Below are 81,593 nucleotides of genomic sequence, written 5' to 3' on the forward strand. Positions count from 1 at the left end.
GAAGACAGTTGAAATAAAAAAGAGATTACCACCAAATTTGACGAAGAACCAGAAAAATGATTTTCATTTCTCATATTCTCATAATTATTTTATAATAATCTTATAACCAGATAATTACTGAATGAGAAACGTTTTGAGAAAGCCTATTTCTCATAGTTTCTTTAGTGAAATAGGCCTCAAAACAGTTATTTCTCATCTATTTTCGGGGTATTTCTCATACTGTTATCCTCTTCGTTCGACTATTTTTTCTTTATATATACCCTGTGTGCTCCTCTTCCTGTGATTTCTATTCCAGAATCCGGTTGATGTCCCCACTGTCTTAGTTCGTTGGTTGCTGCTGTTTGCAACAATCCTGTTAGTTTGCGATATTCCCAAACGGTCAGGAAGGGATGTTCATCCAGATACTTTAGAGCTAATGCCAGTCGTTGTTCCGATGTGAATTTATTAGAGGATCGTTGCTTTTTCCAGGGTGCTCTTTCCAGTTGGCATCTTTCGCTGATATTTCTCACCATTTCTCGGTCTACCCGGAAATTTACACCTCCTATAAAAATACTTTGTGCGTTGCGATGACTCCCCCCTTCTTCTGGATCTTCCCGCTCCTTGTCTCTGCCTAAAGTAAGAGAGGGAGTAAACGTTCCTATTCCGTCTATCTTTACCGAGCGCCCTTCTGCCATCAAATGCGCCATTTCAATGGCGGTCTGAAGTAGTACGCCTTCTATGTCTCCTGCACTGAATCCACTGACGTCGCCAACTCGTTGCGCCAACTCTTTTATGCTTGTATTATCTATCCGCGCAAATTTAGGATAAGTAATTCTTTTGCCTGTTTTCTGAAGATCGGGCATCTCCTCTATGATATATCTTGCCATATCATCTATTGTTTAAAGTATTAATAGATAAGTTCTTTTGTATTAGAGGCAAACTTCCTTTCTTCTAATAGTAAAGTTCCTTTTGATTAATTATAAACTATAAATGCAACTTTTGTTTTTATAATTGAAGCTTGCGTTTATAAAAACAAAGCTTTCATTTTTATAATCAAAGCTTGCATTTATAGTTTACTCTTATACAAAGATAAGTTTTCTATTTGACAAAAAGAAGTTTATCCTTAATAAAGAAGAAGTTTTCTATTAATAGTTTGGGAGGGAATGAAGATGATGAAAGAGAAAGGATATAACGGGATTTTATGCTTAATATATTATTTCCTAAAAAGTGGATGCAATGCTTCTGTTAGTTTTTAGAAAAGTGTATATTTGTAATATTATGAGTCATACTAATATCATGCAAGCTGAAGAAAATGATTTGGTAAACATTTTATCTTTGCAAAAGAAATCTTTTATGGTGGTGGCCGAGCGAATGAATAAATTCGATCTTCCCCCTTTGTTGCAAAATCAGGATGAGATTTGTGATGAGTATCAGACAGGCATTATTCTAAAATACGTATCAGATGATGAACAGATTGTAGGTTCTGTCAGGGGACGTATGGATGAAAATAGAGTATGTCATATTGGTAAATTGATAGTGCATCCCGATTTTCAGAATAAAGGTATAGGTAGAGAACTTATGACTGAAATAGAACGATTATTTCCCCACTGTCATAAGTTTTCTCTTTTTACGGGTGAAGAGACACCCAATACTTTGCATCTATATAGCAAAGTCGGTTATAATATTGTATGTAGAAAAGAAATGGAGGGTATCAGCATGATTATTATGGAAAAAGAAAAACTTACTTATAGAGATTTTACGTTTGACGATTTAGAAACTGTTTGTAAATTACCTCGAAACAAGCTGGAACTGTTTTTTATGTTTCCTAAAGCTGATTTTCCTTTAACAATCGATCAATTAAAGAATACAATAAAAGATAGATTTGATTCGACTGTTGTTTTATTTAATAATGAAGTAGTAGGGTTTGCAAATTTCTATGAGGTAAGAGAATCTCAATATTGTGCTATTGGAAATGTAATAGTAAGTCCTTGTTTTCGTAATCGTGGCGTTGGCACATTTCTGATAAATGCTATGGAAGATATTGGGAAAAAGAAATATAATGTATCGGAGCTTCATTTGTCTTGTTTTGATGCTAATACGAGTGGGCTTCTGTTATATACTAAATTAGGATATAAACCCTATGAAATAGAGAAGTACATTAATAAGGAAAACGAAGTCTCGGCTTTAATAGAATTGAAAAAAGTGCTGTGATTCGAAATAAATCACTTATTTGATTCTGTTATCTCCTGAAAGTATGATAACTTAAAAAAATGCGAGAAGTATCTATGACTAACTATAACTTACAACGATTTTTAGATGCCCAGCGAGGTGATTATGAACAAGCCCTTGCAGAAGTTAGAAACGGGCGGAAATATTCCCATTGGATTTGGTATATATTTCCTCAACTGAAAGGATTGGGCATGAGTTATAATTCACAGTATTATGGCCTTAGCGGCAAAGAAGAGGCTGAAGCATATCTTGCCCATCCAATTTTGGGAGAAAGACTTCGTGAAATAACGTCTGTTTTTCTTCATTTGAAAAATAAAACGGCGCAGGAAGTTTTCGGTTCGTTAGATGCGATGAAAGTATTGTCATGCATGACGCTTTTTAATGAAGTTGCTTCGGATGATTTGTTTCAGCAAGTGATCGACCATTATTTTCAGGGTAAAGTGGATGAGACAACAAAAAGAAAATTGGAATAATAACTAATACTATTTTATATGGGCTGTTTAATGAATCTATTGTGGCTGCTGCTTGGTGGTATCTTTACTGCTGTCGAATACCTCATTTCGAGTTTATTGATGATGCTGACCATTATCGGCATTCCTTTTGGAATGCAAACATTGAAGTTGGCCGGACTTGCTTTATGGCCTTTCGGTAAAGAAGTCAGAAGTGGGAACCGTTCCGGTGGCTGCCTCTATATATTGATGAATATCCTGTGGATATTTCTGGGTGGCATTTGGATCTGTCTGTCACATTTGGTTTTCGGGGCTATATTGTGCATTACCATTATCGGAATCCCTTTTGGATTACAACACTTCAAGTTGGCATCTTTGGCATTATCGCCTTTTGGGAAAGACATTGTAACAGTGTAAGAGTAGTTGGGAGAGAGTATGCTTATAATTAAAAGTTATAATGCATAATTAGAAACTATTGGTGGGGCTTGATTGTTTATCGTACCTTTGCACCCGGAAAACGATTAAAGACAAAAAGATATGATTTCAACAGCTACAAAAACTTTGCAGGCAAATAATAAGATGATTTATATTGCGCTGCTTTCCACTCTGACTTTCTTCCTGTTTTTAGACTATATTCCGGGATTGGAAGCATGGTCGGCTTGGGTAACTCCTCCCGTTGCTTTGTTCCTCGGACTTATTTTTGCATTAACTTGCGGACAAGCACATCCAAAGTTTAATAAGAAAACATCGAAATATCTGTTGCAATATTCAGTAGTAGGATTGGGATTCGGTATGAACCTTCATTCTGCTTTAGCTTCCGGTAAGGAAGGTATGGAATTTACGGTCATTTCAGTAATCGGAACATTGGTAATTGGCTGGTTCATCGGACGTAAATTGTTTAAAATAGATCGGAATACAGCTTATCTTATCAGTTCGGGAACCGCTATCTGTGGTGGTAGTGCTATCGCAGCAGTGGGACCGGTGTTGAAAGCGAAGGACAGTGAAATGTCTGTGGCATTAGGTACAATCTTTATCCTGAACGCTATTGCACTTTTCATTTTCCCTGCCATTGGTCATGCATTGAATATGGATCAACAACAGTTTGGAACATGGGCAGCTATTGCCATTCATGATACCAGTTCTGTAGTAGGCGCGGGAGCTGCCTATGGTGAAGAAGCATTAAAAGTGGCTACTACTATCAAATTGACCCGTGCTCTTTGGATTATCCCGATGGCTTTTGCTACTTCATTTATATTCAAGAGCAAAGGACAAAAGATCAGTATTCCATGGTTTATCCTCTTCTTCGTATTGGCATTGGTGGTAAATACTTATTTACTGGATGGAGTGCCACAATTAGGAGCAGCTATCAACGGTATTGCCCGTAAGACTTTGACGATAACTATGTTCTTCATCGGTGCTTCTCTTTCTATTGATGTTTTGAAAGCTGTTGGAATTAAACCTCTGATTCAAGGAATATTGCTTTGGATAATTATCAGCTTGAGTACATTGGCATACATTTATTTTGTATAAGGGATAAAAGAGAGAATGATATAAAAAAGAAAAAGGTGGGAGAATGATCGTAAACGACTTTCTCCCACCTTTGTTTACTTAGCTTTCAGCCTACGGATAAACAGATCTAAAGCTATTTATTTCTTCTTCAATTCTTCAAAAATCAGTCCTTCCAGTTCTTCTGCCAATTCAGGATTATCCATAATGCATTGTTTAGCGGCATCACGCCCTTGTCCTAACTTAGTATCGTTGTAGCTATACCATGAACCGCTCTTTTTGATGATTCCCAAGTCAGCACCCAAGTCGATGATTTCTCCGGAGTGGGAGATACCTTCACCGAACATGATGTCAAATTCAGCTCTGCGGAAAGGAGGCGCTACTTTGTTCTTCACTACTTTCACTTTGGTCAGTTTACCAAGAATCTCTTCACCATCTTTGATAGGTTGACTACCACGGATATCCAGACGTACAGAAGCATAGAATTTCAATGCGTTACCACCAGTCGTTGTTTCCGGGTTACCGAACATAACGCCGATCTTCTCACGCAGCTGGTTGATGAAAATACAAGTCGTACGTGTCTTGCTCACAGCAGCTGTCAACTTACGGAGTGCCTGAGACATCAAACGTGCCTGAAGACCAACTTTGTTGTCACCCATGTCACCTTCGATCTCCGCTTTAGGGGTCAGTGCGGCTACAGAGTCGATAACGATGATGTCGATAGCAGAAGAACGGATCAGTTGTTCTGCAATTTCCAAAGCCTGTTCTCCGTTGTCCGGTTGAGAGATATAAAGATCATCAATGTTCACTCCCAGTTTAGATGCGTAGAAACGGTCGAAAGCGTGTTCGGCATCAATAAAAGCAGCGATACCGCCGGCCTTTTGTGCTTCAGCAATGGCGTGGATAGCCAATGTTGTTTTACCGGAAGACTCCGGGCCATAGATTTCGATGATTCTACCTCTAGGGTAACCTCCAACACCAAGTGCCACGTTCAAGGCAATAGAGCCTGTCGGGATCACTTCTACTTGTTCAACACTATCATCACCCATTTTCATGATAGAACCTTTACCGAAGCTCTTTTCTATCTTTTCCATGGCAGCCTGTAAGGCTTTTAGTTTTTCGCTTGATGCCATTTTATTATCTGTTTCAAAATTAAGTTCATCTTTCTTTGCCATACCTTATTCTTATATAATTAATGGAGTTATTGATTTAAAATCTGTGAGGCATGTTCCTTGGTCTTCACTTCTTTGGGAGTGATAATCCGTTCTACGATTCCTTCTTCATTAATCAGGAAAGTAGTGCGGAAAGTACCCATGTAAGCACGTCCGTACAGTTTCTTTTCTCCCCATACTCCAAACTCTTCCACTAACCTTTTGTCAGTGTCGGCAATCAGGGTAAAAGGAAGATTGTTCTTTTCGATGAATTTCTGGTGCGACTTTTCATTGTCTACGCTGACACCGATTACTTCATAGCCGGCTTTACGTAGTTCGGAATAGTTGTCGCGCAGATTACACGCTTGTGCGGTGCAACCTGATGTACTGTCCTTCGGGTAGAAGTACAACACAATCTTTTTTCCTTTATAAGCACTTAAACGGATTTCTTCGCCTTTTTCATTGATGCCTAAGATTTCCGGTGCTTTATCTCCTACGTTTATCATAACTATCTTTTTAATGAACAAGTCTACTCTTATAATTCCAGATTTTTGTCGAACTCTTCATGCCAGGGAAGACCTTGCTTGTTGAGTTGTTCCATAAACGGATCCGGATTGAACTCTTCTACGTTGTTTACACCCGGACGCTTCCACTCACCTTTGAAGAACATCATGGCTCCGATCATTGCCGGAACTCCGGTGGTGTAGCTCACTCCTTGCATACCTGTTTCCCGGTAAGCTTCCTGATGGCTGCAATTGTTGTATACATAATAAGTACGTTCCTTGCCATCTTTCAAACCGCGGATACGACAACCGATAGAGGTTTCTCCTTCGTAGTTTTCTCCTAAATCCTGCGGGTTAGGCAATACAGCTTTCAAGAATTGCAGCGGCACAATCTTCACTCCGTTGTAATCAACTTCGTCGATTCGTGCCATACCGATGTTTTGGATAACGCGTAAGTGAGTTAAATACTCTTGTCCGAAAGTCATCCAGAAACGTGCACGTTTGATTGTCGGGTAATGTTTCACCAATGACTCTAGCTCTTCGTGATAAAGAAGATAAGAATCACGCGGACCGATGTTCGGATATGTCAGGTCTTTATGAATTTCCAGCGGACCGGTAGTTACCCATTTGCCATTTTCATAATAGCGTCCGTTCTGCGTAATTTCGCGGATGTTGATTTCCGGATTGAAGTTCGTAGCAAATGCTTTATGGTGGTTACCCGCATTACAGTCTACAATGTCCAGATATTGAATCTCATCAAAATAATGTTTAGCTGCATAAGCGGTATAGATGCCACTTACTCCCGGGTCGAATCCGCAACCGAGAATAGCTGTCAGACCTGCTTCTTTGAAGCGATCGTGATAAGCCCATTGCCAACTGTATTCAAAGTGAGCTTCATCCTTCGGCTCGTAGTTAGCGGTGTCCAGATAGTTCACTCCAGCTTTCAGACAAGCTTCCATAATAGTCAGATCCTGATAAGGGAGAGCCACATTAATCACCATTTCCGGTTTGAAATCGTTGAATAAGGCTACCAGCTCATCTACATTGTCTGCATCAACTTTAGCTGTTTTTATATTGGGGTTACCTATTGCCTCGACGATTTTATCGCATTTCTCTTTCGTACGACTGGCAATCATGATATCTGTAAATACATCGGCATTTTGTGCCACTTTGTGCGCAACGACAGTGCCAACACCGCCCGCACCAATAATAAGAACTCTACCCATTTCGTTAATTGCGAATTAAAATATTAAGAATATTGGAATTGTTAGCTTTGCAAATATACGTGATTATTTTCAGATAATCATTCGCAGCTACCCCTTTTTATTTGTAACGCTGCAAGGTTCCATTTTCAAATTCCAGCGTTTTGCCATTGTAAAACCAAGTTTCGAAACGATTGTCTTTTTTTAGCTCGATTTCTATCGGATCACCAATGGACAAACGGCATTCCACTGTACTCATACCCGTCTCCAGATCTCCCCGGGAGATAATCTGCCAACGATTTTCTGTGATACCCGGATATTTTTTATGTATATCTTCGAATCCGAAAAAGTCTTCGATATAATTTTCATTTCTGACGATAACATCATATTTCAGATCGGTTTCCAATTCATAGATCGCTCCGTCATTGTCTTCTAATGAGAGAATAGCCAGACTGCCGGGAGGAGATAATCTAATGTCTTTGATTTGCAGAACTGTATATCGGGGCAGGTGAACGCGTGATTCGGTCTGCTTGTCTTCAAATGATATGATTCTTTTGGCTGGCAGCACCTTTTTAGGATAAACTGTCATTCCCATATATTTATTTTTCAGGCTTTCGATAGTGCCTAGACTCTTATTGGTGAAACTGAATGCATTTGAGAAATACTTCATTCTCTTTTCTCCTTGAAAATCATTCAGGTCCATGCCGGAGTTTGTTCGTGAGAGGGCAACTTCCAGATAATAAGAATGTCCCTGCATATCTTTGAATACGATTTTTGCCGGATATGCCTGACTGCCGACTCCGATAGCGGTAATCGTTGCTTCCGTATTGACGGGAATGGCTATATCCCGGTAGCCGGAATAATTGTTGGCATCGTCTATCCGGACACTTTCTGCTTGTATATAGACTGTTTTTCCTACCAACAGCTCTTTAGCAGTATCCACATCCTTCAAATAAACCAATCCGTTGATGCCGGCACGGGGAGCCTTTTCGGAGATCTCCTCCAGCCGCATATTCTTTATCTCATAATAATATTTTCCTCCCTCACATTCGAAGATGAAGCGAGTGGAGTAGTTAGTCCCGTTGGGGATATTCTGAGCTTTCTCTTCAGTTCCCGTGAAAGTGAGTATTTTATGTTTCAGCAGGCTGTTGTCTACCCCTTTCTCGGTCTCGTAGCTGGAAAGGGTGGGAAGGAACATGCTCCGTGGAGATGGAACGAACATAAATTTCATTCCGGGTGTCCATTTGCCCAGCGGTAGCAACGGAAAGTTACTTTTGATAAACTGTTCTTCTTGGCCTACAGGGATTTCCTGTGCAGAAGGAGTAGTGACGATGTAATCATTTTGGGCTATGATAGGAGACGTACCACAGTAGAATAGAATCAAAGACAGGACAATTATTCTCATATTTGTTTACTTTAAGTGAACTATGTAAATTGTTCGTTTGTTGTACATTTACTGGCAAATGTATATATTTTATGTTGCATTGGATGTTATTTTCCAATCTTTTTGATATCTTTGCCCTCGATTTTAACTTAAACGTTATAACAATATGAAGAAAGTATTTGTTTCAATTTGCATTGCTGGTGCAGCACTTGCAATGTCTTCGTGCCGTTCGGTTGAGAAGGCAATTTCCCTGTCGTCTATCAATGGTGAATGGAATATCATAGAAGTCAATGGCTCGAAAATCACTCCGGGCGAAAGTAAATCCCTTCCTTTTATCGCTTTTGATACAGCAACCGGTCGTGTGTCCGGCAATAGCGGCTGTAATCGGATGATGGGTAGCTTCGATGTAAATGCGAAGCCGGGAAGTCTTGAACTTACAGGAATGGCTAGTACCCGGATGATGTGTCCGGATATGACTACTGAAAATAATGTATTGAATGCTTTTGCGCAAGTAAAAGGATATAAGAAGGCAGGTAAGGACAAAGTGTATCTTTGCAATTCGTCCAACCGTCCGGTTGTCGTTCTACAAAAGAAGGAGGCTGATGTGAAACTTTCGGTTTTGAATGGAGAATGGAAAATAAAAGAAGTGAATGGTGAAGCAATTCCTTCCGGAATGGAAAAACAACCTTTCATTGCTTTTGATGTGAAGAAAAAGACAATTCATGGCAATGCCGGATGTAATTTGATTAATGGCGGTTTTGAAACCAGTACCAGTAATGCCAAATCAATTTCTTTTCCGGGAGTAGCGAGCACAATGATGGCTTGTCCGGACATGGAAACAGAAGGTAAGGTGCTGAAAGCTATCAATGAGGTGAAGTCATTCGATGTGTTGTCCGGTGGCGGCATTGGCTTGTATGATGCAAATGGTGCATTGGTCATCGTGCTGGAAAAGTAATAAATAGATCGATCTATATAATAGGATATGCCTGTGTCTCACATGACGACACAGGCATATTTTTTTCCTTTCATCGAACCAGAGCCGTCTGCATTTGTTTAAAGAAACAGTTGCTGACTGGCTTTGAATATGACTATGTCAGCAGTGTTTATTTATTAAAACTGTCTTTTTGGCAGATATTATGTCATGCATTCGTATAATTTCTTTTTGGCACACGGTTTGCTTTTTAGTAAGCGTCCGTTCGCGACGAGGCTCCTTGATAAGAGCCGGAGAAACAACCGGACAAAAAGAAATCAATGAATAAATAATAAATAAAAAAATAACGATCATGGGAAAAATTATTGGTATTGACTTAGGAACTACAAACTCTTGTGTTGCCGTATTCGAAGGTAACGAACCTGTAGTAATTGCAAACAGTGAAGGTAAACGTACGACTCCTTCTGTTGTCGCTTTCGTAGATGGCGGTGAACGTAAGGTGGGTGATCCTGCAAAACGTCAGGCTATTACGAACCCTACACGTACAATCTTCTCTATCAAACGTTTCATGGGTGAAACTTGGGATCAGGTACAGAAGGAGGTGACTCGTGTTCCTTATAAAGTAGTGAAAGGTGACAATAACACTCCGCGTGTTGACATCGACGGACGTCTGTACACTCCGCAGGAAATTTCTGCAATGATTCTTCAGAAAATGAAGAAAACTGCCGAAGACTATCTCGGTCAGGAAGTAACAGAAGCAGTTATCACCGTTCCTGCATATTTTTCCGACTCTCAACGTCAGGCTACTAAGGAAGCCGGACAGATTGCTGGTCTGGAAGTAAAACGTATTGTAAACGAACCGACAGCCGCAGCTCTTGCTTACGGTCTGGATAAGGCTCACAAAGATATGAAGATTGCTGTATTCGACCTTGGTGGTGGTACATTCGATATCTCTATCCTCGAATTCGGTGGTGGTGTGTTTGAAGTACTTTCTACAAACGGTGATACTCATCTGGGTGGTGATGACTTCGACCAGGTAATCATCAATTGGTTGGTACAGGAATTCAAGAACGACGAAGGTGCTGACTTGACTCAGGATCCGATGGCTTTGCAACGTCTGAAAGAAGCTGCTGAAAAAGCTAAGATTGAGCTTTCCTCTTCTACAAGTACAGAAATCAACTTGCCGTATATCATGCCGGTGGGTGGTGTGCCTAAGCACTTGGTGAAGACTTTGACTCGTGCAAAATTCGAATCTTTGGCTCACGAATTGATTCAGGCTTGTCTTGAACCATGTAAGAAGGCAATGAGTGATGCAGGTTTGAACAATGCTGATATTGATGAAGTAATCCTTGTTGGTGGTTCTTCACGTATTCCGGCTGTTCAGAAATTGGTAGAGGATTTCTTTGGCAAGGCTCCTTCTAAAGGTGTGAATCCGGATGAAGTAGTAGCAATTGGTGCTGCTGTACAAGGTGCTGTGTTGACAGACGAAATCAAAGGTGTAGTATTGTTGGATGTTACTCCGTTGTCAATGGGTATCGAAACACTGGGTGGTGTAATGACTAAGTTGATCGATGCTAACACTACCATCCCGGCTCGTAAGAGTGAAACATTCTCTACTGCTGCCGATAACCAGACGGAAGTTACTATCCACGTATTACAGGGAGAACGTCCGATGGCTGCACAGAACAAATCAATCGGTCAGTTCAACTTGACAGGTATTGCTCCGGCTCGTCGTGGTGTTCCTCAAATTGAGGTTACATTTGATATCGATGCCAACGGTATCTTGAAAGTATCTGCAAAAGATAAGGCTACCGGTAAAGAACAGGCTATCCGTATTGAAGCATCCAGTGGTTTGAGCAAGGAAGAAATCGAAAAGATGAAGGCTGAAGCTGAAGCTAATGCTGAAGCAGATAAGAAAGAACGTGAAAAGATCGACAAGTTGAACCAGGCTGACAGCGTAATCTTCTCTACTGAAAATCAGTTGAAGGAATTAGGTGATAAGTTGCCTGCTGACAAGAAAGCTCCGATTGAAGCTGCTTTGCAGAAATTGAAAGATGCTCACAAGGCACAGGATTTGGCTGCTATTGATACTGCTATGGCAGAAATCAATACTGCTTTCCAGGCTGCAAGTGCTGAAATGTATGCACAGAGCGGTGCACAAGGTGGAGCACAGGCTGGTCCTGATATGAATGGTGGTGCTGGCCAGCAAGATAACAGCAAGCACGGAGATAACGTTCAGGATGCTGACTTCGAGGAAGTCAAGTAAGTTGCGATAAACAACGATAACTAAAAATAGGAATGCAGGGTGTAACTCAATGAGTTATGCCCTATTTCTTTTTATATCACTTTTCCTTGACTTTGCTTGTTATTCGGATTTTTATTATATATTTGTACCATAATTGTACCGACACTTAAAAGTAGATAATGTGACACCTATAAAAACAGCGGTATTGAGAATGAAGAATATAAGTAAAATGTAGGTTATGCCAGCAGCAAAATTTGAAATAACACGTCAATGCAAGGTTTGTGGAGAAACCTTTGTAGCTAAAACCATTGAATCGTGGTATTGCACTCCCAAATGTTCCAAGATTGCGTGGAAAAGGCGTAAGGATGAAGAACAGAGATTGCAAAGGTTGGACGAAGTGGTTAAGAAGATACCCAAGTCCAAAGAGTATATCACAGTTCCTGAAGCATACGCTTTGTTTGGCATAAGCAAGGAAACTCTTTATCGTTTAATTCGTAAGGGTACAATCCCAAGTGTGAATGCCGGAGAAAGGCAGACTTTACTATCAAAAGAAGAATTGATGAAACTCTATCCTCTCCGAAAGAAAACTCTCACAAAGCCAAAGCCTATTGCCAAGCTGTATAGTCTGGAGCCAAAGGACTGTTATACTATTGGCGAAATCACAGAAAAGTTTCTTGTGAATGAAAGCACTGTTTACCTTCATATACGCAAGTATTCCATTCCTACCAGACAGATAGGTAACTTTGTTTATGTACCAAAGAAAGAAATTGATAATCTATATAAAGGTGTGAAGCGATGAAGAAAGCATTAGTACATGAGTATCGATTAAATATCTCAACTAAGTAATTGCACAACGATAGAAATTCGCATAAATGCATACAACGTAGTACTTTAATTGAGATTTTTATCAAATAAATGTTTTTAATGAATATGGAAAAGAAAGACATATTTCAAGATATTCAAAACATACGAAGTTCCAATCCTGTAATTGTATTGGGAAGTGGAGCATCTGTTTCCTATGGCATACCAGGAATGGGTGTTTTAGCAAATGAGTTAAAAAACTTCTTTAAATCAAATCCATATTATGATACAGCTACTAATGATGTCGTTAGTGATTTCATAAAGCTTTTAGATTCAGGTGTAGGTTTGGAAGCTGCATTGCTGGATGTTAAGGTTCCTGAAATTGTTGAAGCAGATATAGTAAATATTGTCTGGAAGGTTATTATTGAATCCGATGCAAAAGTCTATGAAAGGTTTATAAGTGGAGAAGATATTAATCTAAGACAACTATTTGATTATATTATATATGGAGATCCGAATAAAACGCTAAATGTAATCTCAACCAATTATGATAGGATTGCCGAGTATGCAGCTTGTCAAACTGACGCTTACATTAATATAGGTTTTACTCACGGACTGATGGGAAAGTTAAAAGATAATATTATGCTAAATCCTAAAAAGCCGGAGGCTGATTATACTGGATTTATTAATATCTTGAAAGTTCACGGTTCCCTAGACTGGTATAGGAGAGATGGAATCATTTGCAATATCCCCAATTCTGTCAATATTCCATTAGGGTTTACACCATGTATCGTAACTCCAGGAACTAATAAATACGAACGTACTCAAGAGGAACCACATAGACAACTTTTATCAGCTGTGGACAAAATCTTTGAAAGTGCCCAAAACTATGTTTGTATTGGTTATGGTTTTAATGACAAACATGTTCAAGAAATGTTGCTTAAATATGCCAAAAAGAGAAAGGCAAAAATACTGATTGTTACCAAAGAAATTACAAATTCAATAAAAGAAAATGTAATAGATAAAGGATATGATTATATCGCTATTTGTAGTGATGGTGCTAAGGGTACTGTTTTTCATACAAATAGTGATTCTATAATTGTTGATGACAAAATATATTGGACTATAGAAGGATTAATGGAAATATAAAAAATGGAAAGTATAGTATTAAGATATGATAAAGGTGAGTCAATAGGCTCAATAAATAGTGTAGACACAGGTATGGCAACAGCCATTATAGATTCTGACGATGTTCTGTCCCAGTTACAAATTAATCAACTTATAGCTATTCAAAGTCCGAAATCTGGTCGTTACATTATAGCAATGATAGTAAAAATCTATCGCAAGGCTACTGATATGACTTTGAATGATGACGAGGATGAAGAAGATACTTCTTCGGCATTTAACCAAGTTAGGTTAGTTTTTGTGGGTGAATTTATGGACAAAGCTGGAGAGCAAAGTAACGTGTTCAGAAGAAACGTTAGTGCAGTTCCATCTATAAGTGCCTTATGTTATAAGATTGAAGGAACACGTCTCACAGACCTCATGCAAACAATATCCAACAAATTAGCGACTTCCATCAGTCCTCTTGCAATAGGGAAATATACAATGGATGAAAGTTCTATAGCATATATGGATGGAGATAAACTATTTCAACGACATGCTGCTATTGTGGGTTCTACAGGGAGTGGTAAATCTTTTTGTGTTGCATGTATTGTTGAACAAATGGCTAAATTAAAACATTCTAATGCAATTTTGTTTGATATCCACGGAGAATACTCCTCTACTGATTTCAAAATAGATGGCATCAAACAATATAAAATTGCAACACCAGGAGATTTGGCTACCTCTGAAAAACTCAACAACAATATACTTATGGTACCCTATTGGCTCTTAAATTATGAGGAAATGCAGGCATTGTTATTAGATCGTAGTGACCAAAATGCACCAAATCAAGCAATGATATTCTCTCGTGAAGTTCTTGCCGAAAAAGAAAAAGGTGTAGAAGGAACAATATATGAACATCTGATTACTGTTGATAGTCCCGTAGCTTACGACTTGCAAACAGTGTTAACTCGGCTAAAGTCCAAAGACGAAGAAATGGTACCTGGTGCAAGAGCCGGTTCTGAAAAGCTAGGCCCATACAATGGGAAGTTAACACGGTTCAATCAAAGACTGGAGAATAAACTTTCAGATAAGAGAATGGGATTTATGTTCAGTTTACAAACAGAAGAAAAATCGCAAAATTGGCTCAAAGATTTCGCCAGAGTTCTGATGAAGGCTGATGGTGGGGTCAAGGTTATAGATATGTCAGAAGTACCATCAGATGTACTTCCTTTAGTAATTGGTCTATTGGCAAGAATTGTATTTACTGTTCAACAATGGAGTTCAATGGAACATCGTCATCCAATAGCACTATTATGTGATGAAGCACACTTATATGTTCAGCAATCTATTTCACAAGATGCTGTTGCAGAAATAGGTTTGAAAAGTTTTGAACGAATAGCGAAGGAAGGACGAAAATATGGAGTTGGTCTTGTGATAATCAGTCAAAGACCTTCAGAAGTAAATCGTACAGTACTAAGCCAATGTAATAATTTTATTAGTCTTCGACTTACAAATGTGGATGATCAAAATGTGATTAAACGACTACTACCAGATAATCTTGGTAATATTGCCGACAATCTTTCTTTGCTTGACATCGCAGAAGCAATTATTGTTGGTGATGCTACATTATTACCGTCTAGAGTAAAAATAAATGAACCTTCAATCAAACCATCAAGTCAAACAGTTCCTTTCTGGAGTATTTGGGGGAAAGATAATTCTGATCAAGATTTGTCAGAAGCTATATGCAATATGATTAAACAATCTAAGTGAAAGTAATTACTATGTCAAGGATATGAAGCGATGAAGAAAGCATTAGTTAATACACGTGTGTCGGTAAAGCTCCGCAAGTCTGAATATCGTGATGAATGGTATCTTTATGTGGAATCTTATCCTGTATTCCAATCTGGAAAACATACGCCACAAAGAGTGCGTGAATATCTCAATCGTACCATTACAACACCTATTTGGGATAAATCACGCAATGCAAGGACTAATGCCGAAGGCAAAACTACTTATAAGCCGAAGCGAGATTTAAACGGTGTTATTCAATGCAAGTCGCAAATAGACCAAGAATCATGTATCTATGCCGATAAAGTCAGAAGCCTAAGACAAAAGGAATACGACAATGCAGCTTTATATGCCGATACCGATGCAGAACAGGCGGAGCAGTTGGAACGCTCCCGAAGTAATTTTATTGAGTACTTCGACCATGTGCAACGAACAAGACATGCCCATAGTTCCGATTCTATTATTGTCAATTGGAGGCGAGTACATGAGTTACTGAAGATATTTGCAAAAAGTGATACCATTCTCTTTTCGCAGATAGACTTAAAGCTGGTTGAATCGTTCCGTCAATTCATAATGAACGCACCGCAAGGTGGTACTAAACGAGGTACAATTTCTCAAAATACAGCATCAACATACTTCTCAATTTTCAAGGCAGGATTGAAACAAGCCTTTATAGATGGCTATCTGACTATTGATATTGCAGCGAAAGTCAAAGGCATTCAGGAAAGGGAGAGTCGCAGAGAATACCTGACAATAGAAGAGTTGAACCGACTGGCACAAACTCCGTGTGACCCATTATTGAAACGAGCCGCACTCTTTTCAGCATTAACAGGAATCCGACATTGCGACATTCAGAAATTGAAATGGTCGGAGGTGGAACAATTCAATGGTGGTTATCGGCTGAACTTTACGCAACAAAAGACAAAAGGTGTTGAGTATATGCCAATTTCAGAGCAAGCATATAATCTTTGCGGAGAGCAAAAAGAAGGAGAATTATTAGTGTTTGCCGGATTACCTGACCCATCATGGATAAATCGCCCTGTTAAAAAATGGGTTGAAGCTGCCGGAATTACCAAGCACATTACCTTCCATTGCTTTAGGCACAGCTACGCTACCCTTCAACTGGCTGGAGGAACGGACATTTATACCGTTAGCAAAATGTTGGGGCATACCAATGTACGAACCACTCAAGTGTATGCCAAGGTTGTAGATGAGAAAAAGGAGAAAGCAACAGAAACTATCAAATTAGCTTTATCACAAACGGAATAAAAGTGTTGTCCCACTTGATAGGCATAGCCATCTGCGTAGATTCTGCGTGGGTGGCTTTTTGTTTTTACCTATGAGCTGTTATTATGACCACCTAATGATTTCCTTATGATTGGGTACATTACCATAAAAAACTACTACTGACGTTTTTCATCATTTGCATTGATAATCAATACATATTCCTTATGGTATTTCTGTTTCGCTGCTGTTTCTTTATGTGACACAGTCCATCATAAAATCAGTATGCTAAATCACGATTACTTTGCCGAAAAATCAAACATAAATCAGATAGCAGTATGAGTGAAAAGAACATTACTTTTGAAGATTTACCCAAGGCAATGTCGTGGATGATGGATAAATTGAATGAACTGGATTCTAAGATTGACGGTCTCAACACTCAAAGTCCGAGTATTCCAACCGAGCAATGGATGAACTTAAAGGAGTTGTGCGATTATATTCCCAGTCATCCGGCAGAGCAAACAGTATATGGATGGACAAGCTGCCACCAAATCCCATTTCATAAAAGAGGTAAACGTATCATGTTTCTAAAATCGGAGATTGATGCGTGGCTTCGAGATGGCAAGGTAAAGTCCGAAAAAGACTTGGAGGACGAAGCTGCCCGATTCATAAAGTCTAAAAGAAACAACCGATTCTAATGGATTCACTCGATTTATGCAATGCAATCAGAATGGAATTTGGAGGGATACTTGAAGACAAGATTCCTTTGAATGCTTTTCCTGCTAAAATTCAGGATATGGTATTGGCATTGGCACGACAAGAGAATTATTCCATTGAATATATGATGGCTTCTCTTTTGGCGGCAATTTCAACAGCCATCGGTAATGCTGTCAATATCCGTATTCGTGGTGGCTGGATAAGTAATCCTGCCCTCTATATGATATTGGTTGGCCGCCCCGGAATGGGCAAAACTCCCCCGTTAGACTTTGCTTTTCGCCCAATTCGCAAGCATGATGCCAAAGCTGTCAAACAATTCAAGTCTGATATGGAGCAATATAATAATATGGTAGAGGACAACAAAGGGAAGAAGGAAAATTGCACTCCATTGCCAGAAAAACCGATTTTGCGAAGAACCATAATATCCGACTTTACCCCAGAAGCTTTAATGCGTGCGCTTGATGACAACCAGCGTGGTATTGTGGTATATGTGGATGAAATTATGGGAATGTTCAATGCTGTGAATCAATACAGCAAAGGGCAACTTATTGAACAGTTATTGACTGCATTCAGCGGAAAACCTTTAGACATTTCCAGATGCAGTATGCCCATACCTATTCACATAGAGCATCCTTTTATAAATATGGTAGGTACGATGCAGACCACCCGAATGCACGAACTTACAGATAAAGGCTATAAGGACAATGGGTTGATTGATAGAATAATTTTTGTTTATCCGTCTTCACAGGAAATATCAGATTGGCAAGATGAAGAAAACGCTTTTACCACTTTTGACAAATACTCGTCTATGTGGGAAAATATCATCAACAAAGTGATGAGTTTGCCTTTTATAGTAAATGAGGATGGCGAAATAGTTCCTGACATTTTGGACTTTTCTTCGGAAGCAAAAGCCTATTTTACCAATTGGCGCAATGATGCTATTCATGCAGTCAATCAAATCCAAGATGACGGCTTGGTGGATAGCAGAATAATGAAAGCTCCGATGATTACAGCACGATTGGCTTTGGTTATGCAAATCTTCCGCTGGGCTTGTGGTGAGGTTCATAAAGATTTTGTGGACATCGATTCAATCAAATCAGCTATTGCATTAAGCGATTACTTTGAAAGTTGTTATGCCGACATTCAGAAATATATGTTGGTAGAGGGCATTGAACCACAAAAGAAAGAATTGCTTGATTGTCTTTCTGCAACATTCACAACTGCCGATGCCATTCAAGCAGGAAAAGAAGTGGGGCTTTCCGAACGCTCTGTAATGTATTCTTTGGTCAGCCTTACCACGAATAAGATAATCAAGAAAATTAAGAGAGGGGAATATGAGAAACTGCAATAACCTATCCCCATTGCATCTTGCAGTTGTTGCAGTTTGCACTTTCGTATCATCCGTTTTCCTGCAAAACTGCAAGAACTGCAAACTGCACGGACTGCAATTATAAAAAATATCAAGCATGAATGAATACCGATTTACCCTTCAAAAATATAAGCGAGGCTCTAAACTTTCATGTCCTCAGTGTGGAAAGAAACAATGTTTTATACGTTACGTTGATACTCAAGGGGAAGTTTCGTTTCCTGACTATGTAGGCAGATGCGACCATGAGCAGTCGTGCAAATACCATTATACGCCCTCTGATTATTTCAAGGATAATCCAACGCTGATAGAAAAAGGTTCCAATTATGGCATTGAACATGCTAAGCCACAGCCACATTCATTGCCACCTACTTCCTTTATTGATAAAGAACTAATGGAGCGAACACTTACCAATTACACAATGAATCCTTTGTACATTTATCTGGTAGGTATATTGGGCAAGGATGAAACAAAGCGAATATTCCATTTATATCGTGTTGGCACATCAAAAAAATGGGGCGGCTCTACTGTCTACTGGCAGATTGATAGGCAAGGCTACGTGCGAACCGGAAAGATAATGTTGTATGATTCAACAACAGGACATCGGACAAAAGAGCCGAGAAGTTATGTAAGTTGGGTACATACCGAGTTGAACCTTGTCGACTACAATCTAAAGCAATGTTTGTTTGGTGAGCATCTGTTGTCTGATAATCCTGCCAAACCGATTGCTATAGTAGAGAGTGAGAAGTCTGCTTTGATAGCCACTCATTATATGCCGGAATTTATATGGCTGGCTACTGGTGGAATGCACGGCTGCTTCAAAGCAGATGCGGTTGGTGTATTAAAAGGTCGGACGGTAATGTTGTGTCCGGACTTAGGAGCAAAAGAGATTTGGCAATCCAAGATGGCTATGCTCTTCTCCGTTTGCTCAAAGGTTATAATGAGTGACACATTAGAACAATGCGCTACTGATGAACAACGAAAGAAAGGATTGGACATTGCCGATTTCCTCTTGATGACCGATACACCACAAATGATTCTTTCAAAGATGATACAGCGCAATCCGGCTTTGCAGACGCTCATTGATGAATTGGGGTTAGAACTTATTGAATAACGAAGGAACTTGTTCCGGTCACTTATAGAAAGTCCATAACACAATAAGGACTTTTTGCCTGATAGCAATAAAATCCGGCTACTGCCACACTATGTGAATAGGCACAGGAGCAAGCTCCAATTATTAGAAATACGTATAAAAACGAGATTATGAATACTGATATAAAACAAGCAATGCACGTTGAAGCTGCCAAATCATTTGGCACATCAGAAGCCAACGAGAACGAAAGGCGTTGGAACGAAGATAAGGTCGATTGTAAAAATCAAGACCCTACCAACAATTATGACAAGACCAGAATGAGGCTGAATTTTGAGATTGGTCCCGATGGCAAAATACATCCGTTGGGGTATCAAGAGAAGTCTCTTGAACTCCGTTTGCAGGAACGATTGTTGGAATTAGGTTGGAAGCCATTCAAACCGGACAGTAAGATTCAACCGAACTGTTGCGCCAAATTTGTCTTTGGCGGCAATCATGAACGTACACTTGAGATGGCTTTTGGCAATCAGACCGTCAATTTAGAGAAAGGATCAGACAACAGCCATCTGCACCGCTGCGAGGAAATAGAACTTTGGGCGAAGGATGTTTATGATTGGTGTTCCCGAAGATATGGTCAGGAAAACATTGTCGGCTTTCAGGTTCACCTTGACGAGAGCAGCCCGCATATTCATGCTTTAGTTGTGCCAGTCGGTATCCGGCCTAAAAGCGGTCGTGAGTGTGTCATGTGGTCTGCAAAGTTCGGAAAGAACAGGTTTGAATATGGGCAGATATTGAAAGAAATGCACACATCGCTGTATGAGGAGGTCGGAAGTAAATACGGACTTGAACGAGGAGACAGCATATATGGGCGCAATGTGCAGCATTTGAACAAACGCGATTATATTCGTAAGCTATCAAAAGAGGCAAAACAGGCGGAGAAAGCGGTTAAGGGATTACAGACTATGATACACAGACTGGAATCGCAAATATTCAAGTCTAAATCTCAACTTGAACAGATTGACAAGGAACTGGCTTCCGGTAAAATAGCTCTTGAAGAATACAAATTTCAAAAGGCGGATATACAGAAACAGATTTCAGAATACCAATCCAAACTTGAAGACAAGGCTGACAAACTCCATACAAAAGAGCAGGAATTGAACAAACTGACCCAAGACCTTGAAAAAGCTGGCTCTGTAATACAGCCTTTCAGAAACTACAAAATTGATTTTGATCCACCTTGTATTTCGGGGAAATATCCTCTGTTTATTACGGACAAATGGATTGAGAAACAGAATCAGGAAATAGCCAAGCGTTTCAATTCGATCGTCCGCCAAATAGAGGCTCTCTATAGAAATGAAGCGGAGAGACAAGTGAAGACTGCACAGCAAAATGTATTGGCAGAGTATGGGGAATTTTATCGGTTAAAAAGGGATGTCGAACAACTTTCAAAGAACAACGATGAGTTAAAATCAATATTGGACACCATACTTGACCAACTGTCGAATCCATCACTCCGGTCAAAGATATTCGCCATAGCGGATGCTTTAGCAGGTGGAACTCCTATCAGTGTATCTTCTGGAGGAGGTGACTCTTCATCTGATATCCGATGGGATGGTCGTCAACCCGATGAAGAGGAAGAAGCCTATCGAAGAAGGTGTCTGATGTTTGCGATAGGAATGGTTAAGATTCAGAATAAAAAGAAAAGTTATAGGAGAAGATAAACGTCCTATTTGATGTGCTGTAATTAAAAACTAAAGTTGCAACACATTAAATGTTTTTAACTCATTATGTACAATACATACGCCCCATTATGAGAACGTACCGTTTGAGGTACCAAGTTCGTGGGTGTGGACAACTTTGGGAGAAATTAGTAATTATGGCGAATGTAATAATGTTTCCGTTGATAGCATAACCGATGACGACTGGGTTTTAGAACTTGAAGATTTAGAAAAGGATACAGCAAAAATCATTCAAACACTTTCTAGATCAAAAAGAAGTATTAAAGGAGTACGGCACAGATTCAACAAAGGAGATATCCTATACTCTAAATTACGCACATATCTGAATAAGGTCTTGGTCGCACCACAATCAGGATATTGTACAACTGAAATAATGCCATTCAATTCATACTGTAATGTTTCTTCATATTATCTTAATCATGTACTGCGTTCGGCATATTTTCTTGACTATACGCAACAATGTGGATATGGTGTTAAGATGCCACGCTTGAGTACAACAGATGCTTGTAATGGCATGATTCCATTGCCACCTCTTGCTGAGCAAAAGCGTATTGTGAAAGAAATTGAACACTGGTTCTCTTTGATTGACGTTATAGAAAGTGGAAAGGAAGATTTGCAGGCAACCATCAAGCAAGCCAAGAGTAAGATTCTTGACCTTGCCATTCACGGCAAACTCGTACCACAAGACCCAAACGATGAACCTGCCTCAGAACTGCTCAAACGCATCAACTCGAAGGCAGAAATCACTTGTGATAACGGGCATAGTAGGAAGTTACCACAAGGATGGGCGTATTGTCAACTTAGTAATGTACTTAAAATCACAATGGGGCAATCCCCTAAAGGAGATTCATTAAATAATAAAAGAGGTATAGAATTTCATCAAGGGAAAATATGTTTTTCAGATAAATTTCTTTTAGAGTCTGGTATATTTACAAATGAGCCCACAAAAATAGCAGAACCTAATTCCATCTTATTATGTGTTCGAGCCCCAGTTGGAGTTGTGAATATAACAAAAAATCAAATATGTATTGGGCGTGGATTATGTGCTTTAACCCCTTTTGAAGGTAATGTGGATTTTTATTTCTATTTACTTCAAACCTTGCAAGATAGCTTTGATAATCAATCAACAGGGACTACGTTTAAAGCAATATCAGGAGAGATAATAAGAAATGAGAATATTATTTTACCGCCTCTTGCAGAGCAACAACGCATAGTTCAAAAAATAGAAGAATTATTTCATGTCTTTGACAACATTCAAAACGCCTTAGAAGTGTAATCCAATACACTTCTAAGGGTTGGTGTGATTTTACCAGTTCACCACCTTATCTACAATCTTCTGTTGCTCACTGGCTGTTCTACGAAGATAGATACGAGTAGTTTCTATGCTTTCATGCCCCATAAGGTCGGCAAGTAGAGCAAGGTCGTTAAAGCGGTCAAGAAAGTTCTTGGCAAAACGATGACGGAATGAATGAGGATAAACTACCTCCTTGTTCATTCCATATTTTTCAGCAAAATGCTTGAGTTGAGAAGCGATTCCACGAGTAGTAATACGCTGTCCGAAACGGTTCAGGAAGATATAGCCCGATGTCAAGCCTTGACTTTTCAACCACTTTTCTGCTTCTGTCCGTAAATTCTTGGGGATGTATAGCCGTCGAATCTTTCCACCTTTACTATACAAATCAAGATAGCCCACTTTGATGTGTTCCGCTTTGATGTGGAGTAATTCACTAACACGTGCTCCGGTGGCAGCCATAAACCACACAATAAAATACCACTCCTCATAACCATCAGCTTTAAGCCGTGCTTTGAGAAATTTGTAATCGGCATCGCTGATTACATTTTCCAAAAAGTTCTTTTGTTGCACCTTTACGAACTTCACTTTTAGTTTTTCTTGTTTCGTAAACTCCAAGAACTTATTGATACCTTGCAATCTCAGGTTCACAGTCTGCGGCTTGAAGTTCTCTACCAAATACCCCTTGTATGCCAAAAGGTTCTTCTTGTTTACTTCTCCATAATGGTTGAGGAAATACTGCACCGTCCACACATAAGAGGTGACGGTGTTCTTGGCAAGATTAGTTTTTGCCAAATAATTTTTGAATTTTGTTACCATATTACATTGATTTATAATGAATACAGTAACAATATAGCAGAACGTATCGGGCATTATACGCAGTTGCCTGATGGATGGCAAATTGCATCTATGCAAACTTTATGCAATTTAACAGATGGAGAAAAGCAAAGTGGCATTAAACGAATCAATCTTGATGTAAAATTTTTGCGTGGAGAACGGGAGGCAAAGTCTTTGCTTTCCGGCAAGTTTGTAACTGCAAACACTCTCTTGATTCTAGTTGATGGCGAGAACTCTGGTGAGGTTTTCCGGAGTTCGATTGACGGCTATCAAGGTAGTACTTTCAAGCAGTTGCGTATCAACGAAAATATGAACGAAGAATATGTACTACAAGTTATCAACTTGCATAGGAAAATCTTGAGAGAAAGTAAGGTTGGGTCTGCCATTCCTCACTTGAACAAGAAAATATTTAAAGCTATCGAAGTTCCTATTCCACCTTACAAGGAACAACAAAAGATTATAAAGGCTATAACTAAAGCGTTTATGTCTTTAGATTTGATAATGGAGAGTTTATAGACTCTCCATCATCAAATCCAATTGAGAAAACAAAATCTGTATTTTAGACTTAATTCGTTTTTGTTCTGCTAATGGGGGTAGCATTATTTTAATAGAACGCATATCGGTTTGCGTAAGTTTCAAGCGTGTACTTCCATTTACGTATTCAGAATAATCAATTTGATTAAGTGAGTACTGTAGAAATTCAAAATCAATTTTAGGAGATAGGATATGAGCATGATTATTTACCCAGCTTTTTCCACTAATAGAATATGCCTTAATTGCATTTTTATCAAGGAATGGTGCACCATCTTCACCAAGCAATAAATAATTGCCATTTATAATATAGTCGTCTATCAGTCCAACTTGACCTGTCGCACCATAATAAGGGTACAATTCATCGATTTGCCTATTCCTTATACGTGAATCTCGTTCACTAGAATTAATCGGTTTTCGTAAATTATCCAATATGTCTGCTACTTGTTCAAGCCTACAAGCAGTCCATCCATCAGGCAACTGCGTATAATGCCCGTTATCACAAGGTGTGAAGTCGGGATTTATGCGTTTCAAGAGTTTAATGGCTGGCTCGTCGTTCGGGTCTTGCGGTACGAGCTTTCCGTGAATGGCAAGGTCAAGAATTTTACTTTTGGTTTGTTTGATGATGGTCTGTAAGTCGACTTTGCCTTGTTCTATTTGGTCTATCAAAGCAAGCCATTTCTCTATTTCTGTTATAATGCGATGTTGCTCTGCAAGTGGAGGTAATGGTACAAGAGTGTTCCTAAAAATATCTAATCCAACAAAAGGTTGCGCACCACCAATAGCTATTGCTTGATACTCTTTTATTTTTGATTCTAAGAAATAAGCGATATATTTTGTACTAATGTCGCTATTTTGATAAGGCTTAAAAAGAGCAACATTTTTTATTGCCATGTCAAAATAATTATCATGCTGTATGTAAATCATACTTCCGATATTTCCTCCTATCATAGAGTACAATATGTCTCCAATATCAACTTTTGAGCGTTTGATAATATTTTTATAATCTACTTCTGAGATATATCTGGTTTTTGAAAAGTCAAATTGTCCGTTCTTAAAATCTTTACTAGTGATTAAAGGGTAGCCTTCTTGAGTATATTTAGGTGAATCATGAGTTCCGTCACGAACATCCATGCAATCTTGGAATTTACACCACACCCACGATTCCGGCACCTCAAACGGTACATTCTCATAATGGGGCGTATCAGAAGCCTTTGTAGACTTTTTGCTCTTTTTAATTTTACCCTCTTTTATCAGTCGCTCCTTTTCTGCCTTGATACGTTCAAGGAGAACAGATGCAGGCTCATCATTCGGGTCTTGAGGGACGAGTTTACCATGAATGGCAAGGTCGAGTATCTTTTGACGTAATTTCTTAGTATCCATACCAGTTAATCTATTTGTCCAATTTTTGGTTGGACAGTTTGTGCAGTTCTTGGCTGCACAATTAGTTTTTGTTTATTTGTTTCTCTTCTTCACTCTCTTCAAACTCTTCAATCCACTCCTTTACCTTGGCCTGCAATAGAGCTTTGTTAGGGAGATAGAGCTGATATGCCGAGGCGTATATATTGGCATCTTTGGGTAAGGTAAGTTCCACAAGTGCATCGTTTTTCTCCTTACACAGCAGGATGCCAATTGTCGGCTTTTCAAAATCTTGTTTGACGTGGCGATCGTAATAATTGACATACATCTGCATCTGTCCTAAGTCTTGATGGGTAAGTCTCTCTATCTTCAAGTCTATAAGCACATAACATTGTAGCAAGCGATTGTAGAACACTAAGTCAACATAGAAATGTTGTTCATCAAATGTAAATCTCTTTTGACGAGCCTCAAAAAGAAATCCCTTGCCAAGTTCCAATAGGAATTGCTGCATCTTGCTGATAATGGCATTCTCTAGTTTAGTTTCCGAGTATACAGCATCAGGCTTTAGACCAAGAAACTCTAATGTAATGGGGTTCTTGATAATGTCAGATGGCTTTTCAAGGGTTTGTCCCTCCTGTGCCAACCGCATCACCTCGTCTTTGTTACGTGAGAGCGCAAGACGTTCGTAAAGCGAAGATGCCACTTGCCGGCTGAGTTGTCGCACACTCCAATCTTGTTGTCGGCACTCAATTTCATAGAATCTTCGAGCCATTGGGTCTGTTATACGCATCAATATTAGATAGTGTGACCACGAAAGAGTAAATGATTCTTCTGAAAAGGCTAAACAGTGTTTGTCCTTTTTATCCTGCACTAAATCTTGATCGTATTTCCTTTCCTCATTTTGCAACCTAAGTTTGCTGTTTTCAATTGGCTCGACAGTGTTTAGCCTTTTCGCATAAACTAAATAGAACTGTTTGATGTTTTTTAAAGTTGAATATCCCCAACCGTCTCCTAATCTGTCAGTCAGACGTTTAGAGAGTTCTTTCAGTACAGTCTTTCCGTATTCAGCTCTAATCTCTCCCTTTTGTTCATATTCTACTATATATTGGCCAATATGGAATTTTGTATAGACTTCAGCGATATTGACTGTTGTCGCCACACGTTTCCTTGCCTGAGTGATAAGGTCAACAACTTTTTGAAACAAGTTGTTTATTTCTTGATTGTTTGTGATGATGTCTTTGCCCATAAAATTTAGTCCTCCTCTATATTTGCCAATAACTTTTGCAGCTCTGCCACGGCATTGCTGATAGTATCGCTTTTCTCCTTTATCTCATCCATTAGTTCCGATAATGAGCGGTCGTCCACTTCGCCACCTTGACGAATCCAAGTGATGTCGAGACTGGTTTTGTCGCGAGCCAATAGTTCGTCCACAGCATATTTGCGCCAACGCCCTTGTGGATTATTCTCGGCATCGTATGTTTCTTTTCGTTCGGCTAAGTTACCGGAATTGTAGCAGGAAACGAAATCATCCAAGTGATGTCGTTCCAATTTATTGGTTGCCAAAGTGTGCTTCACATCGGTACGATAGTCATAGAACCAAACCTCTTTAGTGGGTTGCCCCTTTGTAAAGAACAATACGTTGGCTTTCACTCCCTGAGCATAGAAAATACCGGTGGGTAGGCGCAGGATGGTGTGAAGATTGAAATCCTGTAACAAGCGTTTGCGGATAGTTTCACCTGCTCCGGCTTCAAAAAGAACATTATCGGGTAATACCACCGCAGCACGTCCTCCTGTTTTGAGCATCAGCATCATGTGCTGGAGGAAATTCAACTGGTTATTCTTTGTCTCGACATAGAAATCGGGACGGTTAATATCTACCGAACCTGCCGGACGAGTGCCGAAAGGAGGGTTGGCAAGAATCACATCAACAAGCGTGGAAGGCTCTTTCTCCAAAGAATCCTCGCATACAATCGGGCTTCGGTCTGTACCGACACCATGCAGATAGAGGTTCATGGAAGCAAGCGTTACAACTAATGGTGTATTGTCTACTCCATGCAAAGCTTTGTTACGCAGAAAGTCACGCTTTTCCTTGTTGGCGGATTGATCTTTCATATAGTCGTATGCCGTCAGCAGGAAACCTCCAGTACCACAAGCCGGATCACAAACCGTTTCGCCCATTTGTGGAGCGATGCAATCTACCATTGCCTTAATCAATGGACGAGGCGTAAAGTATTGCCCGGCTCCGCTCTTCTTATCCTGACCATTCTTCTCCAAAATGCTTTCATAGATAGCACCCTTTACATCTCCATCCATGATGAGCCACTGCTCTTCATCAATCATCGAGATAACCTTTTTGAGATAAACGGGCTTGTCAATCTTGTTTTGGGCTTTGGTATAAATTGTGCCAATTAGGTTTTCTTGTTCGCTGAGCTGCTTTAGCGTATCTTCATACTGCTTGACCAGATCCAATCCGTCAAGAGAGATTAAGTCCATCCACTGATAACCGGTGGGTATAGCTGATTCCTCTCCAAACATTTCTACATTCTCGGCATCCATCTTCAAAAACAGAAGATAGGTCAGTTGGGTGATATAGTCGGTGAAGCCGATGCCTTGTCCGGCAAGGGTTGTTGCCAAATTCCAAACCTTTTTTGTGAGCGACTGCTCTGTTGCGTTATTTGTTGCCATTATATTATGCTGATTTTCTTAAAACTACAAATGTGTAAAGTGAGTGCAAAGCCTCGTCTGCCTTCTGCATATTACCAAAGGCTCGTATCATTTGAGCCGCTTGGGTTGCATCGTCCTCTCGGATGTCTCTAATAGTGCAAGCTCCATTGGATGCAATATAATCTACAATGCGGCTGATTACTTCTCGCTGTTTGTCTGTTATGTTACGTTGCGTTTGTCCCAGCCACAAGTTGAAGTATTGCTTGGAGGTGGTAACCACGCTATCCAATTTTTCAATCTGATGGTAAGCGAAACGAACCAACTGTATGATATTGGTCAGGGCATCACTTTCTTCCTTTGTTGTGGAACGTCTTACAACCGCTGGATTGACTATGGCATAGGAGTTCCAAAGTTGTTTGGACGTAAAATGGTTATTCGCCATTTTGAGTTTATTCTCCAAGTCCTTCAACATTGAATAAGTGATTGGCTCTCCTTCATTATTATATATAATGCGTAAAGCTTCTATCTCGTCACTATGTTCTTTGCAGAACTCCTCGAATGCCTCCGTCGTACTTTTTGCTTCTTCTACGGAGAAACCTTTTGAGATAAGCGTGTCCTCGCCCGGCATCAATGTATTGACAAATCCGGCAGCAAGGATAAGCAAATATCTTCTGGCATCCGCATGATTTGCAAGTGGAGAAACCAATCCTTTGCGTTCGCTATTGGGTTCATTTGCATTTATAAAAGGAGGAAGTGTGTCGTTTTCAAGCGCAGTGTAGATTCTTGCCGACAATTCCTTCATATCACCGTGAGCCAAGTTCTCAAACTCTTTTCGTTGAGAATTATCAGCTCTGTTATAGATTCGGGCAAGTGTTGCTGCAAGCCGTTTCAGATATTCATCGGGGATATAACCATGACTAATCCGTTCCAATAATTCTTTGAGGGTAATGGTCTTTGTCGTAGGCTCATCAGTTGCTGTAGGGACAGTCTTTTCGTGTTCTGTAACACCCACAGCATCCACCAAGTAAAAGCAATCCTTGCTAAAGGCATTTGGAGTAACATTGCGTAGCTGCTCATCTCCGATGGTACGCACGCCACGACCTTTCATCTGAACATAAAGAGATTGGGACTCTACATCACGCATAAACATCACCACCTCCAGCGGTTTTACGTCCGTACCTGTTGCAACCAATGTGCAAGTCACGGCAATACGGAAATCCTTATCGTTTCGGAATTGTCGTATCAGTTCATTGCTATCTCCTGCCGAATAAGTGATTTTCTGAACGAAACGGTCATCAGTACGTCCAAACACTTCTTTCGCTATCTGCACTATGTTGGTGGCATGGGCTTCGTTGAGAGCAAATATCAAAGTCTTGGGCAGATAGTCCATATTTGGTTCACGCTGTGGGTCGTTGAACATCTCGGTATAGACCGCATCACGATAAGTGGAGAGTATTAGTTTGATTTGTGCCGGGTTGATAATGCTTCGGTTCAGTTCTTTATTGGTGTAGGTCTTTGTCTCTTTGTTGCTGATTGTTTTTATCTCTCCTGTATAGCGAGTCTCCTCTTTTACTTTTTCTCCTTCCAATATAGCTCCACCGTTTTCGGTAGCTTCTGTCTTGATGCGATATACACGGCAATCCACATTTACACCGTCCACAATACTCTTTTCCAAAGTATAGTTGACGATACGATTGTTATTGAAGAATGCTATTGTTTCTGGAATAGGGGTTGCCGTCAGTCCCACTAGTTTTGCCGTGTCAAAGTATTCGAGTACCTTGCGCCAGTTTCCATAGATAGAGCGGTGGCACTCATCTATGATAATCATGTCAAAGTAATCGTGGGGCAAATTCGGATTATCAGGCAAGGCGACTTCTTCCGTTAGTTCGTTGTCGTCATCATCATCCGTATCTTCTATGGCTTCTCCTTTCAAGAAAGAGAAAAGGCGTTGTATGGTTGATATAACTACATTGCTATCAGCAGGAATGGAAGCAGAACGAAGACGGTTGACAGTGAATATTGTGTTGAAAGCATCACCGTTTTCAGTCAATCGGAATGTGCCAAACTCTCCTTCAGCTTGTTTTCCAAGATTGTTCCTATCCACAAGGAACAAGATTCTGCGCATAGGAGTGTATGACAACATACGATATGCAGCAAGGCAAGCCGTATATGTTTTACCTGCACCTGTGGCAAGAACCATCAATGCACGATTTTGACCTGTGCGAAAACTTTTCTCCAGTTCTGTAACGGCTTCATATTGGCAATTACGCAACCCTTTTTTGCGCAGAGTAGGTAGTCCGGCAAAATAATCATTTATTCCCAACTTCTTAACCAGTTCGTGCGGTGTGGGTATAGTCATTATTTGGATGAAACAAGCATCCTTTTCGCGAAAATCACAGAAATATAATTCCTTGCCGTTGGAGGTAAAGATAAAGGGTAATGGCTTCTGATACGTTTGGTAGATATTGGGTACACTTTTAGCATATAGTGCAGCTTGCTCACACACTTTTGCCGAGAAAGCGTCCGTTTCTTCACGCTTGGCTTCAAGCACACCAACAGCCTTTCCATTTATAAAAAGGAAATAATCGGCTTCAAGATTACCTTTTAGCAATCCTTCCCTTATGGCTACAGCCGTACAAGTCGGTTCATATTCTTCTCGGTTTATAACTTTCCAACCGGCTTCGGTCAGCCATTGGTCAATTTTAATTCGAGCTTTTTCTTCCGGTGTCATATATTCCTATATTTTTATATTATCAGAAGTTGTAGTGTAAAAATAATTGATAACGACAAACGCTATTGACGTTCGTTTTTGTCCGTTATCAATTCTTTTAAATCCACTTGAAGTATTTCCGCAATCTGCTGTAACGTATCCAAATTGGGCTGGATTCTATTACAAGCATAGGCATTAACCATGCTAAAACTTTTGTCAAGTTGTTTGGCTAGCCATGTCTGCGAGATACCTTTGTCTGTCAAGACTGCCTTTATTCTATTTAGCTTCATTCTTAGATGTAATTTTATTCTGCAAATATAGTGAATTATATTCAATAGTCTGGGTCCTTTTTCGTATTTTTGTAAGTGTCAAAAGAATCTCTAAGCGTATGATGGATAACTTTAAGGAGAAATACGACACACTTGTCAGAAAATACGACAGCCTTCTTGCGGAAAACGAAGAATTGAAATCAATCCTTCGGCAATACGGCATTGCCTATTCTACTACAAACAGAATGGATGAGGAATCAGTATTCTCTTCTATCTCATTTCCTCCTGTATATTTCTCTCTTGATGAGAAAATAGAATTATTCCATAGCTTTTTCAAAGGAAGGGATGATGTATTTGCACGACGATGGTTCAGCAAAACCACAGAAAAAGGTGGCTATCAACCAGTCTGTATCAACGAATGGCGTAGAGGAATATGCGACAAGAAAAAACATAAATGTACGGAATGTCCCAACCGTAATTTTGCGTCATTGACAAACCAAGACATATATCGTCATTTGGAAGGTAAAGACGAAAACGGATGTGATGTTATCGGCCTGTATGTCATTACTCCGGATAATAAATGCTCTTTTCTGTGCGCTGATTTTGATGACAAAAACTGCACTCACGGATATAAGGATGATGTGTTGGCATTCGTTTCTGTTTGTCGAGATTGGAATGTCCCATGTAGCATTGAGCGTTCAAGGTCTGGAAATGGAGCACATGTATGGGTCTTCTTCACTGATGCGATTCCAGCTATTAAAGTGAGACGGTTTGGTAATATCATTCTTACGGAAGCTATGAAGCGGAATGGAAGAATTTCTTTTGATTCATACGACCGTTTCTTTCCAAACCAAGATAGAATACCGGAAGGAGGATTTGGAAATCTAATAGCACTACCATTACAAGGTGGAGCAAGAAAAGTGGGAAACAGCGTTTTTGTTGATGATAAATTTCTTCCATTCAAAGACCAATGGGCATATTTGTACAATGTCAAGAGAATTGACGAATGTGTCGTGGATAGATTGTTGGTTGAACATCAACAAGAGGATTTTGGAGCATTAGCCACATCTTCGGAAGCAAAGCCTTGGGAAATACCTATTGTACAAGAAGTCGCACGGACAGACTTTGATAGTAAACTTAAAATCAACAAATCCGACAATATTTATATCCCATTAAGTTCAATTTCCAGCAAGGTGATTAATCAGTTGAAGCGATTTGCCGCCTTCAAGAATCCTGATTTTTACAGTAAGCAGGCAATGCGTATTTCAACATATAACATTCCTCGCATTATCTGTCGCGCTGATTTCAATGATGAGTTTCTTGTTATGCCTCGGGGGTGCGAAGAGGCTATAATAGCCATGTTGTCTTCTCTAAGTATTGATTATGAAATAATTGATAAAACCAACCATGGCAAATCTATTGCGATAGCCTTTAAGGGTAAAGAACGTGATGAGCAGTTAGAAGCCATTAATTCACTTATGCCCCATACAAATGGAGTATTGTCGGCAACAACCGCTTTTGGAAAGACTGTTACAGCGGCAGCATTGATTGCCCAAAGAAAGATAAATACACTTATCTTGGTACATTCTAAAGCATTGCTTATGCAATGGCACGAACGCCTTTCTGAATTTCTTGATATTGATTTCATAGAGGATAACGTACCTAAGAAACGTGGTAGAAAGAAAGTCTTTTCTCCAGTCGGAAGTCTTGATTCAACTTCAAATACATTGCATGGAGTTGTTGATGTGGCTCTTATGCAATCTTGCTTTGAAGATGGTGAAGTCAAGTCTTTTGTACAAGATTACGGAATGGTTATTGTTGATGAATGTCATCATGTATCTTCAATAACTTTTGAAAATGTTCTAAAACACGTTACGGCTCATTATGTTTATGGGCTTACTGCCACTCCAATTCGCAAAGACGGACTACAGCCAATTATTTTTATGCAATGTGGCCCGATTCGATTTTCAGTTGATGCTAAGGCACAGATACAAAAACAATCGTTTCAACGTTATCTTGTGCCGAGGTTTACTTCGTATCGACCCGTTACAGACGACAAACATACATTTACGGCACTCTCACAATCACTTGCGGAATCTGAGATGCGAAATAATCTCATCATAGAAGATGTTCTTAACGCAGTAGCCTCAGGTCGTACACCAATTATACTGACAAGTAGAACTTCTCATGTCGAGTTGATTACGAAAATGCTTGAACCACAAGTAGCTAATGTTATAAAACTTACAGGAGAGGGTACGAGCAAACATAAACGTGAAATTATACAAAAACTACAGGATATTCCACGGGACGCTCCTCTTGTAATAGTCGCTACAGGAAAATATGTAGGAGAGGGCTTTGATTATCCAAGGCTTGATACACTATTTCTTGCTCTTCCTATTTCGTGGAAAGGATTGGTTGCCCAATATGCAGGTCGATTGCATAGAGAGAATGAAGGTAAAACAGATGTTCGCATTTATGATTATATTGACATACACGAACCTGTGTGCGAAAGTATGTATCGTAAACGGCTAAAGGGATATTCAGCCATTGGTTATCGTGTTCTTACGAAAGAAGTATCGACTTTATTTGATGCGACTGAGGACTTGCATTTATCATCGTGTGAAGGGCAAATCTTCAATGGGAATACGTTCCGTTATCCCATTGTTCAAGAAATGAAAAGCTCAAATCAATCTGTTGTAATATCATCTCCAAGACTTTACCGTGTAGAGCGGAACGCGCTTATAAAAAACTTGCTTGAACTTCAGGCAAATGGTATTGATGTTGCTATTTTTACAACAACCGAGAACGAACAAACCGAGTATCTAAAGAATCAAGGGTTATTCATAAGGATTGTTCCAAAACTATCGTTATGCGCCTGTATCATTGATAAAACGGCCATCTGGTATGGTAGTGTTAATGTTCTTGGATATTCAACAGAAGAAGACAGTATCATTAAAATTTCAGATACCAAACTAGCAAACGAACTATTGAATGTCATATATGATAAGGGGTTGGCCTAATCTTATTATGCGAAACATGCATAAATTTAATTTTGCTAATGGGTCTGCACATTGTACTTTGCCAAAATATTTTCGTCTATTTCAATCTTATGCCGTCCTGTGGTTGTACGCAGATTCTTTCTAACAGTATCAAATGTGGAATTGGCAAACCACTCTGCAAATGTCGCCATTACAAATGATGTAGTCATATCTCTACCTATATTATATTGAAAAGCGATATTCCAAGCAAAGTTCTTCAACGAGATTTGAGTGAGGGACGTGCGCTTCTTGATATGAATTTCGGTTGCAGAAAGCACTTGACGGTTAATTGCAAAATAGCGGACAGATTCGCATATTTGGTAAATCTCTATTTCCTCCAAATCAAACCGTTTAAATGTATCTCGTGTGTATCTCAGGATAGCATTCAATTTTTCATCTTCTTCTCTTTCTTTTTGCCATTGGTATTGTTGTTGCTCACGTTGGTATTCATAATGAAATAGCTCCAGTCGCTTTTTCTGGACTTCTTCATTGTTTGAGGTAGGTGAATACGCTAAAGGCTGTGTCTTTTTACTCACACACTTTTTGACAGATATTAGCAATGATGGAGGAATTGCATCAACAAGATACCTTGCTAAGATAATGCAAAGATGGTGTAGTAGTTTTTGTATGACATATCCGATGACCATAACTAATGGAATCAAACTCATTCGTATTCCAAGCATATTGCATACTTGAAACGCTATCATTGAAGCTAATAGCACCATAGTAACCTCGATTATCAGAGAGTGAAGTATATCTTGTTTTTGCTTCATACCTATTATTGTTTATTTTCCCTATGCAAAGGTACAATAGATTTTCATAAAAAACGATAGACAAATCGTAGGTGTATTTTTGCAATCACATAGTAATCAGTGATTTTTGAAAGCAAAACCATAACAAGAGAAAATATCCAAGACTATTTGAAAACAAGAGAAAACAGAAATCACACAAAATAGCATAGTTAAACTAAGTTAAAGTTTTCCTGTGGCGGTTTTTCTGCTTTTTCTAAGGCTTAAATATGTAGTAACTGGAGCAAAGTAATCATATCTGTACCAAGCAATATATAATGTATTGATATTCAGTAATGATTATCTTTGAGGAAGTCAAATGATTCCGATAAGGAACTAATTTATAATAAATTAATAAGACAAAAGCGTGCAGCTCAATAAGCTGCACGCTTTTGTACTTTTGTATTTGGGGGATTCATGGTTGTTATCTTACAAAGAACCAAATCTGCTAAAAGAACGGCTGTTTCTGATTCATTTTTTTGTGCATCTTTGGGCTTCCATGCTACAACGAACCGTACAGATGCGGATTTCACCTTATAACCTCTTTCTTCCCACTCTGATAATGTGTCTTGCATTTTTAATGATAACCTTGCTACAGGTTTATTAGTTGATGAACTATACAAAAAGAAATCATTATAATTCAAAGAATCCCCACCTCTTAATGCTAAAACTTCCTGCTTACGTTCTTTGAAGAATCCTAGATAGACATCTTTATGTGAGAGCTGTAGTACGATTTCTTCGGGCATGTCATACTGTCGTTGGTCGACAAAATATCGATCTGTACTTAAACGATTAAAGCAGTCACCGTTCGTATGTATAAACAGCCGGTTTTTCGCACGAGTTATTCCTACATAGTATTTGCGCATCAGATAGGCATCTTTTGAATAATTATCAGATACTAGTATATACACGTCGTCAAACTCTCTACCCTTGGCTTTATGAATGGTTGATACCACTACTTCTGCTCCTGAAACATCACAAAAGTCTTCCACCGATGATTCAAATACAAACTCTTTGAAGTCACAGAGGTATTTTGCTTTGTTGGTTTGTTCAAACTGCTCTACACAACGCTTTACATACGTCAGACTTAGACTACCATCATAAGCAGAAAAGGTTGCATGTTTGGCTTCCTCCCATAATTCTTCTGGAATTAGAGGGGTTTTTGCTCGTTTGTCTATATACCGCAAGAGATACCTTATTTCGGCCATATTCCAGAAGCGCAAACCGTCCATTGACTGTATTAATTTGCTATTTATGCCATGTTTCCGCAAAAGAGCCATCAGGATAACAGCCTCTTCGTTTGTTTGGGTGAGTACACACGAAGTGCCTTTGTCTTTATGTTGAAGTAATTTTTCAACGAGTGGCTGATACATATACTTTGATTGATGGCGTGTTACTTCGACCCAACCCTCTTCTTTTCTCATGGAGATAATTGGCGTACTTTTTATTCTTTTATCAATGGTTCTCAAGAATCCGTTGGCAAAATTCACCGGATGGTGTGCACTGCGGTAATTTTCGGTCATCTCGACAAATTTACTTCCGTTTTCTTGTGTTAGTCGGTACATATAGTCGGAATCAGATCCACGGAATTCATAGATGTTTTGGTCATCATCTCCCACTGCTATCACACGCATTTCTTCGTTGTTGGCCATCAAGGCCCTTAACAGTGCATATTCTTCGACTCCCATATCCTGAGCTTCGTCTATGACCAGTACCGTCTTGCCTATTTTGTTTGGCTCTACTTCTCCTTGACAGATCATTTCGGCTGCTTTTGCAACGACACTTTTTGCATCTTCAAGATTTCCTATCCGCCCCAAAAGGTCGAAACAATAGGAGTGGAATGTCTTTATTTCAATAAAATGGGCTGCATTGCCTATCAACTCCATGAGTCTCTGTTTGAATTCAGTAGCCGCTGCCCTTGAAAACGTCAACATCAGAAGTTGCTCGTGTTTTACGTCTTCAAGTAGCAGAAGTGAGGCAAGTTTGTGAACCAATACTCGTGTTTTCCCGCTGCCTGGTCCGGCTGCAACCACAATGCAACGTGAATCCTTATCGGAAATAATCTCCATTTGACGTTTGGATAGCTGCCCGAACAACTGCTTGTATTTTTGTGGCGTCAAGTTACGTTGTATTTCGCTTACTCTGTCCCCTTTGAAGTATTTTGTAACAAACTTCCTGTAATCCATTTGGAAATAGTCTTGAACATATCGCAGGGCTGTATTGTAATCCCTAACCATCAGATTAGCATATTCGCCCACAATATGTACTTGCTGAATCTTCTGTTTGTAGAATTCGTTGAGCATCCGGTAATCATCCTGCTTGTATCTTGATTTGTTGTCCTTTATTCTTTGGATATTCATGGCGTTATAAAGAACCAGGAAACCGCCTTCAAGTTTTAGCGCACCAATTTTTGATAAGTACAGAAGTGCTTCTTCCACGTCTTCCAATTGAATGTCATCAAGTCCGCCGAAAAGGGATTGGGGGCTTGATTTTATTTGATTCAGAAGTTCTACTACAGAAAATTGGATAGCCTTATTGGGTGAATTTCCCGTTTCCGTATCTGAGGCGATCCTGTATAGCCATTCTATGGCGAAACGACTAATTTCCAATCGTTTTTCAAAACGCTTGATGGTTGATTCCAAGTCTGCCTGACGACTTATTTCTATATTACGAACCGCATCCTCTTTTTTGCGGGTATAGCCCTTGACAGTGAGGAAATAGAGTAGTGTCCGAATATCTTTTTCTTTGGATGTATTGATCCCGTTGTTTACTGCATTGTCATTCAGTTGCTTGCATGATATTCGCAAAGATTCGTCAGGAATATGGTTGAGGATATATTGTTCAAGTTTTGCAAAACGTTCGAGGAGTGTTTGCGACTTTCGTTCCGAGTCACCTGCATCCAGTAAATAAGCAGATATATCTTTGCTGTCTGCCAATATGCCTTCTTGTCGCATTCGTTCCACTACGGATATAACTTCTCTTTTGCTTATTCCCAAAATGTCTGCCAGATAATCAATCCGCGACTCTGCTTCTGAATCTTGGGCTTTGGCAATGTGTTTTTGGGATATCAATGATTTGATGATTCGGACTGCCTTTTCTATTTCGTCGCGGTCGAAGAGCAATGACATTGATATGCGCTTTCTTGCTTCATCCATATTCTTTACCGTGATGCCTGTGGCATATACGTGAGGCACATTATTTCCTCTTATCAAGTATCCACTTTGTTCCAAAGCTGCTAATGCTGTTCGTACACGGGTTTCAATATCAGATACCGAATCGTCCCATCCTGCCTGCCGGGCAATTTCCAATGCAGAACAGCTGACTTTCATACGTTGTCTGGTAAGGTCTTTTATGGCTTTCCATACCTGTTGTATTTCACTGATGCTTAGTTTTGTTTGGTTCAATAGTATAAAATGCTTGTCCAAATCATTGTCACTATAAAGCACATAACAACGCGCGCTGAGGCTGGGATCACGACCGGCTCTACCTGCTTCTTGAACGTAGTTCTCCAGCGAATCGGAAATGTCATAATGTACCACAAGACCGACATCTTTTTTGTCGACTCCCATACCAAATGCAGACGTAGCCACGATGATGTGTACTTGGTCATTCATGAATGCATCTTGGTTGGCAATTTTTTCATCTGATTCCATTTTACCATTGAAAGGTAGTGCCTTATAACCGTCACGAGTCAATTTGGTTGCCAGTTCTTCAGTCCGTTTGGTACGTGATACGTAAATGATTGTCGGACAATTGGATTCAGCCACAAGTTCTCTTAGCTTTAAATATTTATCATTGTCACTATCGGCATGTATGACGGAATAACGCAGATTTGTTCTTGAGGCTGTTGATGCGAATAATTCTAAGTCTAAATTCAATGTTTGTTTGAAATAGTCGCAGATGTCTTGTACTACTTTTTGTTTTGCCGTAGCCGTAAAGCAGGATACGGGTATTGGATTCTTGCATTTTTTCTTTTGCTGGTATTCTCGGATGAATTTACCTATGTAGAGATAGTCAACCCTGAAATCCTGCCCCCATGAAGAAAAGCAATGCGCTTCGTCTATCACAAATCTTACAACGTGGCGTGCTATCAATATTTTCTCGATAGTTTTTGAACGAAGCATTTCGGGAGATATATACAAAAGTGAGGCTTCTCCGTCTTGTACTCTTTGTATGGACAGTGCTCTTGTGATGGGGTCTAACATTCCATTTATGGTCACGGCATCCGTGATGCCTCTGTCGGCAAGGTTGTCTACTTGGTCTTTCATTAGTGACTGTAAGGGGGAGATAACAACCGTAAGCCCGTGTACAGAACGTCCTGCCATGAGTGCTGGTAACTGGAAGGTAAGTGATTTGCCTCCACCAGTAGGAAATATCGCCAACAACGATTTGCCTTTTACCGCAGCTTGAGCTGCTTGTTCTTGCAGTGGCTCGCCTTCGTATGTTCGAAAGCGTTCATATCCGAAAAATACTTTTAAGTTATGAAGCACGTCCAGTTGCGTATTGCAGTAGTCACAGCCTTCCCGGCAACTGGTGTGGCGCAGGAGTTTTACAATAAATTCCACTTCCGGATAATTGTAAAGTACCCATCCGGGAGTGATGGAACGATAATCAGTAGTATCAATTAGAGCCAATGCGTATGCCAATCCGCATGGATATTGTTCGATGAGCATGTCAAGGTCAGCATGTTGGCAAATCTTTCCTGCATACAGTTTTTTTATAAGTTTAGGTATTCCTTCATTGATATACTCCGCATTCATTATGCGGAGAAATCCCTCAAACTCTTTTTTGCCCTTTAGTAGCGATGCGAATAGTATGCGCTTTTCTTTCGGCAATGAATTCCAGCATGCTATTTCGTCCAGTAACAAGTCGTTTGCTTTCTTGCAATCGTTCACCGGATTGTTCATCTGTTCACTAATCAGTTTGTCATCTTTCACAAGCCTATGGTAAGGGCGTTCCGGGAACAATAAAGGCGAGACATAAAGTGTATCAACTAAAATCCAGCGGCATGTTTTATCCGTGAACAGATATTTGGCATCATGATGAATGATATTGTGACCGCAGATGTAGTCTATATCACAAAGAAAACTAAACAATTCATCTTTGGAAGTTTTATGGAATGTCGTGCCATCATGTAGGAGTGCCCCTATATCATGGATTTTATGATCTTTCAAGCCAACTTCAACATCTACTATGGCATAGTTTGGGGCACTAAATGGTACAGATGTAATTTTATTACCGATGGCATTGTTTCTGTCCTCAGTTTTCTTGATTCCTATAAGTTTGCTCCATATTGACATATATTCAATATAATAAATTGTTTTATAATTTGAATTTATTATGTATCTACATGGTTTTCTTATTATTGTTCGAGTACAATAACTCAATATCACATACAAAGGTAAGGATAAAACCGAAGAATCTGTTAAAATAACCGCTTTCTTTTGATTTTTATGCGTTTACATCCCGTTGTTTATGAATATCATATTTTTGTGGGCAAGAACTGTTGTTGCCTGTGAATGCTTATTTTCGGATTTGCGTTATATTTGCAACACATGTACGCAAGTCGCTAATAGATATATCATGTTGATTTTGAAGAGGTGAAATAAAATTGCTGAATGACTATTATTCTATATCGGAAAGTTCAAAAAAAAGTCCGTACGTCTTTTTTTTAGGGCGATTTGTCGAATAAATTTTCTGGTAATGAAAATGTAGTTTATCTTTGGTATAACAAAATAACATGTAATGGGTATGAGAACAATTTATCTTCTATTATTTCCCTTGTTTTTGTTTTTTATAGTATCCTGTACTGAAGATGAAGTAGATCCTAACTTCTCGATAGAGAATGTCGGAGATGTCGTGATGGGTTCGGCTAAAGGTTCGCAGGTAACAATCAGTTTTACGAGTACCCGTGAATGGAAGGCGAGTACAGTTGCGGATTGGTTTACAATCGCTCCGGTTTCGGGAGAAGCGGGTACGTGCAATATTACGCTTACTGCTATCAGTGAGAATATAACAGGAAATGTACGTACAGCAACACTTACATTAACTTCTGGGACATTGACGCAAGACATTACCATAGAGCAGGAATCGGCAGAATTTGTGAATCTTGAGCAGAATATATATAATGTATCTGTTGAAGGTGGGGAATTGGATATTAGATTCTCTACGAATATAGCTGAAGATGAATTGTTGATTTATGGTTCTTTGGGTACTGGCACTTGGCTGACACAGGAGACAAAAACTCGTGCATCCTCTTCCTACATGCTTAACCTGACTGTATTGCCTAATACTGATGGTGTTTCCCGTACTGCCTATATCTACTTTGTGAAAGTAACTGATATGGAATCAATCGTAGTAGAGATGGTTACTATCATACAAAGGGGGGAAGTGGCTAGTGAATCTACTGATTATTCGTCAGATAAAAAAGTACGTGTTCTGCAAACAGCAAAGTTGGGAAAAGGGCTTCCTATTGTGCTTATGGGCGATGGATTTATAGATACTGAAATTAACGATGGAACTTATGATGCGGTTATGGACAAAGCTTTTGAGAATCTTTTTACGGAAGAACCCATTAAGTCACTTCGAGATTATTTTAATGTATATGCAGTAACTGCGGTTTCGAAACACAATATTTTTGGTACAGGATATGAAACAGCGCTTGGTTGTGAACTGGCGGGTGGAAACAGTACGGGGATTTCCGGTGAAGATAATGCTGTACAACGTTATGTACAATGCGTGGATAATATAGATATGAGTGAAACATTGGCTGTTGTAATTCTAAATTCTCCTGCGTATGCAGGAACTACTTATTTTGGTTATACTAATCAGACGAAAGTGGTTGAGTTTGCTATTGCTTATTGCCCGGTGATATACGATTTGCAAAGTGAAAGTTTCAGGCAGGTACTTGTACACGAGGCTGTTGGACATGGTTTTGCCAAATTAGAAGATGAGTATGCTTATCAGGAAAATGGGACTATTTCTTCTAAAGAAATAAAAAATGTACAGTATCTGCAGACATTAGGATGGGCGCAGAATGTTGATTTTACATCCGATCCATCTCAGGTACTTTGGTCTGCTTTCTTGAATGATAATCGGTATGTGTCAGAAAAACTGGGAGTATTTGAAGGGGCATGTACTTATATAAAAGGGGCGTATCGTCCTTCAGAAGAGAGTATGATGAATAGTAATACCGAGGGGTTTAATGCTCCTTCCCGTAAAGCGATATATGATAAAATAATGGAAAGAAGTTTGGGTAAACAAATGTCTTATGAGGAGTTTGCCGTATTTGATTTGCAGAATAAATCACAAACGCGCAGTGCTAAACCAACTATAGGACCAAGTAAGCCATTCACGCGTCCTCACTTTGTAAATAGAATGTTAGATAAGTAAAGCAGATGAGGCTGAACTTCAAGTTTAGTTTTGAGTTCAGCCTCATCTGGACTTTATATGTAACGTATTTATTTTGAATCAGAACTTTATTGCAGTATACAGCCTGTACAAAAACATTAAAGCTGTTGTATTGGGTGTACTTTACTTTTGTATTCCATTCTGGCTTAGATACAAATTACGTTAAGTACAGTATTTCTCTAATCTTTTCCCGGTTGCCTACAATCCAGACGAGATCTCCTAATTGGAAAGTTGTGTCTTTATCCAAGGTAATCAGTTCGTCATTTCGTTCAATAGCTACAACAATGCTATCATGCTTCTCTCCTAAATGAGACTGAGCGATGGTCTGATTTAAAAAGCGGAATTCTTCGTCTACCGTGAAAGAGTGGAGAGTTATCTTTTTATCCACTGCATCCATATCTGATGTATTTTTTACATCTTCTATTCTATTTCTGAATTCCTGCAATTGCGTATCTGTACCAACTACTGTCAATTTATCCTGCGGATAGATGTGTTCAGAGCTTTTCGGTATATATATGTTCAGATCGCCACGAGTGATCGCGACGACATTTACTCCAAAATTTTGCCTGAATGAAAGTTCTCCTAAAGACTTGCCGATGTAATCGGAATAAGGCGATACGAGGATAGATGTCAAGTCAAGGTCTTTATCATTGAATTCGCTATTGAAACTTGTTTTTAGCGGGTGCCGTTTTTTAGCTACCTCTTCCCGTCGGTTAAGATTGGCAAGGAATCTTGTTTCCAATCGTGAATATTGCGTGAGGTCTTCCCTAAGAATAAGAATCAATGCTACTACGGCTATGGCAATAATCACACTTATTCCCCAGTTTAGTTTAAAGTAGCTGATGACTACACTAGTGATAAAGAAAAGAGCAACAGATACACGTCCCAGAACCAGGGAAACCAGGCGTCCGTGATTGTAATTCTCGTCTCTCCATAGCTTCAGGAATAATTCCGAAGAGTTGTATTTGTTGGAGATGAGCGCCCATAAAAAAGGAGTCATAAGCAGAAGAGTACCCAGACACATCACCAGTTTGATCCATATAGTGATAGGAGTAAACATTTCGCTGATGACGGGATAAATGATTTGTATCGACAGCAGCCAAATAGCAGTGAGCAGTACGCTATAGATGACAACTCTCCCAATCATGTTTTTTAGTAATTTCTTCCAGTCACTATCGTGGTTCATGGTCTTCTTGCCGGAAGCATAACGATCTAATGTCTCCTGTACTTTAGTAGGCAATATTTTGTAAAGCCATTCGGCAAAAGGATTGGCTAAACGGATAAAGTAAGGAGTCGTGAAAGTGGTAATAACAGATACAGCCACAATGATAGGTGAAATAAACGGATCAAGCACTTTGAGCGAAACACCCAGTCCGGCAATAATGAAAGCAAACTCTCCGATTTGTGCCAGGCTGAATCCGGATTTGATGGAAGTGTTCAGTGGTTCTCCGGATAAGAGTACGCCAAACGAAGAGAAAATGGCTTTGCCGATAATGGTAACCAGTGTAATGATGATGACAGGCCAGGCGTATTCTACCAATACAGTCGGATTCACCAGCATACCGACCGAAACGAAAAAGATAGCTCCGAAGAGATCTTTTACCGGTTGTATGATATGTTCGATATGTTCGGCCTCGATGGTTTCGGCAAGGATAGATCCCATGATAAATGCTCCTAGCGCTGTTGAAAAACCTGTGTAAGTAGCCAATACCACCATTCCCAGACAAAGACCGAGAGAGACAATCAGAAGAGTTTCGTTATTCATCAACTTCTTTGCTTTTTTGAGAAAGGCCGGAATAACGAAGATACCTATGAGAAACCACAGGATTAAAAAGAAAACGACCTTGAGCACACTTATCAGCAAATCTTCACCCACAAAGTCTTGACTCACTGCCATTGTGGAAAGAAGCACCATCATTAAGATAGCAATCAGGTCTTCCACTACCAGAGTACCGAATACGATACCGGTAAAACGTTGGTTACGCAATTCCAGATCATTGAAGGCTTTGATAATGATTGTAGTGGACGACATAGACAACATTCCCCCCAGGAAAATGGAATTCATTGTGCCCCATCCTAATAATTGTCCCACCAAATATCCAATGAGCAACATACTGATTACTTCGGTGATAGCCGTTATAAAAGCTGTGGAACCTACATTCATGAGCTTCTTAAAACTAAACTCCAGTCCGAGTGCAAAGAGCAGGAATATAACACCTATTTCTGCCCATATATTGATATTCTCAATATCTCCTACTGTAGGGAAAATATTAATATAAGGACCTGCCAGCAATCCGGCAATAATGTAACCTAAGACTAAAGGCTGTTTTAGCCATTTGAACAACAAGGTTATGATACTGGCCGATATTAATATCAGCGCAAGGTCGGCAATCAAAGTTGGCAAGTGTGACATTAGATGTGGGTTTATTTATTATAACATTCCTGATAGATAATATGTTTCCATCTATAAAAAGATGGAAACAATATAATAAATAGCTGCAGCTAAGAGTCCACTGACTGGAATTGTAAGAATCCAGGCAGTCATGAGGCTTTTGGTTACTCCCCAACGAACGGCAGAGAGGCGTTTAGTTGCACCTACTCCAATAATCGCTCCTGTGATAGTATGTGTAGTACTAACGGGGATTTTCAACATTTCCGTAATGTAGAGAGTGAAAGCACCTGCTGTTTCGGCAATCACTCCTTCCAATGGGGTTACTTTGGTAATTTTTGTTCCCATTGTTTTCACTATTTTCCAGCCACCGGACATCGTACCGAGTGAAATTGCTGTGAAGCACGAAAAAGCAACCCAGTCGGGAAGGTCATTGATGCTGTTGATACCCATGCCCAATCCCATTGAATGGCCGGCTATCATGGCAGCGGCAATAATACCCATTACTTTCTGTGAATCGTTCAAGCCATGTCCGACGCTGAAGAGGGCGGAGGATACGAGTTGCAACCTCTTGAACCATTGCTCGGCTGTGTGGGGATGTGCGCGTCGGCAGATGTAGAGGACAAACAGAGTGAAACCGAAAGCAATGACCATTCCGATAAAAGGAGCCAGAAAGATAAAGGCTGCAATTTTAAGAATGATGTTAAGCTGAATTGCTTCAAATCCGTTTGCCATAATGGCAGCTCCTGCAAAACCTCCAATAAGGGTGTGTGAGGAAGAAGACGGAATCCCTTTCCACCAGGTAACCAGGTTCCAGGTGATAGCCGCTATAACTCCTGCTAATATAATGGGCAGGGTGATATATTGCTCTACCACAGTCTTGGATACTGTATTGGCGATACCGAATCCACCTATTATATATTTGGCAATGAAAAAGGCTACGAAATTGAAGAAAGCAGCCCATATTACAGCTTGAAAGGGAGTAAGCACCCTGGTAGATACGATGGTAGCTATTGAGTTTGCTGCATCGTGAAAGCCGTTGATATAATCGAATATCAGAGCCAGAATGATGATAGTCACTAATAATTCCATGTGTTCCGGCTTGCTTTATGCGTACTTTACAATCAGATTTTTGAGAATCTTGCCTACATGCTCTGCGGCATCGGTCGTTTTTTCCAGTTCATGCATGATCTCCTTTATTTTGATAAGTTCAATGCAATCCTTTTCCTCTTCGAAAAGTTTGGTGATAAAGAATTCATATACATCATCCGCCTGGTTCTCGATTTCATGCAGTTTGGAACAGTATTCACGGAGAAGAGTCGGTTTCTTACGGAATGTTTCGAGTTCGTCCATGGCTTTGCATATATAGATCGCTTCCTCCTGAATCAAACGGCTCAACTCTTTGCCATTCTCTGAAATAGGACGGGGATTGTAAATAGAGATTCGTTTGGCACAACTGTTTATTCCGTCAATGACGTCATCCATGCAGGAAGCTAAGTCATGAATATCTTCGCGGTCGAAAGGAGTGATAAAGGTAGTACCTAATTCATCAAAAATCAGGTGTGTCAGTCTGTCGCCTTCCCGTTCTAGGTCTTTGATTTTTTTGTAGTAGTCCGAACGTTCTGTAGGTGAGTCATGTTGCAAGCTTTCTATTAAAACAACTGATGCTTCGCAGAGCACTTCTGATAGCTGTTTCAGTAAAGGGAAAAATTTGGGCTCCTTTGGAGTAAACTGGCTAAAAAAAGAATTTTTCATAAGTGTAAAAACTTTAAATTGTTTTTTCTTCTCTATTTATATTAGTAACAAATGAATACAGATTATAGTTTGCTGTTTTTAAGATTTTAGTTTGGCACGTACTACCTCTATAATGGCAGGCAATACAGAGATAAATATGATGGCTACAATCAGTAACTTCAGGTTTTCCTGCACAAACGGAAGGTCGCCGAAGAAATAACCAGCATAACAGAATACGGCAACCCAGAGCGCACCACCAACTAAATTATACATCATAAAATAGTAGTAATTCATCTTTCCCATTCCTGCTACGAAAGGTGCAAATGTGCGTACTATCGGGACAAATCTGGCTAGAATAATTGTTTTCCCACCATACTTTTTATAGAACTCGTGTGTTTTCTCCAGATAACTTTGTTTGAATATCCTGGAGTTGGGGTTATTAAACAGCTTTCGGCCGAAGAAATGTCCTATCATGTAATTGCAGGAATCGCCTAATACGGCAGCAGCGAATAAGATAATGACAAGTATATGCACGCTGATGGGCATATCGGGTAATGCTGAAATGGCTCCTGCAACGAAGAGTAAAGAATCACCGGGAAGAAAAGGAGTGACCACTAATCCGGTTTCACAGAAGATGATAAAAAACAAGATGGCGTATGTCCAGGCATGATAATCACGCACAATCATCACCATATATTGATCGATATGAAGTATAAAATCCAATAAAAAGTCCATTTTATATACTTTGGTTATTATTGTAATGAAAGAATGTTATAGGCTTCCAGACCATAGTGAATTCTTTTTTCACTCAAATGGTGGAGGCAAACAGAAAGTGGGGCATAAAAGACTTGAATTGTCCTATGCCGAAAAAAGATATAAAATGGCTAAATGAGTATGTGTCCTAATGAATAGATATGATATCTATCGGAATATTTAAAAAGATTGGTATAATATGAAAAACCTGTCCATTGATTTTTAGGAAGTTGAATCTTTAGCGAGCTTAGTATGCGGATAGTGACAGAAGGAATATTGAATCTTAGTATTTTTAAGGGAGAGAGGTGGCGGAAGGAAAATGGATTTAAAACGCCGTTATCGTTATTGTAATTTTGCTTTCCGGCGTATTCTTTTGTCTTGACTAGTTTCTGTTCTTGATCCAGTTGTATAATGCTAGCTTTAGAGGTATATGAATAGGAATAGGTTTGTATGCCGTTACTACCGGCTTCTAACCGGTATGCCTCTTGTGCTTCGTTGGAAATCAGATGGAATCCCCAACACAGAAATACGCCTAATAGTATACAAAATATGTACTTCATCATAACGACCGCAAAGGTAGAAACTATTTTTATATGAAATACATATTCACAAGCATAATTAACAATTATATCAGTGATTACCGGGAATTATTCTTTGAAGTTGCTTATCGTAAATTTCATCGGAGTATATGTTATCCCATTGGTACATTGTTTCTTATTAATTCCCGGATATAACATTGGAATATGATTTCTTTTTCTTTTTTTTGTAAAAGCTGTAGGGTATTTCCAGTCTGAGCGCTCTTATAAATAGAAACGTAATTTATTTACCTTTAAAAAGCATCAGTATGAAGAATGTAGAAAAACACTTGGTTGGATGGCTGTCAGTTTGTTTGCTGCTTTGTAGCTTTCCTGTGTGGGCGCAAGGAGATGCCGGAGATTATCTAACAATCGTTGGCATGGTGAAAGACAAGCAAAATAAAAAAGCTCTGGAGAACGTAAATGTATCTGTACATGGCAGTAATATCGGCACTGTGACGAATGCGGAAGGAGAATTTGCTTTGAAAATCAAAAAAACAGAAGCGCTGCGCGAACTGGAGATTTCACATATAGGTTATGTAAATAATCATATCTCTCTGGAGAAAGAAACACCCTCTAAGTTGACGGTTTGGCTGACACCTCATGCCAACCTGCTGAATGAAGTGGTGGTGTTTGCTGAAAATCCACGTATGATTGTAGAGAAGGCAATCAGTAAGATTCCTCTAAATTATAGTGATAAGCGTGATATGCTGACGGGATTTTATCGGGAGACTGTACAGAAAGGGCGTCGGTATATCGGTATATCGGAGGCTGTGATCGATGTGTCCAAAACAGCCTACACTAATAGAAATACTAATTATGACAAAGTAAGGGTGGTGAAGGGACGTCGCCTGCTTAGCCAGAAAGCGAGTGATACATTAGCTGTCAAGGTTGTTGGCGGCCCTAACTTGAGCATCACTTTGGATGTTGTGAAGAACAAGGGAGCATTACTCGATATGGAAGAATTGAATAATTATGAGTTCTGGATGGCGGAATCCATGCTTATAGATAACCGTATGCAGTATGTTATTAATTTCCGCCCGAAGGTAATCCTTATGTATGCTCTCTTGTATGGCAAATTATATATCGATCGTGAATGCTTGTCATTTACCCGTATAGAGATGAGTCTGGACATGCAGGATAAATCGAAGGCAACCACTGCCATTCTATATAAAAAGCCTCTCGGTTTAAGATTCAAGCCGCAAGAGCTGTCCTACCTGGTCACTTATAAAGATGTGGATGGAAAAACTTATCTGAATTACATTAGCAACACAATCCGTTTCAAATGTGACTGGAAGAAGAAACTGTTTTCCACAAACTATACAGTAGCTTCCGAAATGGTCGTGACCGACAAGAGAGAAGGAATGTTGGAGACTATTCCCAACAAAGAAGCCTTCAGCTTGAATCAAATATTCTATGATAAAGTAGACGAATATTGGAGTCCGGACTTTTGGGGAAACTACAATATCATCGAACCTACGGAATCTTTGGAGCACGCAGTGGATAAATTAAAAAAGCAATCGAATTGAAACAGGGATAGTTTTCTTATATTTGAGGTCAATCATAAAGAAAAGCAAGTATGCTGGATGAACTGCTCATACTAAAAAAGATAAAGGGAGGTGACATAAAAGCGTTTGAGGAACTCTTTCGCCGTTACTATTTTCCTCTTTGCTGTTATGCGGCAGGCATTACCGGGCAAATGGAAGTGGCTGAAGAGATTGTGGAGGAACTTTTTTATGTACTTTGGAAAGAAAGGGAGCGCTTACAGATCTTTCAGTCCGTTAAAAGTTACTTGTATAGAGCGACTCGTAATCAATCTTTGCAGTATTGCGAACACGAGGAAGTTCGGAACAGATACCGTGAAACTGTATTGACTACTTCCAACCCAGAGCAGTCAACAGATCCTCATCAACAGATGGAGTATGAGGAATTGGAGAGATTCATAAATGGAACCCTTGAAAAGCTGCCGGTTCGCAGACGGAGGATTTTCGAGATGCATCGTCTGGAAGGGCGGAAATATGTCGAGATAGCGACGCAGCTTTCGCTTTCTGTTAAGACAGTAGAGGCTGAAATGACAAAAGCCCTCCGGACATTACGAGAAGAAGTCGAAATTTATATTCACATGAAGTGATGAAAACAGATATTTATAAAATAAAGACAGATCAGGCGTGGAATCGATTGTATAATCGCTTGGACAATGACCGTTTACTTGCGAAAGTGGATGAAGGCCACCATACACGCAAATATTCACAATGGATCAGGTACGGAGCAGTTGCCGCCGTTTTGATAGGCGTCATTTGGGGAACTTTGTATTGGGTGACCGGTTCTGATAAAGAACTGGCACAGCATCTTCTTACACAGGAAAATCAAGGTGTTTCCACTTTGGCAACGACTCTCGAAGACGGTTCTGTCGTACTCTTGGCAAAAGAAACTTCCCTGTTATATCCGAAACATTTTATTGCTGATAAACGGGAAGTGAGTCTACAGGGAAATGCGTTCTTTGACGTAGCAAAGAAGCAGGGACAACCCTTTTGGATTGACACGGAGCAAGCTAAGATTGAAGTGCTAGGTACTGCTTTTAGTGTGCAAAGTGATGAAAATGCTCCGTTCCGTTTATCCGTACAAAGAGGGATAGTGAAGGTTACTCTAAAAAAAGGAAATCAGGAGTGTTATGTAAAAGCGGGGGAAATGGTAGTAGTGCGATCACAACGATTAGTCGTTTTGGATACAGATAAGGAGAATGAAGAGTGGGGGAGCTTCTTTAAGCATATACGATTTAAAGATGAATCGTTAGCGAACATTCTGAAAGTCATGAATTTGAATTCGGATAGTTTGCAAATACAAGTTGTCTCACCGGCATTGGAGGAACGTCGGCTGACTGTCGAATTCTCTGACGAATCTTCTGAAGTTATAGCTAATCTGATAGCTAATGCGCTCGGTCTGCAATGTATCCGGCAAGGAGATATTCTTTTATTATCGGAATAGAACTCATTAAAGTTGGGAAAAATGAAACAGTCTTATCATTATCTGTCCGTTCTGCTGATACTCTTCTTCTTTGTCGATATGATGAGAGCGGATGGAAGTGATGTGCTGGAACGTATAGTCAGACTTCCCAAGATAAAAGGTACTGTTTATTCATTGTTGAGTGATGTCTCTCAACAGTCGGGATATATGTTTATTTATGATAGTAAAGTCATTGATATAGATGCAGTAGTGAAGATAAAGGGAGGCGAACGTTCCATTCGTCAGGCAGTGTATGACATCGTAGGAAATACCAGTCTGGAGTTTCAAGTGATGGGCACTCACATCCTGATTACTCTCCCTTCGGAGAAAAAGGTACGTGTGCAACAAGATTTTGTTCCGGAACAGATAACAAACTTTGTCATTATCGGTACTTTGCTGGATAAGGAGACAGGAATACCTATCTCTTCTGCTACTGTTGGAGTGCGAGGAACATCTATTGGCAGTATAACGAATCAGAATGGAGATTTTAAACTGTCTTTACCCGATTCTTTGAAAAATGATTCGATTACTTTTTCTCATATAGGTTATCTTTCACAGGACATAGAGTTTGCTTTGCTGATTGGACGGCACAATATACTTAGTCTCGAACCTAAAATTGTCCCTTTGCAGGAAGTGGTGATTCGTCGAAGTGATCCAAAGAAACTTTTGCGTGAAATGATTGAGCGGCGGAATAAGAATTATTCGCATACTCCGGTATATCTGACTACTTTTTATCGTGAAGGAGTTCAGTTGAAAAACAAATTTCAAAACTTGTCGGAAGCTGTGTTTAAGGTTTATAAGACATCCTTATATTCTTCTGTACCGGATCAGGTGAAGCTGTTGAAGATGAGTCGGCTAAGTAATGTAGAAGCAAAAGACAGCTTGCTTGTAAAAGTAAAATCCGGAATTCAGGCTTGTATCCAGATGGATATCATCAAAGATATGCCCGAGTTCCTGACTCCTAGTGTAGAGAAGGGTATTTATGACTATACTTCAGAAGGAGTAACATTTTTAGAGGACCGATTTGTAAATGTGGTGCATTTTGAGCAGAAAAAGGGAATCAGCGAACCTCTTTTTTGTGGAGAGCTATTTCTTGATTCCGAGACAAGTGCTCTATTGCAAGCCCGTCTGGAAGTTCATCCTGTATATGTGAAGAATGCGGCAGGTATGTTTGTCGAAAGGCGTACGCGTAACGTGCGAATGATTCCTCAAAAGGTGGTATATACAATTTCTTATAAACCGTGGCAAGGGACTTATTACATACACCATATCCGTGGAGATCTTCATTTCAAAGTGAAACGGGTAAAAATGCTGTTCGGCAGCCGGGATCTTCATATCTGGTTTGAGATGATTACTTGCAAGGTGGATACCGAGCAAGTGGTCGTATTTCCCCGTACAGACAGATTGCCCACCCGTACCATCTTCTCTGACACCTATTTCAAATATGATGAGAACTTCTGGAGGGACTTCAACGTGATCCCATTGGAAGAGGAAATCAGTAAACTGATAGAAAAGATCTCTTTGAAGATAGAAGAAATAGGTGATTGATTTGTTTTGTTATTCAATGAGATTGCTGTACCTTTGCATCCGGTTTAAAAGATTGTATGTTATGGAATTACCAAAAGATCCGATGATGTTGTTCAGCGTCATCAATATGAAGTTACGTGATTGTTATTCTTCACTTGACGAACTTTGTGAAGATATGAATGTGGACAAGGATGAATTAGTGAATCAGTTGAAAGCCGTGGGCTTTGAATATAGTGTGGAACACAATAAGTTCTGGTAATCATTTTCTTGTTTACAACTTATAGATAAACTACTAAAAGTGCCTTCATCGCCTTTACAAAGGATATGGAGGCACTTTTTATATCTTATGTGCAGCTTCTCTCTTACTCTTTCTTGTTAATAAAAGCAAAATGCGGATTCTCGTATTTAACTTCCCCGCTCTTCTTCGTTCTAACTAATAAAGCTCAGAAAAAGAATTGATGATAAACGAGAATAAAATTCGTGAAGCTTGTGCCTCGAATCGCGAACGGGGATTCAAGATGTTGATGGACTCTTTTCAGGTACCGATATATAATTATATCCGTAGACTGGTCATATCTCATGAAGATGCGGAGGATGTGCTTCAGGAAGTCTTTATCCGGGTGTTCCGGCATATCGATCAGTTTCGCGAAGAAAGTTCACTGTCAACCTGGATTTACCGGATTGCCACGAATGAGAGTTTACGCTTGCTGAACGGTCGTAAAGATGAGGGAGTTGTTTCTGCAGAAGATGTTCAGGAAGAGTTGATGGGCAAGTTGAAGGCTTCCGATTATATTGATTATGAAAATGAGCTGGCAGTGAAGTTTCAGGAGGCCATTCTAAGTTTGCCTGAAAAGCAACGGCTTGTATTCAACTTACGTTATTACGATGAACTTGAATATGAAGAGATTGCCTGTGTACTGGATAGCAAAGTGGATACACTAAAAGTGAATTACCACTATGCGAAAGAGAAGATTAAGGAATATATATTAAACAGATAGAATGATGAAAAAGGATTTTGATTTTGACGATATTGGTAAACGGACACCTTACCGTACCCCCGATGGATTCTTCGAGGATGTGCAACGAAAGGTGATGGAACGCGCCGGAGTGAAGCAACAGCGGAAATCTCACATGAAGCTGATTATTTCTACGGTGATTACCATGGCGGCAGTATTGATCGGATTTTTGTTTGTTCCATCTTTGAGACAGGCAGATGAGGTGAAAACGTCTTCTTCGAAAGTATTAGCTAATGGTACAGAATCTGTAGATAAATGGATTAAAGAACTATCGGATGAGGAGTTGGAAGAGCTCGTCAGCTTCTCTGAAAATGATATATTTTTGAATTAAGTAACTCAATCAATTATTTTAAACGTGAAGATTATGAAGACTAAATTTATTTATGTAATTATGGCCGTCCTCCTGATGGGAAGCCAGATGACTTTGTCTGCACAGAATACGGATAACAAACAAAAAAAACAGCGTCCTACACCAGAACAAATGGTGCAGATGCAGACTAAACAAATAGTAAAAACATTGATGTTGGATGATGCAACGGCAGCTAAGTTTACTCCGGTATACGAGAAGTATCTGAAAGAATTGCGTGAATGTCGTATGATGACTCATAAGGCGAGAACAGAGAAAACTAAAGGACAAGGCACAGACGCTAAGAAAGAACGTCCGTCCATGACTGATGACGAGATTGCGACCATGTTACGGAACCAGTTTACTCAAAGCCGTAAAATGCTGGATGTTCGTGAAAAGTATTACAATGAATTCAGCAAGATACTTTCGCAGAAGCAGATTTTGAAGATTTATCAGCAGGAGAAGATGAATGCTAATAAGTTTAAGAAAGAGTTTGACCGAAGAAAAGGACAGAAACCGGGACAGGGACATCACCAGGGGCAAAGATCTCGCGCTCCACGTCCGGACCAGAAATAAATATTAGGTTTATTTTATTATAGTTTTATTTTACTAAATCAACACAATTTGAACATAGACAGCCATATTTATTCTTTTCAGTACCGTTTGATTACTTGTTATGTCTTGTTACTGATTAGTTTGACTGTTTTTGCTCAGTCCGGCAAAGAGCGTTTTTCCGGTCGTGTGATTGATACTGAAACCTATCAGCCGGTACCGTTTGCTACGGTCCGGCTTTTAGCTTTACCGGATAGTACATTGTTGGGCGGCGGCGCTACGGATGCTATCGGTAAATTTCAACTTTCCGTTTCCATTCCTAATCATGCAATTAAAGCGAAGTCTTTATTATTACAGGTGTCATATATCGGATATAAGCAGGTTTTTCATCCCATTTCCATTTCCAGCAAAAGCTCTTCTTACGAATTGGGGGATATAAATCTGACTCAGGAAAGTTATGCTTTGGATGAAGCAGTGGTAGTAGGGCAGGCTCCAATGGCGGTGACAGAGGGGGATACAACGGTATTCAACGCTTCTGCCTATCGTACTCCCGAAGGCTCAATGCTTGAAGAATTGGTAAAACAGCTTCCGGGAGGTGAAATAGATGCAGACGGTAAGTTGCTGATACATGGCAAGGAAGTAAAAAAGATTTTGGTGGACGGTAAAGAGTTTTTCTCTGATGATCCGAAAGCTGCTCTTAAAAATCTTCCTGTGGAGATGGTGGAGAAGTTAAAAGCGTATGAACGTCAATCGGATTTGGCACGTCTTACGGGAATAGATGACGGAGAGGAAGAGATGATTCTGGACTTGTCTGTGAAAAAAAATATGAAACGGGGCTGGATGGAGAATTTTATGGGAGGATATGGAAGTAAAGACCGTTATGAATTAGCCAATACCTTGAACCGTTTTCGTGAAAACTCTCAATTAACCATTATCGGGAATCTGAATAATACCAATAACCAGGGATTCTCGGAATTACAGAATGAATCTTCCAGTTCAACAGGCAATATCCGTAGCCGGATGGGACTGACTACCTCCCGCTCATTGGGGCTTAATGCGACTTATGATTGGAAGCGCGTTAAATTACGTTCAAATATTCAATATGTCGGCACCGATCGTTTGGAAGATAGCCGTACCACAGTCGACAACTTTCTCCGGGAAGATCAATCAATCAATCTTGGCACGAGTCATAGCCGGCAACAGAATCATGAACTGGTAGCCAATGCTTCTCTTGAATGGAAAATGGATTCTGTTACTACATTGATTTTCCGTCCTCAATATCGTTTCGCAGCCAATGACAGAGAGAATAATGGTTTTCAGGAAGGGTGGGGGAATGATGTGTTGCTGAATGAGAGAGAGTCCTCCGGCACTAATCATAATTCTCGGTATAATCTGGCACTGATGTTGCAGCTTAGTCGGAAATTGAGTCGTCTGGGGAGAAATGTTGCTTTGAAGGTAGACTATGGTACTAATGCTTCAGCTACGGATCGGACGAACCTTTCTACTACCCAATACTTCAAAAATAATACGAAGAAGATTCAGAATCAGAAAATAGAGGATGATGTTGACGGGTTCAATTACCGGGTGCAGTTGGTGTATGTAGAGCCATTACCGTGGCGGCATTTCCTGCAACTGCGTTACAGTTATCAGTATAGAGTGAATAATTCCGATCGCTTTGTCTATGACTGGGATAAGGAATTGGAAGAGTTTGCTCCTGATTTTGATGAAGAATCCAGTAACCGTTTTGAGAATCAATATAGTAATCATTTAGTAAATCTTGCGATACGTACCTCGCAAAAAAAGTACAATTATAATATTGGTGTTGATTTTGAACCTCAAAAGTCTGTTAGCCATTCATTGTTGAGTGATGCTCCCGAAGATCAGTTGGAAAGATCGGTCGTGAATTTTTCGCCTACTGTCAATTTCCGCTATAGGTTTTCAAAACGCACCCGTTTGCAAATTGTGTATAGGGGAAAAGGGAAACAGCCTAATATACGTGATCTCCAACCTGTGACCGACCGTATCAACCCTTTGAATATCCGTGTCGGAAACCCTTTGTTGAAGCCTTCATATATGAATACTTTTACGCTGAATTTCAATTCTTATAATACCAAACATCAGCGAAATATGGTAGCTACCGCTTTGTTTGAGAATACCATTAACAATGTAACCAATCAGGTGACTTATGATAGTGAAACCGGTGTACGAACTACATCTCCGGTCAATATGAATGGTAATTGGCGGGCTATGGGTTCTTTTTCTCTCAATACCCCTTTTAAGAATCGTAACTGGATATTTCGTACTTACTCCTATCTGCAATACCGGAATCAGAATGGCTATACAACCTTGAACAAAGAAGAACCGGTGAAAACTTCCGTACAGCATTTAACGGGACGTGAACGTCTACGGATTACTTATCGTACCCGCCAAATGGAACTTACAGGGCTTGTTGGTCTGACTTATAACAATTCTTATAATGACGTACGGGAGAAACGTACTGAAACTTTTGATTATCAGGCAGGAACTGAATTGCAGCTTTATCTTCCCTGGGGGATGGAGTTATATAATGACCTGACTTATTTCCTTCGTACCGGATATGGTTATGAGGGTTATGCCAAAGCAAATTTCATGTGGAACTGTCAGCTGTCAAAAGCCTTTTTGAAGAGGAAACAGTTACTAATCCGCTTCAAAATATATGATATTCTTCATCAGGACATTTCTATGATTCGCACGATAACCGCTACTGCCATTCGTGACACTGATTATAATGCACTGGGTTCTTACTTTATGGTGCATGCTATCTTTCGTTTGAATATGATGGGAAAATAATTAGAAATTAAATCTTCATTAGTTTGAAAACCACAGCAGGGTTTTGATTGTTGTATGTCCTACGTATAAAAACAATGTAAGGCTGGCTGAATGTTTCGACTGATAAAAATGATAAAAGATAAAGGTCGTTGGCGCATTTTTAAACTGAAGTTGATTGATGCCCGACTGTACTTTGTCAGTATCTTCGTAGGATTACTGACAGGACTTGTGGCTGTGCCTTATCATTACCTATTACAGTTTTTCTTTAATCTCCGTCACGATTTCTTTGATTCTCGTCCCAAATGGTATTGGTACATACCTCTTTTTCTTTTGATGTGGGGAATACTTGTATTCGTATCCTGGTTGGTAAAGAAAATGCCGCTTATTACCGGTGGGGGTATTCCGCAAACACGTGGAGTTATCAATGGCAGGGTTGATTATAAACATCCTTTTCTGGAATTGGTGGCAAAGTTTGTAGGTGGAATACTTGCATTAAGTACTGGATTGTCTTTGGGGCGTGAAGGTCCCTCCGTGCAAATAGGTTCGTATGTTGGATATTTGGTATCCAAATGGGGGAGGGTGCTTAGTGGTGAACGGAAACAACTATTGTCTGCCGGCGCCGGTGCCGGGTTAGCTGCTGCTTTTGCTGCCCCATTGGCTTCATCATTGTTGGTGATCGAATCTATCGAGCGGTTCGATGCACCTAAAACAGCTATTACCACTCTTTTGGCAGGAGTAGTGGCAGGTGGAGTTGCCAGTTGGATTTTCCCGATCAATCCTTATTTTCATATTGATGCTATTGTACCGGGGATGACTTTCTGGGGGCAAGTGAAATTGTTTCTTTTGCTGGCAGCAGTGGTTTCTGTCTTTGGAAAGTTCTTTTCTGTCACCACTCTTCAGGTGAAACGTATTTACCCTGCTATTAAGCATCCGGAATACGTGAAGATGCTGTATTTGCTTTTTATCGCTTTTCTGATTTCTATGGCCGAGTTTAATCTGACCGGAGGAGGGGAACAGTTCTTGTTATCGCAAGCTATGCATCCGGACACACATATTCTCTGGATTGTCGGCATGATGTTGTTGCATTTTGTTTTTAGCACTTTTTCTTTTTCTTCGGGTTTACCGGGAGGAAGTTTTATCCCGACGCTGGTGACGGGAGGACTTCTTGGACAAATAGTGGGATTAATTATGGTTCAACAGGATGTTATTGCTTATGAGAATATTAGCTATATCATGTTGATTTGTATGTCTGCATTCCTTGTTGCAGTAATCCGTACCCCTTTGACAGCTATTGTACTAATAACCGAGATTACGGGGCATTTGGAAGTCTTTTATCCTTCTATTGTTGTAGGAGGATTAACTTATTATTTTACGGAAATGCTTCAAATCAAACCGTTCAATGTTATTTTGTATGACGATATGATTCATTCGCCTGCATTTAAGGAAGAACCGCGTTACACATTGTCTGTAGAAATAATGAGCGGCTCTTATTTAGACGGGAAAATAGTAGATGAACTTCGTTTACCGGAGCGTTGTGTGATAATTAATGTTCATCGTGACCGGAAGAATTTGCCTTCTAAAGGGCAGACATTAATGCCCGGCGATCAGGTGCAAATAGAGATGGATTCGCAGGATATAGAGAAACTGTATGAACCTTTAGTCAGTATGGCGAATATTTATTAAGTGTCTGGCTCTTATCCTTTGATATATACAAAAATAGCTGAAAGAGAGATTCTTCCAGCTATTCTTGTTTCAGTATATTAAGTACTTATTTTTTCTTATACCAATCGGTGTTTGTACCATATTTAGCCCAGTCTATAAATTTAGGATAGATTTCGCTGATAGACTTCTTCTCGTTTTTATCGAAGTTCTTTAGTTCTGCAATATCATTAGCATTGGCATTTGACAAATAGAATGCAAAAGGATAAATATTCTCTTGATTCGATACATAGTAAATGCCTTCATTAGGTTTAGAACAGTCTTCATATTGTCCGAAGAGAGAAGTATCGACTTTAGAAGTTGGTTTCTTCATAGGACAATGAACTTCCAAGCGATTACCTTCTTTGCTAGGACGGTATATGAATGCATCGATTGATGTTTCCTGCTTTTTATTCGAGTTTTTATCTCCGTATTTGAATGTTACTTTATATTCGGCATTTGGGTTTGTTTTAACATTATCTGTCAATATGATTGCATTGCTTTCACGAGTAAATTTGTCAGCTCCCGAAGCTACAGTAAAGTCCTTTTCATTTTCTTTTCTAATAAAGTATTCAGTTGACTGTGCATTTCCCTCATTTGAAAGAATGAAACCTAATCCGTTAGTGAATACAGTCGATTTATTATATAAAGTTTTAAATGTAAATGACTCGCTTAAGATTTCATTGAATATATTGAATACTTTTTGATAAGTATACTGAACCAATACGTCATTCATATCGTAATCACCAGCTTTAGGCCATTCATCTTCAAATGCGTATACACCTGTCTTTTCAATAGTTGTATTTAAGTCTTCATCTACAGGAGGAACATTAGTGATTTCAGGATTGGCTTTTAATGAGAATACAACATCTGTAAAATTCTGATCATCCATGAAATCTTCAAAGGCGATAGCAATGTTACTGTTTTTATCTTTAAACATAGCTGTACGTACATCTATACCGCTATTAACTTTAGTACTAAATCCTTTTGTGGAACTGGCATAAAATCCTTCGGTTAGAGTATAACTGTTGAAACCTGTAAAATAGGTGTTCCATGCGTTGCAAGCGAGAATAAAACCAATGTAGTATCCTTTGGGGAAGTTCTTGCCTTTTGGATATTCCGGATCATCAAAATATTTTAGTTGTACAGCTGTACCTTCTTTTATACCTTGGGGAGAGGCTTGAAGGCTTCCATTATTCCAGGTCATTTGAGTATTGGGGAATACAGCATATACTTTTACGTCTTTCAGACTGGCAGGAGCTTGATCGTATCTGTAATAGTAGTAGCCTAATGAACTGTTCCAACAGGTCCATCCTCTTAATGCAGTTAGTACTACGGCTGTTTCATCTTCCTCTACATATAAGTCGGCTTGAGTACGATATTCCTCTGGACAACTTCCTAATGTATTCAACACCTTGCTTACAGTAGTACGTAATTCGTTCATTTCAGATTTACTTAAAGTGAGCTTAGGATCATTACCTTTATAAGCATAATCAATAACTCCACTGCGATCGTCGAATGAACCGAGATTAGTATTCCAACCTAGATTATTAAACCGATTTCTATCAAACCGGGTTGACTCTCTGTAGGATGCTCTGGTAGTAAGTTGTTCATCTGTGTCTGATACTTTCAAAACACCGTTAACTATTTTTCCAGGGATTGCCTGTCTGGCAAAAGGTGATGTAGAAACGATATACACATTAGATACATAAGCCGGCAATTCAACCGTTGCGGTGAATTTACCTTGTTCATCTGTCCATGCACCATCTAATGCCTGAACGTTTTCTTTTAGAATGGTGGTGTTTTCACCTTCAATCAATGGATTTCCATCATAAATGGAAAAAGGAACTCTTGATTCGGAATTGGAATAATCAATTTCTACTTGTACTTTTTGTATAGTAGAAAAATTAGAGGTGTTAATTTCTGCCCCTGGAGCTTCTTGGTATAAGTCTTTATCACTATCCACACAACTGCTTATACCCACTACAATTACCATTGTGCATGCTAACCAAAATCTTCTCATATTTAATAGTTTTTGTTTATGCGATACTTTAGTTCGTTTTGTTTTTAAAAGAAACCCGTAAGTTCTTTGAAGTTCAAAGGCTTACGGGTACAAAGATATATATAATATTCAACACAACCATAAAATAGTTGAATATTTTTTCAAAATATGTTCTATAACTTGTATTTTCTAATCTTTTATTCTATACTTCTTAACCATGCAATTTCTTCTTTCCATTTACTTTCATCCGGAGTTTCGAGTATTAACGGTATATTATCAAATCTGGAATCTTGCATTAATCTTTCAAAAAAAGCTTTGCCAATCAATCCTTTACCAATGCTGTCGTGGCGGTCAACATGGGTGCCTAATGCTTTTTTAGAATCATTCAAGTGCATACCACGGAGGTAGTTGAATCCGACTTCTTTATCAAATACATCAAATACTTTATCATATTCATTGACAATATCGTAACCAGCGGTATAGGTATGGCAGGTATCGAGACAAACACCTACCCGGTTCTTATCGTTTACCCGATCAATGATATATTTCAATTGCCAGAATTCGCTTCCTAAATTACTTCCTTGTCCGGCAGTGTTTTCAATAACGGCTGTTACACCCTTTGTTTTCTCTAAAGCGAGATTAATGCTTTCTGCGATAAGTGACAGACAATCTTCTACCGATACTTTATTGAGAGAACTACCAGGATGAAAATTTAAAAGTTTCAATCCAAGCTGTTCGCAACGTTGCATTTCATCCAGAAAAGCGGCACGGCTTTTTTGAAGTCCCTCTTCCTCCGGATGCCCCAGATTGATAAGGTAACTGTCATGTGGAAGGATATATTCCGGTTGGAAAACATATTTCTCACAATTCTCTTTGAAGAGACTGATACTTTCTTCTGTTAGAGGTTTACTTACCCATTGACGTTGATTCTTGGTGAATAACGCAAAAGCATTTGCTCCTATTTCGTGCGCATTAATGGGTGCGAACTCTACGCCACCAGAGGCGCTAACATGTGCTCCGATATATTTCATTGTTCTTTCTTAATTTATTTTACTCTGCAAATATAACGTTTTTAAAGGAGTATATGTTTGTAGAGAGAACTCTTCTTGGTTACAATTCATAGGATCATGTACTTTATACTCTGTTCTTTATCTTTTATTCTCTATAAAAAATATCCCGTTATTCAATTTATAGAAAATTGAATAACGGGACAGTTTTTTGGGGGGAGAGATTAAATCTCAAAATCCGGTAAATAGTCTGTCAGGACTTTATTAACCTGTTTCCCTTTTACCTGATCTGTTACCGTCGTTGCACCTTCCTTTTTACCGGCATCGTAGTTTAAGGAAACTTTCTCCACTTTATTACTAACGTGAATAGCGGCTTTTCCTTTTTCCGTAAGGTTGCAAGTGATAGTCCAGTCACCTACTTGAATGATATTGCCTTTGCGAACTACCTGCATATCCGGACGGTTGTCTCCATGTGTATCCATCACAGTCAGGAAACGGGCGGTTTTGCAAGGAACAGTTGTAGAAGAGAAATGCCAGTGATTAGAATATTTCACTGCTTTTCCTTGTGCATTCGTCACATTTTTCCAGTTGGTCGGAGCACAGAAGAAAGTATCTACCATTGCCTGTTCCGTTTTTGCCGAACTGAAAAGATGGGCAACAGAGATACCGCCAGCTTTATTCCTTCCGGTTACTTTCACCTCATCGGTCAGTTCCTGTATTTCCATCGGTAATTCTACAGTATGTAAAAGGTAACTCCATGTAACAGCCTCCTTTCCTTCCAGTTCATCATAAATCACGAAAACTCCGGTACTTCCCAGTTGGATGATATGACGGCGGAACATATTCAGTTTGTTCTCATCCCATCCTTTTTCAGGCGTATATTGCGTACCGGATAGTTCTCCACGTTTCAGCCATAGGGGAGAAGTCACTTTACCATAAGCATTGGAAGCATCTCCTACCATATAAGCGATTTTTTCTCCTTCATACCAACGCGGAATCCAGCCATATCCTTCCGTTCCAATCTTTTGAGTCATTCCATTTACCAAAATGCTGTTGTGTGCACGGGTGTTACGGTAAGAATACATACAATGATCGTCCGTAAAACCTGTACGATGTCCGCTGCTGTAAAAAATGGCTTTACCTCCATAGAATGTATTAAAAGCATTCTGATTGGCCAGTGCATGGGAAGTGGAACCATAAGAACTGGAGCGGAACGATAACATGGCATTCTTATCTATATCTCCCAAAGAGGTATTCATCGTACCGATTCCCGTTTCATTGAATACTTTCGCCATGGGTAGTTCGGCAAGAGTATGTCCTTCTTTGGGGAGAACTTTCTTGGTTGTACAACGATACCAGGTCAAGTCTCCAGATTTTCCGAGGAAAGTTTTTTCCATGATATCCGGTTCCTTTTGCAGAATGGTACGTACATAAGCAGCCGCCCACGGATTATTACATTCACGTGCCAAGGCATCCGCATAACCTACTCGTGTACCGTTCGGCTTCATTTTGCTTTCATGTGAATTGCCTTGTCCTGCAGATTTTGAGAATGGAGGCTGCTGGTAGATGACGTAAAATGCATTGTTGTTATACCACGGATCGGCGAAGAAATCGAATCCGCTGATACGGGAGTAGAAAGCGGGAACTTCAATCAATGTGCGAAGATTGACCTGGAAATAAGAATCACCATTGTGCCATCCTCCATCCGCGTTGAGGCCCGGCAGACGGGATACCCATTCATTGTAGCAATAATCCACCCAGGTGGAAGCCATCGGGAGTTCGCCATACGTAGCAAATGCCGCCATATTCAAGATACGGAAAGTCATTTGCCAGACATGATTATCAGCAATGCGGTTTTCCAAGTGATTGACATATTCATGATAGAACTTCTTTCCATTGTCACGAATCGTTCTTAGGAGTAGTTTTCTCTCATTCGGAGTCAACAGATTGTACCATGCATCATACGCTGAAGTGCTCATGGACAGAATAGTAGAACGATTGAAATCTCCAGCAAAGTACTTACTTTTTTTCCAGGAAAGAATTTCGGAAAGACGCTTAATGCCTTCTTTGTAGTATACCTCATCTTTCGTTAGCAGGTAAGCGCGTACCATGGCTTCGATATTTGCTTCTTCACGGTCTACAATCTTACGACTTTCCCGAATCAGGGCAGAACGATATTGAACAATATTTGTCAACTTGACAACCTGGGTTGTATCAATTTCTTCTTCCAGATGTTTCAGCGGGTGGTTCAGGCATTTATCGGCTTTTCGGATATAAGCCTGTGCCTCCGGATTGTTTTTATTCCGTTCGATGATATTATCCCAATCTTCGGCATCAAGCAAGATGCGGGGATGAGTCTTGGGCAATTTGGTTAATACTTCCTGTAGAGAAGGAGGGTTGAATGTACGTATGTGTTCGTCTATATAAAAATGATAAACAGGTGACCATTCTTCTTTTCCTTCTTTGTTAACGTAGGCATGTTGCCAATACCATTTCCCTTTTTCAAAGAGTTTGAATGGGTTGAAAAATGCCCATTTTCTTTCGGCGGTAATCACTTCCGATTTAAATTCGGGGTCGCGTGCAATACGGATGCGGTAGGTTACTTCGGGTTTGTAGTCCTCTTCTTCAACTCCGTCCAATACAGCACCGAGGTGCGGGAACTTATCCGGCCACATAAAACGTGGGGGATTGACAGTAATATGCTGTCCGTCCAGAGGCGAAGGCGTTTCGCGGACTTCATGCATCAAGGTCTGTTGAGTCAGACGCATGATTCCTTTTTGTGCATATCCATTGGCGAATAGCAGAAGGGTGAACAAGAGAAAAATAGATATTCGTTGTTTCATCATATAACTTTGCTTTTATTATTCATCGCTTTGTTATTCAGCGTTGTTTGAACAAATCTTTCAGACGAACAGTCTTGTTATTAATCAGTGGACATGCCCAGAAACCGATAAAGGTGATATATCCTACAAAAACAAGGATAAAGAGCATACCCGTACGGAGTGATGTTGCATCTGCCAGTGTACTTACAATCATCGGACCACCGGCACCACCTACAATTGCCGAGCATAGTATACCTGCGAATGAACCGTGGTGCTGTGACGCAGAGTTCAGCGCCAATGAGAATACGATGGAATACATCATGGAGATGCTGAATCCAACAGCAGGGAAAGCAAGCATGGATACTTCCTTACTTCCGAATAATGCCGATAATAATAGGATGATCGTCAGAATTCCGGAAATTTGCAACAATCGTTTACTGTCAATTAATTTGAGCAGAATCATACCTACCAGACAACCGGCTGTCATCAATCCCCAGAAATAGCTTACGGCCTGTGCACCGTCTGTTTGTGGGTTAACTCCATGATATTGTTCCAAGAAGGTACTCATGAAGATTGAAGTTCCCTGTTCCGTACTTACATAGCAGAAAATTCCCAGGAAAAACAGCCATACATATTTCTGTTTGAATAAAGCCAGATATGAATCTTTAGACCCGCTTTTCTCGTCTTCTTTCAACTCGATCTTGGGAAAACGGGATACACCGACAGCTATCAGCATGACCAATAGCAGGATTGTAAATACCCAATAAAGAGATACCCACGGCATTTCCCGTGGAGTGACATCGGCCAACAGGTCGATAAAGAAACTCTTACCTGCTGTATATGTTGCCGGATCAAGTTCACGAATCAGATAAGTATATACCAGAGGACTTAGGAAAGAAGCAATGCCAAACATGAACTGTGCCAGTTCGGCGATAAATGCATAGTTTTCTTCTCCTCCTACGGTACGTTGGAGTGGATTCAATACCGTTTGTAACATGGCCATTCCCAGTCCGATGATGAAAGAAGAAGCCAATAACATCGGATACGTGTGCATGCAGGCAAATAGGATGGTGCCGATGAACGGCATCAGAAATCCACCGAATAATACCGGCTTTTCACCGAAACGGTCGATGAGCAATCCGGCAGGGATAGACATGATGGCATAGGCCAGGAAGAAAGAAGTCGGGATAAATCCCGCCATTGCCAGGTCACTTAGATTGAAGTTGTGGATAATATCCGGAATGAGTGGGCCTAGAATATTGGTGATAAACGAGATGGTAAACCAGAACGCCATAATCAGCGCCAGCATCCCTAAATTTTTTCTCATAATCTTAAATAGTTGATAGTTGATAAATGATAACTGATAGATGGAAGTTGATAATTAATTGATGATTGAGTATTTGTATGTTGAGATAACTTTCATTTACTAACTATCATTTATCAGCTATCAACTATCATTTATTTTTGTTTTCATTTGAAAAAGAGTGAAGCGGCTCCAATACTTCCGGCCTTGTTTCCAAGAGCGGCAGCTATGATTTGAGTATTCACGGCACAGTCGGGGATGGCGTAACTGCTGGCTTTTTCGCTTACTTTCTGAATATAAAAGTCTCCGGCTTCGGAAAGTCCTCCACCGATCACAATCTTTTGAGGGCTGAAGATATTAATGAATCCTGCAATTCCATGTCCCAGAAAATCACAGTGTTCTTCCAGCGATAGTTGTGCAATCTTATCTCCTTGTTTGTAAAGGCGGACGATCAGTTCTCCATTAATCTCCTCATTCGGGTAGGAGATACCTGCGTCTATTATCCGTTGACTGAAACGGTGTACCAAGGCAGAAGTGGAAGCATAATGTTCCAGACAGCCGACGGAACCACAGGCACAAGGTTCGCCATTGGCAATGAGAGGCACGTGCCCCAGTTCTGTCCCCCGGTTGGCATAACCGTTGAACAATTTGCCATCGATGACTACTGCACCGCCAATGCCTGTTCCTACTGTTAGGAAAACAACATGAGTGGCTCCCTGTCCGGCTCCATACATTGTTTCTCCTAATCCCATCAGATTGGCATCATTTCCTAATAAAGCCGGGAGTCCGGTTTCCTTTTCAATGCGGTCCGCCAGATGTATGTTTTCCCAACCGTTGATGTTTTCCGCACCTCCCAGAACTATGCGGTTTGTAGAATCTACGATGCCCGGTGTACCGATTCCTATACCATTGATTTTGTAGCCTTGTTCCTGTGCAAAGGCTTTCACTTCATTGATAGCAGTAACCAACTGTCCGATGACAGCTTCTGCTGATACATCGGCTTTCGACGGTAACTTCCCTTGAAAGTAAAATACGCCTTCATTATCAATTAGGGCGTATTTTACAGAAGTTCCGCCAAGGTCAATTCCTATAGCGTATTCTTTTTCCATATCACCAAGTAATACTTAATCATAATACTTAATACTTAAAAAAATCACACTCTTTCTGCCCAAATCGGTGAACTCCAAGCCCATTGTCCGTCACGTTGGCGAACGCGTACATAGTAGTAGTCCGTATCACGTTGCGGCTCTTTATCTTCCATGTAGTGTTCCAAAGTGAAACAGCTTTCCGGCATAGCACGATTGAAAAGGATCGCCTCGCTCAACCAACCGATCATGAAGTGTGAACGTGAACCTTCGAGCAACTCGCCCAACGCATGTTCAAACTTCTTGCCATTGAATTCGGCAATGATCTTACCGTCTTTGGGCATTTCCACATCCAGAATGACGGCTTGCATGGCTGCTGTAGTCGTATTCGGATTTTTGCTGCTATACATATCCAGTTCGGTTTCCTTGTTGCCAACGGATACGATACGGTTGACATGCGTGTGGAATTCAGTTTCACCTTCTTGCGGAGAAGTGAACGCTGCGCCACGGAAACAAGGAGTTACACTATGGATCTGTCCTTTGTCCACGGACAGTTTACCCTGCCAATGTACGTATTTCTCTTCACGATTCCAACCAAAATCAACTTTAACTTTGCAACGTACCGTATCACCTTCCGGGGCAATCGGAGTCAGCGGGCCATTCATGCGAGCTAAAATCTGTCCGTTCTTGACAATATCTACATAGTCGATACAGCTTTCACCTGTAACGTTCAGATAGATACGGCGGCTGTTACCGCGAACCACGTCACCCATGAAAGCGTCGTTGAGGCGGAAGTCGATAATAATTTTATCACCGGTTGCGGCACATACATGGCGGGTGCGGAGAGCTTCCCAAATAGCGTCGCGAGTCAATGACGGAGCCATGACACCGATACGACCGTCGCCATAGCTTCCCGGATAACCGGAATGTTGATCGGTAGAAGCCATGATACCGAATTTGTTGCCTAATTCAAGGCCATATTGAATGGTTCCTTCCCATTGGCGCGGACCCATATCGTGTAGATAAGGATAATCTCCCTGATCGCTTTCTGCCAGACCATGACGGGAATACATTTCTACGAATGGGGTAATATCTCCTTCGGTAAAGCATTTCCAGTTGTAACCGCGATAGCCGCCCTGGTAACCCATGTGATGTGGAGTAATAAATACTTTGTGTCCTTTTGCCTTCTGTTTCCAGTCTTCGATAGAAGTACATTCCACAAGCGGTGCATCGAGATCATAATTCAATGCAACATGGTCACCATGTTCCATGCTGTGGGCCTCGTATCCGACAAAAGTAAGGAACTCACCTTCTTTATTATATTCATTCGTCATTTTTACGTACTTCTCATAACCGCCTTCACGCAAACGTTTGAAAGCTCCTGTGTGATAATCAATCACCCATTTCAGGCGGGGATCATCTGCTCCGGGAATATCCGGCCACATAGCATGAGGAGTGACACTGACAAAATCCAATTGTCCTTTCGCTGCTTCAAAAGCGTCGCGCATGTCGCCGTGTCCGTATGTGATGTTGCAATGGTTATGTAAGTCGCCCCAGTACATTTTGAGGTTACTGGCTGACGGCATAATCTTTTTTGCTTCTTTGCTTCCAGCTGCGCAAGAACCCAGCAAACTGTCTGAAGCTGCCAATCCGAGGAAAGACCAGCCTGTGTTTTTTAAAAACTTTCTTCTATCCATGGTTTTATCTAATTTATTCGGTAAACTAATAATGAAGCATATTAATTCTTATTTATATGTCCTCCTCTTAGCGGTTTTGCATTTGTCGGCGATCACCTTTAAAGAGGACTTTTTCCTTTTCATCCGGGTCAGTATCTTTGTACTGTTTTTGAGTGTCCTGAAGTAGCTCCATCAGCTCTTTTTGTACTTTAGCATACTCCGGTTTGCCGAAGACGTTGTTCATCTCTCTCGGATCAGCTTTCATGTCATACATTTCCCATTCGTCAATATCGTTGTAGAAATGAATCAGTTTGAAATCTTGTGTACGGATACCATAGTGACGTTTTACAGAGTGTTCTGCAGGGTACTCGTAATAATGGTAATAAGCAGCTTTACGCCAGTCGGCCGGGGTTTTGCCTTCGTTGACCAATATCGGTTTCAAAGAAGCTCCTTGAATATCTGACGGGATATCTACTCCGGCAAAGTCGAGGAAGGTAGGAGCAAAGTCTACATTCATGCTGATTGCATTACTGGTACTTCCTGCTTTGATTGCTTTCGGGTAACGGATGATAAGAGGCATGCGCTGACATTCTTCATACATGAAGCGTTTGTCAAACCAGCCATGTTCTCCAAGGAAGAAACCCTGGTCGGAGGTGTAGACAATGATTGTATTGTCCAGTTCACCAATCTTTTCGAGATAATTCAGTAGTCGGCCGATATTTTCGTCTACTGCCAGAACCGTAGCCAGATAATCGCGCATATATTGTTGATATTTCCAGCTGATTAAAGATTTGCCTTTCAAGTCACCTTTGCGGTATTCGGCAATGCGCCCGGCGTATACAGAATCCCATTTATCCTGAACTTCAATAGGCATACGTTTATATACACTATAAAGACGGTTGGTTGTATCTTTCAGCATCTCTTCACGAGTCATCAATTTGAGATCCCAGTCGTTTGTCAACGTGTGCTCGATAGACATATCCTGCTCGCGAGCAGCTCTTCCACGACCTTCGTAGTCGTCGAACAGATTAGCCGGTTCCGGGAAAGTTGTATTATTGAATATGCCTAAATGACGGGGAGCGGGCATCCAGTTACGGTGTGGGGCTTTCTGGTGATACATCATGCAGAACGGTTTGTTCTTGTCCCGTCCTTCAAGGAATTTAATTGCTTTGTCGGTAATAATATCCGTAGCATATCCTTTTTCTACGATATGTTTTCCGTCTTCCCAGAAATCAGGATCGTAATAGTCACCTTGCTCATGTTGGCCGCTAAGGATACTCCAATGGTCGAAACCTTGCGGTTCGCTGATGAGATGCCATTTGCCAATCATGGCAGTCTGGTATCCGGCTTGCTGAAGAAGTTTGGGGAATGTCTGCTGATCGCCGTTGAATGTACTTGCATTATCGGTAAAACCATTTTCGTGACTGAACTTGCCGGTGAGGATGCAAGCGCGCGAAGGTCCCGAAAGAGCATTGACAGCGTAACAATTATCAAAGCGAATACCTTCATTGGCAATCCGGTCCATATTAGGAGTTTGAATCAAATTTCCTCCATAACAGGACATCGCTTGAGTGGTGTGATCATCCGTCATCATGAAGATAATGTTCGGCTGTCTGACTTCTTCTTTCTTTTGGCTGCTGCAAGAAACGAGACTTAGTGCTGCCAATGGGAGGAGTAGGGTAGAGGAGGTGTAATAGTTTTCCATAATGATAAGAAGCCTCTCCTAAGAAAAGGGGCAGGGAGAGGCTTTGAGGCTTTTTATAGTTTGTATTTTAATGACTGTTTCTTTCCGTTTACTTTCACTTCTACTTCCAGACCGTTTTCATCGAACGCTTTGTTCTTGAATTTAGCGTCAAATTTAGGGGCATCTGCGCTTTTCTTAACCGGGTAGATAACAGTGATGTAACGTACAGCTTCTTCGCCGTCTTTTCTCACGTTGAACGATACATTCATACGTTTGTAGCGTTTGCGATAAGCTGTTGAACACCATCCTGGTTCTTTCTTCATACTCATGCCAGCAGGGCCAAAGCATTGCAGTTTCATATTGCTTCCATCCTCAAACTGTGTCAGGAACGTCATGTCTTCGCGGCTGTTGGCAATTTCTCCTTTCGGCATCTGATAGTGAAGATTGATAGAACCTTTACCGCTACCTGCCATTTCATCTACAATGACAAAGTAAGTGTTATCAACGAAGAAAACAGAACGACGGTGTTTCAGATTCTTGTAACTCGGATTTTCAGTCACTAAAGTCTGGATAGCACCTTCCGGTTGCCATAACTTTGTAACAGATTCTGTTGTCTCGAGATTTTTGTTGTCCAAGGTTACTGTGTTGTGAACACAAGTCTGACGGTGCCAGTTGCGTTGTTCCATTACTTCGCCTTCACCGGCGTATACATACGAACCTGAATCCGGGAACAAATTCTTGCCGTTGAACCAAAGTTCAAATGTACCATTATCCGGCTGACAGTGCCAAAAAGCTTTCGGACCTGCCTTTACTACCATTTGGGTAGCATCCATTCCCCATGAATTACGGAATACAAAGAAGCCTGATTTCAGGAAACCTTTGGACATATAATCCGGCAATGCACCTTCTTTTCCTTCTGTAGCAAAGTATTTGATTGCCTGGTTCTTCGGGAACAGTTTGCTCCATGACTTGTAGTTTTTCACCATTTCTTTCTTTGTTGTCAACTTGGCGTCGCTGAAACATGGATTGGTGTAATCAGGGAAAGAAATGTTTGCATAGAACATAATCATGTTTTCAATGGTATCCAAATAATCTTGAGGGAATTCTTTACGGAATCCGTTGGCATCTGCGATACCTAAAGCTTTACAGAAAATGTTAATAGCTGCCAGATGATAATGTGGATCAAGTTCGAACTGTCCGCCATCTTCGTATACCTGTACGTGAATTTCACGGTTCAGAATGTCGATACCACTTTTTCTCCAAGCCGGAGCATCTTTGAATTCAGGGAAAAAGGCACCTGCATAAATCATGCGTTGAGCTTCAAACAGTAAATGGTTGCCTTGATCCGAGTAATTAGCAAGGATATGTACAGCATGTTTGTAATAGTTCACCAGGAATTCTGTCAGGAAGTCCGGAGTGAAAGAAGGGGAGGGAAGGAATAACTGGAACTGTGAGGTCTGGTCTTGCAGACGATTACTCACTTCCAGAGGACGCCATGCAAAACGTACGTTTTCTACTTCACCTTTGATTTTTCCATCACTTACCAGCTCATATTCTTTCTTGTCCATCTTCACCAACGGATTCTTTTTAATCCAATCGATATACTGGTGTGCCCATTCTTTAGCATATTTTTCATCACCGGATGTGCGGTAAGCTTTTCCCATCGGAGTGAACCATTTGTGACGATGCAACTGCCAGCGCAGCTCATTATCTTTCACCGGCCAGTATTGCCAGTTGATATCTTCTCCATAATTGTAAGAAGGTTGATAACCTTTATGTACGAAGAATGTATGTTTCAATCCATCATCTGCCCATTGCTGTTCTTCTTTGCTGATGGTCACTTTGTTCAGATTAATATCCGGAGTTTTTACGTTGGTACGTGCACGGTAATAGTCCAGTAATGCTTTGGCAGCATCCTCATCTTTACCCTCCTGATGCAAAGCTTTTACTTTCTCCAGTCCCGGATAGTCTAGGTTAAGGAGAGAAAAGACTTCACTTTTCAGTTCTTGGGCGTAACCCTTGCTTACGAAACATGCGATTGCAAGCAAAATGATGTACTTTAAAGTTTTATTCATGATATAATAGGTGTTATAATTTTATGTATTAGATATCTTTGTAGTTGATACCTTTCAGATCCATGAATCTCTTTAATGCTTCCAGATAATAGTAGTCAGCATAGTTCAGTGGAGTGTCGATTTCAGAACCATTGGGTAGTGAACCTACGGAGTGCATCAAAATGAATCCTTGATTGTCACCCACTTTTGCGAGATATGCATCACTTGACAGATTCTTCAGAATCTTTTCCGCATAATCCAGATATTTCTGTCCATCGGGAACCATTGTGCTTAGTTCGATCATTGCAGAAGCAGTGACAGCAGCAGCAGATACATCACGTGGAGTTTCTTTGGTTACAGGAGCATCATAATCCCAATAAGGAATAGCGTCGTCTGTTTTTACGCGATCCATAATCATATCGGCTATGTCCTTTGCAAAGTTCAGGAAGATACTATCATTTGTTTCGCGGAAACAAGCGGTGTATCCGTATACAGCCCATGCCTGTCCGCGTGCCCATGAAGAATCATCGTTCTTGCCTTGGTGGGTTTGTTTTCGTTCTACTGTACCATCGCTGTTATAGCTTACTACATGCCAGCAAGTATAATCCGGGCGGAAGTGATTATGCATGGTTGTCATGGCATGCTTGATAGCGATGTCTTTATATCTATTGTCACCTGTCGCCTTTGCTACATTGAACAGAAGATCGAGGTTCATCATATTGTCGATAATAACCGGGAAGTTCCATGTTCCGAAATCCCATGAACGGATAGCACCGATAGAATCATTGAAACGACCGCAGAGGTTATCGGCAGTTTCTCTCATCACAGCAGCGATGGTATCGTTAGGTGAGAGACGTTCTGCATTGCCGTAGCTACAGTTGACCATAAATCCCAAATCATGTGTACCTTTATAATAGCGTACCGGATTCAGAAGATTGGTATATTCGATTGCTTGAGTTTTCAGTGTATCGTTTCCTGTCAGTTCGTATGCATACCATAATGAACCGGGGAAGAAACCGCTTGTCCAGTCATAAACGTTACAGAGCCGACGTTTGCCTAATTGCTCGGCAGTAGGTTGTGCACGTAGGGAATCTTTAAATGTTAATGAATCTCTTTCCAACTGACGGCAAAGGAAATCCATGTCATAGCCGGTACGGATGGAGCGTGGCAACATCCCTGTACCACTAACTTCTTCAGCAGAAAGTTGTAATTGGGCAGAAGCTACATCCAGTCCTTTTTTTATCCAACTGTAGTCTTCCTTTGGGGTTATCTGGCACGCCGCAAGTGCAATACTAACCGAAGCAAAGAGAACAAGTTTCTTTTTCATGTTATTCATTTTAAGTAATTGTTTTTAGAAGTTTTGTACTGATGCAAAAGTATGCGAAAGACTAAACTTTCCGTTGCAGGATTGTCTAAAAGGTGTTTGAACCTTGCTTTTCAAGTTTTGATTTTGTTGAAAATGGTTTTAATTTTCTCCAATATGCCCTATCTAAGGCATATTGGAGAAGATTTTATTTAAATTACCACTTAGGATTTTGATTGAATAAAATACATAAGTCCATATCTCGTTGTGGAATAGGGAATAACTCATGTTTACCATTAATTGTATATGTTGCCACAGAATAATTAGGAGAGCCAGCACTTTCCCACCAATAACCTAATTCTTTCGCAGTTTCTTGTATGGTATTATAATAAATGCCCCAACGAACTAAGTCCATACGTCGATGACCTTCGAATGATAATTCATAACTACGTTCTTTACGAACTGCTTCACGGAATCCTTTTTCATCAAGCCCTTCTGTTAAATCACATGTACTTGTATTGCCCGGGTTACCATAACCACGACGACGTACTGCATTAATAGCATTGTATGCATCGGTTGTAGGACCATGTTTCCATTCATTCAATGCTTCAGCATATAGCAACAATACATCAGCATACCGTAAGAAGTACCAATTTACATTTGATTTATCATTGTTAATGAAACTGTTGGTTGTTACATATTTCTCAATATCCCATTTAGCTGGGGTATAATTCTGTTTATTTTTTTGTGCTTTTGTCGGATCTGCGTCTTTTGCAGCTGCACTTTCTTCTGTGTCACTAGCACTGGCTGCCCAAAGAGTTTTCTTTGTGTCAGTATATTGGTAGTTGGCTACGGACAAATCACGACGAATATCAGCTGCATTCTCTCTCCAGTCAAGTACAAATGTATGAACTACCTTTACGTTAGCAGCACAACTTCCACGAACACCAGCAATTGCAGTAGTTTTTACCCCATTCCATTTACCGATACGCCCTACTGGATCACTATTACCAGATACGGTTGGTGAGTAAAACGAAATTTCAATTAAGCTTTCAGTAGGATCCCAAACCCCATTACAAGTATTTTTCCATAATTGCTCATAATCTGTTAGTAGTCCATGCTTTCCTGATTCGATTAGGATACGTGCAGTTTTGGCTGCGGCTTCCCATTTGGATGTATCTTTCACAGGAGCTCCTGCCCAAGTTGCATAGACTTTAGTAAGTAATCCTAGTGCTGCTCCTTTTGAAAAACGGTATTCATTACTTTCACGATATTGGTCATCGACTGCATATGGTAATATATCAGATGCATATAACAAATCATCTTCAATGTACTCATATACTTTTTCTGGAGCTGATTGTACATATGTTGCTGGATCCTGATTAGACATTTCTGTACTGGTCATCAAAACTACATTCCCAAATCGTCTTACTAACTCAAAATAAAACATAGCTCTTAATGCCCTGGCCTCTGCAATATATATGGTGCCCAGTTTCTTATCAGTGCTAGTATAGGATTCAATTTTGTTAGAAATACGTTCTAAAAAATCATTAGCCCTGTAAATACCTGCATAAAGTGCAGCCCATGTTTGCTGTACTTCTGACTGTGTTGTAGGGAATGAGTTTGTAGGAATTATACGGAAGTTCTCATTTCCACTTCCTTCTACCTGTGAGATGTCTGTTCCTAAATTGAATAGTATGGATAAATGATAACCATACATAGCATCCTCAATAGTTGTACGGTATACGCCAAGTAATACATCCTTTGCTTCATCCGCATTGTTCATATAATTTTTTTTCTCTACTTCAGTTCTGGTTTCTTCCTCCAATGAACAAGAAAAAGGAAGTAAACACATTACTGATATGGCTATATAGTATATTATCTTTTTCATATTATATTTTTTGTGGATTAGAATTGAAGATCAATACCAAATGTAAATACTCTACTCTTCGGGTAGGCACCCCAGTCTAGTCCTGGAGTCATAGGATTGCTGCTTGCACTATTAACTTCCGGATCATAACCGCTGTATCCGCTTATGCAGAACAAATTTTGACCTGTTGCATATATGCGAAGCTTAGATGCATGGAATTTACGAGTCCATTTGTGTGGCAGTGTATATCCTAAAGTTATATTTTTTAAACGTAGGAATGAGCCATCTTCTATAAAGCGGGAATATACATCATTAACAATATATCCATCCTGTGAAGGAACTTTATTTGATGCATTTGTCGGACTCCAACGATCAGCAACTTCAGCCAACATATTTCTACGACCACTTCTAGACTGTGTAGCATACAAACGGGTAGCATTATATATGTCATTTCCATAATTGAACTGGAACATGAAACTGAAGTCTATACCTTTATAATTAAATGTATTTGTAATACCACCATACCATTTGGGCATAGCATTACCAATAACGGTACGGTCATTAGTAGTAATAATGCCGTCGCCATCCTGATCTTTATATTTCACAACACCTGGCTTAACAGTACCATATCGTGCATTATTCGTGATTCCTTCTTTTAGAATCAACTGATTGTCAGGAGTTGTATAAAAATCAGAACTTTGATAAATACCGTCAAATTCATATCCGTAAATAAGACCAAGTGACTGTCCGACTGTGGCAATATAGTCATATGCAGTAAAGTTACTGTCGAATCCAGAACGTGCATACATCGACTCTACTCCTGAAGCTAAGCCCTTCAACGTATTTTTGATAAATGAAATGTTGAAGTTGGTCTGCCAAGTAAAGTTACGTGTCTGAATATTAGTAGAGTTAAAACTTAGCTCAATTCCTTTATTCTGAATTTTACCAATATTCTGCATTTGTGAATCGAATCCAGTAACATGTGCTAATGACTGTGCTAATAATAGATCTTTTGTATCTTTGATAAAGAAATCAGCTGTAACATTTAATCTGTTGTCAAAGAATCCTAAATCGACTCCTAAGTTAACACTGCTTGCGCCTTCCCATTTTAAATTAGCATTTTTCAATTGTTTGGGAGTTAGGACAGTAACAGTGTTGTTGCCAATCCCATATTTGTTTGCTTCATATAAATCCATGGAAAGATAATTGGAAATACGGTCATTTCCTACGATACCCCAACCTAGACGGACTTTAAAATTAGATACCCATTCAACATCTTTCATGAAAGCTTCTTCCGAAACACGCCATGCGGCTGAAAATGAGGGGAAGAATCCCCACTTATTTTTATTAGAGAATACAGTTGAACCATCGGCACGTACTGTAGCTGTAAATAAATACCGATTATCATAGTTGTAGTTTCCACGTGCAAAGAATGATAGAAGCGTTTTTTCGCTGTAACTACTTTCAACTCTACTCGGAGTAGCTCCCAGTCCCAGATAGTCATTGCCTAAATTATCAAAAGGGAAATCCATAGCTTCACCTAGTAAATATTCTGTGCTTTTAAAAGAAACTTCATGACCTAACATAATGTCATAGTTGTGCTTTTTCACCTTCTGTTTCCAAGTAAGGTTGTTGGAGTTTGTCCATCGTACATCACGTCCCATTTGGGTGCGTCCATAAGGTTTTTGACCGTTACGGTATGCTTCTTTTGAACCATCTTTGTAGAATATATCTGTACGATTGTTGGTTGTATTGTAGGTCCCTGAGGTCTTGAATGTCAGTCCTTTAATAATTTGCCATGTTGCCGAAGCATTTCCGGACCACATTTCTGCACGTTTGTTATTTGTTACTGACTCGGTTTGCTTAACCGGGTTCACTTGAGCTAAACTTTCACCAGATTCGAGCATTTCAGGGTCAATGACTGAAGCAAGGAGTTCTTCATCTGTCAGTTTTAGTCCACCGGTGGGACGGGCACTTAAAATTTGTGCAAGCATATTGAAGCGTCCAGAATCACCGGATGTACCTACACCTTCACGGTTTGTTAATGCATAGTTGACAGTAAAATTAAAAGAAAGACTTTTACTTAATTTCTGATCAAGACGGAATTTACCTGTTGTTTTATTAAAACCACTATTTTTGAAAATACCATTTTCAATATAGCGTGAGAATGATGCATTATATTTAGTATCTTCCGTACCTCCCATGATTGATAAACTATGATCTTGTGACCACGTTGGATTGAATGTTTCATCTTGCCAGTTTACACCGCTTACACCAATATAGTCATCCAGAGATTGATAACGATAAGGGTTTCCATTATCATCATTTCCTGTTTTAAAGTAACTGTCTGAGTATTTAGAGTTTACTTCTCCTTGTAATTTAACGAATTCATATGGAGACAGGACATCTAATTTCTTTGATATTTTACGATAACTAGCTGAACCATTATAGTTAATAATAGGTTTCCCTATTTTTCCAGATTTAGTGCTAATCAATACGACTCCATTTGCTGCACGTGCACCATAAATAGCTGAAGAAGATGCATCTTTCAGAATCTCAATAGATTCAATGTCAGAATTAGACAGATAGTCAATGTCATCTACTTCAAAACCATCGACAATATAAAGTGGAGAGGAATCTCCCGTCAGAGTTCCGACACCACGGATATTAATACTGAAACCTGCACCTGGAGTACCATCTGTTGATGTGATTTGCACACCTGCGATTTGTCCTCCTAATGCGCCTGCCACTGAACTGGTTTTAAATCCTTCTACATCTTTGGCTGCTATAGAAGCTACGGAACCAGTTAAGTCGCTGCGTTTCATTGTGCCATAGCCAACTACAACTACTTCATCTAGAGTTTGGTTGTCAGGAACCATTTTAATGTTGACGGTAGGTTGACCGGTAAATTTAATTTCCTGTGTTTTGTATCCAATATATGAGAATGTAATAACAGCACCTTTATTGGCTTTAATTGTATAATTACCATCAAAATCAGTTATACTTCCTGTTGAAGTTCCTTTTACTTGTACAGTAGCTCCGATGAGAGGAGTATCTGTTTCGTCTACAATAACACCTTTTAAAGTGGTATTCTGCGCATATAGGTTGATCGTTAGGATCAGTGTCAAGAGGGTGAACCACCCTCTTACGCTAATTGATTTTATAAAATTTATATTGTACATAACGAGTATTTTTGTATGTATTTATTAGAATTTAGTATCAAACCAGATAAACATAGGAGAAACACGTGCTCCACTAGCAGCTCCTTGAGGATCTTCTCCTTTGACGCTGTAAGTCATTTGACCAATCATTGCTCCATTAGCATTGCCATCTTTTGTGCGCCACATATTAGGATTAATATGTACCTTGAAGTCGGTTTGATCTATGTATCCTAGAGGTTTACTCAAATCTGTTATATTATCGAAATATGAGACTGGCTGTCTGGATACACCTGCAGATATGCTATATGAACTCCATAAGGTAGATAAGAAATTGTCAACACCTTGTTCTAATTGACCACTTATATGTGAATCGGGACCTGCTATGTTATAGTAGAAGAAATCACGTCTATAGTCTAATCTGAATGTTGATTTGTCTACACCGGTTCCTAAATTTGGAGCTTCAGATATACCACCTTTCATCGGATTAACTTGGAAGACAAATGGAGTATATTCCAGTTGTACATTATTATCTGATACAATAGAGAAATGGAAGAATACTGGTTGACTCACAGAAACTGCAGTTTTTCCCTCTCCAGCTGTAGCTGTAACCATAACCATACCACATTGTCCGGCTTTTAAACCTGTGATAGTGATTTGTCCGGTAGTGGCATCAATAGTAGCATTTGTATTTTTGGGGTTATGTTTCAATTCAACCTCCCATTTCAATGATTCCAATCCACCTGGCGCATCTGTTGAAATTGGCGTAGGTTTGACTGTGTTGAGTTTAGCACCAGCTGCAATTCTAAATTGATCAGCGTAGTTCTCTATTGGCTGTAAGTTTAGATTGTTTCCATAACGGAAGAAGGTGAAATAATTCGGATTTTCTATAATCTTCAATGTAAATGTCGCAGTTTCTGAACCTTTGGTATTTGTTGCCATCACTTGAATAGTATACTGTCCGACAGGAATAGTATTACCTTTCTTAATAGTGATGTTGCCATCCAGATCAAGATTTAATTGTCCTTGAAGTTCAGTTGCGAGGTCTACGAACTCATATTTCACTTCATCACCTTTAAAGTTGTCATTCTTCTGAATATCAATTTCTACAGCTTGGACTTCTTCTACATTAGTATATCCGAAATTGGCTATCGGCTCTATAAATTCAACTGCATTTAATGTGAATACATTTTCAAATACAACCCCTTCTGTCGAGAATTCGTTTATAACTTTGACACTGATTTCGTATTTTTCTCCATCTTTGAAACCATGATGTGCAGCCACAGACAATACTCCAGTTGTTGGATCTATAGTAATTTTGTCTGTACTTGGGCTTATTGAACCGATGCTGTAAGCCAACCCTTCTGTAGAACCCTTCAGCACTGGTGGGTTGCTTTGGAAAGTTGTTTCCGGACTAAGTTCTCCCTCTTCTTCTATTTTACCTTCATTGGGAGTATATGTTAGAGACAGAGGTCTAGAAGTGACATTAATTTCCAATGCATTTTCAAAAATACCCATTTCAGGATCTTCTCCAGTCGCTGCAGTTGTTAACTTAAATGATAAGATGTATTTGCCAGGTTGGATATTCTGGTTACCTTTGATTATTGATATTTCACCGGTTTCCGAAACTGTAAAATAAGTGTCTGTGTCTTCTATTATAGTTTCATTCCATACAACGGAAGCAATTGTGTAGTTGGTAATGGAAATATGATTACCTTCCGTTGTTATTTGTGAGGTCGGTAATTCTTGACTGCTTTCTGTATCAATAATATCTGCATATTCTACCTGAAGTTTTTCAGGAATGGCTTTGATACCATCTGGTACAGGTTTCATCATGTTGATTTCTACAATATCTGCATATTCGTATCTGTTACCATTAGAATAGCAAGAGATAGATAACTTGTACAAGCCTACTGGAGTATTGCCTGTGCTATTTAACGTGATTTTTCCTGTTTCTGAATCAATGGTAAAGATATTGTCAGAAAAGGCTTCTCCATCGAGTGTTATTTTGGTAATAGTAAAATCGTATGGAGTACTACCTTTGTAAGTCGGACTACTGATAACTCCTGTCATGGAAGGTCCGATATCAGTCATACCTGTGTAGTAAATAGTAAACTTCGTGGAGTCAGTGGTTTCCGTATCAGTACAAGAACTATTGACTACTGTCAATATGATTACTATGAGTGTTCCTAGTAATCTTGAAGTAATGTTTAGTAATTTAGATCTCATATTTTAAGAGTTATTAGTTTATAAGGTATATGATAATGGGTATATAGTTCCTCCTACGTTTACTTCTATAGATACGCTATTTTCACTATATCCGTTATCTGTGAAATGAGCAGATATGTTATTTATATCAGTGCTTTTTTTAACTGGTATGATAACTGTGATATAACGTGCTGTTTCATTAGATTCTTTATTCATATCTATAGTATATGATTGCCGGTCATTATAGTTACCATCAACAAGATATGCTATGCGTCCTGTAAAAGGTGAACAGGTTATCTCCTTATTGGCAAAAGTGCGTACAATGATATTATTGTCATTGCTAAATGCTGTATGAACACCGTTTTTTTCTTTGTCCATAACTACTTCCGTACTACTACCTTCGCAAAGATTAAAGCTTAGATTTACAGTACCTTCAGCACTTCCAATACCTTCGTCTACCAGTACGAAAAATTCTTTATTTACATAAAATACAGCACGACGGTGTTTTAAGTTGTCATATCCTTGATTCTCAAATACAACAAGTTCTGTTGCACCTTCTTCAGATTTTAAAAGTTTGCCCTCGGCCTTTTTTATGTTTTGCTTCCCTAATGATAATGTATTATGCTTATCAATACCGCGAAACCAATAACGTATCTATCTGTATTTATAACCATAGAACAACCAAAACTAATCAGAAATATCCGAGTGTAAA

59 protein-coding genes are annotated in these 81,593 nt (G+C 39.8%); 28 read left to right on the forward strand and 31 right to left on the reverse strand.

The features are described from left to right. Positions 1-239 precede the first annotated feature (239 nt). Positions 240-866 (reverse strand): HU family DNA-binding protein, encoded by a 627-nt coding sequence (locus DWZ47_RS19925; protein ID WP_004302073.1) that lies wholly within the window; start codon positions 864-866, stop codon positions 240-242. 349 nt (positions 867-1,215) lie between these two features. On the opposite strand from DWZ47_RS19925, the gene DWZ47_RS19930 reads away from it, so the two are divergent. From DWZ47_RS19930 to DWZ47_RS19945, 4 genes are all read left to right on the forward strand, one after another. Continuing rightward, entirely contained in the window at positions 1,216-2,190 is a 975-nt protein-coding gene (locus DWZ47_RS19930; protein WP_117514382.1) for a GNAT family N-acetyltransferase, read from the forward strand. 59 nt (positions 2,191-2,249) lie between these two features. Further along, positions 2,250-2,681 (forward strand): DUF1810 domain-containing protein, encoded by a 432-nt coding sequence (locus DWZ47_RS19935; RefSeq protein WP_117514384.1) that lies wholly within the window; start codon positions 2,250-2,252, stop codon positions 2,679-2,681. 18 nt (positions 2,682-2,699) lie between these two features. Next, a complete protein-coding gene (locus DWZ47_RS19940) occupies positions 2,700-3,074 on the forward strand; it encodes a YccF domain-containing protein (RefSeq protein WP_004305673.1) in 375 nt (124 codons plus the stop codon). A 120-nt stretch (positions 3,075-3,194) separates the two neighbouring features. After that, the gene (locus DWZ47_RS19945) at positions 3,195-4,187 is read left to right on the forward strand and encodes a YeiH family protein (RefSeq protein WP_004305675.1); all 993 of its coding nucleotides are present in this window, start codon (positions 3,195-3,197) and stop codon (positions 4,185-4,187) included. A 116-nt stretch (positions 4,188-4,303) separates the two neighbouring features. Here DWZ47_RS19945 and recA read toward each other — a convergent pair whose 3' ends face one another. The 4 genes from recA to DWZ47_RS19965 form a co-directional block, all read right to left on the reverse strand. Beyond that, on the reverse strand, positions 4,304-5,338 hold the full coding sequence (recA, locus tag DWZ47_RS19950; protein WP_004302078.1) for a recombinase RecA: 1,035 nt from the start codon (positions 5,336-5,338) through the stop codon (positions 4,304-4,306). 26 nt (positions 5,339-5,364) lie between these two features. After that, positions 5,365-5,820, reverse strand: a complete 456-nt coding sequence (gene bcp, locus DWZ47_RS19955) for a thioredoxin-dependent thiol peroxidase (RefSeq protein ID WP_004302079.1) — start codon at positions 5,818-5,820, stop codon at positions 5,365-5,367. 29 nt (positions 5,821-5,849) lie between these two features. Beyond that, complete coding sequence (locus DWZ47_RS19960) at positions 5,850-7,043, reverse strand: saccharopine dehydrogenase family protein (protein WP_004302080.1); 1,194 nt, start codon at positions 7,041-7,043, stop codon at positions 5,850-5,852. Positions 7,044-7,140: 97 nt separating this feature from the next. Next, positions 7,141-8,424 (reverse strand): hypothetical protein, encoded by a 1,284-nt coding sequence (locus DWZ47_RS19965; protein ID WP_117514386.1) that lies wholly within the window; start codon positions 8,422-8,424, stop codon positions 7,141-7,143. Positions 8,425-8,569: 145 nt separating this feature from the next. On the opposite strand from DWZ47_RS19965, the gene DWZ47_RS19970 reads away from it, so the two are divergent. The 11 genes from DWZ47_RS19970 to DWZ47_RS20025 all read left to right on the forward strand — a co-directional run bounded on the left by DWZ47_RS19970 (position 8,570) and on the right by DWZ47_RS20025 (position 22,687). Further along, a complete protein-coding gene (locus tag DWZ47_RS19970) occupies positions 8,570-9,358 on the forward strand; it encodes an META domain-containing protein (protein ID WP_008651324.1) in 789 nt (262 codons plus the stop codon). 328 nt (positions 9,359-9,686) lie between these two features. After that, on the forward strand, positions 9,687-11,600 hold the full coding sequence (gene dnaK / locus DWZ47_RS19980; RefSeq protein WP_004302085.1) for a molecular chaperone DnaK: 1,914 nt from the start codon (positions 9,687-9,689) through the stop codon (positions 11,598-11,600). Positions 11,601-11,817: 217 nt separating this feature from the next. Further along, positions 11,818-12,378, forward strand: a complete 561-nt coding sequence (locus DWZ47_RS19985) for a helix-turn-helix domain-containing protein (RefSeq protein ID WP_007571755.1) — start codon at positions 11,818-11,820, stop codon at positions 12,376-12,378. A gap of 131 nt (positions 12,379-12,509) precedes the next feature. Continuing rightward, complete coding sequence (locus DWZ47_RS19990) at positions 12,510-13,529, forward strand: SIR2 family protein (RefSeq protein ID WP_224262865.1); 1,020 nt, start codon at positions 12,510-12,512, stop codon at positions 13,527-13,529. Between the two features lie 3 nt (positions 13,530-13,532). Next, a complete protein-coding gene (locus DWZ47_RS19995) occupies positions 13,533-15,257 on the forward strand; it encodes an ATP-binding protein (protein ID WP_007571753.1) in 1,725 nt (574 codons plus the stop codon). A 30-nt stretch (positions 15,258-15,287) separates the two neighbouring features. Next, on the forward strand, positions 15,288-16,544 hold the full coding sequence (locus tag DWZ47_RS20000; RefSeq protein WP_007571752.1) for a site-specific integrase: 1,257 nt from the start codon (positions 15,288-15,290) through the stop codon (positions 16,542-16,544). A 293-nt stretch (positions 16,545-16,837) separates the two neighbouring features. Further along, positions 16,838-17,197, forward strand: coding sequence for a helix-turn-helix domain-containing protein (locus DWZ47_RS20005; protein WP_057258661.1), 360 nt, complete (start codon positions 16,838-16,840; stop codon positions 17,195-17,197). Next, positions 17,197-18,567 carry a DUF3987 domain-containing protein gene (locus DWZ47_RS20010; RefSeq protein WP_007571750.1) on the forward strand — a complete coding sequence of 457 codons (1,371 nt, stop codon included), beginning with the start codon at positions 17,197-17,199 and terminating at the stop codon, positions 18,565-18,567. Before DWZ47_RS20005 ends, DWZ47_RS20010 begins: the two co-directional genes overlap by 1 nt. 115 nt (positions 18,568-18,682) lie before the next feature. Continuing rightward, positions 18,683-19,696, forward strand: coding sequence for a DUF6371 domain-containing protein (locus tag DWZ47_RS20015; protein ID WP_007571747.1), 1,014 nt, complete (start codon positions 18,683-18,685; stop codon positions 19,694-19,696). Positions 19,697-19,845: 149 nt separating this feature from the next. After that, positions 19,846-21,393 (forward strand): MobV family relaxase, encoded by a 1,548-nt coding sequence (mobV, locus tag DWZ47_RS20020; protein WP_007571745.1) that lies wholly within the window; start codon positions 19,846-19,848, stop codon positions 21,391-21,393. Positions 21,394-21,466: 73 nt separating this feature from the next. Beyond that, a complete protein-coding gene (locus DWZ47_RS20025) occupies positions 21,467-22,687 on the forward strand; it encodes a restriction endonuclease subunit S (RefSeq protein ID WP_117514388.1) in 1,221 nt (406 codons plus the stop codon). A gap of 30 nt (positions 22,688-22,717) precedes the next feature. On the opposite strand, the gene DWZ47_RS20030 is transcribed toward DWZ47_RS20025, so the two are convergent. After that, entirely contained in the window at positions 22,718-23,521 is an 804-nt protein-coding gene (locus DWZ47_RS20030) for a tyrosine-type recombinase/integrase (protein WP_007571734.1), read from the reverse strand. 6 nt (positions 23,522-23,527) lie between these two features. Between DWZ47_RS20030 and DWZ47_RS20035 the strand changes: the two genes are divergently transcribed. Then, on the forward strand, positions 23,528-24,055 hold the full coding sequence (locus DWZ47_RS20035; RefSeq protein ID WP_032584915.1) for a restriction endonuclease subunit S: 528 nt from the start codon (positions 23,528-23,530) through the stop codon (positions 24,053-24,055). Here DWZ47_RS20035 and DWZ47_RS20040 read toward each other — a convergent pair. The 5 genes from DWZ47_RS20040 to DWZ47_RS20060 form a co-directional block, all read right to left on the reverse strand. Further along, positions 24,050-25,453, reverse strand: coding sequence for a restriction endonuclease subunit S (locus DWZ47_RS20040; RefSeq protein ID WP_117514390.1), 1,404 nt, complete (start codon positions 25,451-25,453; stop codon positions 24,050-24,052). The genes DWZ47_RS20035 and DWZ47_RS20040 overlap by 6 nt on opposite strands. A 61-nt stretch (positions 25,454-25,514) precedes the next feature. Further along, the gene (locus DWZ47_RS20045; protein ID WP_007571730.1) at positions 25,515-26,675 is read right to left on the reverse strand and encodes a YhcG family protein; all 1,161 of its coding nucleotides are present in this window, start codon (positions 26,673-26,675) and stop codon (positions 25,515-25,517) included. Positions 26,676-26,680: 5 nt separating this feature from the next. Continuing rightward, the gene (locus DWZ47_RS20050) at positions 26,681-28,114 is read right to left on the reverse strand and encodes a class I SAM-dependent DNA methyltransferase (RefSeq protein ID WP_095231460.1); all 1,434 of its coding nucleotides are present in this window, start codon (positions 28,112-28,114) and stop codon (positions 26,681-26,683) included. Positions 28,115-28,118: 4 nt separating this feature from the next. Further along, positions 28,119-30,824: a DEAD/DEAH box helicase family protein gene (locus tag DWZ47_RS20055; RefSeq protein ID WP_007571726.1), complete on the reverse strand. Its 2,706-nt coding sequence runs from the start codon at positions 30,822-30,824 to the stop codon at positions 28,119-28,121. Positions 30,825-30,886: 62 nt separating this feature from the next. Continuing rightward, positions 30,887-31,093 (reverse strand): helix-turn-helix domain-containing protein, encoded by a 207-nt coding sequence (locus DWZ47_RS20060; protein WP_007571724.1) that lies wholly within the window; start codon positions 31,091-31,093, stop codon positions 30,887-30,889. Between the two features lie 101 nt (positions 31,094-31,194). Here DWZ47_RS20060 and DWZ47_RS20065 point away from each other — a divergent pair, with 101 nt between their 5' ends. After that, the gene (locus DWZ47_RS20065; RefSeq protein WP_040312250.1) at positions 31,195-34,092 is read left to right on the forward strand and encodes a TOTE conflict system archaeo-eukaryotic primase domain-containing protein; all 2,898 of its coding nucleotides are present in this window, start codon (positions 31,195-31,197) and stop codon (positions 34,090-34,092) included. A gap of 35 nt (positions 34,093-34,127) precedes the next feature. Here the strand turns inward: DWZ47_RS20065 and DWZ47_RS20070 are convergent, their stop codons facing one another. Next, complete coding sequence (locus DWZ47_RS20070) at positions 34,128-34,883, reverse strand: hypothetical protein (protein WP_007571720.1); 756 nt, start codon at positions 34,881-34,883, stop codon at positions 34,128-34,130. A gap of 389 nt (positions 34,884-35,272) precedes the next feature. After that, positions 35,273-40,198: a RecQ family ATP-dependent DNA helicase gene (locus tag DWZ47_RS20075; protein WP_117514392.1), complete on the reverse strand. Its 4,926-nt coding sequence runs from the start codon at positions 40,196-40,198 to the stop codon at positions 35,273-35,275. A gap of 445 nt (positions 40,199-40,643) precedes the next feature. Here DWZ47_RS20075 and DWZ47_RS20080 point away from each other — a divergent pair, with 445 nt between their 5' ends. Further along, entirely contained in the window at positions 40,644-42,290 is a 1,647-nt protein-coding gene (locus tag DWZ47_RS20080; RefSeq protein ID WP_117514395.1) for a M64 family metallopeptidase, read from the forward strand. 175 nt (positions 42,291-42,465) lie between these two features. Here DWZ47_RS20080 and DWZ47_RS20085 read toward each other — a convergent pair whose 3' ends face one another. From DWZ47_RS20085 to DWZ47_RS31075, 5 genes are all read right to left on the reverse strand, one after another. Beyond that, positions 42,466-44,721: a cation:proton antiporter gene (locus DWZ47_RS20085; protein ID WP_117514397.1), complete on the reverse strand. Its 2,256-nt coding sequence runs from the start codon at positions 44,719-44,721 to the stop codon at positions 42,466-42,468. A gap of 51 nt (positions 44,722-44,772) precedes the next feature. After that, on the reverse strand, positions 44,773-45,789 hold the full coding sequence (locus DWZ47_RS20090) for an inorganic phosphate transporter (RefSeq protein WP_004305685.1): 1,017 nt from the start codon (positions 45,787-45,789) through the stop codon (positions 44,773-44,775). Between the two features lie 15 nt (positions 45,790-45,804). Further along, on the reverse strand, positions 45,805-46,452 hold the full coding sequence (locus tag DWZ47_RS20095; protein WP_004302161.1) for a DUF47 domain-containing protein: 648 nt from the start codon (positions 46,450-46,452) through the stop codon (positions 45,805-45,807). A 78-nt stretch (positions 46,453-46,530) separates the two neighbouring features. Then, positions 46,531-47,166 carry a DedA family protein gene (locus DWZ47_RS20100; RefSeq protein WP_004305686.1) on the reverse strand — a complete coding sequence of 212 codons (636 nt, stop codon included), beginning with the start codon at positions 47,164-47,166 and terminating at the stop codon, positions 46,531-46,533. A 149-nt stretch (positions 47,167-47,315) separates the two neighbouring features. Further along, positions 47,316-47,747 carry a hypothetical protein gene (locus tag DWZ47_RS31075; protein WP_004305687.1) on the reverse strand — a complete coding sequence of 144 codons (432 nt, stop codon included), beginning with the start codon at positions 47,745-47,747 and terminating at the stop codon, positions 47,316-47,318. A gap of 281 nt (positions 47,748-48,028) precedes the next feature. Here DWZ47_RS31075 and DWZ47_RS20115 point away from each other — a divergent pair, with 281 nt between their 5' ends. The 10 genes from DWZ47_RS20115 (at position 48,029) to DWZ47_RS20160 (ending at position 58,694) form a co-directional block, all read left to right on the forward strand. Beyond that, a complete protein-coding gene (locus tag DWZ47_RS20115) occupies positions 48,029-49,288 on the forward strand; it encodes a carboxypeptidase-like regulatory domain-containing protein (protein WP_117514399.1) in 1,260 nt (419 codons plus the stop codon). 50 nt (positions 49,289-49,338) lie between these two features. Continuing rightward, positions 49,339-49,890, forward strand: coding sequence for an RNA polymerase sigma-70 factor (locus DWZ47_RS20120; protein ID WP_004305689.1), 552 nt, complete (start codon positions 49,339-49,341; stop codon positions 49,888-49,890). Continuing rightward, a complete protein-coding gene (locus DWZ47_RS20125) occupies positions 49,890-50,744 on the forward strand; it encodes a FecR family protein (RefSeq protein ID WP_004305691.1) in 855 nt (284 codons plus the stop codon). Before DWZ47_RS20120 ends, DWZ47_RS20125 begins: the two co-directional genes overlap by 1 nt. 21 nt (positions 50,745-50,765) lie before the next feature. Then, positions 50,766-52,310: a carboxypeptidase-like regulatory domain-containing protein gene (locus tag DWZ47_RS20130; RefSeq protein WP_117514401.1), complete on the forward strand. Its 1,545-nt coding sequence runs from the start codon at positions 50,766-50,768 to the stop codon at positions 52,308-52,310. A gap of 61 nt (positions 52,311-52,371) precedes the next feature. Continuing rightward, positions 52,372-52,548: a DUF4250 domain-containing protein gene (locus tag DWZ47_RS20135; protein ID WP_004302174.1), complete on the forward strand. Its 177-nt coding sequence runs from the start codon at positions 52,372-52,374 to the stop codon at positions 52,546-52,548. Positions 52,549-52,747: 199 nt separating this feature from the next. Continuing rightward, the gene (locus tag DWZ47_RS20140) at positions 52,748-53,287 is read left to right on the forward strand and encodes an RNA polymerase sigma factor (RefSeq protein WP_117514403.1); all 540 of its coding nucleotides are present in this window, start codon (positions 52,748-52,750) and stop codon (positions 53,285-53,287) included. 4 nt (positions 53,288-53,291) lie between these two features. Continuing rightward, complete coding sequence (locus DWZ47_RS20145; protein ID WP_004305697.1) at positions 53,292-53,636, forward strand: hypothetical protein; 345 nt, start codon at positions 53,292-53,294, stop codon at positions 53,634-53,636. A 33-nt stretch (positions 53,637-53,669) separates the two neighbouring features. After that, on the forward strand, positions 53,670-54,227 hold the full coding sequence (locus DWZ47_RS20150) for a hypothetical protein (RefSeq protein WP_004305707.1): 558 nt from the start codon (positions 53,670-53,672) through the stop codon (positions 54,225-54,227). Positions 54,228-54,275: 48 nt separating this feature from the next. Next, the gene (locus tag DWZ47_RS20155; protein WP_117514405.1) at positions 54,276-57,032 is read left to right on the forward strand and encodes an outer membrane beta-barrel protein; all 2,757 of its coding nucleotides are present in this window, start codon (positions 54,276-54,278) and stop codon (positions 57,030-57,032) included. A 90-nt stretch (positions 57,033-57,122) separates the two neighbouring features. Continuing rightward, positions 57,123-58,694 carry a ClC family H(+)/Cl(-) exchange transporter gene (locus DWZ47_RS20160; protein ID WP_117514407.1) on the forward strand — a complete coding sequence of 524 codons (1,572 nt, stop codon included), beginning with the start codon at positions 57,123-57,125 and terminating at the stop codon, positions 58,692-58,694. Between the two features lie 85 nt (positions 58,695-58,779). Here the strand turns inward: DWZ47_RS20160 and DWZ47_RS20165 are convergent, their stop codons facing one another. The 13 genes from DWZ47_RS20165 to DWZ47_RS20225 form a co-directional block, all read right to left on the reverse strand. Next, positions 58,780-60,732, reverse strand: a complete 1,953-nt coding sequence (locus DWZ47_RS20165; RefSeq protein ID WP_233525080.1) for an LruC domain-containing protein — start codon at positions 60,730-60,732, stop codon at positions 58,780-58,782. 176 nt (positions 60,733-60,908) lie between these two features. Continuing rightward, the gene (nfo, locus tag DWZ47_RS20170) at positions 60,909-61,742 is read right to left on the reverse strand and encodes a deoxyribonuclease IV (protein ID WP_117514411.1); all 834 of its coding nucleotides are present in this window, start codon (positions 61,740-61,742) and stop codon (positions 60,909-60,911) included. A 200-nt stretch (positions 61,743-61,942) separates the two neighbouring features. Continuing rightward, positions 61,943-64,564 carry a DUF4962 domain-containing protein gene (locus DWZ47_RS20175; protein ID WP_182281633.1) on the reverse strand — a complete coding sequence of 874 codons (2,622 nt, stop codon included), beginning with the start codon at positions 64,562-64,564 and terminating at the stop codon, positions 61,943-61,945. Positions 64,565-64,598: 34 nt separating this feature from the next. Next, complete coding sequence (locus DWZ47_RS20180; RefSeq protein ID WP_032849332.1) at positions 64,599-65,867, reverse strand: sugar MFS transporter; 1,269 nt, start codon at positions 65,865-65,867, stop codon at positions 64,599-64,601. Between the two features lie 143 nt (positions 65,868-66,010). Further along, positions 66,011-66,952, reverse strand: coding sequence for an ROK family protein (locus DWZ47_RS20185; protein ID WP_117514412.1), 942 nt, complete (start codon positions 66,950-66,952; stop codon positions 66,011-66,013). A 44-nt stretch (positions 66,953-66,996) separates the two neighbouring features. Continuing rightward, entirely contained in the window at positions 66,997-68,625 is a 1,629-nt protein-coding gene (locus DWZ47_RS20190) for a Tat pathway signal sequence (RefSeq protein ID WP_182281632.1), read from the reverse strand. Positions 68,626-68,692: 67 nt separating this feature from the next. Continuing rightward, the gene (locus DWZ47_RS20195; RefSeq protein ID WP_008651375.1) at positions 68,693-70,309 is read right to left on the reverse strand and encodes a sulfatase; all 1,617 of its coding nucleotides are present in this window, start codon (positions 70,307-70,309) and stop codon (positions 68,693-68,695) included. 53 nt (positions 70,310-70,362) lie between these two features. Then, entirely contained in the window at positions 70,363-72,363 is a 2,001-nt protein-coding gene (gene hepC, locus DWZ47_RS20200) for a heparin-sulfate lyase HepC (protein WP_117514416.1), read from the reverse strand. A gap of 28 nt (positions 72,364-72,391) precedes the next feature. Then, positions 72,392-73,678 (reverse strand): DUF4995 domain-containing protein, encoded by a 1,287-nt coding sequence (locus DWZ47_RS20205; RefSeq protein ID WP_099146283.1) that lies wholly within the window; start codon positions 73,676-73,678, stop codon positions 72,392-72,394. 184 nt (positions 73,679-73,862) lie between these two features. Then, on the reverse strand, positions 73,863-75,536 hold the full coding sequence (locus tag DWZ47_RS20210) for a RagB/SusD family nutrient uptake outer membrane protein (protein ID WP_004305726.1): 1,674 nt from the start codon (positions 75,534-75,536) through the stop codon (positions 73,863-73,865). A 17-nt stretch (positions 75,537-75,553) separates the two neighbouring features. After that, positions 75,554-78,697, reverse strand: coding sequence for a SusC/RagA family TonB-linked outer membrane protein (locus DWZ47_RS20215; RefSeq protein ID WP_117514418.1), 3,144 nt, complete (start codon positions 78,695-78,697; stop codon positions 75,554-75,556). Between the two features lie 24 nt (positions 78,698-78,721). After that, the gene (locus DWZ47_RS20220; RefSeq protein ID WP_117514420.1) at positions 78,722-80,902 is read right to left on the reverse strand and encodes a surface glycan-binding family protein; all 2,181 of its coding nucleotides are present in this window, start codon (positions 80,900-80,902) and stop codon (positions 78,722-78,724) included. An 18-nt stretch (positions 80,903-80,920) separates the two neighbouring features. Beyond that, positions 80,921-81,535, reverse strand: coding sequence for a heparinase II/III family protein (locus DWZ47_RS20225; RefSeq protein WP_255421429.1), 615 nt, complete (start codon positions 81,533-81,535; stop codon positions 80,921-80,923). Between the last annotated feature and the right edge of the window lie 58 nt (positions 81,536-81,593).

Origin of the sequence: Bacteroides sp. AF32-8BH, from assembly GCF_003435205.1 — a bacterium.
Taxonomy (GTDB): Bacteria; Bacteroidota; Bacteroidia; order Bacteroidales; family Bacteroidaceae; genus Bacteroides; species Bacteroides ovatus.

Coding starts and splice junctions, on each gene's coding strand:
- DWZ47_RS19925 (WP_004302073.1), bottom strand. CDS start 866: ATGGCAAGATATATCATAGAGGAGATGCCCGATCTTCAGAAAACAGGC.
- DWZ47_RS19930 (WP_117514382.1), top strand. CDS start 1,216: ATGCTTCTGTTAGTTTTTAGAAAAGTGTATATTTGTAATATTATGAGT.
- DWZ47_RS19935 (WP_117514384.1), top strand. CDS start 2,250: ATGCGAGAAGTATCTATGACTAACTATAACTTACAACGATTTTTAGAT.
- DWZ47_RS19940 (WP_004305673.1), top strand. CDS start 2,700: ATGGGCTGTTTAATGAATCTATTGTGGCTGCTGCTTGGTGGTATCTTT.
- DWZ47_RS19945 (WP_004305675.1), top strand. CDS start 3,195: ATGATTTCAACAGCTACAAAAACTTTGCAGGCAAATAATAAGATGATT.
- recA (WP_004302078.1), bottom strand. CDS start 5,338: ATGGCAAAGAAAGATGAACTTAATTTTGAAACAGATAATAAAATGGCA.
- bcp (WP_004302079.1), bottom strand. CDS start 5,820: ATGATAAACGTAGGAGATAAAGCACCGGAAATCTTAGGCATCAATGAA.
- DWZ47_RS19960 (WP_004302080.1), bottom strand. CDS start 7,043: ATGGGTAGAGTTCTTATTATTGGTGCGGGCGGTGTTGGCACTGTCGTT.
- DWZ47_RS19965 (WP_117514386.1), bottom strand. CDS start 8,424: ATGAGAATAATTGTCCTGTCTTTGATTCTATTCTACTGTGGTACGTCT.
- DWZ47_RS19970 (WP_008651324.1), top strand. CDS start 8,570: ATGAAGAAAGTATTTGTTTCAATTTGCATTGCTGGTGCAGCACTTGCA.
- dnaK (WP_004302085.1), top strand. CDS start 9,687: ATGGGAAAAATTATTGGTATTGACTTAGGAACTACAAACTCTTGTGTT.
- DWZ47_RS19985 (WP_007571755.1), top strand. CDS start 11,818: ATGCCAGCAGCAAAATTTGAAATAACACGTCAATGCAAGGTTTGTGGA.
- DWZ47_RS19990 (WP_224262865.1), top strand. CDS start 12,510: ATGGAAAAGAAAGACATATTTCAAGATATTCAAAACATACGAAGTTCC.
- DWZ47_RS19995 (WP_007571753.1), top strand. CDS start 13,533: ATGGAAAGTATAGTATTAAGATATGATAAAGGTGAGTCAATAGGCTCA.
- DWZ47_RS20000 (WP_007571752.1), top strand. CDS start 15,288: ATGAAGAAAGCATTAGTTAATACACGTGTGTCGGTAAAGCTCCGCAAG.
- DWZ47_RS20005 (WP_057258661.1), top strand. CDS start 16,838: ATGAGTGAAAAGAACATTACTTTTGAAGATTTACCCAAGGCAATGTCG.
- DWZ47_RS20010 (WP_007571750.1), top strand. CDS start 17,197: ATGGATTCACTCGATTTATGCAATGCAATCAGAATGGAATTTGGAGGG.
- DWZ47_RS20015 (WP_007571747.1), top strand. CDS start 18,683: ATGAATGAATACCGATTTACCCTTCAAAAATATAAGCGAGGCTCTAAA.
- mobV (WP_007571745.1), top strand. CDS start 19,846: ATGAATACTGATATAAAACAAGCAATGCACGTTGAAGCTGCCAAATCA.
- DWZ47_RS20030 (WP_007571734.1), bottom strand. CDS start 23,521: ATGGTAACAAAATTCAAAAATTATTTGGCAAAAACTAATCTTGCCAAG.
- DWZ47_RS20040 (WP_117514390.1), bottom strand. CDS start 25,453: ATGGATACTAAGAAATTACGTCAAAAGATACTCGACCTTGCCATTCAT.
- DWZ47_RS20045 (WP_007571730.1), bottom strand. CDS start 26,675: ATGGGCAAAGACATCATCACAAACAATCAAGAAATAAACAACTTGTTT.
- DWZ47_RS20050 (WP_095231460.1), bottom strand. CDS start 28,114: ATGGCAACAAATAACGCAACAGAGCAGTCGCTCACAAAAAAGGTTTGG.
- DWZ47_RS20055 (WP_007571726.1), bottom strand. CDS start 30,824: ATGACACCGGAAGAAAAAGCTCGAATTAAAATTGACCAATGGCTGACC.
- DWZ47_RS20060 (WP_007571724.1), bottom strand. CDS start 31,093: ATGAAGCTAAATAGAATAAAGGCAGTCTTGACAGACAAAGGTATCTCG.
- DWZ47_RS20065 (WP_040312250.1), top strand. CDS start 31,195: ATGGATAACTTTAAGGAGAAATACGACACACTTGTCAGAAAATACGAC.
- DWZ47_RS20070 (WP_007571720.1), bottom strand. CDS start 34,883: ATGAAGCAAAAACAAGATATACTTCACTCTCTGATAATCGAGGTTACT.
- DWZ47_RS20075 (WP_117514392.1), bottom strand. CDS start 40,198: ATGTCAATATGGAGCAAACTTATAGGAATCAAGAAAACTGAGGACAGA.
- DWZ47_RS20080 (WP_117514395.1), top strand. CDS start 40,644: ATGGGTATGAGAACAATTTATCTTCTATTATTTCCCTTGTTTTTGTTT.
- DWZ47_RS20085 (WP_117514397.1), bottom strand. CDS start 44,721: ATGTCACACTTGCCAACTTTGATTGCCGACCTTGCGCTGATATTAATA.
- DWZ47_RS20090 (WP_004305685.1), bottom strand. CDS start 45,789: ATGGAATTATTAGTGACTATCATCATTCTGGCTCTGATATTCGATTAT.
- DWZ47_RS20095 (WP_004302161.1), bottom strand. CDS start 46,452: ATGAAAAATTCTTTTTTTAGCCAGTTTACTCCAAAGGAGCCCAAATTT.
- DWZ47_RS20100 (WP_004305686.1), bottom strand. CDS start 47,166: ATGGACTTTTTATTGGATTTTATACTTCATATCGATCAATATATGGTG.
- DWZ47_RS31075 (WP_004305687.1), bottom strand. CDS start 47,747: ATGATGAAGTACATATTTTGTATACTATTAGGCGTATTTCTGTGTTGG.
- DWZ47_RS20115 (WP_117514399.1), top strand. CDS start 48,029: ATGAAGAATGTAGAAAAACACTTGGTTGGATGGCTGTCAGTTTGTTTG.
- DWZ47_RS20120 (WP_004305689.1), top strand. CDS start 49,339: ATGCTGGATGAACTGCTCATACTAAAAAAGATAAAGGGAGGTGACATA.
- DWZ47_RS20125 (WP_004305691.1), top strand. CDS start 49,890: ATGAAAACAGATATTTATAAAATAAAGACAGATCAGGCGTGGAATCGA.
- DWZ47_RS20130 (WP_117514401.1), top strand. CDS start 50,766: ATGAAACAGTCTTATCATTATCTGTCCGTTCTGCTGATACTCTTCTTC.
- DWZ47_RS20135 (WP_004302174.1), top strand. CDS start 52,372: ATGGAATTACCAAAAGATCCGATGATGTTGTTCAGCGTCATCAATATG.
- DWZ47_RS20140 (WP_117514403.1), top strand. CDS start 52,748: ATGATAAACGAGAATAAAATTCGTGAAGCTTGTGCCTCGAATCGCGAA.
- DWZ47_RS20145 (WP_004305697.1), top strand. CDS start 53,292: ATGAAAAAGGATTTTGATTTTGACGATATTGGTAAACGGACACCTTAC.
- DWZ47_RS20150 (WP_004305707.1), top strand. CDS start 53,670: ATGAAGACTAAATTTATTTATGTAATTATGGCCGTCCTCCTGATGGGA.
- DWZ47_RS20160 (WP_117514407.1), top strand. CDS start 57,123: ATGTTTCGACTGATAAAAATGATAAAAGATAAAGGTCGTTGGCGCATT.
- DWZ47_RS20165 (WP_233525080.1), bottom strand. CDS start 60,732: ATGAGAAGATTTTGGTTAGCATGCACAATGGTAATTGTAGTGGGTATA.
- nfo (WP_117514411.1), bottom strand. CDS start 61,742: ATGAAATATATCGGAGCACATGTTAGCGCCTCTGGTGGCGTAGAGTTC.
- DWZ47_RS20175 (WP_182281633.1), bottom strand. CDS start 64,564: ATGATGAAACAACGAATATCTATTTTTCTCTTGTTCACCCTTCTGCTA.
- DWZ47_RS20180 (WP_032849332.1), bottom strand. CDS start 65,867: ATGAGAAAAAATTTAGGGATGCTGGCGCTGATTATGGCGTTCTGGTTT.
- DWZ47_RS20185 (WP_117514412.1), bottom strand. CDS start 66,952: ATGGAAAAAGAATACGCTATAGGAATTGACCTTGGCGGAACTTCTGTA.
- DWZ47_RS20190 (WP_182281632.1), bottom strand. CDS start 68,625: ATGGATAGAAGAAAGTTTTTAAAAAACACAGGCTGGTCTTTCCTCGGA.
- DWZ47_RS20195 (WP_008651375.1), bottom strand. CDS start 70,309: ATGGAAAACTATTACACCTCCTCTACCCTACTCCTCCCATTGGCAGCA.
- hepC (WP_117514416.1), bottom strand. CDS start 72,363: ATGAATAAAACTTTAAAGTACATCATTTTGCTTGCAATCGCATGTTTC.
- DWZ47_RS20205 (WP_099146283.1), bottom strand. CDS start 73,678: ATGAATAACATGAAAAAGAAACTTGTTCTCTTTGCTTCGGTTAGTATT.
- DWZ47_RS20210 (WP_004305726.1), bottom strand. CDS start 75,536: ATGAAAAAGATAATATACTATATAGCCATATCAGTAATGTGTTTACTT.
- DWZ47_RS20215 (WP_117514418.1), bottom strand. CDS start 78,697: ATGTACAATATAAATTTTATAAAATCAATTAGCGTAAGAGGGTGGTTC.
- DWZ47_RS20220 (WP_117514420.1), bottom strand. CDS start 80,902: ATGAGATCTAAATTACTAAACATTACTTCAAGATTACTAGGAACACTC.